The organism is Algoriphagus vanfongensis DSM 17529 (assembly GCF_000429465.1).
In the GTDB taxonomy this organism is placed as follows: domain Bacteria; phylum Bacteroidota; class Bacteroidia; order Cytophagales; family Cyclobacteriaceae; genus Algoriphagus; species Algoriphagus vanfongensis.
Genome location: NZ_AUBX01000010.1, coordinates 461,372 through 576,714, shown reverse-complemented (window position 1 = coordinate 576,714; position 115,343 = coordinate 461,372). Strand labels below are relative to the sequence as shown.

Here is a 115,343-nt window from a genome sequence, read left to right as displayed (position 1 = left end):
GAAAGCCAATATTCGGCTTTTTCGGTCACCATGCTGATTACGGATGCTCATGATCATACGGCCATCGCTAAGCTCTGCTGCAATGGACTCATTGGAGCCTGGAAAGCTTATGGACTCGGATATACCAAAGTTTTTGCCATGGTCATCGGTGAAAAAGCCATGTGCCTGATATTCGGCAAATTTCTCCTGAGGATCACCTGCCGAGTGATTGGCTGGTACAAAAATTCTTCCTTTGTGTGGGCCATGCTGAAACTGAAATGCATGTCCGGGGGTATTGGCATAGTGTCTCCAATCTTCCGGATTGACATAGTCAGGATTGAATGCCGGATTATTGGGTTTATGAACTTGCGAGGTAATATTTTGAGGCTCTTCCCAGGTGCGTCCAAAGTCAAATGACTGAAGCATCCAGACTTCTCTCACTCCCTTATTCATCCGGATATCATATTCATGATTGTTGCCGGTGTTGTAAAACAAATAAACCACTCCCTCGGGATGTGCCGGATCAAACAGATCAACGACTGGAGCAGGATTACCTGCCTGGAGTTTATCGTAATCTACGAGAGTTTGCAATGGAGACCAGGTAAAGCCACCATCCAGACTTCTTTTCATCACCAGATTGACATCTCCAAAATCATCAGAGCCATTCACCCGCCCTTCGGCAAAGGCTAAAAGATCCCCATTGGGAAGCGAGATAATGGCTGGAATTCTGTATATGGCGTGGCCTTCTTTGCCGGCTTCAAAGACGACTGTCTCTTGAGCAAAGAGGGAAAAAACAATCCACTGGAGTAAGAATAAAAAAACAGGCTTTTTCACGATTCAGGTATTTTGGGTAATGATGCTCCAAAATACACATTAGTCAGAATTGAAAAAGCCTGTTTAAACTATTTATTGTTTTTCAAAATAGCGTTCAAGAGTGTATTGAGGCTGCCATCTGTCTGCTTTTCGCTGCAATGTATCCGGATCATATGCCATGGGCTTGATCACTTTGGCAGTGAGTTCTACGGTGTCCTTGTATTCTTTTTGAGATGCTTGCAATAGCTCTAGCATTTCAGATTTTTTGTTTTGGAATGCTGGGTTTTCAGCCAAATTGTGAAGCTCGTAGGGGTCTTTTTCCAAGTCAAAAAGCTGGGTGTAATCTCTTTCAGGATATCGAATAAGCTTGTATTTCTTATTCCTGACGGCTCTTACGGTATTTCGATACGAAGTGAAAAGAGCATCTCTGACTCCGCTTTGTTCGCCCTGAATCACCGGAACCAAGCTTTTGCCATCTACATCTCCTGGCTGAGGGATGCCTGCCAAATCAGCCAAAGTAGGGTATAGGTCATGGATGTAGGCGAATGCATCGAGCTGCTGATCTGATGGTACTCCGGGGCCTTTGATGATCATGGGCACCTTGGAGCTATGCTCATACAAGCTTTGCTTTCCCAAAAGGCCATGACTTCCAACTGCCAAGCCATTGTCTGCGGCGTAGACGATAATGGTGTTGTCATATTGCCCAGTCTCTTTGAGAGTGTTGAGGATCTTAGCTATCTGACTGTCTAGATGGGTAATCAGCGCATAATAGTCCGAAAGAATCATCTGAATGACCTGTGGTTGGCGAGGCCATCCTGTTAGATTTTCGTCTCTCACGGTCAACTGGTCAAACTCAAAGGGATGATAGGGCATGTAATTGCCCGGTAGGGGAAGAGTGCCGTCCGGATAGCGATTGATATACTTGGCCTCTGGAGAATAAGGGTCATGCGGCACAGTAAAGGCTACATAGCAAAAGAAGGGCTGATCGCTTTTCTTTTGTCCGTGATCTTTGATGAAATTGATCGCTGACTCAGCAAAGCGCTCCGTGGAATATCCTTTTTTGACTGGATCACCCAGTTTGCCATCTGCACCATAATCACGCATGTCAAGTTCGTAATGATTGGCCATACCTCCCAGATATACATTGTTTGCCTCTTGGAAGCTTGCCTCAAACATTTCTTTTTCATTGTGCCATTTGCCAGTACCAAAAGTGCGGTAACCCGCTTCGGCAAACTGCATGGTCATAGTATGTTGCCCTTTGAGTTTGTCAAAAACCCGGTAGAGATTTTTGCCGCTGAAAAGCATCGCTCGGCTTGCCATACAGATCGCTCCGTGATTTCCTCCCATGACATAGGCATTGGTAAACCGACTGCCCTCACGCGCAAGCTGATCGATCGTTGGGGTATGGATATATGGATTTCCGTAGATTCCAAGGGCATCAGAGCGCTGATCATCTGCGAAAAGAAATAGAACGTTTGGTTTTTTGGTCTCTGGAGGAGATGATGGAGCCATGAAAAGATTCATGGCCAGCAGCATCACATAAAGGTATAAATTCATGGTCCTTGGTAATTTTTACTGAGGGGATAAGCGTAAGCCAAATAACTCGGTGGCTCTTTTTTGCTCTCTGAAGCCTTCTTCGGTCAGGTATGGATTGATCAATGAATAGATAGTCTTGATCATCTCTCCTTTTTCGGTGAAGTTGTATGAAACCATCACTTCCCGTTGCGAAAGCCAGAAAGTGATCACCATCCGGATGGTATGCTCGAGTCTTTCGATGGCAGGGAGATCCAGCTCCCTCATATAGCCATCTTTGATAAATTCTTTGAAAAGGTCGATAGTCGTCTGCCGTCTTTTGACGAACGTCTCCTGAATGATTTGACTGACAGTAGGGTAGGATCTGGAGACTTCTAAGACATCAAGATTAAAAAAACGAAATTTATACTGAAATTCTTCCAACTGAAGCAAGAGCAAGTGAAAATGTTCCAAAGAGCTCATGCCCACCTTTCGGCCTCCATAAGAATTGGACATCTCGACCCTCATTTTCTTATAAATGGCCAAGATGATATCTTCCTTGGTCTTATAGTGGTAGTCCAAATTTCCGTGACTGATCCCCATTTCTCCGGCGATATGTCTACTGGTTACATTTTGGATACCGAATTCATTGTACAGACGGATAGCTTCTACCAGGATCTTGTCCTTGGTCTTGAGTTTTTTGGTTTCGCTCATGTGTTACTTTGGTGGTTATTGTTTGGTTTTTGAAAGCATTTCTCGCAGTGGAGTGACGATTCGGGTTTTGGCGGACCCTTAAAATAACAACAAAAAGACCTTTTTGGATTTTTTTGCCTCTAAAAATGGGCAGAAGTCTTTTTATTCAAAAAAAAGAGGGATTACATATCCCCCTTTTTCTAATTTTCATAACCAATCACTCTACAATTAACTATGAGATAGTTTTCTAGTTAATAAAGTATCAGAAAGGTAAGCAAAATAGGGCTCATGCACTAATTATTATTGATGAATCTACGAAATCGTTTACAGAAGGATTTTTTCTCCCAATTATTGTTGGAATATGTCGGACAGACGGAGTGTAATGCATGTAGATCTAATTGGACTCAAAAGAAATGAGTTGTCCTGGGGTGGTGTGGATGAAGTAATCATAGTAGACTGGAGCTTCAGTAGTAGCCCCATCATTCTCCGAATGATCTAGAGAGTTCCCGGGATTGATCGGGAGTAAGAATCTATTGTTGCCTTTATCGATGAATTGGACTCCTTCCCCGAAGCTCAAAGGAACCAACGATCGAATGGGAAGCAATCCTCCAATCGTGGATTTGATGGATCCGGATTTCAGTTTTTGAGCTTTCCAGTTGATCCCTACTTCAAACCCTCCTCGGGCTTTGAGCCCTTGAATTTCACCATTTCTCCAGGAGGTAGGAAGAGCAGGAAGTAGTTCTACATAGCCTTGATGACTTTGCACGAGCATTTCAGCTATTCCTGCTGTGGCGCCAAAATTCCCATCGATTTGAAAAGGAGGGTGTGCATCGAAGAGATTAGTGTAGGTTCCACTTTTTTGCTTTCCATCCGATTCCACTAGTCTGAGTAGATTAGTTAGAAGTTGAAGGGCTTTGTCGCCATTTCCCAGGCGTGCCCAGACATTGACTTTCCAGCCCATGGACCAGCCTGTGGCCTCATCTCCGCGTCTGATCATGCTTTGCTCTACTGCAGATACGAGTTCAGGATTGTGCGCAGTGGTGATCTGATTGCCGGGATGAAAGCCATACAAATGGGAAATATGTCGATGCTTGGGTTCTTGCTCTTCGAAGTCAAATTGCCACTCTTGCAGTTGACCATACTTTCCGATTTGATACGGTAGCAACTGAGGGAGCTTTTCTGCGATTTGGGCGGTGAAATCTGTTTGGATTCCCAATCTCTCCGAGGCTTCTAGATATCTGGAAAAAGATTCCCGGATCAAAGCCATGTCCATGGTAGGTCCCGGGCTTTGGGTGGAAAACTCTTTCCCTCGATAATAAAATTTGTTTTCCGGGCTGTGTCCCACAGGAGTCACCCAATAACCATCTTTGTTTTGCACCAGCCAATCGTCGTAAAAGAGCACGGCTCCTTCCAATAAAGGGAAAATATCATTTCGAAGAAACTCTTCATCTCCTGAAAACAGGTAGCGCTCCCACATGTGACTCATCAGCCAGCCAGAAACCATCGGCCAAAAAGAGCAAGGGCATAAATCCACCGGTTCGGCCTGTCTCCAAACTGACATGTTGTGATTGCCAGCCCATCCCGGACTTCCAAACATGTTGCGGGCCATCTCTTCTCCATTGACTGCTAGTTCTTTGATGGCGTCAAACAAGGGTTCATGGCATTCGGAAAGGTTGGTGAGTTCGGCTGGCCAGTAGTTCATCTCCAAGTTGATGTTCATGGTATAGGCTGAGGCCCATGGAGGAATGACTTCAGCATTCCAGATTCCCTGTAGATTCAGCGGCTGACCTCCCGGTCTAGAGCCGGAGATCATCAGGTAGCGCCCAAACTGAAAGTAAAGAGTGATCAGAGAGGGATCTTGGCCATTTTCGAAAAACTTGACACGCTGATCAGTGGGAAGTTGAGATTGTTTACTTGGTTTTTCGAGACTAAACTGAACCCGATTGAATAGGTTTTGATAGTCGTCGGTGTGATTTTGATAGAGGGTTTCGTAGCTTTTGGTACGGACACTTTCCAGCGTAGTTATAGACTTGGCTTTTTCATCTGCCCCTTCGAAGGCTGGTGATTTGTCAAATCCTTTGTAGCTCGTCCCAGCAGTGATCAGGAAAACTACTTCATCTGCTCCGCTTACAGACACATGATCGGCCTGATAGTCCACCTTTCCGCCTTTATTTCGTGTACTGATTCGCGTATCGAAAGCCATTCCCAAGCCAAACACATCCTCCTCATACATGACGGTCTCTGCTCCAGGGCGAAGGGAGCCATCTTTTTCAAAGATTTCCGGGTATTTGAATTGATCTCCGGCAGACTGCACCTGTTCGATGCTTCTTCTCAAGGCTATACCGGGGGCTTTTCCCTGAAGAACGAGTTGCGAGTTTTCTACCAATACTTTTTCTGTAGGCTTGTGTGGGGTCGAAAGGCCTAAGTTCAAATTGATCTGGCCGGGACGGTCTGCTGTAATCTTGACAGCGATAAGATGATCGGGGTAGGAGGCAAAATATTCTCTTGTGTAAGTGACATCTCCGACTTGATAGCGAACTTTGACAGTCGAGGTAGCCAAGTCGAGACTTCGGCTGTAATTGCTTACTTCGCCCGGGTGGTCAAAATCAATCCAGACATCGCCCATGGGCTGAAAACACTCTTGGGCTCTTCCCAGCCAGTTTTTCTGAATCATCTGCTGAGCCTCTCCATATTCACCTGCCTCCATCAGTTCGGTGATTTCCGGGTAATATTTGTTAATCGAGAGGTTTTTGAAGGTGTAATTAGGGTCACCTGAATAGAGCGTTCCTTCATTGAGTTGGATTCTTTCTTGCTCGATGCCGCCGAAGACCATTCCTCCCATGTAGCCGTTGCCAATGGGGATGGCCTCTGTCCAGGCTTTTGCCGGACGGTCGTACCAGATATAGTGGTCTAGGTCATTTGTGGAAAATTTTGGTTGTTGAAAACCCCAGGATTCACCAAGCGGGCTCAAGCAAAAAAGCAGAAAGATGAAGCGAAAAGAGTAATTGTAGCGCATGAAGTAAAAGGGTAGGGGTGTTTCAGGTTTACAAGGTAAGCCACTGAGTGGTAATGATAGTACTTGCTTTTCTATGATTTGCTAAAAAAAGGGGACATAAAATGTCCCCAATAACTAGATTAAGTTGAATGAGCTAAGTCGCTATTCCCAATTTGGATTTTGTGCCAGGTTAGGATTCAACACAATTTCATCTGAAGGAATAGAGGTCAAGTAATCCTGATCAGGTCTGAACCCATATCCATTTGGCATTTGTGTCTGAAAATAATCCATTTGGCCCATTGGTGTCAACAAAGGGCTGTAGGCAGGAAACTCATCCTGATCGAAAGGATAGCCAATTGGTCTTTTGCCCGCTATCAAAGTATGAGCTGCCCATCTTTTGAAATCATCAGGTCTTTGTCCTTCTAAGGCCAACTCAACTCTTCTTTCGTTACGGATAGCATACAATGCATCGTCTATCGCATAGCCGTAATCCACTAGGTTATCCCGGTACTCAGAAAGTGGAATGACTTCAAAATCAGGCATTCCGACTCTATCCCGGAGTAAATTCAATACATCATAAGCTACTGTTCCGTTCAGTTCATACATGGCTTCAGCATAATTCAGCAAAACCTCGCCGTAGCGAAAATAGATTCTTCCAGTTTGACTATATCCTCCGAAATCTGCCCCGGCGGCTGAAGAATATGGGTTTGAGAATTTTTTGACTTGAAAGCCCGTCGCGCATAATTCTTCTGAACCACCTGTCAGGAAGGGTTTATCGAATGTCTGATTGGAGCTAGCTACTCTCAAGTCTCCGGGCATCCATACCGTAGCATGTAGTCTCGGATCTGTATCATCAGCGATTTGACTTAAAAAGTCATTGCCTTTGGTGTTTTGAGCTAGGGACGCATAGTCATAAGGCTTGCCGTCTTTGCCTAAGTAAGAAGTAATCAAATCCCAGGTGAGAGACATGTCACGAGTTCTGCGAGTAGTATAGAATTGAAGTTCATGCCCTAGTTGCTCTGCTGTGCTTGCTATTCTATAGAACAATACTTCATCTACAGATGACATATTATCCATGCCAAACAAGTTGTAATAATCCATCTCCGCTTGACCGGTGGAATAAATACCTACGGTATAGTCTCCGCTCATTAGTTTTTCAGCGGCAGCTATAGATGCTTGAAAATATTTGTCGGGGTCCGCACCGTTTGTTCCAAAAACAGTACCTGCGTGGTATTTTTGCCATGTACCTTCAAATAGCGCTACTTGGGAAATGAAAGCCAGAGCTGTTTCTTTATTCAAGGTGGAGTTTCCTACACTGGCCCGATCTCCCAGATATTCAAATGCCTTGTCCAAATCGGCTAAGATGAAATCAGCAACCTCCGTTCTTGGATCTCGCGCTTTGTATAGATCCTCATCCCCCGGCAGGAGTTGATGATCATAGATAGGCACGTCTCCATAGGTCTGGAGTTTTTCGTAATAAAACCAAGCTCTAAAGAAGTGTGCTTCTCCGAGGAATTGCGCGTACCGGCTGATATCTTCTTCTACATTATCTAGATTGTCAAAAAGGATATTGATACTTCTAATATCAGCCCATTCTGAGGTCCATTGTCCATTTCTCGGTGCACGAGTGCCGTGCATGACGGAGTTAGGAACTGCTACAATAAGGTTGTCGGAATTATTCTCTGATAGGGGTAAGTTTGCAGAGCCATGAGTAGGCAAAGAAGCATAATACTTCTTTACATAGTTTTCAACATCATTGCTGGTTTTGAAGTAGTCTTCTACTGCAATTTGATCTTCTGGAGCCTGATCTATGAAAGATTCACAGCCTGAGGTTGCCAGAAGCACTGTCGCCAGCCCAAGTGTATATATAGATTTTTTCATTGTATTCTTCCTTTTTGATTAATAAGAAACCTGAAGACCAACAGTGAACATGCGGTCAGCTCCGTAGGACTTTCCTGCACCCCAAGAGCTACTCACAGCGACTGGATCTATACCTACTGGCAGTTTGGTGAAAGTCAACAAATTGTCACCGGAGGCATATACCCGGAAATTGCTCAGGCGCATTCTGTCTAAAACTGGCTGAGGTAGTGTATATCCTATTTGAAGGTTTTGCAATCTGAGATAGGCTCCATTTTGTAGATACCTGTCATTCGTCAGACGGTTTTTGTTATTCTGGGCATTGTTGATGTAAGGTCGAGGAAAGTATGAATCCAAATTGATATTGGCCTCTCCTTCATAAAGCCCAGTATACATGTCTCCAGGAGTATCTCTGAAATAATCCAGGTGTTCAGGGAAAATTGAAGATTGGTTACCGGTTCTAAAGCCCCAGAAAATGTTTTCGTTGGCCCCGAAGAACAGGTCCCTTTTGCCTACGCCTCTCCAGATCATGGATAGATCCAAGCCTTTATATGCCAAGTTAAAATTGAAGCCATATTGCCATCTCGGAGTACTATTGCCGATGATAGACAAGTCGCCATGATCCTCCAGCGTATTGGAGCCATTGTCCACAAAACCGTCTCCATCAACATCTACATATTTCACATCGCCTGGATTCCATGCCAACCCGGTCAAATCTGTAAGGTCTACCTGTGCAGTATAGCTATCTACTTCCTCCTGGCTTTGATAAAGGCCGTCTGTTCTGTAGCCCCAGATTTCACCTTGCTCTCTTCCTTCATACCAATTGGAAAGTACCCCGGTAGGGTTCAAATACTCTGTAATGAAGGTTCTTCCATCATAAATATTGAATCCTACTGAATAAGTGAGGCCATTAGAAAGTGTGTTTCCATAGCTAATAGTACTTTCCCATCCACGGGATCTCAGAGTAGCATTGTTAGATTGAGGCACGGATGAGCCTAATACTCCTGGTGCGGGATCTACTGGACCAATCATATCAAAGGTAGTTCTCTCAAACCAATCGAAAACAAACTTTAATTTCTTATCCAAAAAGCTCATTTCAGCTCCAATGTCTATGGATCTGGCCGTTTCCCATGTCAAGTCGGGACTGACTAGAGAAGGAGTGCCTGCATATCCGATAGGTCTTGATTGGCCTGGGTTGAAAATCCAGTTGACAGCATTGCCCGAAAGTGGGATCAATAATAAATCCTGATAGGGATCTACATTTTGGTTTCCAAGTTCTCCCCAAGAGCCTCTGATTTTAAAAGTGTTGACAGCAGAGCTGATAGGGTCCCAAAAGTTTTCCTTGTCGAGATTCCATCCTAGGGAGAATGAAGGGAAAAATCCCCATCTATTTCCTTTTCTGAATCGAGAGCTACCATCATATCTGGCATTTAATTCCACCAAATACTTTTCGTCAAAATTATAGTTAAATCTTCCGAAATAGCCCTGGGTACTAATCGTCCGGAGGCCTTCGGTCATCTGGATCTCTCCATCTGCGGTATTCAAAGAAGGGACGTTTTGTACCAATAGGTTGGTTCTATATCCAGAAAGATTACGATTTTGAAACTTCTCAAATTGCGAACCTACCATAATTTTGAAATTATGTTTTTCACTGACATTCAGTTCGTAGGATGAGTAAATATTGGAAGTCCAATACAAGTTGCTGTAATGGGTTCTGCGAGTATTGCTCGGTACAGTGTTGCCACTTGGAGTGACAGATCTGTCCACTAAGTTATCATAGACGGTCAGCTCATCACTTACGTAGAAGATGTCAGTATTGCGCATGGCAAAGTCTCCATGGATCGTCCATCCTTCCACTGGCCGAATATCTGTGGCAAAGGTGTGCCAATTTTCTATCGTTTCAGTTTTATCAGTGCCGGCATCATTCACCCAAGGAATTTTAGACTGAATCATGATATTGCCATACCCATCATACATTGCATTGGTAGGCATGGTTCTGGCGATTTGATGAAAAATCAAATCATAACTTCCCTGCCTATCCATGTTTGGAAGTTCTCTGACAGATTTCGAAAATCTCGGCTGATAGGTGAAATCCCAATCCTTTGTGATGGAGGTGGTGATTTTACCCATGATATTGTATCTGTCAAAATAGTCAGTACCATAGTTCAAAACTCCAGTTTGGCCATAAAGGCCCGCAGAAAAGTAATAAGATGTCTTGTCTGTGCCTCCTGAGATGCTCAAATCATGTTTTTGGATCATGCCTGTTCCAAAATACTCGTCAAACCAATCCCTGTTGGCATTGCCAAATTGATTGAATCCCCACTGATTGACGTTGTTGGGATTGGGAGTGGTTTCAAAATGGGTAGCATCTGATGGGAAATTGGCAGTGGATTTTAAGAAATCATAGTCACCTCTTTGAAAAGCTAAGATGTTATCGATAGTTCGATCTGGAAAGAACCTGCCTCCTGCTCCAAAGACACCCGCTTCATTGATTACCTTCGCATGATCGTAAGAATTGATCATAGAAGGCAAGTTCTGAGGGGTAGCAACTCCTACACTTCCTGAATAGCTTGCTTTTAATTTGCCTTTACCTGATTTCGTCGTGATTACAATAACTCCATAAGGTGCCCTGGCTCCAAAGATCGCTGAGGCCGCAGCATCTTTTAGTACAGAAATTGACTCGATGTCATTAGGGTTTAGTCGATTCATATCTCCAGGAATCCCATCGATCACTACATAAGGCGAGCCTCCATTGAGTGATCCCAGTCCTCTGATTTGGATATTCATATTTGCGCCCGGCTGAAACCCAAAATTCCCGGTGCTAAAAGTCAAACCTGGTGAGGTCCCTTGAAGCAATTGTGAAACTGAAGGTGAAGGGCGGTCCGCCAAAGTCTTGCCATCTACTACGTCTACAGCTCCAGTCATATTCGTTACTTTTTGAGTACCATATCCCACTACTACGACTTCGTCTAAAGAACTGACATCAGGCCCCATGATGACATTTATTCTGGTTTGATTGCCTACTTGAATCTCTTGGGCAGCATATCCTACATAAGAGAACACCAGAGTGGATTCAGTACTTGGTACCTGGATGGAATAGTTGCCATCATTATCTGTTACAGTGCCGGTCGTCGTTCCTTTGACCAGAATAGTCAGGCCTGGAAGGGGAAGGCCAGCTTCCTCATCGGTAACAGTACCGGTGACTACGATTGGGTTGCTTTGTCTTGCCAATAAGGGATTGGCAAAGGTCAAGAAAGCAAGTGCCAAAATTAGAATTCCCAAATTAGGTGGAGATCCTTTGAAGGGGAATATTCCACTAATTCCGGAAGCTTTTTTTGTAAAATTTTGCATAAGCTTTAGGATTATTTAAATAAGAAAAGGGCAGTCTCTTAAAAGGCTTAAGAGTGTAAAGCGTAGTAATTTATATAAAAATTAGGTCAAACGTACTAATTATTGAGCCCGATTTATTTATTCTACGGAATCGGTTTCGAAAAAATTACAAAAAATCAAAGACTTAATTAAAAAAATAAATGAACTAGAATGCTTTATTGTTTTTTATTAAATGGGTCGAAATTTGATTTTTTTTAGAAAATATTTTGTTGAAAAAATGCTGAAATTAAATGCCCTCCCTACTTAAAAAATAGAAGAGTCCCAAACCGGGACTCTTCAAAATCTGTATTGGATAGCCAGAAATAAAATGAGTTGGATTTAAATTTTTGTAAAGGGCAAGTGTCGCCTTTAGTGAGAGGGATAGTGATGTGTTGGATTAAGAATAATTACCTACGCGGAATATCTCTTCGATTTTAGCGTAACCAGAAACCATCATTCCAAGCACAGGATGATATCCTTCCTTGTGGTGACTCTGCGGGCTTTGAGTGCTGATTCTATAGTCAACTCTATTTTTTGGAAAGCAGAGAGTATCCGTGTTTTTCTATGTTTCGCGCTATTTCTTCTTTCCCTTCCAATGTCAGGTATGGTTGAAGCATCGTGTAGATAGATTTGACCATATCACCTTTTTGTCTGTAGTCATAAGAGATCAAGACGTCTCTTTGTGTCAGCCAAAATGAAACAATCATCCGATTGATATGCTCAATCCTCTCCAAGGTTTCTTGTGGGATTGGATTCATAAATCCTTCCTCAATAATACTGCTTAGAATTGATAGCGATATTTTCTTTCTTTCTTTGAGCGTATTTTGTATCGATTCATTGACAGAAGGATAGCATCGGCAGATTTCCAAAACGTCAAGATTGAAAAATTGATACTTGTACTGAAAGTCCTCTAACTGAAGCAGTAATTTGTGATAGTGCTCCAAGGCACTCATCTCTTCACCTTTCTCTATATAGGTGGCATCCATCTCTTCTCTCATCCTGCGGTAAATATCCCAAATCAAATCTTCTTTGGTTTTGAAATGGTAGTTTAAGTTGCCATAGCTGATGCCGATGCCTTTTGCAATATGTCTACTAGTAATATTTTGGATGCCAAATTCACTGAATTGTCGTATAGCTTCCTGATGAATTTTCTCTTTGGTTTTGATCCCGGGTGATTTGGTCATTCTACAATTGGTTGGATTAAGGTTCAAAAAAGAGACTGCGCTCCTCAATTTTTTGAATATAATAAGCACGAGTCAATCACCAAAGAAAAAGCATTTTCTAAGGCTTTTAGTTCTGATTTCTCCAATGGAAATGACCTTTATAAAAAAGTATTTGAAAGGTTTTCTACTGCTTCTTATTACTTATCTGTTTTTCAGAGGAATCTGGATGTTAAAAGAACTTCCGTCATTTTTAACGTTCACATTTTCGATCGAGCCAGCTGTGTAGAGCACAGTCGGCAGTCCGTCTTCTGTCAGTAGAAGTTGCGGTCTTTCCATCCTTTCTAAATTGAGAATTCCACCTTCCGGAAGAGTCACTTCTCTTTTCAAAAAAAGAGGGGAGTCCGCTACTTTCCATTCAATCCCATCTTTGGAACTCAACAGGGCCAGTGCTTTTTTCTCCCCTCCGGCTACCACTCCGGTAAAATCTTTGACGATCGCAAACAAGCAATCGAACTTTGAAGCATACCATACATAGGGATCTTCCGTGCTGGCGATGGATCCGTCGGGCATCTTGACATCAAAAATGAAATTGTCCTTAGCTACAAAAGGTCCCAGTGGAGTGGGGCCTGTTGCTACTCCGTGCACCCCTTTCCAGTAGGGTTCGTAGATGTTCCCCTTAAAAAAGAGCATGTACTCTTTCGTATGGGGATTATAAGTCACCGAAGGGTTGACCACGATTAGGTTATCAGGTTTGGCCACAGTGCCTGCTGGAGATGGATTGAGGACATTTTCGGATTTGACCCTAGTTCGTGGCGAGATCAAAGGTTCTTTGGCTCTTTCAAAATCTCCGGCTACTAGATCTTCAAAAGAATCAAATGTGAGTCCACCAATTTGCTGGGACTGCTGGACCCGGGATCGCTTGTCAAGTCCCGGAGCTGCAGCCTGCCCAGAATCTTTTCCTCCGATGTAGTAGAGAAAATATTTGCCATTAAATTCTTTAATGTGAGGATTGTGAACCATCTGCGCACCCCAGGCACTGCTGTCTCCATCGTATCGAGCACCTTTGAGTATGATCTTTTGAAACTGAAAATCACGATCCGGAAAATCAGAAACTGCATAGCCCAACTTACTTTCCAAGACCCAAGAATTGGTGAATTTATCGGTGTCTGGGCCACTTTCCCACAAAGCAAAAATCATGTGATATTTCTTGTCTTTCCCTTGCACTACCGAGCCGCCCCAGACAAAATAGTCCTTTAGCTTGAGGATAGATGGACCATCCAAAATTTGGCTGAGTCCCTCTTTTTTAATTTCAGCTTGAATAGGAAGTGGTTTTACCTGAATCTGCGCCTGAGCAGCAAAGCTAATTAGCCAAGTAAGTCCAAGAGAAATAGAGCTGGCCTGAATGAGGCTCCTCAGCTTTATTTTGATAGTGAAAACAGAATTTTTACTCATAAGTTTTTCCCAAATCATTGTGTCTTACCTCTGCCAGTTTTTCTTTCAAAATAGCTTTCATTTCATCTACGACAGATTGGAAATGGGGATTTTGAGTCAAGTTGGTGTATTGCTTGGGGTCCTGGTGCATGTCAAAGAGTTCCGCACCTGCAGATCCATCCTCATTGTATTGGATATAGGCCCAGCGGTCTGTTCGGATCAGGAAGGTATTTCCTCCCTGCGTCACAGAGAAGGCATAGTCTCTGACTTCCAATTGGGGATTGTCAAAGACTGGCTCTAAGTTTTTTCCCTGCAAATGATCTTGCTCTGAGATTCCTGCCATGGCGGCCAAAGTAGGGTAGAGGTCTACCAACTCTGCAAAGGAATCAGTGCGAATCGGTGCCAGCCCAGGAGCTTTGATGATCAGCGGTACTTGGACTGATTCTTCATGCAAACTCACTTTCATCCAGAAATCATGCTCTCCCAGATGAAACCCATGATCAGAAGTGAACACTACTATGGTATTGTCTTCCAAACCTTCCTCACGAAGTGTTTGCAAAATCTTCCCAACCTGCGCATCCATATAGGAAACTGAGGCATAATAGCCGGCGATGGCTTTTTGCTTTTGAATGTAGCTCATCTCGCCGTTTTTGGTGGTCACATAGTTGATCCCACGCTCAGGGATATCGCTCCAGTCTCCCTCTACCACGGGAGGTGGGACGATGCCTTCCCAAGGGAAAGGAGTAAAATAACTCGCTGGAGCTACAAAAGGTACATGGGGTCTGACCAATCCTACTGCTAAAAAGAAAGGCTCATTTTTATGGTTCCGGATCAATTCTGAAGCTTTTTCAGCAGTTTTTCCATCCGAATGAACTAAATCATCTCCATCTGCTTGGACGATGGTCATCACATTTCCGCCTTTTCTTTCGATGCTACCATCAGGATTGTTTTGTACCAGTTCGGCTTTTCCGGCGGCAGTCCATTCGGGACCTTGGGAGTTGAACTTCTCTGTCCAAGAGGCTGGATCATCTTGTCCGTCAGAGCCTTTTTCTATATCGATAGGCACGCCCATGTGATAGATTTTGCTGACTCGGGCCGTGTAGTAGCCATTGTTTTTGAAATGCTGTGAAAGTGATACTTTCTCAGGTCCTACATTTTCCCGACCACTGACATAGCCATAGGTTTCTGTGGCATTGGGATAGTAGCCAAACATAAATGAGGCTCTGGAAGGCCCGCAAACAGGGTATTGGCTGTAGGCTCGATTGAAAACTACTCCTTCCGAAGCCAGTTGATCAATGTTGGGTGTCTGGGCGATTTCATTCCCATAAGTTCCCAAAGCTGTCGTGGTCAAATCATCAGAGATGATAAAGAGCACATTAGGTTTTTCTTGCTGAGCAAAAGCATACTGGATACAAAGAAGAAGTAGAAATGTGGCTTTGATTTTCATGTATGAGAGCGGTTCTAAAATTTCTGAAAGCAATAGTGGGCACAAGATAAAGAATCCATTCACGTAAAAACTAATTATTTTAGGGCTTTTGCTCTAAATAAAGCAAAGGAAATTTTTTACTTTGCTGATTCTTTCTGTTTGGGATTCGGAAGACCTGATGTTAGGCTTCAGTTTTCCTTTCCCGAGCTTTGATCCAACCCAAAATCTTATGAATAAACCCCTTTTGTTTGTTGCTTCCCTGCTAGTGGCGGGACTTTTTTCTTGCCAAAAGAGTGAGGAAGAAGAAATATCTTCTCGTCCCAATATTGTCTTTATCATGTCTGATGATCACGCCTATCAGGCGATATCGGCATATAGTGACAAGCTGATCGAGACTCCCAATATCGACCGAATTGCTAAAATGGGAATGCTTTTCACCAATGCATCCGTGACCAATTCTATCTGCGCTCCTTCTAGAGCGACGATTCTCACAGGAAAGCACTCGCATATCAATGGCAAAGTGGACAACCATTTTCCTTTTGATACGACGAATGTGACTTTTCCTCAGATTTTTCAAGATGCGGGCTATCAGACAGCGATGTTTGGCAAATTGCATTTTGGGAACAGTCCGAAGGGATTTGATCAATTCAAAATTCTTCCTGGTCAGGGGAAATATTACAATCCTGACTTTATCACCAAAGACGAAGGGAATATCCAAGTGGAAGGCTATGTGACCGATATCATCACGGATATGACTTTGAACTGGCTGGAAAATGAAAGAAAGAAGGAAGATCCTTTCTTGCTTTTTTACTTGCATAAAGCTCCTCATAGAGAATGGCTTCCTGCTGGCAGACACGTTGCTGAATTTACACAGAGAACATTCCCAGAGCCTCCGACTTTATTTGATGACTACTCTGGAAGAGGTCGTGCAGCTCATGAGGCGGAAATGAATTTGCTGAAGGATATGCACTGGGGAGGTGATTCCAAGATTCCACCGGCAGTGATGGATGAGTTGGGAATCGAACCGACTTCTGGCTGGGACAAAGCTGCCTTTGAAGGGGAAGTGGGCCGAATGAATCCAGAGCAACGAGCTGTATGGGATGAATCTTACAATAAGATGATTGAGGAGTTCAAGAAAGCGTATCCAAACATGACCGAGGAGGATAAGATGAAGTGGAGATACCAGCGCTACATGCAGGATTATTTGGGAACCATTAAGGCAGTTGATGAAAATGTGGGCCGAGTTTTGGACTATTTGGAAGCCAATGACCTGATGGAAAATACCATCATCGTTTATACTTCCGATCAAGGGTTTTACTTGGGCGAACACGGCTGGTTTGACAAGAGATTTATCTACGATGAGTCTTTCAAAACTCCATTGCTAGTGGCATGGCCAGGAAAAGTAGCTGCTGGTTCCAAGTCTGACGAGATGGTTCAAAACCTGGATTTTGCACAGACATTTTTGGCGGCGGCAGGAATAGATGCGCCTAGTGATATGCAGGGCGAGAGTTTGCTTCCACTCCTGACCGGAGAAGGAGAGTGGACTAGAGATGCCGTTTACTATCACTACTACGAATACCCATCCGTGCACATGGTGAAGCGTCACTATGCGATCGTGACGAAGGAATACAAGTTGGTACACTACTACTTCGATGCGGATGAATGGGAACTGATTGACCGGATCAATGATCCTATGGAGCTCAAAAATGTCTACGATGATCCAGCCTATGCGGAGATTCAGGCGGAGTTGCATCAAAAACTGGATGGTTTGAGAGAAAAGTACGGCGACAATTCCCAGATTTCCCAACAATACCTGAACGAGTATCTGGATTATTTGCAGGAAAACAACTCCTACGCAGGAGGTAAAAACACCGAATTGCTAGATAAGATCTTTGACGGAAGGACGCCTTCCAACCAATAACACGCAGTCATTTTTAAACGTCATTATGAAAAAATATTCACCCTTATTGCTTGGAGGATTAGCCCTGATTTCGGTTTTCTCCTGTGAGCAAAAAGTTGAAACAACAGCACAGGAGAGACCTAATATCATCTTTATCATGTCTGATGATCATGCCTATCAGGCGATCTCAGCTTATGACAATTCTCTGATCGAAACTCCGAATATCGATCGGATAGCAGAGATGGGGATGCTGTTTACTCAAGCTTCTGTGACCAATTCCATTTGTGCACCTAGCCGCGCGACGATCCTTACCGGAAAGCACTCGCATCTGAATGGTAAAATCGATAATCTTACCCCTTTTGATACCACCAATGTGACTTTCCCGCAGCTCTTCCAGGACGCAGGATATCAGACGGCTATGTTTGGAAAGCTTCATTTTGGCAACAATCCCAAAGGTTTTGACCAATTCAAGATTTTGCCGGGGCAAGGTTCCTATTACAATCCCGACTTCATCACCAAAAACGAAGGTAAAATCCAGAAGGAAGGCTATGTGACCGATATCATCACAGACATGACCATTGACTGGTTGGATACCGAAAGGAATAAGGAAGAACCTTTTATGTTGATGTATTTGCATAAGGCACCACATCGCGCTTGGCTGATGGCAGAGCGACATCTGGAAGAATACACCACTAAGTCTTTTCCGGAGCCCAAGACCTTGTTTGATGATTATTCCGGTCGGACTGCCCCTGCAGGGGAGACAGAGATGAATATCCTGAAGCACATGAGTTGGTCGGGAGACAACAAGCTGTCTGCAGAGACCATGGACGAACTCGGACTCCCTGAGATTGGACCTGATAAGGCTCGTTTGATCAATATGATGAAGCGATTTACGCCAGAGCAGCAGGCTAGTTTTGACAAAGCCTACGGCCCGATCAATGAAGCTTTCAAAAAGGCCTATCCAAACATGAGCGAGGAGGAAACCATGCGCTGGAAATACAATCGCTACATGCAGGATTACCTGGGCACGATCGCTTCAGTGGATGAAAATGTAGGAAGATTGCTGGACTATCTGGAGGCCAATGACCTGATGGAAAATACCATTATCGTGTACACTTCTGACCAAGGATTCTATTTGGGAGAGCATGGATGGTTTGACAAGCGATTCGTCTACGATGAATCATTCAAAACCCCGCTTTTGGTAGCCTGGCCTGGCAAAGTGAAAGCAGGAACCCAATCCGATGCTTTGGTACAAAATCTTGATTTTGCACAGACTTTCCTAGATGCTGCCGGAATAGAAGCTCCATCCGATATGCAAGGAGAAAGCATGGTTCCGCTGTTGACAGGACAGGAGGATCAGTGGACCCGTGATGCGGTGTATTATCATTACTACGAGTATCCGGCCGAGCACATGGTCAATCGACACTATGCGATCATCACTCAGGATTACAAACTGATCCACTACTACTATGTAGAGGATGAATGGGAGCTGATCGATCGCCAAAAGGATCCTTTGGAATTGAAAAATGTCTATGAGGATCCGGCTTATGCGGAGATTCGCGCTGAGCTTCATCAGAAGCTGGACGAGCTGAGAGCCAAATACAAGGACAATTCAGAATTGAGTCAGGGATTTGTGGATCAATTTATGGAAAAAGGCGGTCCCGATCGGACTTATGGAGTGGATCAGATCTCCAAAGAAGAAATGCTGGAGAGAAGAAGAAAGGTAGAGGAGAAGCAATAGTAGATAGATTAAAAACTAAAGAAAGTGCCATCTGATATCCAGGTGGCACTTTCTTTTTCTGAACGATGTGTAAAATAAAAAGCTGCTTCGAACAGTTCAAAACAGCTTTTCCATCAATCAACTAAACCCGAATTTACCTGAGTCGATAGCCCACTGTCAACTGAGCCAATTTCGATGAGACATCTTCTCCTCCGACGTCAGAATTATTGATATATGAAAAGTTTCCGCTGTATCGCAGGCCTACAGTCAGCAGATCGGAAACTTGCTTCAGATCGTAAGACAGCCCAAGTCCGTAGCCGAAGAAAACCTTGTCATAGAGATATTTCAGATCTACATATTCCCCATCATCAATAGATTGAGAGATAGAAAGCAAAAAGCTGAGCTGAGGTCCCGCCTCTACATACAGGTTGTCTGCCAATTGGTATTTCAAAAGGATCGGTAGGCGGATCAGACTCATTTTCATGATTCCTGTATTTTGGTTTCCTACCAGATACTCCCAGTCATTTCCCTCTGTAGAAAATAGAAGCTCGGAATGAAGCACTAGCTTATCTTGAATCTGATAAGCTCCAAATCCCCCAATATGTACTCCAAAAACTCCTTTGGTTTTGTACGAATCATTGGTAAAAGTGGTAGAGGAATAATTCAATCCTCCTTTGATCCCATAAGTGATCTGGGCCTGGCTAGCCTGAAAAGCCAGGGCTAGAAATAAGAAAATAGTAATGGCAAACTGTTTCATGATTATAAAAGGTTAGATATACCCTCTTATCATGAAAGCAGTAAAAGGTAAACAGCTACGCTGGAAATTTTATTTGGCAAGTGAGAAAATCAACCCCGACGCAGACCGAGGCTTTTCATACAAAAGATATTTTTCTTTGAATTTAGCTACCTGTATTTCTGGACAATGGTCACCGGTTTCAATTGTCTCCTCAAGGCAGGTGCAGTGAAGCAATATTGGCTGCAGCGCCTCGCTGACAGAGACCTGAAATTAGAATCCGGCTTCCAAACTTCAACCTTCAGTCTTACTTTCTCAATGTCTCCAAATAACTCACCAAATCCACCATTTCCTGATCGGAAAGTGGGAATTTGGGCATCAAGGATGTTTCCAATTGAGTGACACTCTCGACCTGATCGAGTTTGTAGATCTTCTGCTCGCTACTGCCGATTAATTTCACAATCAGATCATTTTCGGTTTTAGAGTTGACGATGCACTGGAACTCGGTGCCATCCTTCATTTTGACCAATTGTGTCTCGTATCCAAAGCCCATACCTTCCGAAGGATTGGCAATCGCATTGATCAAACCTTCCTTGGATAGTTTATCGCCGATTTCGGATAGCCCCGGCCCGAAATCAATCCCTTCATTCCCGATTGCGTGACAGGCCAGACAATAGGTCGAGGCTAGTGTTTTGCCGGATTCCACATTTCCTTCCATCGCCAAAAGCTTGGGTACTTCGTATGCACTGTTACTAGAATTTCCAAATTTCTTAGTTGCTTCCTCCCGGATGTTTCCATTCCAAGAACCCATCAATATCTTCTGAGCAATCGGCAATAGATCAGCGGGGATTTTATCCTCTTGTACCAAAGACCAAAGGTATGGCTCGCTATTGTAGCCTCTTGCTTCTTCCATGGCTGCTGTTCGCTTGGCCTCGGATTGCTTTTCATCTAGATAAATTTTGGAAAGCAATTGGGCCATTGCTTCATTGTCTATCGTACCGAATTTACGGATTGCCAAAACCGCTTGGTCTTCATCTATATTGGCAAAGGCTTTTTCGATTGGAAGAGGTCCATACAGATTGAAGAAAATCCAAGCTGCAGAACCTGAGATTTGTCCATTTTCAGACTCGTAAATCATTTTTTCCAGGCGTTCGGCCTGATTACTGATTCCATATTTTTGGACTATTTCCAAAAAGTCCTGCTCGTCGGTAATCTTGTTGGCAGTTTCTCTTGCCAAGGCTAAAATTTGAGTGTCTGGTATTTTCGGATCAAATGCCAATTGCCTCAAAATAATGACCTGATCTTCTTCAGAAGCATGTGCTAAAAGGGCTTTCAAAGTCTTGTCTTTTGCCTGGGGGTCTTGGAAATCTAAAGCTCGAAAATAGCGCAGGTTGTTTCTACCCGGCTGGGACAAAATCAATTTGCCCAACAGGTCAGCTGTCTGAGAAGAGCGAGATCTCCAAACGAGATCTTTGGCAGCTTCGCTTTCCATCCAGTTGGGGGAAAAGCTCTCCAAATAAGCTGGAAGATATTCATTCCAAAATCCCTCCGCGGCGATGCCTAAAGCTTCCAGATACCAGCGGTCTCCAGATTCATAGCTTTGGGCGAGTAGGTTCCAAATCTCCGGCTGCATCTCATAGCGAATAGCCAAAGCAACTTCCCTTCTAACCTGAGGCGACGGATCTTTTGCCAATCTGGAAAGGAATTCCACATTGTCCATATGATTTTCTCGGTAGGCACGCACAGCAGCAACACGGATATTTTCATCTGGATCTTCTGCGGCAGTGTGGATGTAATCGTTGCCATTTTCCAGTTTGGTCAATACCCAAAAAGCCCGTGCCTTCATGCGAGGATTTCCTTCTGCATAGAGCGTTTCTAGGGCTTCTTTAGCTTTACTTCCTTTGGCTACCAATGCCATAAAAGCCTTAAAGTGGGTCGCTCGATTTGGGTTTTGAAGCAATTGGATCAAAGAAGGAATAGAAGAATAATCTGGCTTAGAAACCTTGTATGGGGTGTTTTTTGGAGAAAGACGATAAACTCTGCCTTTTTCCAAATCACCCACAGCATGACCGCCCACTCCTGGATCATACCAATCGGAAACGAATAGCGAACCGTCAGGAGCCACTGTCACATCAGAAGGTCTAAACCAATTGTCTCGTGCGTTCCCGTCCAATAAATTGAGGATTTTAGCATTGAAGCCGGCGCCATTTTGGCTCACAGGATAGGAGCGAACGATATTCGGTCCGGCGTCGGAATGGATCATTTGTCCTTGGTATTCCTCAGGAAGCAATTTTCCCTCGTAAATCAGAATCCCTGTTGGTGAACCTGCATAAGTTTGAAGCAAGTTGGGAACGACCCCAGGATCATTCAAATGCCAATGGCGAAGAGGAATGGAATCCTCCATATTGATTCTTCTTGACCTCCAATCCGCTCCGGTCATTTCATCTTTGAAACCGTAGTTTCCATAGTCCATTACGTAATTGATTCGGGTGCCTCGGTTGCCATCGTCATCATTATCAGACTGCCACATCCGTCCATAGCTATCCACCGCTAATTCATAGTTGTTTCTAAAGTTCCAACCCAAAATTTCCACCTCAGAATGATCCGGATTCATCCGGTAAACCATTCCCTCTCGATAAGGCTGAGTTTGGCTATTGACTGTTCTTCCAATCGGATCCATGATCGGTGAGCCATCTGCATTGTGCAGGCCTTTGCCTTCATTTCCATAGTTGAAATAGATTTTTCCGTCAGGACCGAACGTAAAAGCATGCATCCCATGATCGTGCTGTACCCCCCCAACGCCCTCAAACAAAATCTCCTTTTTCTCCGGCACATCATCCCCATCCGCATCCGTGAACACATAGACATAAGGTGAAACGGAGACATAAACCTTATCACCCAAAACAGCTATCCCCAAAGGGGCATTAATGTCTGAACCTTGGTAAAAAACTTTGGATTTGTCGGCTTTGCCATCTCCATCAGTGTCCTCCAAAATCAAGATTCTATCCCCTTCGGCATGCGTTGGGTTTTTGGGATTAAGGTTGGTTCGGTAGTTGAATGCTTCAGTAATCCACACTCTGCCTCTATCGTCAATATCCATATTGGTAGGATTGATGAGCATAGGTTCGGAGGCGAAAAGCTCCAGTTCCAATCGCTCATCCTTGACCAAAATCCCATCAAGGGCATGCTCAGGGCTTCTTTTTTCCTCGTCTGTGAGTTGAGCGTAAGCTTCATCACTGAGTTGGGTGGGGGCTTTTTCGGAGCAGGCAAAAAATAGGGTGGAGAGCATCCCGAGGGCACACAATCGGTTCTTCATCAGGTTATTTTTCTAGGTTTGAGCAAAATGCAGCATAAAATAGAATCTATTCTAGCTAAAACCAATAGAAAAGTTTGAAGAAGTGCGGAAATCCATTTCGTAAAATGGGTAAAAAATAGCTTGAGTCTTAGGCCAACTGGCCTTATTTTGCAAGTTCATTCAATTAATTTCCATGAATATCAAGTCCAACCTTTTTCTTGGGCTTTCGGCCTCCTTGCTGCTGTTTTCCTGTGGCAAAGCTTCCGAAAGTGCCGATACTGATGAACAAACCAAACAGCCCAACATCGTCGTCATCTATATGGATGATCTGGGCTACGGCGACATGAGTGCCTACGGAGCCACAGAGCTCTCTACCCCTCACATGGACCGCCTTGCCAATGAAGGCGTTCGATTCACCAATGGGTACGCCTCCTCGGCTACCTGTACTCCTAGTCGCTATGCCCTGCTGACAGGTCGCTATCCTTGGAGAAATTCGGATGCTAAAATCCTTCCAGGTACTGCTCCCCTGATCATTGATACTACGTTGATGACCCTGCCAAAAATGCTAAAAGCTCAAGGCTATCATACCGGAATTGTGGGCAAATGGCATTTGGGATTGGGATCCGGTCAGGTCAACTGGAACGAGCATATCTCTCCTGGACCAAATGAAGTGGGATTTGACTATAGCTACATCCTAGCAGCTACTCAGGATCGAGTGCCGACCGTCTATATCCAAGATGGGAATGTCGTAGGCTTGGATCCTAATGATCCGATCGAAGTGAGCTATTCTGAAAACTTCGAAGGAGAGCCGACCGGCAAGGATAATCCAGATATGACTACTATGAAATGGCATCATGGTCATAATAATAGCATCGTCAACGGAGTGCCCCGCATCGGCTTTATGAAAGGTGGCGAAGCTGCTAAATGGAGTGATGTGGATATGGCAGATCACTTTTTGGAGAAAGCTTCAGCCTATGTCAAGGAACACAAAAACGAGCCATTCTTCCTCTACTATGCTTTCCAGCAGCCTCACGTACCGAGAACTCCCCATCCTCGATTTGAAGGAAAATCTGGTATGGGGCCAAGAGGTGATGTGATCCTCGAAGCAGACTGGATGATTGGAGAATTTTTGAAAACTCTCGAAAATGAAGGCGTTTTGGAGAATACTCTGATCGTGTTCAGTTCGGACAATGGTCCCGTACTCAATGATGGCTACTATGATGATGCTGTCGAGAAACTGGGAGATCATACTCCTGCCGGTCCACTAAGAGGTGGAAAATACAGTCTCTTTGAAGCAGGGACCCGTGTTCCTTTTATGGTGTATTGGAAAGGGAAAGTTCAGCCAAAAGTATCAGATGCATTGGTGTCCCAACTGGATCTCCTGAGTTCTTTGGCAGCCCTTACCGGAAGCACAGCGACAGGAGAAGATAGCCAAGACTTACTCCAGACTCTTCTCGGTGAATCCGATCAAGGGCGCGAAAACTTACTTTTTGAAGCCACTGGCCGGACAGCACTACGTCAGGGAGATTATGTGATGATTCCTCCATACAAGGGTTCCCCGGTGATCAAATCTGTCAATATAGAGATCGGCAATTCTCCGGAATATCAACTTTACCAGCTTTCAACCGACATCGGCCAAACGAACAATCTGGCAGCCTCACAGCCTGAAAAATTGGAAGCGATGAAGCAGGAATATAGCCGGATCACTGGCAAGAGCTTGGAATAAAACTAGAGCCTGACTCATAAAAAAACCGACAGGAATATCTTCTGTCGGTTTTTTTTGGTTCGTTTTCCAGAGGATTTGTCTGTGGCTGAAGACTATTCCAGGTTTTTCTTATGCCTTCTTTAAAATCGTAAAAGGCAGCATCAGGATTTTTTTGATTAGATCAAAAGATAGATCGATGGCAAGGCCAAGTAGTCGGAAGGGAAGTAAGAGAATCCAGACAATAGGATAGAGGATTAGGGCTAGGATAGCGATCGGCCAGCATAGGACCAAGAGGATCAGCCAGAGTAAGAAGTTTAGCATACCGAAGGTAACTCAATCACAATGCCATGTGAGTTTGAAGCGCATTGAGGGCATTTTTTGATTTTAGCTTGTTCTTTTTCGGACAGTTTTTTGTCCGTTGGAAGGCTTTGGAGAAGTTGAGTGAATTAGTCAAATTCAATGAAATAAGCCTTCGGAGAAATATATGGTAGAGTCGGAGTTTATAAAATCTGTAAAAGTCTGCGGCTTTTTCTGCGTAGATCTGTGGGAAATAGATAGCCACGTTTGCCTTAGGGCTTTTTCGCAATGACGGGGAGTATTAATTCTTCTTATCTAACTCCTTCACGATTTTTCCAAAAACAGGAGCAACGGCACTTCCTCTCCAAATGCTGGAATAGTTGGCGGCCATGTAGAGATCTTTTTCAGGGATGTATATCACCTGTGTACCCCAAAAACCAGTATGGGTGTATGCCTCCAAACCGTTCACTTCGACTCGGTACATTCCCATCTGATAGTCCATACTGGCCTTTTTTTCATATTTCACCGGTTCTAGCATGATCTTCAGGGTTTCTTCATTTTCAAAAACCCTTCCTTCAAATAAAGCCTTGAAAAATTGAACCAACTCTTCTGTGGTGGAAAGTAGCCCTCCTCCGCCATAGTAATCTATCGTGGGACTAAAACCGAATGTATCCATTCCTTGAAAATACTGATGAATCCGCAATGCATCGGTAGCCGGGTCTTCTCTTTCAAAATCCGTTCTCTCCAGTCCCAAGGCTTCCAACTTTAATAGTTCCTTGATACCTCCATCTAGACTTTTTCCGGTGTACTTTTCGATGATTTCTCCCAAAATCAAATAGCCTGTGTCTGAGTAGCTAAACTGCTTTCCCGGAGGTCCGATGGGATCTCCCTTGTCCACACATAGCTGAAATTGCTCAGTTCGAGTCCATTCATGGGCGGGAGTTTGCAAGATGGTGTCGAAGAACTCTGGCGCATGGGTATGGTCAAAAAAGCCCGCTGAATGTCTCAATACTTGTTTTAGAGTGATTTGGTCTAGGTCATATTCCTGAGAAAGGATGGCTGCATGTGCTGCTGAAATATGCTTTGAGACTGGATCTTCCAGGTGCAGTATACCTTCTTCCATCAAGCGTAATATACTAGCCGCTACATAAGTTTTGGTCACACTGGCAATCCGGAATGTTTGAGTAGCTTCCAGTGAGTCGGCTGGCTCCAGTACATCCAGACCTGCCGCACCTGACCAGTGGACTGTCCCGTCTCCCGATGCAATAGTTAGCAGTATGCCTGGCATTTTGCCATTGACCTCCTGATCCAAAATTTGCTGGAAATCCTGCGCCTGAACCTGTGCAAAAGCCAACCAAGCGAAACCTAGTACAAAGAGCTTTTTCATCGTGAGGGTTTATTTGTCTGTAAAATAAGAGTAGAGCCTATCCATTGCCACTTGTAGCGCAGCATGATCCATACCGCTGATCACCATTCGGAACAAGCCTCTTTTTTGATGTCCAAATCCATGAGCCGGGGTGAGCAGTACTCCAGTGTTTTCATAGATATCAATCCATAGCTTTTCTTCCCCTTTTTCAGTTTTTTCTCCCAAAAATCGGGAAATATCCATCCAGACAAAAAGGCTTCCATACGAAGGACTAAATGTGATATTCATACTGCGTAAAGCCCGAGTCACAATCAGGTAAGACTGGGTGAGTTCCTTGCGATATGCTGTAAAATAGGCTTCCAAAAAAGTATGGTCAGCCATCACTTCTTGCATGACCCATTGAGTGAAATTGGATATGGAATGGCCCATACCGGCATTTCTGTACGCATCCAGAAAGTCTTGATTATGGGAATGGACTAAACCGACACGAAAGCCCGAAATCCCCAAATCTTTGGAAAAAGAATACCAAAAATGAAGATATGGACTTTGATATTCAGCCATCAATTTCCCAAATGAAACAAAGTCGATTGGGTTGGGATAGGATGCTGTGAGTTCTGGATGAGAGATATCGATACGAGAGAGGCTATATATCTCATTGACGACCAGATGCACTTCGTTTTGGATGCACCAATCAGCGATTTTTCTCAATTGCTCCTCAGAGTAAATCGCTCCGGTAGGATTGTCCGGTGTTGTCAGAATCAGGATTTTGAAGCGGCTCCCCTTGCTCTCGATGTCGGATTTTGCTTTTTCCAATAACTCTGTAGAAATCGAAATTCCTCCATTTAGCTCAGTCACTTCGACGTGGGTTTGGAGATCATATCTTTTTACACTTGGCACCACTCCGATGTCACCAGTGTAGACGGGATAGCTGGGAGCCGGAATCACGGCGGTATCTCCAGGGTTTGCCAAGAGAAATGCGCTCATCTCGATCACAGAAGTGGCTCCACTGGAAAAGGCAAGGCTTTCTGCATCAACCGGAACCTTGAAGAGAAATTTGGAAAGAAAACCTGCAGTAGCCTCCCGAAAAGTTGGTGCTCCGGAAGGGTCAGTATAGCTGGCTACCCAGTCCGGGATGTCATTTTCTCGGGTCACTTTTTGGATTCTTTCTCTCAGCATTTCCCAACACAGGTGATTTTCGGCCACATTCATCGGCAATGCGCCAGATGGATTTTGGTCAGGATGATAGAGATTTTCCATCGCTTCGAAATAGATTTTCATATCTACTCGAGCCGGAGTCTGAGTGGCGGTAAAGCCTTTATGGGAAAGATGACTGGAGTTCATGGGGTAGAATTAATACAGTTCAAAAGCTAGGGATAGCAGGTAGGAATTCCAATTTTGACTTAGGGATTATTGTCTCGTTTCTTCTTTTTCTGACACCTCTTGGTTTCTGACAAAATCCCTTGTCTCTAACCTCAGTTCCCTTTTTCAATTAGAATTTTTCCAAAAAATCAAAGGCTCTGAATGCAACATCGATTATTTTAGCCACGCCAATTTTTAGAAAAATAAGCATGAGAACAAAAGAAGAAGTATTTGCGAAAGCGGAAAAGTTGATGGAAGATCTTGGTTTTGAGATCGTCAAGCAGGATAGAGAGAGGCCTTGGGGTGGGTTTTTGGTGCTGGATGAGTCCCAAGCAGCAGCTTTTGCCCAAGAGTTTTTTCCGGAGGAGGATTTTGAAAGTTTGAAAATTTCTGAAAAACTGAGTCCAAAGATCTTATTGGTCGCTCCTGGAAAGAGGTTAAGCTGGCAATATCACTTTCGCAGAGCTGAGATCTGGAGATGCATCGATGGAGAAGTAGCCGTGGCGACGAGCCTGACAGATGTGGAGTCTGAGATCAAGGAGCTGGGCAAAGGTGACAAGATCAAACTCCAACAAGGCGAAAGACATAGATTGATCGGAAAAGAAGATTGGGGTATGGTGGCAGAGATCTGGCAACATACCGATGCTTCTCATCCTTCTGATGAGGATGATATCGTTCGTCTTCAGGATGATTTTGGGAGATGATATCTTCCGCTCAGAGAAAATAACAGTTTCTAAATCCCGGTTTTGCCTTCTGGTGGCCGGGATTATTTTTTTTCTAGTAATTTTCTGGGATGAAATACACCAGAATCTATTTTCCAATTTTGTCTTTGCTGCTGCTAATACTGACAGCAGGCCAGAGCCAGTCCCAAGATTTCAAATGGGCTTCTGATGGAGCTTCCTTCTACCAAGTTGAAGCCGAGGGTATCGTCCAACTGAATATGCCGGACAACTCTGAGACGTTGGTGATCCCAAGTGAGTGGATGACGCCAGCCGGAGAAAAACCGCTGCAGGTCCGGGATTTTTCATTTTCTCAGGATGGCAAAAAGCTCCTGATTTACACCAATACACGAAAAGTTTGGAGACTGGATACGGAGGGAGATTACTGGGTTTTGGATCTTGAAAGCAAGAAACTGCAACAAGTAGGGAAAGAACTTCCGGCTTCCTCTTTGCGATTTGCGAAGCTTTCTCCGGATGGTAGTCAGATTGCCTATGTCTCTGAGTTCAACTTGTATCTGGAAGACTTGGCATCAGAAAAAATCACTGCTTTGACCACTGACGGCACTAGAAAACTTATCAACGGCACTTTTGATTGGGCTTATGAGGAGGAGTTTGCCTGTAGAGATGGATTCCAGTGGAGTCCTGACGGCAAGAAAATCTCCTTCTGGCAACTGGATGCGGAGAAAATCCCGGATTACGACATGGTCAATTTTACCGATTCTGTTTACTCCAAAATCATCCCTGTAGAATACCCGACCGTAGGCCAGGCTCCGTCACCCGCCCGGATTGGTGTGATCGAGCTGGCTAACCAAAACTTGACTTGGTTAGCGATCCCAGGTGATCCTCAGCAGCACTATTTGCCAAGAATGGAGTGGAATTCTGCTGATTTTCTTTTGGTGCAGCAGCTTAATAGAAAGCAGAATCATAGTAAGATTTTCGGAGTAGATGTAGCCAAAAATCAGGTCAAGCTCATCAGTGAAGAGACAGATGAAGCTTGGATTGATGTGCTTTCTACTTGGGAAAATGTGTATGCATTGACTTATAGACATGAGTTTAAATGGCTCAATGACAGAAAGGAATTCTTGTGGTCATCGGACAAAGATGGTTGGAGACATTTGTATCGGATCGGTCTGGATGGAAAAGAGACTTTGATCACCAAAGGGAAGTATGACGTGATGAATTTGGTACACTTTGACGAAAAGAAAAACGTGGTTTATTTCCACGCCAGTCCAGAAAATGCCACCCAAAAATACCTCTATAAAACACGTTTGGATGGGAAAGGTGAAGCTGAAAGAGTCAGTCCTGAAGATCAGGAAGGAACACACAACTACATTATTTCTCCAAACGGCCAATATGCCATGCACTCCTTCCAAAATCACCGGACCCGGATGATGATGGAGTGGATCGAACTGCCTAAACATCAAGCACTCAATGAGACTACTGGGATTCAGAATCTGATGGGAAATGCCCAACCGAATGCCGTAGAGGAGTTTTTCACGATCAAGCTGGCCGATGGTACTGAAATGGACGGATGGATGGTAAAGCCGACTGATTTTGATCCTAGTAAAAAATATCCGGTCGTATTCTATGTCTATACTGAGCCTTGGGGGGCCAATGTGAAAGATACCTACGGCGTGGGCCGAAATAGACTGTATGACGGAAATATGGCTGAAGATGGCTATATCTACATCAGCTTGGACAACCGAGGCACTCCCGCACCGAAAGGGAGAGCCTGGAGAAAAAGTATCTATCGTCAGATCGGTAGGTTGAATATCTCCGATCAGGCGGAAGCGGCCAAGCAGATTGTCGCTTGGGATTTTGTGGATCCTGAGCGAGTAGCGGTTTGGGGTTGGTCCGGTGGAGGATCTGCTACTTTGAATTTGATGTTCCAGTATCCAGAAATCTACAAAACAGGTATTTCCATCGCAGCTGTAGCCAATCAGATGACCTATGACAATATCTATCAGGAGCGATACATGGGCTTACCGCAGGAGAATCCAGAGGATTTTATCGCTGGTTCACCGATCACTTACGCCAAAAACTTAGAGGGAAACCTGCTTTATATCCATGGTACAGGCGATGATAATGTCCACTACAACAATGCCGAAATGCTAGTCAATGAGCTCATTAAGCATGGTAAACTGTTCCAATTCATGCCTTACCCTAATCGATCCCACTCGATCTCAGAAGGTGAAGGTACCAATACCCATCTCAAGAAGCTTTACACAGATTATTTGAAAAAGCATTGTCCTCCGGGAGGAAGATAAGAGGTGAGAAGTACGAGGTATGAAGTTCGAAATGAGAAAAAGGTGTAGGTTTCTCAGATTGTGAATTTGAAACATGGATGATCTGAGTTCAAATCAAAAATGAAAAATATTGATTTGAGTTCAGATCAATTTTCTCTGATTCCAGAATAGCTAAGGCAAACATCAATACTTAAGAAATTATTCATGAAAACAATCAAACTACTCTCACTCGTCCTATTGATGGGCTTGGGATCACAGGCTTTTGCCCAGCGACCGACCACCCTGGCCGATACCTTGAGAGGCAGTATCACTCCTGAGAGAGAATGGTGGGATTTGACTTATTACCATTTGTCAGTGGAGGTTTTTCCAGAAACCCAATCCATCAGCGGAACAAATCTAGTCAGATATCAGGTCGAGAAACCGGGGCAGACTCTTCAGATAGATTTGCAAGAACCGATGCAGATCACTTCTGTAACTCAGGATGGCGATCCTTTGACGATAGAAAAAGTGGGTGCGGCCCATTTCATTACTTTGAAAAAAGAACAAGTTACTGGCGAGGTCAAGGAGATATTGGTTTCTTTCGAAGGAAAACCGAAAGTGGCTGTTCGTCCACCTTGGGATGGAGGAATCACTTGGCAGAAAGATGCGAATGGCATCGATTTTATCGCCAATTCCAATCAGGGAATCGGCTCCAGCATCTGGTGGCCGGGCAAAGATCATCCAGCAGATGAGGTAGATAGCATGATGATCTCTGTGACCGTGCCCCGTGGCCTGATGGATATCTCCAACGGTCGTCTAGTCAATGTTCACAAAGGAAAAGGAACCGCGACCTATGACTGGGTGGTGGAAAATCCCATCAATGGCTACGGAGTCAATATCAGCATTGGGGATTATGTGCATTTTGGAGAGGAATATCCCGGCGAAAAGGGAGCCTTGAGCATGGATTACTATGTCCTTCGTGACAATTTGGAGAAGGCAAAAGTCCAGTTCCAAGATGCTACAAGAATGATGGAGGCATTTGAGCATTGGTTTGGACCCTATCCATTTTATGAAGATGGATTCAAACTGGTGGAAGTGCCATATCTAGGAATGGAGCATCAAAGCGCTGTGACCTACGGCAATAAATTTGAAAATGGGTACCTAGGCAGAGATTTGAGCGGAACAGGCTGGGGGATGAAATTTGACTTTATCATCATCCATGAATCCGGGCACGAGTGGTTTGCCAATAATATCACTTACAAGGATGTAGCGGATATGTGGATTCATGAGAGTTTTACCAACTACTCCGAAAGCTTGTTTTTAGATTATTTCTATGGCAAAGAAGCCGGGCAGGAATATGTCAGAGGCACTCGGATGAATATCCAGAATCAAAGTCCGATCATAGGAACTTACGGAGTCAATCGAAGCGGTTCGGGAGACATGTATTACAAGGGCGGAAATATGCTCAATACTCTTCGGGAAATCCTGAATGATGACGAAAAGTGGAGAATAATTCTTCGAGGACTCAATAAGGAATTTTACCATCAGACTGTGACCACCGAGCAAGTAGAGGGCTACATAGCCCAGCAAATGGGCGTGGACCTAAAGCCCTTTTTTGATCAGTATTTGAGGGAAACTAGCATTCCAACATTTGAATATTATTACTCAGACGATCAGACTTTGATGTACCGATGGAATAATTGTATTCAGTCCTTCGATATGCCTGTGGATGTCACTATTGGTGCTGAAAAAACCCGACTCAGTCCTGGTACAGACTGGAAAGAGCTGAAGGTTTCGGGGAAAAAGGAGCTTGTTGCAGATCCTGATTATTATGTTTCGACCTTGAAGATGAGATAATGAAAAAGGGCCTGTTTTTGATAAAGCAGGCCCTTTTTCTAAGATTTTTGGCTAAAGCCTGATTTTTTCTGATACTCAATTGTGAATGGGCTAAAGCCACATTTCAATTCAATCAATTCCATTTAAATCTGGATTGGAAATAATCACTGAGAACTATGGACTATCGTCTCTGAGCAATGGACTAACTCACGAAATCAGCGGATCCGAAATACTCTCTAATCCATTTTCCAATCTTCCTGCAAAAGTCCATTCAAATCCGGGACCTTTGACAGTCAGATCGTACCAGCCTTTAGAAGATTCAAAATCAAGCTTGGTAACTTGCTTTCTTGGATTGATTTTCTTCCCAGTTTCGTCTTTTCTATAGGCGTTTTCTTTGACCTGAATCTGAGCATTTCCTTGAATTTCAGTTTCTAAAAGCGCCATTCTGGCATTTCCAGTTTTCTTGAAATTTGGTTTCAAAAGCATTTGCGTCGACCCAGATTGAGCGTCACCTTTTAACTCTCTGTAGAAACCATTTGGCCCATACACTCGGAGATGATAATTCCCGTTTTCAAAATCAGCCAAGGGCCATTCATAGGAGATTTTATCTCCTGCCTTCACAGCGAAATTCCAGTTTCTAGCCTCTTCCCATTTGTCTGCCTCTGCACTTTTGTAGGAAGAAGGTGCATACACTTGGATCGGAACGCCCAAGGTGTCTTTTCCAAAAACTTCATTAGAAGCTTCAAATGTTAACATGATTCGCTGTTGACTGGAATCAAAACTACCAGTCACCCGCAGATCATAATTCAAGGCATTGGATGGTCGGGTTCCTTTTTCCTGAGCTGGCAATATCCCTTCCTTTTTCAATCGTTCTTCGTTCCAATCAGGAGCTTCAGCAGGGCTGAAAGTCTTAAAATTGTCAGGAAGATCCATGAATTGAGCTTTGTGAATTTGGGTCATCCAAGCATTTCGATTGACTGGATCCAGCTTTTCCAATGGCTCTCCATTGTAAGGTCTAAATGCAGAGGTCAAGTCTCCTGAAATCATCCTTCTCCAATCAGAGATATTGCTTTCATGGACATTTTTCCCTGACTTTTTGCTGAGGAATTTCTCCAAAAACATAATCGTGGAGGTGATATCCGAAACCTGTGAATTGACATAGCCGCCTCGGGTCCAAGGCGATGCGACGATCAGCGGTACTCTATAGCCCAAACCTACTGGGCTGGTTCTACAATCTTCCTCGTCAAACCCTGCAGCTTTTTCGTCCTCACGATACACGTATTCTCCGTCAGTGCCTACGCCTTCAGAAATAAGACCCTCTGCTGGATTTTTGGGGTCCGGAACTACAAATGGAGGCTGATGATCAAAATAGCCGTCATTTTCATCGTAGTTGAGGATGAAGATGGTCTTTTTCCAGACCTCTGGATTCTGCGTCAAAATATCCAAAACCTCCGACACATACCAAGCCCCATACCATGGCGCACTAGGGTGATCGGAGAATTTCTGAGGAGCCACTAGCCAGGTCACCGCAGGGAGATTTCCCTCATTAACATCCTTTCTGAATTGGTGCAAAATATCCCCCTTTGGAACCTCGACTTCTCGCTCTTCACCATTTTCGCTGTACTTGATTTTCTCTGTTCTGTGAAAATCCGCATCTCCTGTGTTTCTACCGAAAGCTTTTTGGTGGATGTTTTTCTCAAAATCACTCAGTTGATCAAATTTATCCGGATGGAAATTGATCAGGTATTCCTTGGCTACTTCGAGTTGCCGTCTTTTTTCCTGGATCTCTTTTGGATAGTCTTCATCGGCTCCTTCCGGCGCTCCATTCTCTTCGAAATCAGCGATTTCTTTCTCTAAGATCGGCTTTTGGTGAAGCAAATACTCATAAAATCCTGGACTGAATCGCACATTGTATTGGGCAAACCACTCCAGATTATTGTCCGAAAAGTTGGCAAGTAAGGAAGAATCATCTGAAAGGGAAGGGAGATTGATTTCGTTTTGATAGACTTTCCAAGAAATACCCAGTTCCTCCAGTCGCTCAGGGAAAGTTTTCCAACTTGCCTCGTGATCGTAGTTGACTTCTCCGTTTCGGACTTTGGCTTTTGCTCCGGGCTCTCCGTGTGTTTTTCCTGTCCAGAAATAGCTTCTGTTGGTAGTCGTACCGGTCAATGCTGCACAAAAGTGCTGATCAAAAACCGTGAAGGCATCCGCAAATGCATAGTAAAAAGGGATGTCTTCTCGGGTATAATAGCCCATGGTCAGAGGCACTTTTTGAAATTCCCTTCTTCCCGGTCTCTTGGCTTCGATCCATCCATCGTATTTCCCTTGGTTTCTGGCATCCACCTGGTTTTCCCAAGAGTGAGGGATATCGCGCATCCAAGTGGCTTTGGTGGCCTGGATATCTAATCGAAATGGAGCAAAACGATTTCCCTCTTTGTCGGGCTGCATCCAGACGGGAAATTGCTGAGGAAGAGATATAGCTCTTGGATCGTTGTATCCACGCACTCCGCGCAAAGTTCCAAAGCAATGGTCAAAGGAACGGTTTTCCTGCATGAGCATCACCACATGCTCGGCATCTTCAAAAGTTGTACCCGGATCAGGACTGATAGCAAGGGCGCGCTCGATAGAGCTTGGCAAGACTTGCCACAACCCGGCTGCTCCGGTCAATAATGCTGATTTTTTGAGAAATTCTCTTCTTGATTCTTTCATGCGGAAAATTACTAATGTCGGAAAAAGTGCCGATTGAGGGATCTTTAAGTTTCTGTAAAGAAACAGAAGCCAATTGAATGCCTGCATGGATTTGGGCTTTTATTTTCAATTTTCATGATGCTTCTTTAGGCTTTCATTAAAAAATACTCTGCCTTGAGACTGATTCTGATTCTTTCCGTTTTTCTCTTTTCCTGCCAAGCTAAATCCCAGAAAACGGATCGTAAACCCAATGTAATCCTGATCAATGTGGATGATTTGGGCTGGAGTGATTTGGGATACATGGGTTCGGACTACTACGAAACTCCAACTATTGACAGTTTGAGCAAAACAGGCGTGGTCTTTTTTCAGGCCTATGCAGGAGCATCCAACTGTGCTCCAAGTAGGGCGACGATGCTGACCGGAACCAATACGCCGACTCATGGAATCTATACGGTAAGTCCTGCTGATCGAGGAAATCCAAAGACCAGAAGGCTTATCCCTTCTCACAATGAAGATACAATCAATCCCAGTTCCTACACTCTTGGAAATCTATTCAAAGATCAAGGCTATGTCACTGCCAGCATCGGCAAATGGCATGTGTCAGAGAATCCAACAGACTTTGGCTTCGATGTAAATGTCGCAGGAAGTCATCGAGGAAATCCCGGGAAAGATGGCTACTTCAGTCCCTTTAATGTCAGTCCAGTGGATTCAGTTCAGGATGGAGAGTTTTTGACGGATGTTCTGACTTTGGAGGCTATTGATTTTGTGGAAAAGAATCAATCCGAACCCTTTTTCTTGTATTTGCCATTTTACACAGTTCATACCCCCTTGATGGCCAAAGAGAAAGATATTGCACGATTTGCAGCGAAAAAGACAGAGCCGGGAAGGGATAATGCCACTTATGCGGCCATGATCTACAATATGGATCAAAATGTAGGTCGATTGCTAGCCAAGGTAAATGCCTTGGGATTGGCAGAAAATACACTGATAATTTTCACTTCAGACAATGGGGGAATTCGTGCAGTCAGTCATCAGGATCCATTGAGAGCTGGCAAAGGGAGCTATTACGAAGGTGGAATTCGGGTGCCTTTGATCATCAATTGGGCTGGAAAATTTGAAGCAAGAGAGATTCAAACTGCGGTTTCCCAGATGGACTTTTTCCCTACCTTGAAAGAAGTGATTGGTGCTGAATCCGAATTGGAGCAATTGGAAGGAAAAAGCTTTTTGTCCTTGCTAAAAGGTGAAAATATGCAGGCCGCCGATTTGTTTTGGCACTTTCCCATCTACTTGGAAGCATATCAGCCTAAAAAAGATGGTTCCCGAGATCCACTTTTTCGCACCAGACCGGGATCCGTGATCCGGTCAGGAGACTGGAAGCTGCATCATTACTTTGAAGATGGAGAGCTGGAACTCTACAATCTCAAAGAGGATGTCTCCGAAACCAACAATTTGGCGGAATCGAATCCTGAAAAGGCTGCTGAACTAATGGAAAAGCTTAATCAATGGAGAGAGAAGTATCAAGCTCCCATCCCAACCGAAAAGAATCTTGAGTTTGATCCTTTGTTTGAGAAATCGCAGGCTGAGAAGGTGATGCAAAAGGATTGATTTAAGGTCGAGGTATTTGATTTCGGAATTTCTATTTTACCTTATAGAAACTCTAAATCTTTACCTGATGAAACTTTTTAAGTATCTCGTGACTGGATTGGCAGTTCCAGTCCTGTCAATTTCTTGTTCCCCACAAGAACCCGCGGAAGTTCCAACGATTGATCCTTTGACCAATCTCGAATGGATCGATTTGACTTATTCTTTTGATTCTACGACTCTCTATTGGCCTAACAATTCGGATGGTTTTCAGCATAGAACAGACGCCGAAGGAGTCACCGACTTGGGCTATTTTTATTCCTCTTACACGATTTTGACCCCGGAGCATGGAGGGACTCACTTGGATTCTCCGATTCATTTTTATGAAAAAGGAGAGACTGTGGATGAACTTCCGCTTTCGAAGCTGACAGGAAATGCAGTGCTCATCGATGTGAGTGAAAAGGCTCTTGCCGATCGAGATTATTTGATTGATTCGGTGGCTGTTTTGGCATGGGAAAGCGAAAATGGGAAGATTCCAGAAAACACCATGGTTTTATTTCGAACAGGATATGGCCAGTTTTACCCGGATCGAGAAAGTTATTTTGGAACCGCCAAAACGGGTGCTGAGGCGATTCCAGAGTTGCATTTTCCAGGAATCCAACCTGAAACGGCGGACTGGCTTGCCAAAAGCAGGAAGGTAAAAGCGGTAGGATTGGACACTCCTAGCCTGGATTATGGCCAGTCTCAGGATTTTGCAGCACATCAGCGCTTGACGGAAAACCAGATTCCGGGCTTTGAAAATATGGCCAATTTGGATCAATTGCCCCCGACGGGAATCTATGTCGTGGCTCTGCCCATGAAAATCAAAGGCGGAAGCGGTGGACCGCTTCGTGTGATCGCTGGGCTTCGGAAATGATTAGTTCAGTCGTGCGACCATGATGCCTGATTGGGAGCGGTTGCCTGCTAAATAATCATGCAGCGGAAGTTCTGAGATCTCCACTTTCTTATTTTTAGAACTGGCATGCATCAGATGGATTCTTCCATTTTTCTCAATGGCAAAACCGACGTGAACCATATCCAAATTATCCATGGAGGTGGTGATAGCGATCAAGTCTCCCGATTTGATTTGGCTTTCTACTTGACTGATCTGAGCTTTTGGGATGAAATAGTAATCTCTGATTCGGATAGCAGCTTCGATGTTTTGGAGTTGCTCCACGTTTTCCTTTTGGCTAAGTTGAGGATAATATTGAGGGTTCTCAGTCATGAAAGTCGGGTGATTTTCATAGCGAATTCCGCCGATGGATTGGGTGATATTGCTGAGAATCCCTTTCCTCTGGTTTTCGTAGATCCAGTCGGAGAAATAATGAAGTCGGCTCACATAGCCCTGGTTTTTGCCATTTCGATACCGGAGCTGCTCCAGTTCTTTTTCAAATGCTTCAAAATTGACCTCTCCTTTCTGACTGATTCTAGCCAAAGTCACGACCGACTCCAGAAAAGTGGTGCAATCCACTCCCTGCACATTGATGACCAACTGCTCCGGTCCGGGGATTTCCAGGGTTTTTTCCACGTAGGGAGTTTCGAGAAACCAAGAGCCAATTTCCACGATCCTTTCATTTGGCGATGTTTTCTCCCAATTGGAAGAATTGATTTTGTCCAGAAATCCTTCCAATCTTTCCCTACTTTCTGCGGTGCAGACTGTTTGGGCCGGTGAGAGGAGGGGAAGGAGCAAAAGAAATGATAGAAGAAATTTCATGAATTGGCAATGATCATTAGAATGGAATGATGGGAAAGCAATTTAAATGCGATCCCATCAGTTTTCCAAATCAATCGATCAACTCATCCGGATAGGGGATCGCTAGGCCAGTAGCAGGTAGAGTTGGCATTTGAGCTTGTGATTCTTTAAGAAAAGAAGTCAGGTCTTTTGCCAGCTTTTTGGCGATTTTGGGTTGCTCCAAAATCAAATCCTGAGTCTCGGAAATGTCTTCGGCGATATTGTAAAGTTCTAGTCTTTGGTCTTCGTGAAGATAGATCAATTTCCAGTCTCCATTTCTCACAATGCTATAGGGATACTGATCATAAGTGTGAGGGAAATGCCAGTAAATGGTTCGTTTGTCTGGACCGGTTTTTCCTTTCAGAATATCGACAAAGCTCTCCCCATCTTCAGAATCCTTCTCTGGCTTGGAAACTCCTGCCATTTCCAAGAATGTTGGATAAATGTCCTCAATCATCACCTTGTCGGCGGTTTGACTGCCTTCTTCCACTACGCCTGGCCATTTGACTATCAGCGGAACTCGGATGCCTCCTTCATAAGGAGTGAGTTTGTGACCTCTGAGAGGTAAATTTCTAGGAGTTTGTTTGGGGCTGCCATTGTCAGACATAAATACCAATATTGTATTTTCCTCAACTCCCAACTTTTCCAGTTGTGCCCAGATGTCTCCTAGTGATTTGTCCATCCCTTCGATCATGGATGCAAAAGTGGCTTTGAACTCTCCCATTCCCTGATCGATGTATTTTTGGTAGAATCGCATGTCTTTTTCCCATGGCGCATGGATGGCATAGTGGGACATGTAGAGATAAAAAGGCTTTCCTTTGTTGACCGCATTCTCTATTGCTTTATTGGCCTCTATGGTCAGAGCTTCTGTCAGGAAAACGTCTTGGCCATGGTATTTCTCCAATCCAGGGACATCCCAAGTATGATTGCCTTTGTCTCTCCAATCAGCGCTGAAATTGTATTTACCCAAGTAGCTTCCAGGGCCACCAGCCGCGTGTCCGCCTATATTGACATCAAAACCCAAGTTGAGCGGGTTTTCTCCTGATGTTCCTTGTGCTCCGAAGTGCGCTTTACCCACGTGAATTGTTTCGTAGCCAGCTTCTTTAAGCTTTTGGGGAAGCGTGACATGGTATACTGCTCGCTCTTCGCCTGGTGTCTGACTCATGCCATTCATATTCCAAATTGGAGGAGTGATAGATTCACTTTCTGGATCTGGTGATTGGTTTTTTCTCAACGTCCAATTGGTCACGCGATGCCTGGCACCGTTCATCCCTGTCATCCAGCTGACCCGGGACGGCGAACAAACAGCATAAGCATAGGCTTGGGTGAACTTTTTACCCTCACTTGCCAGTCGCTCCATATTGGGGGTATGGTAATCTTTGTTGAGCTGTGTGACTTCGGTATGAAAAGGAACAGATGTGTCCTGCCAGCCCATATCATCGACGAAGAAAAAGACGATGTTTGGTTGTTTGGCTTCGCTCTTTGTTTGTGAAAAGGAAGAAAGAGCCCAGCAAAAAAGCAGAAGGGTCAAAAGCGTGGGTTTGGTCAATTGCATAGTTTCTGATATTACTTCTGCCAAAGTAAGGGTTTTTACAGTCAAAAGAATTTTTATTGGTGCAAAAGCCCTATTTTTTGTTTGAGTGAATAGTTGTCAATCAAAAGGGAGGCTGATGTGTTTTGAGCATTCCTCTTATCTTAGCAGATTCATTCTCAAAAGGTGTTTCACCTTTTTTATTCCATTGCGCTGATTTATGAAAAAAATACTTACCAGTCTTTTATTTAAAGTTTTTATAGCCATAGTTCTGGGGATTGTCTTTGGGCTTTATATGCCGGAGTGGTTCAATAAAATCTTTGCTACTTTCAATGCCTTTTTTGGGCAATTTCTGAGCTTTGCCATTCCGCTGATCATCATGGGATTGATCATGCCTGCCATCTCTGATTTGGGAAAGGAAGCGGGAAAAATGCTCCTGTTGACTGCGGTCATAGCTTATGGATCTACCTTGTTTTCGGGGTTTATGACCTTTTTTACGGCCTCCAATATTTTCCCAGGCCTCTTGGCAGAGCATATCAATTCCACCACGGAAATCGCAGAAAACACCAAAGAACTCACGCCCTTTTTCTCAATCGAAATTCCAGCAGTGATTGATGTGATGTCTGCTTTGGTATTGGCATTTGTGATTGGATTGGGCTTGGCATATCAAGAAAAATCTACTCTGAAACTGGTTGTGAGTGACTTTCAAACCATCATCATGCAGGTGATTGAAAAGGTAATTATTCCACTTTTGCCGCTCTTTATCTTAGGGATTTTTGCCAGTATGGCCTACAGTGGGGAGGTTTTTCAGATTCTATCTGTTTTCCTCAATATCATTGGAGTCATTTTCGGCTTGCATATTCTCTTGCTGCTGTTGCAGTATGTGATCGCTGGAACTATCGTGAAGAAAAACCCTGTGAAGCTCCTGTTGAATATGCTTCCAGCCTATTTTACAGCTTTGGGAACCCAGTCTTCAGCAGCAACGATTCCGGTGACATTGGAGCAAGCTGAGAAAAATGGTGTTTCGGTAAAAGTTGCAGGGTTTGTCATTCCTCTTTGTGCGACAATCCACCTTTCCGGCAGTATCATGAAGATCACGGCATGTGCCATGGCTTTGATGATTTTGAATGAAATGCCTTTTGATTTTATGATGTTTGCAGGCTTTATCTTCATGCTGGGGATAGCGATGGTAGCGGCTCCTGGAGTTCCTGGAGGTGCAATCATGGCGGCAATTGGAGTGCTTCAGGCTATGCTGGGTTTCAATGAAGAAATGATCGGTTTGATGATCGCCTTGTATATCGCGATGGATAGCTTCGGCACAGCTTGTAACGTGACTGGAGATGGAGCGATTGCCTTGGTGGTGGATAAGATCGCTGGAGAAGAAGCCTTGGTCGAGAAATCCGTAGGGTGAAGTTAGAAAGCTTAAACTCAGTAAGCAGTCGCAGTGATCAGTGATCAGGAAATCTAAATTCTAAATTCAGAAAGCTAAAAAAGAACTGCAGAGCAGCGACTTGACTGTAGAAAATTTGATTTGTGTAGACAAGAGCTCCAGAGGAGCGATTTGAGAATTTGAGGAGCTTAGGAAATCAGAAATGTAAAGTTTGAAAGCTGAAAGACTTGGTACATTGTACAGGAATTTAAGCCAAATCAGTATTAAAAACATCCGAAAGTACCTTGTAGAGTTCAGGGTGCTTTTCTTTGAATAATGCAGGTTGCTCAAAGAAATATTCACTCGTCACAGCCAGAAACTCCTGCGGATTGGTAGCTCCATAGACGTAGATATCACTTTTTCCAGCCAGCATTTCTTCGCTGTTCGTTTTGATCAATTGCATCCAAGGCAGGACGAACTGATGCTTCATGAAAATGGATGGAATGCCATCTACTTCTCCGTCTTGCTTGTCAAAGAGATGTACAAATTCATGAATTCCCACATTGTGCTTGTCTGTTTTATTTTCAAATCCTTGCCATAGGGCAGGTTTGGAAAAAATGACCAGGTTGCTCATCATTCCTCCGCTTCCAGCCATTCCTGCAATATTCCTTTCTCCCTCCGAAAAATTAAATTCTTCCGTAAAAAGATCCGGATAGAGCAATACTTCTACGAGCGTTTTGTATTCCCATTCTGGAAATCTGAAAATTGGTATGACTGCACTGCTCGCTACCAACAGGCGATCTTCATCGGAAACGGTGGTTTTGATTCCCGTGATTTTGATACGCTTGAGAAATTTTTGAACGTCACTTTCAAAAAGTAGTCGATCTGTTTCATTGAGCTCTTGATAAAACTGGACCTTGTCCAGCAAAAACTTTCTCCAAGTCTCAGGGAAAACTTCCGGTACCTCCAAGCCGCTTTTTTTGACTTTGGATCTATAAATGACCCAAGCTAGCATGCTGACGAGAAAAAGGGCGAAAAGGAGGGTGAAGGTATTCATGATAAAAAGGTGAATTGATTTTCACTCCAAATTAAAGACGAATTTGGTTTGGCTAGCAAATAATTCAGAGTGGGATATTGCTTATTTGCTTTCCGGTTTGGCATCGCTACCTGCCAAGATCCCTCCATCTATCGTCAGTTCGATTCCTGTAAGGTACTTACTTTCATCACTGGCAAGGTAAACCGCTCCATAGGCTACATCGATTGGTTCTCCAAAATGCCCCATCGGAATTCCAGCTTCCACTTCTGCGATCATTTTCATACGCTGGGGACCCTCGCCCAACATACTTTCCCACATGGGAGTCATGATGGCCGCAGGGTGGATGCTATTGCAACGGATTTTGTATCCTTTTGAGGTGCAGTGAAGCGCTACGCTTTTGGTATGATTGCGAACGGCAGCCTTGCTTGATGCATAGGCCACAGCTGCTGGAATACCGACTATTCCGCTTCTGGACGATATATTGACGATGCTGCCTCCCTTGTCCTTCATCAAGCCGATAGCGGTTTTACAGCCAAGCATAACTCCGGTGCTATTGACCCGATGAACTTCATTCCAAGAGTCCAAGTCCACGGATTCCGCATCCCAAGGGCCTTTTGTCTCTAAAAATCCCGTGATTCCGGCATTGTTTACCAAGATGTCCAAGCGTCCAAAATTGCTTGAAATAAACTCTTGAGCCAGTTTCCAGTCATTTTCATTGCCTACATCGAGATGAAAGTAATGAGCATTTTTGCCTAAACTTTTGCTTGTGGCTAGCCCATCCGCATCATTGATGTCTGATAGAATTACCTGTGCGCCTTCTTCGATAAATAGTTGGGCTGTGGCTAAGCCAATTCCTCTTGCTGCTCCTGTTATCAAAGCTGTTTTTCCTTTTAGTCGCATCTTTTTTGGGTTAAATAGTAATGACCAATTTCCCTGAAATTCCACTTTTGCCTAACATTTCCATAGCTTCAGGCACATCGTCCAGGGTAAAAGTTTGTTGGATATTGGGGGTAAGTTTGCTCTCCTCGGCAAGCTTTGCGATAAATTGCAAATCTGCCTGATTGGTCTTGGCAAGAAAGTTTTTCACCTTTTTTCTCTCCAACAATGAGATCCAAGGACCCGTGATCATAGCCTCAGCAGAAAAAGCACAGGCAATGTATCTTCCATTTTTTCTCAAAATTTTGGTGATTTCATGAATGGATTTATTTGCTACCATATCCAAGATCAGGTCGTACTTTTCTTCCGTTTGGGTGAAATCAATCAAACTGTAATCGATTACCTTATCGGCCCCAGATTTTTTGGCTATTTCCCTGTTTTTGGTACTGCAAACTGCCGTGACATTAGCTCCGAAAGCCTTGGCGATTTGAATAGCATAATTGCCCACTCCGCCCGATGCGCCATTGATCAAGATGGATTCTCCAGCGGCAATTGACCCGGTATTTCTTAAACCCTGCAGGGCTGTGACTGCTGCCATGGGCAAGGAGGCCGCTTCTTCAAAACTTAGGTTGGATGGTTTTTTGGCAAATAAAGATTCTTCAGCTACCGCATATTCGGAGAAGCCTCCGAATCCAGAGCTGGAAAGATCTCCGAAAACTGCATCCCCAACCTGAAACTGGCTGACTTTGCTACCCACCCTTTCAATGATACCTGCTACATCAGCGCCCAAAATTTGAATGGAAGGCTTGAATAGTCCGGCCATCAGCCTGACTGGAAAAGGAGACCCACTTAGGATAAATAAATCCGCCTTGTTGAGTGAGGCCGCCAATACTCTTACCAAAACTTCATTGTCTTTGGGCTCTGGTTTGGGGACTTCCATGAGTTGCAAAGTAGATGGAGGGCCATAGGATTTGTTTACGATGGCTTTCATATCTGTAGAGATGGAGTGGTGGAGGACGATTTCTTTTTTCCTTTGATCAGGAGGTAAAGTGCAAGCTCTACTTCTCCCAATGCTGCTGCGATTCCCACTGTCCAAGCCAGCCAGTATTCATTGCCGGGGAATAGGAAGTTTCCAAAAGTTTCCATGAGATATCCGATGGCTGCTATCCCCATCAAGATACCCAGGATTTTAGGAAGAAGCCCAGATTTATAAAGTTGAATTCCCAATAAGGCACAATGTACTCCGAAAAACCCGCCTGCCAACAAATAGCCATAGGTGTGAGCATCTATGAATAGGTAGCTGAACGCTTCTATCTGACTTGCTTCAAAACTGTTAAGAATATCACTGTTTTGGAGAACGTGCAGTGCCATGTAGTGGTTGAGTAAGTTGATTGTGCCTATGGCTGGATGTGCCAAAATCCGAAGCGAAGACGAGATCAATGCCAAGGTTTTACCATAAGGTTTTAGCAATTGGTAGAGTAAGACGGAGATAACTGCGTCCAGAATAAATGCAGTTAGATCGGCGAGCAAACCCAGTCTAAAGAGGTTTTCGTTTTCTAAGATTTTGGTAGCTGTAGCCAGAGGGTCTCCGTCTATGTGAAGATTTGTCCTGACATATCCCTGGCTAAATCCGGCAAGAATAATCACTAGCAGATACAGAAATCCAATGAGTCGAAAATCGTTTATCTTTTTCATAATCCTGTTGTTGATGAATGACAGGAGTAAAAATACTGGGATGAAAAAGGCTAGGCTTGACGCTTTGGGCCAAAAAATTGACACTTGAGGCCAATTTGTTTCAGAAGGATTTTCTAAACTCTTGAGGCGATTGATCTGTCCATCTTTTGAAAGCTCGGTTGAAAGCACTTTGCTCCGAAAATCCTGTTTGAAAGGCAATCTCAGCCATGGTAAGGGAAGTGTTTTTCAGAAGTTCGGTGGAGATCTCCTGTTGAATGTTTTGGACCATCTCACGAAAAGTCAATTGGTTGTCGGCTAGTCTTCGTTTGAGTGTTCTGGGACTCAGGCGGAGATGTTCCGAAACCTGAATCATGCTTGGAATTCCACTGGGTAAAGCTTCTGTGAGCAGATTTTGAATTTGGAGGATCAGTTGATTTTTGTTACTTGTCAACCCATCCTTTTCCTCAGTCATCCGATCGACCAGGTACTGATGGATGCTTTTGTCAGCTTTGATGGTTTTGGTTTCCAGAGATTGGGTGTGAAAAGTCATAGAGTTGTGAGGAGCATCAAAAAGTACAGGAAACTCTAATTCTCCGAAAGTTGCATTGGAAGCTCTTTTGGAATGTTGAAAGGTGATTTTGACAGGTTTGATTTCTATTCCACTTACCTCTTTCAAAATGCCCAGAAGCATGATAAAGGAAACTTCGTTGGCCACTTCGATTCCCAAACGGGGACTTTTGCGATCGAGTAGGATGGTGGTTTGGCCTTTTTCCTCCTGCTGCATGACCCGACCCTGATCGGTAATAAGAATCATAAATCGCTCCAGTCGGTCAAAAACATCCTTGGCTTGCCAGCAGGTTTTCCAAGAAAGTCCCAAGGTACCATAATCATCAGAATTAAGTTGTTTGCCTTGACGAATGCTGAATCCGGAAGCGAGGTTTTGGCTGGCCCATTCGTAAATTTCATAGAGCAGTTGAATGGGAAGGTGTTTGGACTGCTGTTGGATTTCCCGCTGGGCTAGATGGTTTTCAAAAAGTTGTATAGGCATTCCTTCATTGATTGCAAGGCTTTTGGCTTTGTAATAAATACTGGAACTGACGAAGTGCATCTGGAGAAGTCTTGAAGACTAATAATACCAAAATGATTTAGGAAAAGCGAATTGGGGAAGTTTGTAAATGCAAGAGTGTTCTAAAAACGAAAAAAGCCACTCATTTCTGAGTGGCTTATGCTCCCCCTCTTGGGCTCGAACCAAGGACCCCATGATTAACAGTCATGTGCTCTAACCAGCTGAGCTAAGGAGGAGTTTATGTCTTTCGCTAACCGCGTTTGATTAACGTGATGCAAATGTAGAAGGGTCTTTGATTTTTTCCAAACATGTGCCTTAAAAATCTTTCTTTTTTTACTGTCAGGTCACTTTTCCTCTTCTATCTCAGGGACTTATTTTTTAGCATAAATGTCTGATAATTCATGATCACCCGTCCATTCTTGCTACTTGAGGGCTTTTTGCTAAATCTGCACCAAAATAGAATGGAACCTGAACTGTCGAATGGATGAATTCACTTCCATTAACTAGGCAATAGTACCGTTCTGTTACTTTCCTTGAGTGGCAAGTCATTTCATTTTGGAATTGCTAATTTCAAAGCTAGACTTCAACTCATCCTAATCTATCAGCATGAACTCAAATTTTAACCGCAGAACTTTTCTCAAATATTCCTCTCTCGCAGCATTGGGCGTTCAATTTTTACCTTTTCAAGGATTAAAGGCGGCTCCTTCCGATAGAGTACGGATCGCTCACATCGGTTTAGGTGGCATGGGACTCAACCATCTCCGTTGGTTTGCCAATCTGCCGGAAGCTGAAATAGTCGCACTATGCGATGTGGATACCCTCAGAGCTTCGGAGGCTTTGGCAAAATTGAAAGAAATACATCCTGATTCCAAAGCTCAGGTTTACCAGGATTTCAGGCGTATTTTGGAGAGGGATGACATCGATGCTGTGACCATTGCCACTCCAGATCATTGGCATGCGCAAATTGCGATTTTAGCATTTCAGGCCGGAAAGGACGTCTATGGAGAAAAACCGCTGTCTTATTCTCAAAAGGAGGGGCTATGGATGCAGAAATCCCAGCAGGAAACGGGAAGGGTTTTTCAATTGGGAACCCAAATTCATGCGGGGGACAATTATCACCGTGTGGCTGAAATAGTGAAATCCGGCGTACTGGGTAAGATCAAAACAGTGAGACTTTGGAAGACTGGCGAACCCCCTTTGATTGAAAAGCTCAACTATCAAGCTCCTCCATCCAATTTGGATTGGGATATGTGGCTAGGTCCGGCACCTTTGGCTGATTACGCTCCTGAGAAATGTCACTTCACCTATCGCTACTTTATGGAATATTCTGGTGGGGTTTTCCAGGATTTTTGGTGTCATATAGCGGACGTGGTCTGGTGGTCCCTGGAGCCAGAAGGACTCAAAAAGATTCATGCGAGAGGAGAGGAGTCAGATGGTGTGGGAGATACTCCCAAGTGGATCAATGTGGATATGAATTTTAAAAAATTGGATTTACACTGGAGTTCTGTCAGGCCTGATGTGCCGGGAGAAATCGGGCAGAGCATAGGTGCCTATTTCGAAGGAACGAAAGGAACTTTGATCTGTGACTATAGCAAGAGAGAAATTAGGATAGACGGAAAGGTGATGGAGGATATTCCTGAAATTCCTCAAACTATCACCCGGTCGCCAGGGCATCAGCAAAATTTCATAGATGCAGTCAAAGCAAGAACGCAGCCTGAGTCTCATCTGGAATATGCCAGACAAATGGTGATGCCGATGCATTTGGCGATGATCTCCTATCAGCTGCAGGAAGAGTTGAAATGGAATGCTAAAAAAGAAGAGTTTAAAAATAATGATGCAGCTAATTCAATGCTCCTCAGGCCGTATAGGGAAAAATGGAATTTGATCGGGATCTAAGTGAAACCAAACTTGCAGATTTGATGTCTTAACTGGAGACTGGCAATGGCTCACTCCATTTCCTAAACTTTTACTGGAATTATGATGAATCGAATTTTAGTGGTGTTTTTGTTTTCCATGCTTTCCCAAATAGGGATGGCTCAGGAATTTCCTGTTTCCAATGATTATTTTGAAGAGGGGCAGGCGATGGGAACAGTTGGAAATCCTGTTTTGGAGGAAATCAGCGGAATAGCTTTCTCAAAAAAACATCCCAATTTGATCTATGCGCAGACAGACAGTGGAGGAGAGGCCGCAGTATACCTGTTGGATTCTTTGGGTAAAGAACTGGGGAAAATCAAGCTGCTCGGGGTAAAAAACAGAGATTGGGAAGATATCGCTACAGCTAAAGGACCCGATGGGAAAAACTATATCTACGTGGCCGAAATTGGGGATAATGCGGCGATTCATCCGTCTATCTTTATCTATAAAATTCCAGAGCCTGACCGGATTGAAAAGCTTTCGGAAGTTGCTCCTGATGTCTTGGAGTTGGAATATCCTGGAGGAGCCCGAGATGCCGAGACACTTATCGTAGATGAGTGGGACGAGCAGATTTATATCCTTTCTAAAAGAGATAAGAAAAACAACATTTATAGCATAGCCTGGGATAGTTTTGGAAAAGGAAAGACTTTGGAGCTCAACAAAGAACTGGAGCTTCCGGTCACTTCCTCTGTCGCCGGAGATGTGTCTGTCGCAGGGGATCAAATCTTGATCAAAAATTACCTTGCCATCTATTATTGGGAAAGAAAACCGGGGCAGACGCTTGTAGAAGCTATGACAAAGGACCCGGTCAGTCTCCCGTATGTGCCGGAGCCTCAGGGCGAAGCGATTACTTTTTCACCTTCAGGAAAGGGCTTTTTTACGATTAGTGAAAAACGATTTAATATTGTGCCAGTACTATACCGATACGCATCCAAACGCTAATCTATGCAGACTACTTCCTCTATTGTGATGGTGCGCCCGGCTCATTTTGGATTCAATCCAGAGACTGCCGAAAATAATTTCTATCAGCACAGGGACGAAAGAAGTGTGGAGGAGATACAGGCTTTGGCTCAAAAAGAATTTGATGGTTTTGTCAAGCTGTTGCGGGATCAGGGAATTAAAGTTTGGGTGATCGAGGATACGGATCAACCTATCAAAACAGATGCTGTTTTCCCCAATAATTGGTTTAGTACACATCCGGACGGTAAGTTGATTTTATACCCCATGTTTTCTCCCAATAGGAGGCTTGAGCGTAGAAAAGACCTGATAGAGCAATTGATAGAGGATGGCTTTCAGGTTAATGAGATTCTGGATCTGAGTTTTTTTGAGCAGGATGGGCAGTATTTGGAGGGGACAGGAAGCATGGTCATGGATCATGAGGCCCGTGTGATCTATGCTTGCTATTCCGAGCGGACCCATGCTGTGCCTTTGGATTATGTGTCCAAACTCTTAGGATATCGCTTGATGAGTTTTGAAGCGCAGCAGGAACTCGCTGGTAAGCTTTGTCCGATCTATCATACCAATGTAATGATGCATGTAGGTTCTGACTTGGCGATCGTCTGTTTGGAAAGTATCACCAAGGCTGCTGACCGCCTGAAGGTGCAGCAAAGTCTGACGAGTTCGGGAAAAAAGGTAATTCCGATCACTTCGAGGCAAAAATTCAACTTTGCAGGAAATATGCTTGAGCTCAGCAACGATGGAGATGAGAAATTTACTGTCATGTCCCAAACGGCTTATGACTCGCTGAGCGTAGGGCAGATCCAAATCATTGAAAAATACACCACCATCATCAGTCCACAGATTCCAACCATTGAGAAATTGGGGGGAGGAAGCGCCAGATGCATGATTGCTGAGATTTTTTTGCCTTACACGCGTAAGTACTGATTAGTAATTAGCTCGAACTGTCAGAGCCTCATCCAATAATTCATTCACTGTATCCAAAGGAATATCTTCCTTAGAATCCAGCTGAAAATGCTTCATTTTGGCCCTGTCTCCAGATTCTAGGAGTGGGTTTTTCATCAAAAGGCCATCCACAAAAAGAATGTAAGGTTCCTTGGATTTTTTGTCCTTCCACAGGTATATCCATGGTCTGGTATCCAAAACAAAACAGGGCATTCCGTACTTTACAGTTTCAGATACTCGACAGTCAAATTCAAGAATCATAGATCTCAAAGCCAAAAAACAACTCTTTTGAGGCTCGGGTTGTATGTCGAAAAATTCTTCAATGGATTTCATTAAAATGACTTTGGATAAAAGTATCAAAAAAAGACCTTCAAGGAATTCTTATCCTCAAAGGTCTTCTTCGGCCTAGTTCGTGTTACAAACTCAACTTTCAAGAAACAGTGAGTGGAGACACTCACTGAGGCGAATAAATTAAATCCCGGTATAATTGAATGGGGAAATTGCTTTCAATTCACCTTTCAAGATATCTGAAATAGGAAGTCCATCGATGAAAGTGGCAATAGACTTTTGCGTAATCTTTTCATTGGTTCTGGTCAGATCTTTCAGCGCTTCATATGGCTTAGGGAAACCTTCTCTTCTCAAAATTGTCTGAATCGCTTCAGCTACTACCGCCCAGTTTTCTTCCAAATCCGCATCAATTGCCGCTTGATTCAATTCTAGCTTGCCCAATCCTTTTTGAAGAGATTCCAAAGAAATCAGCATATGAGCCAAAGGAACTCCTATCACTCGCAACACGGTACTGTCGGTCAAGTCTCGCTGAAGTCTTGAAATCGGAAGTTTCGCAGCCAAATGCTCCAACAAAGCATTGGCAATACCCAAATTCCCTTCTGCATTTTCAAAATCAATCGGGTTGACTTTGTGAGGCATGGCAGACGAGCCTACTTCACCGGCTTTGATCTTTTGCTTGAAATAATTCATGGATACATATTGCCACACATCTTTAGAGTAATCCAGTAAAATTGTGTTGATACGCTTCAATCCATCAAATACCGCTGCCAAGTTGTCATAATGCTCAATCTGGGTAGTCGGGTAGCTTCTTTCCAAGCCCAAATAATTGTCTACGAAGTTGAATGCGAAATCATTCCAGGCGATGTCAGGATAAGCCACATTATGAGCATTCATATTTCCTGTAGCTCCACCGAATTTGGCGGAGTAAGGGACCTGCTTCACTAGATTTAACTGCTTTTCCAATCGAACGATAAAAACTTCGATTTCCTTGCCCAAGCGGGAAGGAGATGCAGGTTGTCCGTGGGTTTTGGCTAGCATCGATACATTCTTCCAGTCTGCAGCGTAGATTTTTAGTTTTCCGATAACTGCTTCCAAAGCCGGATAAATCACTTCTTCCAGACCTTCCTTGAGCATCAAGGGGGTGGAAGTGTTATTGATATCTTGAGAGGTCAAGCCGAAATGGATGAATTCTTTGTACTGCTCCAAACCCAGTCCGTCAAACTTTTCTTTCAAGAAATATTCTACAGCTTTGACGTCATGGTTGGTGACTTTCTCAGTTTCCTTGATGGTCTGAGCATCCTCCAGTGAAAAATTACCGACTATGGCCCTCAAATCTTGAAAAAGGTCAGAATTGAAATCTTTCAATTGGGGGAGAGGTAGCTCACATAGGGCGATGAAATATTCTACTTCCACATGAACTCGATATTTGATCAGGGCATATTCTGAAAAGTAGGCTCTCAAAGGTGCCGTCTTACCGGCATATCTTCCATCTACGGAGCTGACAGCTGTCAGTGCATTTAATTCCATTGTTTATTTTTTTCGGGTATTGGCTTCCAAAATTTTGAGCTGCAATTTAGCTCATTGCGGTCAAAATAGGCTCCTGTGAATGAGATTATTCGACCAAAACCAAACTTACTTTGTCCAATTCTGGTTTTCTTGGTGAATTTCTCAGGAATTAGGTCGATTCTGATTCCTGAGCGATTAATTTTGCAGCCTACTCCAAGAATCACCGATTGAAATGTTTAATTTCTTTAAGAAGAAAAAAGAGGAAGTAAAGAAGAAAAACTCCTTCATCCCCCTGAAAGTCCGGGAAGTAATTCGCGAAACTCCTGATACGGTCAGTATTTATTTTGAGCAGCCAGAGCCTTTTTTGGAATACCTGCCAGGTCAGTTTTTGACTTTGGTGATGGATCTGGGTGGCAAAGAGCAAAGGAGATCTTACAGTCTTTGCACCTCTCCCTATGTGGATCCTTTTCCAGGGATTGCTGTGAAAAGGGTAGAAGGAGGACTTTTTTCCAATCATTTGAACGATCATATTTTCCCGGGTAAGACGATCAATGTCATGACTCCTCTGGGGAATTTCACGACTGAATTTCATTCCAAGAATCAGCGCCACTTCATTTTGGTAGCAGGAGGGAGTGGGATCACTCCGATCATGGGAATCATGAAATCCGTTCTGGTCAATGAACCCAACTCCATCATTACCTTGATCTATTCCAGCAGAAATGAGGAGCAGATTATTTTCAAAAAGCCTTTGGAAATGCTTCAAAAAGGCAATCCTGATCGGCTTAAAATCATCCACAACCTCAGTCAGCCGTCCGGTGAATGGACTGGGCCGAAGGGACGTCTCAATGCGGATACTTTCCGGGAGTATGTCAGCAATGCGGAATACGAGCAGCGCTATGAGGAAATCTATTTTCTCTGCGGACCGGATGGGATCATGGAGACAGCCAAATCTGTCTTGCAAGATATTGGAGTTCCTGAGGACAGAGTTCACCATGAGAGCTTTTTCTCAGCCTCTGCCCAGCTGGCCCATGACAATGCATTGGCAGGGATCAATTCGGGTGTTTTGACCCGAGATGTCAAGATTCAGGTGGAGGGAGAGGAGTTTGACGTGACTGTGACTCCAGATAAGACCGTATTGGAAGCAGGGCTGGATCAGGGAATCAATATGCCCTATAGCTGCCAAAGCGGACTCTGTACAGCCTGTAGAGGTAGACTGCTCAGTGGAGAGGTGAAAATGGATGAAGATGCCGGCCTGAGCGAAAAGGAAAAAGCTGCTGGTTATGTGCTTTGCTGTGTGTCCCGACCTATGACGGATGATGTCAAAATCACGATAGAATAAATCCGCTTGGTTTTGGAACAGTTGAAGAAGAAATATAAAAGTCTGGAAGTGGTGATATTGATCCTGATGGTGGTCAGTTTGCCGCTGTTCGGAATGGTATATCTGTACTACAATTCAGGCAATATGGATTGGGGATTGCCCGCACTGCCAGATTGGGCGGATGGTTTATTGTATGGAGCAGGAATTGGACTATTGGTGGTGCAGTACTTATTGTTTCATAAAAAGCTAAAGGACACCTCCCAAAGAGAAGAATTGAGTGAGAAGCTCCACGAGTATCTAGAGGCAACACGGGTTAGGTTTTTGATTCTTTTTACGACATCTCTGATCAGTACAGTAGGACTGCTATTTTTCAAAAGTCCTATGTATGTGGTGATTTTTGCCGTGACCTTGCTTTTTTATTCTTTGGCAAAGCCTACTCCAGACAGAATTAAGCGCTTGCTCAAATTGAGTAAGGAGGATGCTGAAATTGTCAAAGAAATCGCAAGACCTTCCTGAAAAAAATAACTCTAGTGTTTCGCCTGCATTCGTGTCCTCACGAATGCTTCGATCAGGTGAAGGGATCTTAGGCATTGGTGAGATTTTGGTAAAAAGAAAAAACGCTTTTTCAACTAAAAAATTTCCTTTAAATCCTTTCTGCTTACAGTAGGAAGGTCTCCGCTAAATTGTAAAGAATATTTCCCCATTTGGACTGAGCGTGGAGACACGCTCAGGGGCGGTTAGACCTTCCTGATCAAAAAAATAGTCTCAGAATATCCGAGACTATTTTTTTTGAATAAAGACCTAAAAACATCAATTATCAATGGTAATACCTCCAGAAGAGATACTGCCTTTGATGGTGTTGGAGGCGCCATTGTCGATCTCCAATGTCTTTCCTGTGCTGATTCCTCCCACTTTTAGATTACCGGAGGAAGCTTTCAAGGCAAAATTATAGCCTTTCAGATCCGAGTTGGTCTGCACTCTGAAATTACCGGATGTGCCGGAAAATTCCGTGTTTGGCCCCAAGCCGGCACCTTCCGCACGAATATTTCCTGAGGTGAATTTGAGCAGTCCCAACTGGCCAATATTGTTGAGTTTTGCATTGCCTGAGGTAAGGCTGACACTCAATTCTCCTTCTACATTCTCAGCCTCCAAGGATCCACTGGTTGACTTGTAGGCCAAGTCCCCGGAAATATTGAACATATCGGCATTGCCAGAGGTCATGCCAGCCCTCACGTTGCCATTGACTCCGTCTACTTCCAGGTTGCCAGAGGTGGCATTGATCATGAGGTCACCTTGTATGTGGGAGGCGGTGATTTTTCCTGAGCTTACTTTGAGGTTGGTTTCATCATTGCTGACACGGTCTACTACCAGATTGCCCGAGCTATTTTTGATATTCAGATCTATCGATTCTGGACCTGTAATTTTAATCCAACCTTTGGATCGGGAATTCCAGGAGCCATTTCTCGAGCTTCTTTCATAAGAGATTTTCAGCACATCTCCCAAAGTGACAAATACGATGTCTTGATCGTCGTCTTCTGAAGCCAAATAAGCCTCGACCTGTACTTCTGAGGAGGTTCCTCCTTGGTAGCTCACATCTAGCCATCCACCTTGAATCTCGATAGTCTTGACTCCGGGATAGGCTCTATTGACGTCTACCAGCACATTGCTTTGTGCAAAGGCCAACGTACTCACCAGTACGAAAGTGAGTGAAAGGAAAAGGTTTGTCCAAGTTTTTTTCATAGTGCTGCTGTATTTAGTTGACTCGTAGACCGAAACTCATCGCCTGAAGCTCAGGTCCAAGTCCGGGTTGGAAAAGATCGTTTAGGTCGTAATTGAAGAAAAAGGTGACGTCTGCTATGCCGATTTCTCCTCGGAGCCCGTAGCGGAAATTTTCCACATACATATTTGATTTGGTATATTCTTTTTGTTTGTCACCATCGAGGTCATCGTAGACGTACTTGCCACGCCCACCGATGCGGTAGCCGGCATAGCCTCCTGCTCCGAATCTGAAATTGCCATTGTTGGTGCGGACTGTCGGGATGATGGTCAAGGTAGCGTAAGATGCTGAGATCTTAGATTTGGTAGGAGTGCCCTCAGGTCCATCTGGTAGCTCGTCAAAATTGACAAAATCCAATCCGTCTGGATTTTTGACTGCAATGATGGTTTCATCGTCAAACTTAAAGTTGTACCAGCTCACTCCCAATGTAGACCTCAGATGAAAGTTTTTGCTGGGTTTCCAGGTGCCGACAGATTGCAAGGAAACGAACCAGCTGCCCCATGGCTTCACTTGAGGAGCTCCTTTGTCATTGGGATAGATATTGATTCCGACTTCTGACTCTAGGAAGTTGTAATCGAATTTGGTAGCCTTTTTCTTGGATGAGTAGACTTCAGTATAGTCTCGGCTTTCTTCTTCCCACTCGTACACTTTGGTGCCATCTTCATATTGGATGACTTTCCAGGATTTACCAAAAATGGTATAGGTCTTTTCTCTTTCTGCTACTTTGCTGGTGTCCGATGACTGTGCATAGACTCCTAGACTGAGAAGTGAAAAGAATGCGATCAGTAAGTTGATTTTTTTCATGTTGGTTTAGATAAAAGTAGAAGGAGGGGAGACATGCTCCCCAATTAGTTAGAATACTATTCCGAAGGTGATTGGATTCAGCTCAGGACCTTTTTGATCTTGGAAAAGAGAGTTGAGATCATAGGTAGTAAAGAAATTCACCCTTCCAAAACCTATCTCTCCCCGGATACCGTAGCGGAGGTTTTCCAGATAGAGTCCGGTATCTTGCTTGTCCTTTTTGCGTCCGGATCCACCCAGTTCTCGGTAGACAAACTTGGACTGACCGCCCAGACGATAGCCTACATATGGTCCTGCTGCGACTCTGAGACCTCTTCGGCCATTGTCATTCATTCTTCCAAAATCCAGCTCCAGCATGGTGGTGGCTGTGATGTAAGAGGCGGAAATTTTGGATTTGAACCCATCCACGTCTGTTCTTTGGATAAATTCGATCATGTCCTCTCCTCTGACAGCTTGGAAGTCCCGGTTTTCAAATTTGAAATTGTAAAACTGAAAGCCTATCCCAAAGTCCCAATAAAACCCTTTGGAGATTCGCTGAGCGGCCATCCAGTTGAGGCCGACATTCCAGCTTCCCCAGCCTTTCACCGCATAGGGCTTGTCTGAGGTAGGAAAACCGCCCTCGGAGGACAGGTAATTATTGACACCTAGATCGATATTGAAAAAGGTTCTGAAGGGAGGGTCCGAGTTTTTTTTCTTTCCTCCCGGTTCTACTTTGACTTTGGTATTGGGGCCGGATTCATCGACATAGATGCGCATGTTTCCGATTTGAACTTCCGTCTCTGGGCCGTCTTCCCGGACTTTGACGATTTCTTTGGATGAGCCATCTTTCATTTTCATTTCTACGATGGTCAGTTCACCAGTTTCTTCATTTTCTTCCAAATCCAGTGATCGGATGATCTCATTGATGTTCATGGATTTGAGTTTTTCGAAGTCCTCTTTATTTTCTACGAGGATGACTACTTTTCCGGATTTACCGAATTCGATGACCACCGAATCTTGATTGATTTTGTGATCGATGGCTGGCATTTCAGAGGCGTAGGCCATCTGTACCATCGCCATCAGGCAAAATAATAGCAGGTATCTTTTCATTTTTCTTCAAATAATGGGTTGGTGATTCTTTTATTACTCTTCTTCGGTCACTTTGTCTCGTTTGGCGGTCAGGTTGTTGAACAGGTTGCTTTTGGCATCCTGAATATTGGCCAGACCTTCGTCTACTTTTCCAAGAAAACCTTCGACTTGATTGACCTTTTTGCCGATTCCGGCTATCAGGTTTTTGTCTTCTTTGATTCCGTTGGAGTAGATCGTCACTTTGTAGGCAGGCTCTTCCTCGGTCTTGGTTTCTACTGTGGCTACAGCTTGATTGAGATCCAATGGTTTCAGTTCAGGTATTTCTTTCTCGATCAGCAATGGCTCAATGGCTTTTGACTTATCTTCTTTTTCAGAGTTAGCCGCTGGAGTTTCACTTTGTGCGATCAGGTTTTGTGTAGTTGTCAGCTCTTCTTTTTTGTTTGCTTTCTGAGCTTCCTGTGTTTTTGGTGTTTGAATAGTTGGTTTAGTCTCCGGAGTTTTTTCTTCGGTAGAGAGGTTGTTCTCTTCTTCTGGATTTTCGGGTAGAGGCTCTACCTCTGGGGTTTCGGGACTAGTATTTGGAAGTTCTGTTTGCGTATTTTCTGTCAGGAGATTTTCCTCAGGGATGGTCTCGTCACCAGACCAGAGTCCTGTACCCACAGAGAGGAGTATCAGGAGGACCGCAGCCGCAGCCCACCAGTAAATGCGGGTATGAGACTTTTCTTTTTCTGGCAGTTGGTTTTCCAGTCGCTCCCAAGCCAATTGACTGGGTTTGACTTGATGATTTTCGAGTTTTTCCCGAAACATCCGATCCATACTTTCATTATTTTTAGCCATTGATTCTCCTTTCTTTGAGTTGTATACTGGCAATTTTTTCCTTCAATACATTCCTGGCACGATTCAACTGGGATTTTGAGGTGCTTTCGGTGATTCCGAGGAGTTCTGCAATTTCCTGATGCGCATATCCCTCTATCGCATAGAGGTTGAATACCGTCCGGTAACCTACCGGTAGACTCTCTACCAGTTCCATCAGATCCGCCGTTTCCAAATCCGTAGATTCGTAGTGGTGATGCTCATATTCATGGTCATCTTCCACATTGACTTCCATCATGAGATGACGATTGCTTCTCAATGTCATCAAAGACTGAGTGACGACGATCCGTTTCATCCATCCTTCAAAGCTTCCTTTTGCTTGATATTGGGGAAGCTTATCGAAGATTTTCATAAAGCTTTCTATCATCACATCCTCAGCATGCTCCCGATCTTTGAGGTATCGGATGCAGATCGCCAGAAACTTTCCCGAATAGGAGTCATACAGGTGCCGCTGGGCTGACCGATCACCCTTGAGGCATGCTTTGATTAATCCTGATTCGTTTGAAAAGTTTGTTTTGCCGAACATTCTGCTGAGCTTTCAAATAGGTAGATGTGGGTTTGTTAAAAAACGTTGCATCCAGATCTAAAAAAACTATAAAAAAATTTAAAATTCATATAATACTCAGTAAATCAAGTGGATGTGGTTTGGGTGGTAGGTGAAAATCGGAACCGATTCTGGTTTTGTTGATTACGTTTTCTCCCTAAAAGAGAAAAAGAAACCTAAATTTCAGGTTTCTTTTTCTTAAAATCTAGTTTATCCAAGAGATAAAAGCGACGCTTTAGTAGACCGCTTTGTAATTGATCACAATGTCCAGCAGAACCCATTCACTTTCTTTGATAGTGACAGGTTGGATGTTGCCGTCTCCATCAAAGATATTTGCAAATAGCCCGTTTTCTTCCTGAGTAAAAACTGAATATCTGCCAGGGTTTAGCTTCAATTGATAGTGTCCGTTTTCGTCTGTTTCTACTGTAGTCACAGGATCACCATTGATGGTGGTAAAAACACCATTTTCCATCTTGGTGTCGGCCACATTGGTGAGCGGGTAGATCAAAAGGGTTCTCTGTACCTTGTTTTGAGTAGGAGTGTTATCTTTTTTGCTGCCTTCATCATCGGAGATACTGGGCATCTGATTTCCTTCCAGCCAGGAGACAGTGCCTGTGATTCCTTCCCCTTCAGGTTTGATAGGTTTGCAATAGGCCAATAGCGTGATTACTAGCGTGACAAGAAATAGGTTGGTGAGTGTTTTCATTTCAAAAAGGATTTATATCCCTTCGAATAGCACAAATGATTCCAAATATTGAGGAATGATGGTATTCCATCCATTTTCTTCTTTCAATTTTTGAGAGAGCACCGCCGCTCCGCGTCCTTCCCCATGGATGATAAAAGTCAATTTGGGTTTTTCGCAAAATCCATCGGCCCATTCTAGCAGTTCTTCTTGGTCAGCATGGGCACTGAGTCCTTCTATTTGGTGAATTTTTGCCTTGACTGGCACTTCCAAACCATAGATTCTCACGCTGGGTTCTCCTTCGATCAGTCTTCTCCCTCTAGTTCCTTCTGCTTGGTAGCCCACAAATATTACCCCGTTTTTTTCATGAGGTAAGTGGTGAAATAGGTGATGGAGAACTCTCCCCCCGGTGGCCATGCCTGAGGCAGATATGATGATCGCACGGCCCCGATACTCATTGAGTGACTTGGATTGTTCTTGTTTTTGGTAATAGTGGAGCTGATCATGGTTGAATGGATGCTGATTTTCTTGCTCCAGCATAGCAGCTAATTGATGATCTTTTCCATAGTCCAGGTATACTTTGGTCGCATTGATCGCCATGGGCGAATCCAGAAAAATGGGCACTTTTGGGATTTTACCTTTTTTCATCAGCTGAAATAAATAGTATAGTACCAACTGGGTGCGCCCTACTGCGAAGGAAGGAATGATGACCAGCCCGTCCCGATCAAATATATCTCGAATTGCTCTTCCCAACTCTTCCTCTGGTTTGGTCTTGGGAGATATTCGGTCTCCGTAGGTGGATTCTATCCATAAGATATCAGCTCGAGGTACCAAAGTGGGCGGGTAGAGTAGAGGGTCATGAAATCTTCCCAAGTCGCCTGAGAATACGAGGCGTTTTTCCTGTTGATCTCCCCGGATGAGGATCTTGGTGACAGCCGCACCTAAAATATGTCCAGCGTGATAGTAGGTCACCGTAATGGTGGGATGAATCTGGAAAGGCTCTTCAAAAGGCTGGGGCACTAGAAGCGGAAATACTGCTTCTGCATCCTCTATTGTATACAGTGGCTGAGGGTCGCTGTGTCGGGAATAACCTTTCTTTCTGGCGTACTCAGCTTCTTCTTCCTGCAATTTTGCAGAGTCTAAGAGTAAGATTTTGGCGAGTTCGGCCGTCGGTTCTGTGCAATAAATAGGTCCACTGAAGCCTTGTCTCACTAGTCTGGGCAAATAACCTATATGGTCCAAGTGCGCATGGGTGATGATGATGGCTTCCATGTCCTGAAGTGGCATGGGGAATTTGTCCCAGTTTCTCTCTCGGAGGTCTCTAGGTCCCTGAAAAAGTCCACAGTCTACCAGAAACTCAAATTCGCCCAGATCGATCAAGTATTTGGAGCCGGTGACAGAGCCCGCTCCACCTAAAAATTTTACAGTTACATCCATGGTTTATTGCTTTTGCCATAGAAGATACAAAAAAAGAGGCATCCAAATGGATGCCTCTTGATTATTTAGTCCAGACTGTCAGGTTCTTGTCTGAACTTGACTCTTGAAAGACTGTCCAGAGTTTCCCGGTTTTGCTTTTCCAGTTCTTCGTTGGCGGCCTCTTCTTCCTCATCCATGGTTTCATTTTCATCGGATTCAGATCTGCAAGTCAGGCAAACCAAGCCGGCCTCATTGAATGCCCAAATGGTGGAAGAATTGACATCTGAAGAGCGATAGCCATTTCTATAAATCGTATTTCGGATGATCTCCAGTAGGGACCGCTCCATGATAAACGGTTTTTCGTAAGGCACCTTCAAGATCAGGTTGAGTTTTTGGTCCCGGAACATGTCCAGATTACTGATATCAAACCCTTCTTCGAAAACTACCACTGAATCAGTCACAGCGACAGAATAATCGAATTTTTGGGCATTGGCCAGCGCTTCAGCTTTAGTTTTTCCTCTTGAGAAAAAGTCCTTGTCCAAAACAACCGAAGAGTCAGCCGTTCCTTCTAGCTTGAGACTGACATGGTTGAAGGACGCTTCATCGCTGATAGGATTCAGTCTCAAAATTAGGATCCCATCAGCAGGATTGAGGACTTCGGAGGTTTTATGCCAGTTTTCTTCCTTGAACTGAGCCACAATTCTCGGGATCTGGAATGCGCAGATTCCGAAGCAAAGAAGCCATATCGCAAAAGCTACCAGACCAAATCGGTTGCCGACAAGGTTCTTTTTGCTTAAGACACTCAGGCCCAGCATCAAAATGATGATCCCCGGAATGATGAGTAGCAAACTGGCTCCTACTGCCAACCAGATAGGGACGATGTTAGAAAACAATTCGATGGGGAAATTGTCCATCAAGGCCTGGTAGTCGTCAGTGGCAAAGAGGCCTAAATACACTGCCAACGTAAATAAGGGAGTGATCGTCAATACCATTCCAATCAAGAATATCACCAAGCCAAAGAGTACTCTCAATACAGAGATAATGAAAACTCCCAATGGGCCCAAGGCTTTGCCGATCGCTTCAATGGCCTGTCCTAACACCCGAAATGGAGCCATCAGTATTTTTCTGGTTTGAGATTCCGGTTTGGGAGGGATAGGATTTAGGTTTTCTTTCAGCGTAGAGTCAATATTGTCCAGAGTGATTTCTCCACCTTTCATCCGGATGCGCTCAGTAATAGACGTGGCAACTGGGGTGATGATCCATAAAATCAGATAGATCAATACACCTGATCCACCTGCTAAGGTCAATACCACAAACGCGAGTCTGGTCCAGATCACTTCGATACCGAAGTAGGCAGCCAAACCGCTGGCAACACCACCCACTGCTTTGTCATCAGGGTTTCGGTAGAGTTTTTTGATGTCTTTGTCCTCCTCGATGTCATAAGAGACTGGTAAGATGATCCACATCACGATGTATGCTACGATTGTGAAAAATCCCAGTCCCAAATTGAAGCGGAAATTGTCCCAAGGGAAGATGTCGAAGACATCAAAATGAAAATTCAAATTGCCAGAAAACAAGAGCAAGATGGCAATCAGACGAGTCCAAAGCGGATCTATGGCAAAATAATTTGCCAAACCTGCACAAACCCCCCCGAGGATTTTGCGAGGTTCGTTTCGCATCAGCTTTTTGTAGCCTTTCTTATCGGAATTGGGAGGGGTGACATACTTGTAGTAGTCCTCAGAGTTTTTGGGCTTGTCATCCTCAATGGTTTCATCCAAAGTCTTTTCTACCGAAACGAAATCGGCGATGGTTCCCATTTTTTCAATAAGCTTGTCCACATTTTCAGCAGTGATGACTTGCTTGTTGTTTTTGAGATTGCTCAGAAAAATCTCCGCTATTCGATTTTCGATATCAGAGATGATTTCCTGGTTGTCTTTGTAGGAAGAGAAGTGTCGATTGATGGCATCAAGATACTTTCGGAGTGTATCGTAGCCGTCTTCTTCGATGTGGAACAAAATCCCACTGATATTGATGCTTATGGTCTTTTTCATTGTCATTTCAGTTTTGGTCGGCTTTAGCAGGGCGATTTGCTACTGGTGCGATGTTCAATTCTTTGAGGTGATTTGATGGGTTGAATTGACCAGAGAAGTCCAAGTCTCGGAGAGAGTACCCAAGAAAGACTTCCCGTCTTCTGTGATGGAATAGTATTTTCTGGGAGGTCCTGATTCGGATTCCACCCAGCGGTATTCCACCAGAGCAGCAGATTTGAGCCGATTGAGTAGGGGATAGAGTGTTCCTTCTACTACGATCATCTGAGCTTGGGTCAGCTCATCGATCAGGTCTGACGTATAGACCTCACCCCGGGAGATGATGTGCAGGACACAAAACTCCAGAAGTCCCTTGCGCATTTGAATTTGTGTGTTGGCGACGTTCATGATTCGTGGTTCATTTCTGAATGGGAGATTTTCCCGATAGTCCTAGGAATGGAAAAATGATACCAATCTTTTCCAAGCTACCTTGTATTGCCTAATTCCTTGCTATAAATATGCTCTAGGTAATGCAGAATTCTGAAAAATGTGCCTCTATAGGTCATTTAGGATGATTTGTCACGTTGGTCTTCGTTTGAAAAAAATATTTCAGGTCTTTTTTATCGAAGTTTCTAGTTCGTTTGCTGTCGAAAATGCGTACATCAAAGTGTCCGATGGCGTACAGGAAGATCTTTTTAGAAGTTGGAGATTTGAGACAAACTGCAAGACCAGAATAGTCTGGAGAGCAAAGAATCGGGAGAGGTAGAAGCACTTGATCTCAGTACTTTTTTCAGGGAGGATCTCTCAGGCTTCAAATTTCGAAATCCTATTCCCGCTTCTCAAAAGAATTTGGTTATTTTGGAATCGTGAAAGCCCATTCCATTTTAAGTCTTCTTTTTTGTAGTTTGATTCTGGCCTTATTGGCTCCGATCACCAGTGGCTTTTCACAAAATATCACTCCAAAATATTCCAATGAATTTCTCAATATCGGTGTGGGAGCACGTGCGTTGGGGATGGGAGGGGCCCAGGTAGCTACTGCCAGAGATGTGACGGCGGCGTATTGGAATCCTGCCGGATTGATGGGAGTGGAGCATCGATACGAAGGGATGTTGATGCATGCGGAGTATTTTGCAGGTATTGCCCAGTATGATTATCTGGCTTTTACGACTCCTTTGAAGGATCAAAGTCAATTGGGAATTTCCCTGATACGTTTTGGGGTGGATGATATTCCGGATACCCGATTTCTCTATGATGCCAATGGCGCACTCAATTATGACAATATCCAGTTTTTCAATGCGGCTGATTATGCCTTGCTATTGACTTATGCTCGAGATATCTCAGATCATTTCAAAGTAGGAGCCAATGCCAAAGTAATCCACAGGAATGTGGGGAAATTTGCTTCAGCATGGGGATTTGGACTGGATCTCGGTGGGATGTATGTCAAAGATAGACTGACAGTGGGCCTCATGCTGCGGGATATTACTACTACGTTTAACGCCTGGGCGCACAATGCAGAGCTGGTTCGTGATATCTATGCTGATACTGACAATGAGATTCCGGTCAATTCCGTCGAGCTGACACTGCCTCGGGCCATTCCTAGCTTGTCGTACCAGTGGGGGCTAGGCAAAAATATGCAGCTGCTTACAGCATTGGATCTGGAGATGACATTCGATGGAGAGAGAAATACGCTGATCTCTACTCCTGTCATGAGTTTGGATCCTAAATTGGGATTGGAGTTGGGCTTCAAAGGAATAGCTTTCCTTCGAGCAGGATTGAGCAATTTCCAAAACATTAAGGACTTCCAGGGAGAGGAATCATTGACCATGATGCCTAGTGCAGGTTTGGGAGTACTGCTTAATGAGCGCTTTCAGATAGATTATGCATTGTCTGATATTGGCAATGTCTCCGATACTCCTTATTCACATATTTTTTCGGTGAAAGTTTCTTTGGAAAAGCTAGAGGAGGATTTTCGAAAATTTAAAGGCTGGACTAGATGAGGAGAATTTTATTCATGTGGGCACTGTGGTGCTTTTCCTTTCATTCGATGGCGCAGCAAAGCCCTTGGTATAGCTACGGGCAGGATTATTTCAAAATCCCGACTGCTCAAGATGGTATCTACCGGCTGAGTCCAGAGGCATTGCAGCAGGCAGGGATGAATGTGGGGACCGTGGATCCTCGGAATTTCAAACTATTCCATCGAGGCAAAGAGGTGGCGATCCATGTGCAAGGAGAGCAGGATGGGAAATTTGATAGCGGCGATTTCATTGATTTTTATGGCATGAGAAATGACGCAAGTCTTGACTCGATTTTGTATAGTGAAACTCTTCCGATTCCCAACCCTTACTTCAATACGCATACTGACACGACGGCATTTTTTCTCACGGTAGCAGAAAGCCCCGGCAAACGAATGACTGTGCGCCCAGCTCCGGTCAATGAGCCTCAAACACAAAGCTATCAGTCGGAAAGATTGCAGGTGTTTAGCGAGCAATATTCATTGGGAGTCAGTTATGCTTTAGGATTCCGAACTTCCAATTACGATCAGGGGCAAGGCTGGATGAGTTCGGTGATCAGCAAGGGAGCTACACGACAGTTTGTGTTTGACAATTTGGGGACTAAAGCATCCAGTGGAGAGGCCTTTCTTGAGATTGGGCTTACGGGTCGCTCTGCCAATACTCATTCAGTCAGGATTTTGGCAGGAACGAGCGCAAGTAACATGAGGCAGGTCTATGTGTCTACTTTTCAGGGGTATGAGTCAGATCAGGTGACTATACCTCTTGCGATGTCAGATTTCAACTCCAACGGAAGTATTACCTTGGGTATCAGTCCTAATGGATCTGAAAGTACGGATAATGTCTCTGTCACCTATGCCAAAATCCGATATCAGAAATCCAAAACAAATGGAGATTTTGAGCATGAGATATTTAGTTTTCCGACAGGAAATACACAGCTCAGAATCACATCTACTGCGGCCGACTATGTGGGATATGATATAGCTGACCCAGCTAATCCCCAGCAAATCGTATTGGACAGGTCCAATGGTGCTTTGGCTTTTGTTGGATCAGTACAGGCGGGGCCCAGTAAGATTTTGGTTCAGAATGCTTCCCAGATCCAACAAATCGACGCCATACAGAAAGTTCGTTTCCGGGATTACCTTTCCCAAAAAGCCGATTTTCTCTTGGTAGGAAGCAAAGCTCTGGAGTTAGCTTCAGAGCAATTTGACAATCCTCTCCAAACCTACGCAGAGCATCGGGCATCACCAATCGGTGGAGGTTTTGATACCTTGACCTTGATCATGGAAGAGATCTATGATCAATATGGCTACGGAGAGCGATCTCCTGTGGCTTTGTATGAGTTTTTGCATACTTACTTTCCTGTGCATCGCCCTACTCACATGTTGCTGGCAGGGAGGGGCTTGGCTATTTATTCTACAGCACGGAGTAGCGGTGTCACATATTTTTACAGAAATAATCCGGCTGTGTTCCCTTTTCAGGATTTGGTGCCGGTAGGAGGATATCCATTTTCCGACAATCAGTATGTGATTGGTCTGGATCCTACTAATCCTATGGTGCCGGCAATGGCTGTGGGAAGGATCCCCGCCAAGACATCACAGCAGTTGGAGGACTATTTCCTGAAGGCGAAAGAAAAAGATGAACTCGGCCTATCGGAGCCCTGGCAGAAGGAATTGATCCACTTGGGCGGTGGTGTGTCCGAGTTTGAGTTGGATCGATATTACAACTTTTTGAATGGCTTCAAGGATATTGCTGAAGGGCCTTTTCTAGGGGGAAATGTGACTACCTACCGCAAGAGGTCCAATTCGGAGGTAGAGGTGATCGACATCACTGGTGATCTGAATGAAGGCCGATCTTTGGTGACATTCTTTGGTCATGGGGCGCCCACCATTTTGGATATTGACATTGGGTTTGCGTCGGATCCTACACTTAACTATCAGAATAAGGGTAAATATCCTGTGATGCTTTTCAATGGCTGCGATTATGGCAGTGCCTTTGGCAATTCGTATACGCAGGGAGAAGACTGGGTGATCACTCCTGAAAAGGGAGCTTCCAATATCATGGCAAATTCTGCAATCGGAGTGGATGTGTATTTACGTCGCTATTCTGATTCTTTTTACAAAAATGCTTTTGCCGATAGTACACAGATCTACAAAACGGTAGGTGAAGTGAAAATGGAAGCGGAGCGGGATTTTATCCAAAACTACGGCACCAATCCGCTGAATTATTCTCATATGGAGCAGATGATCCTCATGGGAGATCCTGCACTGAGGATGTTTCCTGCTTCCAAGGTGGATTACTACATTCAGGAAAGTGAGGCGGAGATTTCCAGTTTTGATGAGTTGCCGATCTCAGCACTTTCAGATTCCCTTCGTTTGAGTTTTCAATTGAGAAATATAGGACTGGTAAACGCTGATTCTGTCAATTTCCGGGTCAAGAGACGCTTGCCATCAGGAGAGGAAATCACCTATCCAGCAGTGCGAGTGGCAGGAGTGGCTCGAGTAGCGAGTCTGGAGTTCACCATTCCAAATATGGGAGTGAATGCTGCTGGGGAAAATAGTTTTTACCTAGAGATCAATCCAGATAGAGATCCTGAGGAAATGAGCTATACCAATAATCAGGTCACTATCAATCAATTCATTCCGCTGAGTGGGACGCTGCATCTTTCGCCTTGGGACTATGGAATCGTATCAGATCAACAGGTCGAATTGATCGCACAAATCCCCGGTGGAAGCCTAGAAGATAGGATCTTGATTGTGCAGCTGGATACTACGGCTTCTTTTAATTCTGCTTTTCGTAAGGAAGTCCGACCATCCACGAGAGGGTTGATGCGTTGGGAGGTGGATCTCTTGTCAGAAGCAGATTCGATGACTTATTACTGGAGATCCAAGTATCAGGAACCCAAAGCAGGGGAAACGGATGCGTGGACCCAGACGAGTTTTTCCTTCATCCCCAATGGACCTGAGGGATGGACCCAGCGCAGGTTTCAGCAACTTCAGGAAAATCAGCTGGAGAATTTATTGGCAGATGAATCCAAAAGGGAGTTTGAGTATGAGAAAACCCATTTGGAAATAGAAGTATTTACCCCGGGAGCTTCTGTAGATACCCTGAGCTATCGAAATACGCAGTTTTATATCAATCAGCTTCCATATATCATCGACAATGTCAACAATGCAAATAGTAGACTTTGTCCCAATGGCTCGCTTGGTTTGGTGACTTTTCAGCAGAAAACGCTGCAGCCTTACTTGCCTGTGCCTGTACCGGGATTTGATATTTTGGATTCCAGATCTTGCGGTAAGTCTCCTCAGCTGATTCAGAGCATTCAAAACTCATGGATTACCACTCCAGGCAATACCATGCTGAGCCAGTTTACCGAAGGGGTGGAAGAGGGGGATTATGTGGTCATCTTCTCCGTGGGCAATGTGACTTTTGATAGCTGGCCGGATGAAGCTTATCAGTTGATTAAGCAATTTGGGGCGAGTGAAGTGACACTCCGTGCATTGCAAACTGGCGACCCATATATTCTCTATGGGCGGAAAGGTATGCAGCCAGGTGAGGCGATCGAGATAGTAGGCAATCCGGATTTTGAAGTGCCGGCGAGTCAGCAGACTTTGTCTTTCGATACCGAATTGGATGGCTATCTGACCAATGGCAAAATCTTGACCCCGAGAATCGGCCCTGCTAGTAGTTGGGAGCGGTTTTTTCAACACATCAATGACAAACCTTGGTTTGTAGAAGAAGGAAATACCTCTTTTGATATCTTGGGTGTTCGAGATAGTGGTCAGGAAGACTTGCTGATGGCAAATGAGTCTGCGGAGCAGATAGATCTTTCCTTTGTCAGTCCGGAAACTTATCCATATTTACGTCTCCGCTATGCGATGAGTGATAGTAGCTCTACAGCTCCGTCGGATTTGGATCGCTGGCAAGTGAACTATACCGGAGTGCCTGAGGGAGCTTTGGTAGTGAAAAATCAACAAAGCACACTTCAGCTTCAGGAGGGAGAATTGGGGTATTTGGATTTTGAATTTGTCAATATCTCTGATTATGACTTTTTAGACTCGATTCAGGTGGATTGGAAGCTGACCAATACTACATCCAAACAAGTAGAGACATTCTCCAAAAAATTTGCTGCGCTAAAAGCAGGAGAAAGCTTAAGTCATAGTATCGAGTTTAATTCCAAAGGACATGTTGGGGAGTATGAGGTGGAGATTTTTGCCAACCCCCGGATTCTCCGCGAGCAGACTTACAGAAATAATCAGATGGATCTGGGAGCCTATTTCTCAGTTGCCGCGGATGACTCCCAGTCATTATTAGATGTGAATTTTGAAGGGATCTATATCATGGATGGAGATATCGTGTCGCCCAATGTCCTGATCAATGCCATCCTGAAGAATGATCAGACATTGCTTTATAAAACCGATACGCTAGGCTTGGATATATTCCTCAAGTCAAGCTGTGAGTCCTGCGACTTTACCCGATTGAATTTCTCGGATCCCAATTTGACTTGGACTCCTGCCTCAGAGGATTCTGACTTTAGAGTTTCCTTAATGCCGGGTCCTTTGGAAGATGGGATTTATACATTGAGAGTACAAAATGATGATTCTCCGACGCCATATGAAGTGACATTTGAGGTGATCAATGAATCGACCATCACCAATTTCTACCCATACCCTAATCCTTTTAGCACCAGCGTTCGCTTTGTTTTTACAGTGACGGGAAGTCAGGTGCCAGACGAGATCAAGATTCAGATCATGACTGTGACTGGCAAGGTGGTCCGGGAGATCCTGCAGCAGGAGCTTGGCCCACTGCGAATAGGAAACAATCTGACTGAGTATGCATGGGATGGCAAAGATGAATTCGGAGACCAACTAGCCAATGGAGTTTATATCTATCGGGTACTGGTCCGCATCGATGGGCAATTTGTCGAGCATAGACCGACGGCCGGTGACAGAGGATTTAAGAAAGGATATGGGAAAATGTATTTGCTGCGCTAGGCTGCAGATTTTTTCCAATTGACCCAGATTCCCCAGATACTGAAAGCCAAGAAAGCGATCAAAAAAGTAAGCTGCCAAGGGTCTTTTAGGTTTTCTCTGGCATGAAGAAAATCATTGGCCAACTTGCCTGCAAGCAAGGCTAAAACTGTCCGCGGAAACATCCCCAGAATGCCATAGATCAGGACTTTTCTCAACGAGACTTTCAACGATGCAAAGAGGAAGTTGGAAACTGCAAAAGGCACTATCGGGCTGATCCGGATAAAAAAGACAAGTTTTCCAAGGTTGCCTTCGCGTTTTTGTAGCTCAGACTGGAAGTCGGGGTTTCTGTCAAAGAGAACTTCCAGAAATCCGGAATTGAACCATCTGCCTAGTCCATAGCCAATGCAAGTGGCGAGTGAATAGGCAAAGACCATATCCAGTAGTCCCCACCAACCCATCAAATACCCCGTGACTAGAGCCGTGAATGTGGTGGGTAGTATTGCCAGCCCCATAATCAATCCTGCTGCCGCTATAAACATCAAATGTTCACCGTAGCTATCAGGAGAGATTTTCTCCAAAAGCGGATAATTGCCAATCACCCAAATACTCCCGAAACTGGGAGCTAAAAGAACCCATAGCCATCCCAAAGCAGCCCAAGGCTGAGTCTTGAGGTAAGTAGGAAAGATTTGGAGAATATTGCCCTTTTTTGTCATATTTGGCTATGCTTCGGGATAGTCCGGGCTGCAAGTATAAAGGAAGCTGTCAAATCATCCTGCATCCTTTGCCTTTTACTGAAAAATTCAATTCAAATTTCCATGAAATTCGGAACCAAAGCGATTCATGCCGGTGTGGAACCAGATCCATCTACCGGAGCTATCATGACTCCCATCTATCAGACTTCTACTTATGTGCAGCGATCTCCGGGAGATCACTTGGGCTATGAGTATTCCCGTACTCACAATCCCACCAGAACAGCCTTGCAAAATAGTCTTGCAGCTTTGGAAAATGGCAAGCATGGCATTTGCTTTTCCTCTGGATTAGCTTCTGTCGATGCTATTTTGAAACTCTTTTCTCCGGGAGATGAGATCATTTCTACCAATGACCTTTATGGTGGTACCTATCGGCTTTTCACCAAAGTATTTGAGAAATACGGACTCAAATTTCACTTCGTGCCGATGGCTGATACACAATCGGTGGAGGAAAAAATCAATGAGAATACAAAGTTGATCTGGACGGAGACTCCTACCAATCCGATGATGAATATCGTGGACCTCAAAGCGCTGGGAGAGGTAGCCAAAAAGCATCAGATTCTCTTTGGTGTAGATAATACTTTTGCGTCACCCTATATTCAGACCCCTTTGGATCTGGGAGCGGATATCGTGATGCATTCGGTGACCAAGTATCTGGGCGGACACTCCGATGTGGTCATGGGAGCTTTGGTGGTCAATGACGACGAACTGGCGCAAAGACTGGCTTTTATCCAGAATGCCTGTGGAGCTACTCCTGGTCCTCAGGATTGTTTTTTGGTGCTGAGAGGTATCAAGACACTTCATATTCGGATGGAGAGGCACTGTCAAAATGGGAAAACTATCGCCGCCTATCTCAAAAACCATCCTAAAGTAGCCAAGGTCTACTGGCCGGGTTTTGAGGATCATCCCAATCATGCGATTGCCAAAAAACAAATGAAGGACTACGGAGGGATGATATCTTTCACCTTGGTAAATAACCAGCTGGAAGATGCCAAGAAAGTGATGGAAGGATTTAAATTATTTTCCTTGGCAGAGTCTCTTGGAGGCGTCGAGTCTCTTTGCGGACATCCAGCGTCCATGACCCATGCGAGCATTCCTAAAGAGGAGCGGGAAAAGGTAGGATTGGTGGATTCCCTGATTCGATTGAGTGTGGGGATAGAAGATGCCGAAGATCTCAAAAATGACCTTGCAGAAGCATTGGCCCAGTTGGGGTCAGATTAAAATTTTCTGAAATAAAGTAAGAGCCTGTTTTTCGACTTTGGAAGACAGGCTTTTCTTTTCTTGGGTCAGTTCCTTGACCCATTCGACGTATTTTTTGCTGACATTTTCCTTGTCGCTTAAGAAAAATGTCAAAGATTGGAGTTCCAAATGATTGGAGTACCAGGTTTTTAGGAGGTTTTTGAGAGACTCCATCTCACTGTGCACTGTGTCGATAAAAATCGCATTGAACCCCAGATGAAGAAGCAGGTTTTCGAGAAGAATGATTTTTCGTAGTCCCACATAGAGATCTTTGAGCGCTTTGCTGTCCATGCCTTTTCGTTTTTCCATCTGGAAAAACTCAAGTTCTTCCTGGATCAGCTGGTTGATGGCCGTATTGATCATCAGGGGCTTGATTCCTTTACTGGCTTGCTTGGACTTGCTCAAAAAGTCATCCCATTGGCGCAGGGAACTTCCCACGACCATATCAAATGTCTCAGTGTAAAGTCCTTTTTTATGCTCGTCCAAAAAAGCCCCATAGCTATTGTAGGTCAACTTCCCCGATTCTTGTCGAGCTTTGAACCCCCTCTCCACCGTTTTGAGATGGTTGATTTTTTTGAGGTTTTTCTCCAGCTTGTTGAAAGGAGCAAAGAGGTCAAATTGAAGGCCTTCTTGCTCGAAGTGAACCTTGGCAAGCAGGTCACTGTAAGTTTCTAGAAAATTGAGTTTTCGGTAGAGTTCCTCAGCCTTTTTGGACTTGATCTGGCGTCCCAACACAAGAAAAAGTTCTTTGGCTTCAGAATGCTGCTGCTCGAAAACCTGAAATACGGGAGAAATTTTGACAGCCATCGCTTAGGAAATTCTTACCAGAGTCGCACCATAGCCCCATTGATCTTTTTGGGTGTCTTGAAAGTACTTAATATTTTCCATTTGACTCAGGCGCTTGTGAATTTCTTTGCGGAGTACGCCATTGCCCAGTCCATGGATGAAAGTCATCTCGTCCATCCCGGCGCGAACGCCCTGATCGAGTTTTTTCTCGAAAGTTTCCAGCTGGATTCTGAGCTTTTCTGAATTGCTGAGTTGTTGATGTTCATCCACCAGTTCTTCGATATGAAGGTCGATGGTTTTGGAGGGTTTGGAGACCGGACTTTCGACTGGTTTGGGATTGAGTTTTCCCAATTCCTGATTGAGCGCCCTGATATCCAGTTCTTGGGTGGTTTGCTCCAGATGAAAGAGGTAGGCGGATTTATTTAAAAAAGGAGCTGTCCCCAAATGCTTAAAAAACTGGGTTGGCTTGATTTTGATCTGCCGTTCAAATGGAGGAATCGCTTTTTCCAGTCTGTTTTGGATAGGCAGAAATCTCAATAGAAAAGCAGGCCATTGGTCCATTTCTTTGAGTAGGCGATCATCAAATTTTTTGGCAATGCCGGGCTTGACGCTTTCTGCCAATAGCGTCCGTTGATTGCTACCAAATACCTCAGATATATGGATGAGATAGTTTTGCTTGCTATCGTTGATGAGGTACAAGCTTAAATTCTGATCATTGATCGGGACAAATGCCAAATAAATCCCTTGATCCTTTGGTGCAGAAATAGCAACTGGAGTTTCTGAAATGATATCTGGCTCATCCGAAGTGCCAAAGTAAGACTTTTCGGCTTCTGAGATCACCACAGCTTCGGACTTCATGGCCGGAATGATGAAACCATCTTCAATTTCTACTTCTATCCTTCCACTTTTCGAAATCTTTCGGATGATGCCTTCTTCTTTTCTATGAAGGAGTCTCACTCGGTCGCCTATATTCATTGATCCAGTGCTTTTTTGTAGGTGTCTATTGCTCTCTGTCTTGCAAATTTATGATCTACGATGGGTTTTGGGTAATCTTTTGTGCCAAATTCCGGCAACCACTTTTTAATATAGCACTGGTCTTTGTCAAACTTCTCCATTTGAGACTCTGGATTGAAAACCCGGAAATAAGGCTGTGCATCTGTGCCTGTTCCGGCTGCCCATTGCCACCCTCCATTATTGGAAGCGAGTTCATAGTCCAGTAGCTTTTCTGCAAAATAGGCCTCGCCCCAGCGCCAGTCGATGAGGAGGTGTTTGGTCAAGAATGAGGCGACTACCATTCGCACACGATTATGCATGTAGCCGGTTTGATTGAGCTCACGCATACCGGCATCTACTAGCGGATATCCTGTCTTACCTTCACACCAAGCCTGAAACTCACCCTCGTCATTTCTCCAAGGAATCTGATCATAGGCAGGCTTAAAGGCACTGTCTACCACCTCAGGATTATTTGCTAAAATGCACATGTAAAATTCCCTCCAGATGAGTTCGTTGAGAAACGTATCGTTGAGTTTGGATGCTTCAAGTGCTAGTTTTCGGATGGAAATGGTGCCAAACCTCAGGTGAATGCCAAGTCTGCTAGTTCCATTTTTGGCCGGAAAATCTCGTTTTTTGTCATAGTTTCTGAGCTGCTCATCCTCCCAGGTTTTGGCGGGAATCTGGACGTCGCTAGGCTCAAAACCCAGCTCTTCTAAGCTCGGGATTTTGAAATCTTTCTTGGGGAATAGGATTTTCCACTGGAAATAGGAGAGAGGCTCAATTTTTTTCTTCTCAAACTTCTCCTTCCATACTTTGCTGTAGGGCGTGAATACTTTGTAAAATTCTCCTGACCCATTTAGGATTTCCCCAGGTTCGAAGATCACCTGATCTTTGAAGGTATAGAAGGAAGCACCTTTTTCCTCCAGCAGCTTTTCTACTTCTTGATCCCGACTACGGGCATAGGGCTCATAATCGCGATTGGTATAGACGGCGGAGATGTCATATTGCTCAGCTAGTTTTCGATAAATCTCGATAGGCTTCCCATAATGAACCATCAAAGAACCGCCTTTTGATTCGAGCTCATTGCTCAATCGGAGAATCTGGTCATGGATAAAGTGAACTCTTGCATCCCTTTTGGGAAGCTCATCCAGAATGTTTTGATCAAAAATAAAAAGCGGTAAGACGTTTTTCTCCTGCTGCAAGGCATAGTAAAGGCCGGTATTGTCTTCCAGCCTGAGATCTCTCCGAAACCAGAATATTGTGATTTTTTGCATGCTAAGTCTTTTAAGAAAAAAGCATTTAAGCCATCAGATTGTTTAGTCTTCCTCCTCTCTTATATAAAGAAACTGACTCTTGGTTTGCTTCAGCGAATCTATTCTGTCTTCAATATTATCCAGATTGATGGGTTTCCAGTTTTCACCTCCTTCTTGATTGTAGCGGAGGTAGTTGTCTGAGTCTTCGTAGAGTAGATCCGGCTTTTGTTTTTTACGGATGATTTTTTGGAACAATTCGGAAAAGGAATTGAAAGAAACGTTTTGGGATACCGCTACTCCGTAGGTAGCTACATTTTTGGAGAGTGAAAGGGAGGTGAAGGTATTGAAGTTGTTGCGGTTGAAAATCCGGATTCGGTAGACTCCATCATCAGTCAGCAAGTATTCCGCCTGCCAATCTCCTATGATGGAAGCGGCATCCGCATTTCCTGTATTATCCGTGAAACCTCCATCTCGTGATACGCGAAGCCTTCCATCAAGGAAAGTGTAGGCCACACTAAGCTGGAACGTTTCCAGAGCACTTTGATCCAAAGAAGCCAAGTCGACGTTGATTTCCAGGTTTTTGTCTACCTGTCCTAGAAATGAATTGAGCTGAGAAGAAATCAATTGCCCCAAGCTATTGGAGAACGTATTGACTCCGGCAAACTGCCCCTCCGGAGACAGAGAGCGGGTCATGATCACAGAAAACACCTGACGGTTCATTTCCTGTTCGTCATTGGCTATCCTCGATTGGAAAGAGGAGATGGCAGTTTGGATATCTCCGGTATTGGGGAACTGCGAAAAGTCAAACCCAAAGGTAATCTCAGGAGAAAGTAGTTCTCCATTCAAGTTCATGATGACACCCACAGGATAGCGCCGATTGCTGACACTGCTCTCCTGATCTTGAGGCGTGCTGCTTGTGAGCAGTGGAGCGATGGACACGTATTCGGAATACTTGGCTGTCAGGTTCATGACGCCTTCATAGGGATCTCCATACCAAGTGATCCTTCCACCGGGCTCCACGGCAAATTCCTTCTTAATCACATTGTAGAGGGAGAAATTGTAGGTGGCTTGGGTGATTTCGTAGGATCCTGCCAGAGAAAAATTACCCTGTGTGTCGATATTTAAAGTCAAAACTCCCCGGCCTCTTCCGGAGATTTTTTCATCAGTTCGTGGGTCGATGATGATCTCAGCGTAAGCATCCGGAGTGAGATCCAGTTCAAAATTCATGCGGACATTCTCGATATTGAGGCGGTTGACTTCTTCGGCAAGCTCTTGGATTCTCACCGTATCCTGAATATTGATGAAGTGGATGTATTCCTCACTCGTCTGCTCGTCACTGCTACTTAGTGGAATGTAGATCCGGGTGTTTGGCTGGCTGGTAGCTCGGGCATTGATATCCAGATTCGTCGTAGACCCTTTGATTTCGATATTGCCTGAGACGAATGCCAGTCCATAGAAAACCTCATTGTCCTTGTCTGAGGTATTGAGCACGTGGAAGTTGTTTAGCCGGGCATTGATGTCCAAGAAAATATCATCAAGTCCCTGATAGGTCAATCCTCCGCTGATATTTGCAGTATTACCATTAAGGTCTTTTGCTACCAACCTGTCAAATGTTATTCTCCCGGGTTGGAATACAAATCCTCCATCCAGCTGGTAGGGAGTGTTGAGATAATTTACCCGCAGTTTTCCCTGATTGAATGTGCCGCGTCCCAGAAGTTTTGGGTTTTCCGTTGTGCCTTGTAGTTGGATATTGCCGGAGAGATTTCCGCCCAAACCTGAAATGTAATTGGAAAGAAAAGGCTCAAAAATCGCCAGCTCAGCATTGGTCAATTCTCCGTTCAGGTCAAACTCTTGATTTTCCAGCAAAAGATTTCCCCCGAGATAAATGGTTTTTTTGCCATTTAGCTCATTTTCCAGTTGCAGTTCCAGCTTGTCTTGGCTCAGATGGGCGCGAGTACTCAGATTGCCGATTGGGATGTTATTGATCACCAAAGAGTCAATTCCCAACTCGGATTCGAAGCCTCGCATCTGAACAGAATCCACCGATACCGTCAGCTGACCATTGATTTTTCCCTGATACTCCTGCGGAGTCAATGTGTTGAGAATATTGGCATTGACCTGATCTATGGTAGCTATGAGTTTGTTTTCTGGGTTTTTTCCCAAGATGCCCTCTAGATCGATCGATTGATTTTGGGACTGGATTTTCACATTTTCAAACTCAATTCCTTCAGATTGGATTCGGATTTGGTTTTCCGGGTCAAACTGCCATTCATCTCCCAATAAAATCAATTGTGATGGAGCAAAGGATAAATTGGTCTGTGTCGGTGAAAAAGTAGCTTCAGCTGTGATCCTGGCACTACTGGCAGTACTGTCTTGGTCTAGTGCAAAGTCCAGATCCAGGTTATCATTGTCCCAAATGGCCTCAAATCCAAAGTTGGAAAACTCGAGGGATGTGCCCAAGTTTTGGGATTTTGAGAAAATGTAGAAAGAGGCCAATACATCCTCGCTATTGATCAGTTTGGAAGTATTGAAGTCAATGTTGACATTATGCGCTGTGTTGTCATTGTATTGCAGCGTGTCGATCGCTGTGAAAAAATTGAAGATAGTGTTCTCAGCAGTCTGATAAAAAGCCCCTTCCATCAGGGTGTTTTTGGAAATGTAAAAATCAGGCTGAATGAGTTGAATGAGTGGGTTGACATCCAAGAGTCGGATGTTTAAGTCAATTTTATATTCCTGATTGAAGTACTCTTCTACATCTGCGACGGGCTGCTCTTGCTTGAACAAGATCGCGAGATATTGACTGTACAAGACAGGGAAATCTTTGGCCATTTGCTCCACAGCAAACTGTCCAGATGCGCCTGCTACCAGGTAATCAGAGTTGAGAGACATCGTCCGAGTACCTCCTGCAAAGAGTGATTGGAAAAAGAAATCACCGACTTCCAGAAAGCGGCCATCATATCCTACTTGAAGGTCTTTGACCCTCATGATTCCCGTAAGATCATCGATATTGATTCCCTTCGTGTCCATTTCCAGTTCTCCGGAGACAAAAGTCTGCTTGCTGGCCAGATTGAGGATGTCCAGGTTGGCTGTGTCCAGCTGTACCCGTAGATTGATTGCTTCGGAGGTGTCCCGCAAGTTGATGGATCCCGTACCAACGAGTTTCAGGTTGGGGTCTTTGATCGAAAGGTGTCCTTCGAAGAGGTCCAGTCCATAGTTGGCGTCTGTTTGAATATTGGTATAGGTATATCCCTTGACTCCTATCTTGGAAATCGCAGCATCCAGTCCTACCAGCAAATCCTCTCGAGTATTGCCTTTGAGGCTCACATTTCCTTCCAGACTTACCTTTTGCAAAAGATCTGGAGATTCGGCGATTTTGCCCAAATCCAGATTTCGAATCGTCACTTTGGATACCAGATTATTGGTCCCGTTTTGTTTTTCATAGGTGACCCTTCCGTCTACTTGACCAATGCTGGTGTTGAATTCTCCATTCGTATTAAAGCGATTGAGTAGTCCTGCAAAATCCGCATTGAGGCGGATGGTTCCGAATTTAAGCAGTTCTCGCTCTATGTCTTCGCTGACATAAGGAGCCAGATCTGAGGATACGATGGTAGAGTTTTGAAGGGAGAGGTTAATGTAGGTATCATCGATATCCGGAAGACCATCCAGGCGGAAGGATCCAAAAATCTCAGTTTTTTTGCCTACTCTCAAGAGAAATTCCTCGGATCTCAAATCCGATACAGGTCCTTGAAATTCACCCGTCAGTACGATGGCATCCTCTATGTCCGGCAAAGTAGGAGCAAAATACCTCAGGTCCTCTAGGTCCAGCGTGGATTCATCCATTCGCGTGATGATCACGACCTTATTGAGAAAATCCGTAAAGGAACTGGGAGTTGCATATTCAAACCGTAAATAATCCCGGATATGACTGTGGTCCGTGACCAGATTCAGCTGGTCAAATTCCATGAATTCGGAGGCGTAAGTAAACTGGGTTTTGATTTCTTTAATATTCAGACCAGAGCCACTTTCTGTTCCTGACAAATGGCTGATATGGATGGACACTTCTCCATTGATGATATCAAAGTCCGATGCGCTGGCATTGAGATTGACAAAATGCATGCGGTTGTAGTCCAAACCGTCTGTAATTGGTTCGGTGTTTAGATTGAGAAGGGAAAATTGTGAATTTCTCAAATCTATCTGGCCGATTCCAAATGCCGAGCCTCCGGAACTTCCTCCTGAGCCAAACAGTTGGGAGAGTTCGTCGACCCAAAGGTTGATGTTCATCCTAGCATCTCCTTCATGGGTGATGAGTTGGACGGTGGCTTTTTCCAGTCTCACTTGATCTAGAGATGGTGATCCAACAGAGAGAAGGGAACTGAGCTCAAAATCAACCAATGCCTCATCAGCCGCGATCATGACACTATCACGATGATCGAGGATCTCCAGCTGCTTGAGTTGCAGGGCATCCCACCAGTTGAGATCGATCCGACCGATGTTAGTAGTGAATTGGGAGTCCTTGTTCAGGTAGGATGTGACCCGGTCAATTGCCCAGTTTTGGACTGACGCGGTTTGCAGAAGCAGTGCAATCGCCAAGAATGAGATCAACAAAGAGAAGACAACCCAAAGGAGTATTCGAAAGGCTTTGTGTAAAAAATCCGTAACTTTCGTGTTCTTTTCCAATGGATACTAAAGATATTTCTATACTAGCAATCGAGTCCTCGTGTGACGAAACCTCTGCCTCTCTTATCTTAAATGGCAAAGTACTTAATAATATTGTGGCCACACAATCAGTCCACGAAAAATATGGGGGGGTAGTTCCCGAATTGGCATCCCGAGCCCACCAGGAAAATATCATTCCTGTCGTGCATGAGGCATTGGCCAGTTCCGGCCTGGCTCTTTCAGATTTGAGTGCAATTGCATTTACCAGAGGTCCCGGATTGATGGGCGCACTCTTGGTAGGGGTGAGTTTTGCCAAGTCTCTGGCATATTCACTTTCTGTTCCTCTGATCGAGGTGAATCACATGCAGGCACATGTTTTGGCGCATTTTATCGAAGATCCAAAACCTCAATTTCCATTCATCTGCCTGACTGTCAGTGGAGGGCATACGCAGTTGGTTTTGGTGAAAAGTCCTTTGGAAATGGAAGTGATAGGAGAGACTCGGGATGATGCCGTGGGGGAAGCATTTGATAAGACAGCCAAACTACTTGGCTTACCTTATCCTGGTGGGCCCCTGATTGACAAGTATGCAAAGGAAGGAAATCCGAAAGCGTTTCAATTTCCCATTACAAGAATGCCTGAATTGGATTATTCATTCAGTGGAATCAAAACAGCCGTTTTATATTTTCTGCGAGATCAGATTCAGAATCAGCCGGATTTTATTAAGGAAAACATGGCAGATTTGTGTGCTTCGATACAGTATAGCCTGATCGAGATGCTTCTGATCAAATTGAAATTGGCGGTGAAGCAGTATGGAGTGAAGGAGGTCGCGATTGCCGGTGGAGTTTCTGCCAATTCTGGCTTGAGGGACACGCTAAGTGATTTGGCTAAAAAGAGAGGTTGGAACCTGTACATTCCCAAATTCGAATACTGTACAGACAATGCAGCGATGATCGCAATGGCTGCGCATTTTAAATATCAAGAGGGAGAATTTGCATCTATGGATGTGACACCTTTGGCAAAAATGAAGATTTAGTATGGCTAGCAAAGTCAATAAGTTTGATAAAATCATCAATATCAAGAATAAGAAGGCAAGCTTTCAGTTTGAATTTATAGACACCTACACTGCCGGAATGGTGCTGAAAGGCACGGAGATCAAATCTATCCGTGAAGGAAAAGTGTCTCTGACTGAATCTTTTTGTGTTTTTTTAGATGGGGAGCTCTTTGTGAGACAAATGCACATCGCGCCTTATACCATGGCAGCGAGCTATAATCATGAGCCTGTGAGAGATAGAAAATTACTTTTGAGCAAGAGAGAACTCGAAAAACTGCAAACTAAGTCGCAGGAAAAAGGTCTAACTATCATTCCGGTTCGTATATTTATCAATGACCGAGGGATGGCCAAAATGGAAATAGCCCTAGGTCGAGGAAAGAAATTCCATGATAAGAGACAGGATCTGAAGGAAAAAGATGCCAAAAGAGAACTCCAGCGAATGGCCCTTAAATGATGTATTCGGCATCTGCCGACAAACCATTCTTCCAGTCTACAGGAAGCCATCTGTAGACTCTGCTTTGTTGACTCAGTTGCTTTTCGGCGAATGCTATCAAGTGAGGGCTGTAACCAGCGATAGAACTTGGTATCGAATTTTTCATGAGGACTCCAAAATGGGTGGTTGGATATCCTCCAAGTCACTCAAAGAAATCCCACAACAGGATTATGAGACGTTTTTGAGTCAGGATTTTCAGGTCGTCACCAGTCCCATAGCGGCCATCGAATATATGGGGACTAATCTTTACCTTTTGCCGGGCAGCAGACTTCATTTTTCAGATTTGGAGCTTTTCAACTGGCAAGATCATGTCGGATTTACGGGGAGCACACGAAGTCATGCAGTAAGAGCAGGGAGAGATCAGCTTATAGAAATCGCCGTCAAATACATCAATGCTCCTTGGCAAGCAGGAGGCAGAAGTATTTTTGGGTTAGACGAACATTTGGGCTTTTCATTGATTTATTCCATTGGAGGCTATGTCTGGGATTCCATGCATCTTCCCGGTAAAGTCATATCCAGTGGAGAGGCACTTCCGGGAGATTTGTTTATTTTAAAGGACGAAGTGGCTGGAAGTGATCACTTTGCTATCTATCTTGGGATGGAAGAAGTGCTCTGGATGGATCACAAGATGAGAGTTTCTGATACTGAAGAGTGGATGTCTTCATTTCAAAGCAAACAAACTGCGGATATGGGCTTACAGGCTAGGTCCGTTTTTATATAAGTCTATGGAAAAGCGAGTGTTGGTATTGAATATGGATCACTCGCCGATAGCAGTGGTGTCGGCCCAAAAGGCTATTGTCCTTACTTTATTAGAAAAGGCAAATGTCTTGACTACCTATGACTTATTAGAAATCAGGACTGTCAGCCGGTCTTTTTCTTACCCGGCAGTTATTCGTCTCAATGAATACAAAAGCATCCCATACCGTGGAGTATTGCTGAATAGGCTGAATGTGTTCAGAAGAGATAATGGAGAGTGTCAATATTGCGGGAGCAAGAAGCAGCTGACCATCGACCATGTCACTCCCAAATCTAAAGGCGGTAAATCCAGCTGGACCAATTTGGTGACTGCCTGCAATCGCTGCAATGTGAGCAAGGGGGACAAAACTCCAGAGCAGGCAGGAATGCTATTGCGAATCAGGCCATTCAAACCTTCCTTATCTTATTTTTTGGCAGAATACGCCGAGAGACAGGCCTCAGAATGGCTTCCTTTCCTCCATGTAAAAGTGGTAGAATCCTGATTTTCAGTTTTTGGCAAAATAATTGCGAGTTAGGCTGGCATGAATCTATTCAGCGCTCCAGTACTCTTGCTTGCATTCTTATTGAATGGCAACCCTATCCAACTTCAAGAGCTTTTCGGTAAATGGCAATTGGTCTATTTTGATGGAATAGACCGCATCAGAAAGTCTCCTCAATTTAAAGATGCGGATTCGGCGACTCTGGCCAATATGGAATACAGGATCAAATATCGGCTAGAAAGCACCGTGTATCAGTTTGTGGAGGGAGACTCCTTGAAGTTTACAGATTTTGAGAATCAGCAGCTGGTACAGAAAAAAGCAAAAATCGAATTGAGCGAAGATAATGTGTTGACGATTTTTGATGGGAAAGAGGTTAGACAGGCCAAGATTGTGGAGTTTGATAGTGAGAAACTTGTATTGCAGCCTATAAGCGAGCGTCAGGGAGCTGGAAAATTGGTTTTCGAGCGTAAAAAAGACTAAGTAGTAGTAATCAATCACCCATTGAGCTACCGAGCTATCCCCAAGGGATGGCTTTTTATTTGAAGTCCAGCATGATTTGCTTGGGAAGAAGCTGAAAACTACTCCTATGCCAGCTTGTCTTTCCAAAAGACTCCAGACCAGCCCGATGGATTTTGGTCGGGTAGCCGGCATTGGTCTCCCAGCCGTAGTGCGGGAAGTCTAAGGCCAAATCTTCCATCAATTTGTCCCGATAGACTTTGGCCAAAATGGATGCTGCAGCGATACTCGCAAATTTTCCATCGCCTTTGATCACACAGGTATGGGGGAGAGTCAGATCTGATTTCCAGCGATTGCCATCGATCAGAAGATGCTCAGGTTGGATTTTAAGCAAGAGAACTGCCCTTTTCATTGCTAGAAAAGATGCATTGAGAATATTGATCTGATCGATCTCCGCTACGCTGGCTTCACCGATAGCCCAAGCGAGGGAAGCTTCTTTGATTTCTTCTACCAGTTCTTCCCGCTGAGATTTTTTGAGTTTTTTGGAGTCATTGATCCAAGGGTTTGCGTAGTCATTGGGTAGAATGACTGAAGCAGCCACTACAGGTCCTGCCAGGCAGCCTCTTCCGACTTCATCGCAGCCCGCTTCCAGACGATCAGCTTCTAAATAAGGTAGCAGAGTTGGCATGAGTATGTGGTTTTTTCTCTTTGTAAAATTTGTGGATCATCTCGGCAACCAGTCCCGTCCATCCTGTCTGATGGGAGGCTCCTAGTCCCTTACCGGAGTCACCATGGAAATATTCATAAAATAGAATGTAGTCCTTGAAATGAGGGTCTTTTTGGAGCTTTTCGTGCTTACCCTGAAACGGTCTATTCCCCTCTTCATCCCTCATAAAAATCTTCATGCATCGAAGAGAGAGCTCTCTAGCTATGACGTCCATGGTCATGTATTTGCCAGAGCCTGTGGGGTATTCTATGCTGAAATCACCACCATAATAGAAATCAAACTTTTTCAGTGATTCTATGATCAAATAATTGATTGGAAACCAGATCGGGCCCCGCCAGTTGGAGTTGCCACCAAACATCTGCGTATCGGCTTCTCCCGGAGTATATTTGATCGAAAATTGATCTCCGTTGATTTTGGTGGAGTAGGGGTTGGATTCATGGAATTTGGACAGTGAACGAATCCCAAAATCACTCAAAAACTCATCCGAATCGAGCATTTTGTAGAGGACACTTTTCATTCGATGCCCTCTCAAAAGGGAGAAAAGCCTTCTTTTTTCATAGCCGGGCTGATTCCAACTGGAAACTAGCGCTGCAAGTTTTGGTTTTTCGCGAAGGAAAAAATCCAGTCTTTTCTTGAATTCTGGGAGTTGATTGAAGAGCTCTTCGCGAACTGGCTCCACCGCAAAAAGTGGAATCAAGCCTACGATGGACCTTACTTTCATTTTCTTAGACTCTTTTCCAGGTACATGGAATACATCGTAGAAGAAATTGTCCGTGTCATCCCATAGGGAAATCTGTTCCTTGGAAATATTGCTCATCGCACCGGCGATGTAGAGGAAATGCTCCAGGAATTTGGTCGCAGTAAACTGATAAACTTTGTTGAATTCGCAGAGATCGAGTGAAACCCGTAGCATGTTGAGGCAAAACATGGCCATCCAGGAGGTGGCGTCTGCTTGCTCTAATTTACCCTGGTAGTATTGGGCATGGCTCCTGTCAAAAATGGAAATATTGTCCAAACCAAGGAAGCCACCTTCGAAGATGTTTTTACCGTCGGAGTCTTTTTGATTGACCCACCAAGTAAAGTTGAGCATCAGCTTGTGCATCGCTCTCTCCAAAAATTCCTGATCTCCTTTGCCTCCATTGGCTTTTTTGTCGATCTGATAGACCCGCTGCACCGCATAGGCATGGACAGGAGGGTTCACATCAGAGAAATTCCACTCGTAGGCAGGGATCTGCCCGTTGGGATGCATGTACCATTCATTGAGGAGAAGTACCAGTTGATTTTTGGCAAACTCCGGATCTATCCTCGCAATAGGAATGCAGTGGAATGCCAGATCCCAAGCTGCATACCAAGGATATTCCCATTTGTCTGGCATGGAGATGATGTCATAGTTTTGAAGATGTCTCCATTGATGATTTCTTCCTTTTTTGCGCTCTACTGGTGGGACATAGCGCCCCGGATCCCCTTCTAGCCATCGCTCCACATCGTAATAGTAAAACTGCTTGGACCACATCATGCCGGCATAGGCCTGTCTCTGGATTGATTTCAGATCAATATCTGTCACTCGGTCTTGGAGCTCATCATAGAATTCGTCCGCTTCCTGCTTGCGTTGGGTAAGGCAACTTTCGCAGATCTCCAGTGGATTGTCATCGAGCTGATGTTGCATCCGTAGGGTGATTTCGGCTTTTTCCCCAGCGCCGATTTCCAATTTGTAAATGGCCGCAGCCTTGGTACCTGTGAAAGCAGGGTTAAGTTTGGAGTCGTCCCCGTAGATCAGAAAATCATTGATTCCATCTTTGAGGTAGTTTTTTTCATTGGGAATCCCATAGAGTCTTTCCCGGTTGGTTTCATTGTCACAAAATCGGATATCAGGCAGACCATCGAAGGTAATGGAGTAGTTGCCTGATTTGGGATTGAAAGCCTTGATTTGGTTGGATCTCACCAGGCTGATTTTAGGTAGAAAAGGTTCGTGTCCTGTAAACCATGTTTTTCTAAACCAAAATGTCGGCATCACCCAAATTGGTGCTTTTTCAGGGCCTCGATTGTGAATGGTCACTTTGGCCACGATGTCTTCGGCATCCTGCTTTGCATACTCGATGAATATGTCAAAGTATTTGTCTTGATCAAAGATGCCTGTATCGATGAGTTCAAACTCAGTCTCCAGCTTGCCTCTTTTCTGACTTTCGTCGATCAGCCGCTGATAGGGAAACTCTTCCTGAGGATACTTATAGAGCATCTTCATGTAGGAGTGAGTGGGAGTGGAGTCGAGGTAATAATAAATCTCCTTGACATCTTCCCCGTGATTTCCTTGGTTTCCGGTCAAGCCAAAAAGCCTTTCTTTGATCAAAGGATCTTTACCATTCCAGAAAGCCCAGGCAAGACAGAGTTTTTGCTTGTAGTCTGAGATGCCTCCTATACCCTCTTCTCCCCATCGATAGGCTTTGCTACGGGCATCATCGTGAGTCACATTTTCCCAAGCGGCTCCATCCGGACTGTAATCCTCCCGCACGGTACCCCATTGTCTTTCTGTCAGATAGGGTCCCCACTTTTTCCAGTGTTTTTTGAAGTCCCGGTCTTCTTGTAATCGTATATGTTCGGCTAACATAGGTTCAGTTTTGAGCAGTAGTGAAAATAAACTATTTCCAAGACTAAATCCCAAATTACGTATTTCTCCGGATCGGGATCAATTCAAAATCATGGGAAGGTATTTTTTGAACTAAATCAAAAAAGGAAATGAAAATTCACTGTTCTACACTTGTAGAATTAAAACATTGTTCTACATTTGTAGAAAACCTGTTGATTTATGAAACTGTCTAAAACTGAGGAAGAACTGATGAATCATCTCTGGAGACTTCAAAAGGCCTTTCAAAAGGAACTTTTGGAGCTGTACCCAGATCCAAAGCCTGCAGCTACTACGATTTCTACTTTACTGAAAAGGATGCAGGAGAAAAATTTTGTGTCTTACGAGACGGTTGGAAATATGAGACAATATTTTCCTTTGATCAGTAAAGAGAATTATTTCTCCAAGCATATCAATGGGTTGATCAAGAATTTTTTCAATGATTCTCCCGGTCAGTTTGCCTCCTTTTTTACCAAAAAAACAGACCTGACCAAAGAAGAATTGGAAGAATTGAAGTCACTCATTGAAGAAAAACTAGATCAAAAAAGCTGATGGAATATGTATTGAAATCCATGATTTGTCTATTGGTCTTGCTGACCATCCATAGACTGTGGCTACAGAGTGAGGTGTTCTATCGCTTCAATAGATTTTTCCTTCTGGGAGCTGTTGTCTTTTCCTTTTGGATCCCGAGCTATACCATTCAAAAGGTGGAGATGGTAGAAGAGAAAGTGGTAGCAGATGCATCGGCAGACAGAATGGAGTCGGAGCCTATCATTGCTTTGGGCAATGTGTCGGTTCAGCCGGTTTCTCCCATTATGACATCGTCTGAATTTCCTTGGGAAACAGTGATGTGGAGTCTATACGGCTTGATTTCGTTGATTTTTTTGATTCGCTTCTTGAGAAATATCAGTATCCTCTACAATCAAATCCAGCAAAATCTACGCGTGACTTATCGAGGCCAAACTTTGGTTTTGCTGTCTGAGCGAGTGGTTCCTTTTACATTCTTCCGTTACATTTTTGTCAATCGTCAGGAATTTGAAAAAGACGAGCTTTCGGACGCTGTATTGGAGCATGAACTTGCACATGTACAAGGAAAACATAGCTGGGATATCTTATTTATTGAGTTGCTGTTGGTGCCGTTTTGGTTTCATCCGGGGCTGTACTGGGCCAAGCAGAGTATTCAGCTCAATCACGAATTTATAGCAGATCAATCGGCTCTCAAAAAGTGGCCTCTTCACAGGTATCAGCAGGAGTTGCTTCAATTTGCCGCTGGCAAATCAGCCAATGGATTGGTCAGCAATTTGAATTTTTCTTTAACCAAAAAACGTCTTGAAATGATGAAAAAGCAATCCAAACCGGCTATTCGAGCCATCAAGCTTCTGGTGCTTTTACCTATGATCGGCTTGGTGATTTATGGCTTTAGTGAGAAGGAGGTACAAACCGACACTTCAATAGTAAAAGGTACGGACAATTCTAGGCCTCTTTTTAAAATCCATGGGGATTCGACATTCGATTTTGAAGGTAAAATTTTTTCTTTTGGACAGTTGGAGAATGTTTTGACTGAGAATAGAGAAGAGGTTAGACTTGTGGTTGGTCCTGGAACTTCCATGGAGGTCGTGTATCAGTTGGAGAAAATGCTGGAGGGCTTAGATGTCAAGAAAATAGAGTACGTTGAGGTAGATGATAGTAATGAAAAGAAAACAGTGCAAAAAATGAGTTCTCCTCAAGTGCAAACAAGGCTCATTTCAGATCAGGAATATTATGAAAATGCTTATTTTCTAATTGAGGATAGTCAAATGCATTATACTCATAAGACATATTCACAATTGACAGAAAAGCAAAAGGGAGAACTGATCAGGCCTCAATTTAAGGGCGCTGAAAAGATGTCTCCGTCGATAGACTTATTTGAAAAATTTAAAGACCACACTCAATATGCAGTTTGGGTTGATGATATAGTGGTGCAAAATGCAGAATTGGACAAATATCGAGCGGAGGATTTTTATGGCTTTTTTGATTCATATGTTTATCCTAATGCACGATCCAAAAGATTTCCTCAAGAACATCAAGTGAAACTGTATCGGAAAGACCTCTATTTGAAGTTATTCGGCCCGGATGCTGAGATGTTTCAACCGTTGAGTAGAGCTGATACTATTACATTGACAGAGCGAAGAGTAACTTGGCATAAGGATATTCAAAACTATCCAGATCGCACTACTCGATATTTACAGATCTATGCTAACTATGAAAAGTTGCTTGAGATTGATTTAAAATCTGATAAGGATAAAATGAAGTTGGGTGAGGTTTATCAGCAATTGAAAGAAATGTATTTTTCTTCTAATCCAAATTGGCAAAAGAGAGTGAAAAAGCCAGTACCTCCTCAGGGGAACTCGGAAGCTTAGAGTGAATTTTAATCTAGATCAAAAAAGCTGATGGAATATTTATTGAAATCCATGATTTGTCTACTGGTCTTGCTGACCATCCATAGACTGTGGCTACAAAGTGAGGTGTTTTACCAATTCAATAGATTTTTCCTTCTGGGAGCTGTTGTCTTTTCCTTTTGGATCCCGAGCTATGCCATTCAAAGGGTGGAGATGGTAGAAGAGAAAGTGGTAGCAGATGCATCGGCAGACAGAATGGAGTCGGAGCCTATCTTTGCTTTGGGCAGTGTGTCGGATCAGCCGAGTACTCCCATTGTGACATCGTCGCAATTTCCTTGGGAAACAGTGATGTGGAGTCTATACGGCTTGATTTCGTTGATTTTTTTGATTCGCTTCTTTGTTTTAAGGGGTGACTTATCGAGGCCAAACTTTGGTTTTGCTGTCTGAGCAAGTGGTTCCTTTTACATTCTTCCGTTACATTTTTGTCAATCGTCAGGAATTTGAAAAAGAGGAGCTTTCGGACGCTGTATTGGAGCATGAACTTGCACATGTACAAGGAAAACACAGCTGGGATATCCTATTTATTGAGTTGCTGTTGGTGCCGTTCTGGTTTCATCCGGGGCTGTACTGGGCCAAGCAGAGTATTCAGCTCAATCACGAATTTATAGCAGATCAATCGGCTCTCAAAAAGTGGCCTCTTCACAGGTATCAGCAGGAGTTGCTTCAGTTTGCCGCTGGTAAATCAGCCAATGGATTGGTCAGCAATTTGAATTTTTCTTTAACCAAAAAACGTCTTGAAATGATGAAAAAGCAATCCAAACCGGCTATTCGAGCCATCAAGCTTCTGGTGCTTTTACCTATGATCGGCTTGGTGATTTATGGCTTTAGTGAGAAGGAATATGTTCTCGTCGAGAAAAATTCAGGAACAGAGCCTAAGTCCATTGATCACTCAAATGAGCTTAATTTCTATTTGAATAAAGATGGAGGGTTTACGTATGAAGGGAAAGTGTATGAATTGACAGACTTAAAAGATCTTCTCAGAGATTTTGATAACACTATGCTGATCAATCTTTCGGTCGATTCGGGGTTATCGATGGGGAAATTGGCGGATTGTCAGACAGAATTAAGAAAGCTGGATGTGCGAAAAATCAAATATGTAGGCAATTCAGGGATTTGGCCTCCTCGCAATGAACGGATCAATAACCTGACTGAATACTTGAATGACCTTGAGGCTTATAATGAGAAATTGGAAACAGGTGTTCATTTTGTCAAAAAATCTGAATCAGAGCAAGAGGAAATCATGAAGCTGTTCCTAGATCTTGGTGGGAGATATTTTAGGCTTCCTATTGACGATAAAAGAAAAGCAGAAAGGCCAGTTCATCCGTATGCTCCGTATGTGCACCTGGATAAAGATGGGGAGGTGTATTATAAATTACCAAAGGATTTGACTGAAGAAGAAAAAGCTCAATTACCTCCACCACCGCCACCTGCTCAAAAGGGAAATGGAGTCACTTTACTCAAAGTTTATAGAGAACTTTATTATACCTATGAACTGACAAGGAACAATCGAGAGCATTTTATCTATAAATCAAAAGAGGAGAGGGAAGCTATTTTTAATCAATTCAAGAGGGTGGAGTCAGCCTACTTTGGACTGGATCATAACGATAAAATGTTGGTGAAAAGACCTACAAGTCCCCAGACTCCCTATGTCGTCTTAGTGAAAGATGGAAAGGAATTTTTTAAGCTTGCTTCAGAATTGACAGAGGAGGACCGTAAAATGATGGGATGCTAATTTTATCCTACTTCCAACGAAGGGCTTGAAGCACTCCAGTCGATTTCTTCTTTAGCTAGTAGATTTTGAAGAATAAGTCCCCAGGAATTTTGCCAATGACGGAATTCTTGGGGATTTCTTTTTGACTCCATTTTCGAATTTTCCAATAAGCCAAAGTCAAACTCAGTCGCTGTAATGCCGATTTGGGATTTCTCAACCTCCAGCGCATTGCAGGCTTGTTCGTATTGACCTGCGACGGGAATCACAAGAATGGCTTTGCCCAGATACATGGCTTCGCACACCGATTCAAAACCAGCTGTGCAGACCAGTCCTTTGCAGGCAGCCATGTCTTGCAGAAATTTCCGATCATTCACTTGATGAAAAGTCAGGTTGGGACGAATCATTTCCACTTCCTGGGCATCTTTCTTATCCCAATAGGCTTTGATTTCGATGGTGGGATTGTTTTGCGCAAATCGGATGATTTCATCCGCATAGCCGGAATTGACCATGTAGGCCAGGTAAAAATTCTCCTGCTTGATATCCAATTGCTTCAATTCGGGGCGTAGAAGCGGAGGAACTATCCGTGTATTTCCTTCTTGCTCATAAGGTGTAAATGAAAGCGCAAGCCTCTCATCAGCTCCCCAGGCTGTGATTTCAGTGTTTAGCTGAAAGAGACTTTTCTCCAGTTTTCTTCCCTTGGGAAAGCAAAAATCAGAATGAGTGACCAAGTACTGATGGCCGATCACCCAATAATTGGCTTTGGGTCTAAAAACACCATTGTAGAGTCCACCTAGCATATCATAAAAATTCAGAATAACGTCGGGTTGGTGTTTTCTGACTAGCTGATGAATTTCCCAGAGACTTTCCAGAAAAAGCGGTGTTTTGATTAGATTTTTCCGAAAGGTTTTGCTGAGGCTGATTTTTTTTTCATTTGCATCACACTCAAAATTCGGACTCGGTATCCAATGGATCGGAGCTTGAATTTCGCGTTTGAAAAAATCAGGGATCGCTCTACGTTTGCTTTTTCCTAGTACCACAGAGCACAGCTGATGTCCCTGAGTTCTGAGCAATTTGGAGAAAGCGATTGCCTGAGTCATATGACCCCGTCCTTCTCCCTGTACGATGAATAGAAATTTCATTGTCGATATGCTGGTGGGTCGATCAGATCATCTTTGGTCTGATCAAAAGAAACCTGTCTCAATGGGAATATTCCAGGATTTTTGATTCCAATTTCCTCTGTGGAGTGAAACTGCGTATCTCTGATCTCTTTGAAATCTATCTCATTGTAGTAAATCAACTGCCAGTTGCCTTCGTGATCTTCGGCAAGCGCAGACATGGTTTCCACCCAGTCTCCGGAGTTGAGGTAGTGGACGCCATCGATTTCTCGGTTTTCGGCTTTGTGAATATGGCCACAGATGATGCCGTCACAGCCTTTTGATTTGGCCATTTTCGCGAGTTCTTCTTCGTATTGGTCGATGTAGGATACCGCTGATTTGACTTTTCCTTTGACATACTGCGAAAGGGAAAAGTAGGGTAGGCCACGCTTGACCCGGTAGTGATTGACCACACGGTTGAGCCAAAGCAAGAAGGTGTATCCCATATCTCCCAGATAGGCAATCCATCTCAGATTAGTGGTGATGCTATCAAAAACATCCCCATGGGTGATGAAGTACTTTTTGCCCTGACTTTCGTAGATCATATCATTCTGAATGGACAGATTGCCGATCTGAAGAGGAAGAATTTGATCGAGGAAATCGTCATGATTGCCACGGAGGTAGTATACCTGGGTTTTGTGGTTCTCGATCATTTTTAGGATTCGATTGAAAAAGCGGGTGTGCTTTCTTTTCCAACTTCCTGATTTTTTCAGTTGCCAGCCGTCAATGATGTCTCCGTTGAGGATCAGATTTTCGCATCGGTATTGTTTGAGAAATCGGACCACTTCTTTGGCTTTGGAGCCTTTGGTTCCCAAGTGGACATCTGAGATGATGATTGTTTTGAATTGTGTCTTCACTCCATTGGTTTTGATCGAAAGGTATTTTAGGTATATAAATCCATGATGTTTAGTTTGTTAAGGATTTGCTATGATTTCAGAATTTCCTTTGGAGTACATGAAGTTTAAGTTAAGGAAAACGAAAAAGTCTTGCGGTGAGAGGTGGATTAGGGCCAATTTTTAATATTCATAGGGAATATCAAACTAGATCGTAATCAGATACTTAGAATTTACCCACAATATTTTATACCTTAATATGGATTTCAGATTTGACTAGGAGCAAATTCAGGTCTTAAAAGCAGAAAGCTAGTTTTTCATCTTTCCTGAAATCTTCTGAGTATTAGTTTTTTATGATTAACCCTTTTGATTATGAATACTCTTTTGAAAACCAAATCAATTAAAAGTGCCAGATACGCAGTCATGCTGGCTTTGCTTCTGTTGCCATCCCTGATCAGAGCAGAATCATTTGAGGATACTATGGCGGGAGCTATCAGTTGGGTAGCGATTATTGTAGGGCCGGTTGTGGTCATTACACTGTTTTTGATGGTACATATCCTACCGGAAAAGATCGCTGAAAAAAAGAATCATCCTCAGGCAGAAGCCATCAAAGCTTTGTGTATTCTTTCTCTCTTCTTTGGTGGACTGCTATGGCCATTGGCATGGCTCTGGACTTACACCAAGCCTGTTTTTTACAAAATGGCCTATGGGACAGACAAAGGAGACTATCATGAGCAGACGATGAAGGACCTACAAGAAGAAAAGACCAATCAAAAAGGTTAAGGTTCTTCATACCAGTTGATGTCTGATTTTGCCTATTTGGTAAAGTAGTGAGTATGTGAAAACACAAATTCTTTTAACTATCGAACTATGGAAATATTACTACTGACAGTTTACTCCATCATAGTATGGTTGATTTTTTTCAAGTTCAAGCTCTTGCCTTGGAATACGATATCTCAGGTGATAGTTTTTACGATTCCGGTGGTGGGGATCGCGATTTTGATATTGCTACTTAATATCATGGCGCCCTCTTCCCATGATGTGAGGGTCATGAACTACAATGTGGAGGTAGTACCTCGGGTGACAGGCCTGGTAGTGGAGGTACCCATCGAGCCCAATCAACATGTCAAAAAAGGTGATGTTTTGTTTCGGATTGATCCGACACCATTTGAACTCAAAGTCAATGCCTTGGAGGCAAGAATCCCGGGCCTGAAGGCAAAGCTAGTCAGTGCCAAAGCATACAATAGAGAGTTGGAGACACAGATAGCGACGGCAAATAGCCAGATCAGAGTGATACAAACCGAAATAGATCTGGCGCAAAAAAGACTGGATCAGAACAAACTATTGGCAGAAAGTGGTGCCGGGTCGCGGTTTGACTATGAGCAGGCCCAGACGAATTTCAATAATCTGACAGCGCAACTCGCAGTCGCTGAATCTCAAAAGTCACAAGTGATTCAAAAACTATCGGCACAGACTGATGCCGGAGAATTGGCAGAAATATCCCAGGCTCGAGCTGATTTGGAGCAGGCCAAAAGTGATCTGGCAATAGCGGAATGGGACCTGGAAAATACTATTTATCGGGCTCCTGCAGATGGGCGTGTCGTCAATCTCCAACTTCGTCCCGGCGCAATGGCTGTGCAGTTTCCGCTGAAGCCTGTGATGACTTTTATAGAAGACGAGCAATGGGTCGTAGCCTTATATCATCAAAATGAGCTGCGCTATGTACAGGAAGGTGATGAGGCTGAAATAGCGCTAAAGACCCATCCCAATAGGATCATTTACTGTGAGGTAGAGCACATAGTCTGGGCCAATGCTCAGGGGCAATTGACAGCGAGTGGAGTGTTGCCGGATACTCAGGTGACAGACTTTCACGAAGGAAGGTTTGCAGTTAGGCTCAAGGTCTCTCCTGAGGAAGAGATTTTTTTGGCACCAGGGGCTGTAGGCCAGGGAGCGATTTATACTGACAAAGGAAAAATCATCCATATCGTCAGAAAGGTGATTTTGAGGGTAGGTACCAAGATGGACTGGCTGGTACTCAAACTACATTGATGCCATGATGAAGCGACAAAATCAGTTTTACAATCTTATGTTGTTGGTGGCAGTCATGTGGCTACTGGATGGATGTAAGGTCAAGGATCCGCCTGACTCGGAAGAGCTACAGGCAGCAGCTTTCGCAAATTTCATTCTTCCTTCTACTTGGAAGATGGCACAGGAAGGACAATCTGATTCCACTGTTTTTAGAGAAAATTGGCTAGAGGAATTTGATGATCCGGTATTGGATACTTTGGTGTTGGAAGCCTTGCAATACAATATCAATCTCCGAGTGGGAGAAACTCGTGTAGCCCAAGCACAGGGCTATGTAGAGATGGCAAGGAGTGCTTTGAGACCAAGTCTGAATATCCTCGGAAGGGAGACTACAAAACTAGGAGGAGATTTCAGTGGCTCAGGCCTCAATGGGGCTATTTTTTCGGCTGCTTGGGAAATTGACATCTGGGGAAAACTCCGAAATGCCCGAAGTGCTCAGGAGGAGGTGTATGAGGCGACTCAATCAGAATATTCCTTTGCAAGACTATCTATTGCGGCAGCGGTGGCTAGAAATTACTATTTGGCTACGGCCCTTCATCTGGAGCGGGAATTGGCTCTGCAAATGTTGGTTTTTTCGGAAACCTTGGTAGATGTGGCACAAAAACGATTTGATGTGGGAGTGGGGACCGAGCGGGATTTGGTGTTGGCACAGGCAAGTATGACTACTCTGGAAGATGGTGTCAAACAGCTTGATTTGGCATATCATAATCAACTGAGAGCGCTTGAGATTCTGTTGGGGAGGTATCCTGGAGCAGAAGTGCAGACAAGAGATAGCCTCATCACACTAGAGAGTGTGATACCAGCGGGCATCCCTCTTCAGATTTTGGAAAGGAGGCCGGATGTTTTGGCTGCCCAGCACCAGTTCAATGCTAGTTTTCACCGCGTGCGCTCGGCAGAAGCGGCCAGACTGCCTCAATTGAGCTTGACAGGAAGTTTAGGTGCGGTTCACAGTCAGGTTTTGGCATTTGTACCCGAATTCTCCAACCCGATTCGGAGTTTGGGCGCCAGTCTCGTAGCTCCGATTTATCAGGGAGGAATGCTCAAGCAAAATGTCATAGTCAAGACAAAGGAGCAGGAAGAAGCCGTCCAAAATTATGCTAAGACGGTTTTGTTGGCAATCGGAGATGTGGAAACAGCGCTGGAGACAGTCAGCAATGTGGATCAGCGAGAGAGTATTCTCAAAGAGTCGGTTGCTCAAAACTATCGGGCATTCGAATTGGAGCAGATTTCTTATGAGGTCGGCAAGTCTGATTTAAGAGATTTGACCATGCAGCAGATGGATTATTTCAACTCTCAGATGGCACTTATTCGAATCCAAACGGAAAAAATCACCCAGAGAATCAACCTGTTTTTGGCATTGGGAGGCTCGATGTAGGGACCTTTAGTGTATCTCGACAGTAAAGCCTTTTACTTAAGCGGTATTTATCCTTGTATCCTCACTTTCTATTTTCGAAAATAAAAAAAGAGGATATGAGGAAAACTTTACTGCTTTCTGGTTTCATGCTTGCAGCTGTTTCAGCTTTTGCACAGGAGCCAGTTTATCAAGGAAATTATGAGCTTGCAGCTCGTTTTTCACCTGAAAAAATGAGAAAGATGGTTTTTTCTACCAGTGTCAATCCGCATTGGATGAAGAAATCCGATCGGTTTTGGTATGAGTATGAAACCAGTGACGGCAAGAGATGGTATGTCGTAGATGCTAGTCGCAAAACCAAAACTGAACTTTTTGACCGAGATAAACTAGCTGCTGAAATCACCAAAGCAGTCAAAGATCCTTATGATGGTCAGCATCTGGATTTGGACGACCTGAAACTTATGGAGGATGAGAATACCATCCGGTTCAAAGTCAAATCCACTGCAGATGTCCTCAAGTCTGACTGGGATGAAATCAAAGAGAAGAACAAGAATGCAAAGGACTCGCTAGAAAAGAAAGTTCACACTTTCCTCTTTGACATCACTACACAAACTCTGACAGAAATCGAAACTGTCAAAGATCCCAAAAGACTCTCTTGGGCTAATATTGCCCCGGATAGCTCTAAAGTAGTCTATACCAAAAATTACAATCTGTATTGGATGGACAAGGAGAATTTTCTCAAGGCTGTCAAGGATGAAAAAGACTCTACAATCGTTGAGAATCAGTTGACGACCGATGGAGAAAAGGACTACGAATATGGCTGGGGAGGCCGTGGAGATGACAATGTGGAGGAAGAGAAAAAGAAAGACGATCGCAAAAGAGTGGGAGTGCTTTGGAGTACTGATTCGGAGCAGTTTGTATTGACCCGATCGGATTCTCGCTCGGTCAAAGACCTCTGGGTGATCCATAATACAAAAGATCCAAGACCGACATTGGAGACCTACAAGTATGCGATGCCAGGCGAAAAAGAGCAGCCAAAATCCGAATTGTTGCATTATTCTTTTGAGTCAGAAAAAATGAATGAGTTACCAGTGGCGACATTTAAAGATCAAACGATCTCTCTTTGGTCCACGACTCCTGCTGCGAATACCCGAGATGATGATTTCAGACCAGCTACTTGGTTAGGTGATGAGGACGAATTCTATTTTGCGTTGACTTCCAGAGATTTGAAAAAAGTAGATGTGGTTCGATGGAATCTATCGACGAATGAAAAGGAAGTTTTGATCGAAGAGCGAAGCAATACCTACATCGATTTGGACAAAATCGAGCTAGTAGGAAATGAAATCATCTGGTGGTCTGAGAGAGATGGCTGGGCACATCTTTACTTGTATGGCAAAGATGGTTCGTTCAAAAGACAATTGACCTCTGGCCCATACCATGTAGGGGGAGTGGCGCGTGTGGATGAGCGAAATAGAAAAGTGTATTTCGTAGCCAATGGCAAAGAAAAAGGTGAAGATCCATACTACGAGCATTTGTATTCTGTCAGTTTGGATGGAGGAGCTGTTAGCTTGCTCAATCAGGGGGACTTTACTCATGACATCGATATCAATGATAATGCGAGCTATTTTGTCAATACCTCTTCGAGAGTAAATACTACGCCTGTATCTACTTTGATGGACAGAAACGGCAATAAAGTGATGGACTTGGAGACTGCTGATCTCAGTCAACTATTTGCCGCAGGGTATCAGTTTCCGGAGCCTTTCCAATTCAAAGCGGATGACGGCATCACGGACCTTTATGGAGTCATGTATTTGCCTTATGATTTTGATTCTACTCGTCAATACCCCATCATCGAATATGTCTATCCTGGACCTCAGACTGAGGCTGTCAACAAGGCATTTGGCAGAAGTTTGGACCGTACAGATCGCTTGGCTCAATTCGGCTTTGTAGTGATTACTTTGGGCAATAGAGGAGGACATCCTGCACGATCAAAGTGGTATCACAACTACGGCTATGGAAATCTCCGTGATTATGGATTGGCTGATAAGAAGGCTGCTATTGAGCAGCTGGCTGATAGATATGATTTTGTGGACAAAAATAAAGTCGGTATACACGGACACTCTGGAGGTGGTTTTATGTCCACCGCAGCTATGTTGGTCTATCCAGATGTGTTCAAAGTAGCCGTGTCTTCTGCAGGAAATCATGAAAACAATATTTACAATCGCTGGTGGTCTGAGAAGCATCATGGAGTCAAAGAGCAGGTTTCGCCAAAAGGTGATACGACCTTTGTCTACCAAATAGAAAAGAACCCTGACCTAGCCAAAAACTTAAAAGGTCATTTGATGCTTTCGACTGGCGATGTGGACAACAATGTCCATCCTGCAAATACCATCCGAATGGCTGAAGCTTTGATCAAGGCGGGCAAGCGTTTTGAATTTGTAATCCTGCCAGGTCAGCGTCATGGCTACGGGGATATGACTGAGTATTTCTTCTGGAAAATGGGAGACTATTTCGTTAGACATCTGTTGGGAGATAATACTCCGCCTCCGGTAGATATGATAGAAATGCAGCGGGACAAGCCGAAGAATAAGTAGGCAGTGAACCGTTTCAGCTTGGAGATCGGAGGAAATTGAAATAAGGCCCAAAAGCTGAAATGAAGTAAGGATCGTTTTAACAATACATGTGGTAGTTGGTACTGGAAGTATAGTATCAACTATCATATTTTTTCTTTGATGGGGATGTAAATATCCTCTTCTGAGTCTGGATCCCCATTTTTATATCTTTCTCCCAAAACCTCGAAATGAGGTCTTTGGTCTAGTTGGTAATCCGAATGAGGGAGCCATTGGGAATAGATCCATTGAAAAATCCGATTGTCTGAAGGCAAACCTTTGTAATGAAAGACAGCATATTGGCCAGCAGGAATAAGCAGCTGATCGAGTCCATCAGGGATCATTTCAAAGCTTTCTACTTCAGTTGCAGCCCATTTTTCAAATTCACGACTTGGGTCAAATTGTATAAAATGCTCGGGTTGATAAATGGCAATAGAAAGTAGGTCGGAGGAAATTCTATGAGGTATATTCTGAACTTTAGGGATAAATTTTACCCATAAATCACTGACCGTAAATCTGGAAAAGCTCATGGTGCAACTGATCCCTACGACTTTCTTGGCTTCAATGGTTTTTATTTCTGGAGGGGAAAATAAAGACATGTATTGGCTTGTGTGTTTCTTCAAAAATTAGCTCCCTTTTATTTAAAGTGAGATTTTCTGTAAAAAAAGGAGATTCACTCAGTGAAGGGGTTTGGTCAAAATGGTAGGGTTTCCAGATTGATCTAGTTCCTTGACCGGGATTCTACTGGATATCATCGGCAAAGGGGTCACTTTCATTTTGAAATCCATCGGTGGAATAGGGTTTCTTTTGAACTTCAAGCCCATTTCGCTGGGCTTTTTTGAGTAGAAAATGGGCGCTTGGAGGAGGTCTCCTTGGCTAAATGGCTTGTCCAAAGTGAATTTTGATTCTCTATCCGTAATAGCTGTACTTGGATTAGGGTGAATAGGAATCCCTAAATTAATATTGTCCTGAAAATTATAGGATCTAAGACTTTGAGAAAAAGCCTGATTGGCAACCCACAAAAAGGCGAAGGCAAGAAAAACTAGGAACTTCATAGTATGTCTCATGGTGTGAAGTTTAAGTTAGTGTCTTATCTGATTGAATACTATGATTTTAACATTCCTTTGGTGTTTTTAAGGACAGACTTAGAATTTCTTGTGCGTAAAAAAGATGGTTTCAAACTAAGAATGACCAAAATCTCAAAGGCTCTGGTCATTCTTACTTTAAGGATTATTGAAGTATTATCATTCCTGAGGCGCATCATATCCCACCATCCAAGCGATGCCAAATTGGTCTACGAGCATGCCGAAATAAGATCCCCAGAAGGTGTCCGCCATAGACATGGACACTTGCCCGCCTTCAGAGAGTGAATTAAAGAATCGGTCTGCATCTGCTTTGCTGTCTGCTGAAACAGAGATGGAGAAATTGTTTCCTACTTGAAAGTTGCTCGCCCATTCTCCTCCGGTATCCGAACCCATGATGCAGGTCTCGGCACTGATTGGGAGCGTGATGTGCATGATTTTGTTGCCGTCTTCTTCAGACATGGGAGGCTGTCCCTCTTGAGGAGGCATTTCATTGAAGCGACCTACATAGGTGAAATCGCCACCGAAAACAGATTTGTAAAAGTTAAAGGCTTCCTCGCAGTTGCCATTGAAAGTCAGATAGATGTTTACAGTTGCCATAGCTAAATTGTGTTTAATGTTATCATTTGAAGTTCCTTTATTTGACTTTCATTTCCTATCGGCGAAAATTATTTCTTCATTAAATGAAGTGAATTGTCACAAAAAGATGGAAAATCTGCATTCTCTAGAATTCAGAAACAGAGTGCACTTGGAATGAGCGCATAGCTTCTCCATCCACGAGCTTGTAGCTGACCTGTCGCATTCCTCCGGAAGGTTTGCCTAGTACATCACCCTCTTTGTAGATCGGAAAGCGCTGCACCAAGTAAGTCTCGACCACAGAAAACTCATCAAAACCCCAATAGCCTTCATTGATTTCTGAATTTTCAGAAGTGGGAGGGAAATAGACTTGACTCATAGACTTCTTGTTGTTGACAGAAAAGGCTAACACTTGTCCGACGCTTTTCTCCGAACTGGTCTTAGAATAAATCAGCAATTCTGGAGAGCCGTCAGAATTCAAATCTTCGACTTCAGCGTTTGTTATTTCATATTTTCCCAAGTCAAAATCCTCTCTGAATTCTTGGGATTCTAGTCCGAAGGTGAATATGGAAAGAGTGTTTTTACCGTCTTTTTTCACTGCCGAAACATTGAATCCCACTCCTTGAAGATTCAAAACGCTCGAGAAAGTAGTAGGGTCCACCTGATCAGGATCTAGTTCACCTTCGATTATTTGGTAAGTTCCGGCTACGGTGGCTCCACCTCCGCAGTAGAAATTGAGCAAGCCGGCATCAGCCTCATCTTGTGGTTTGATGGTTAGACTAGTTTCTGTGAATTCAAAAATGATTTCTTTTCCGTTCAAATTGGCCACATAGAGTCCTTCCTTTCTTTTTGTGGCTTGGGTATCAAAGGTACAAGTCGGTCTTTTCTTGTCCGCTCTGGATCTGACGCTGATGGAAATTTGATTTTCTCCTGTTTGCTTGACTCTGACTCCCACCCAATCATATCCTTCACTTCTTTGCGAATAGCTATCGTCCGCATAGCTGCCGACAAGCGATACTTCAATGTTGGGACTTTGTTCTATTTCGACTTCTTCTACCACGTTTTCAGCAGAAGTATTGGATTTGTTTTCGCAGGAATATAGGATGCCAAGGAAAAAAAGAAGAATCAGAGATCTTTTCATAACTACCGGATTTAGTGAAAAATGGATGTGAAGCTTACCAAGCTTTTTCTAATATAGGATTTCTTCCCTTCTAATTTCAAAATTTAGGGCTCGTCTGAGGTCCTTTCCCAGGTTTTCTTTTCTTCCTTTACCTCTTCTCGGAGAATGGCATTGATATCAGTTTTGGCTCCGCGGAGGTAGTGAACGGTGGTTCCTTTTTCTCGGGCTAAAGGATGGGTAATTTTGCCGATTTCCCGGTATTCTTCGAAGAAATTAAGTTCTCGTTCGCTGATCTTTTCATCTTTTTCCCAAACCAAAATCAAATGCTGCACCGGTTCCTCCAGATCAAACCAATAGAGGTAATCGGCATTCATCGTCAGCGCTTCGAGTCCTTTTGTTTTGGAATAAAAATTAATCGCGCCAGCCTGCCCGTAATTGTCGCAAATAATCATGATGCGTCCTTCTTTGGGCATTTGTGCATAGGCCTCATCGACCAGTGTCGCCAACTCACTCCAGCCCAGCATATCTGCAAAATCCTGCGGAATAGGATGCAATTGCCCATCTTCCCATCGATTGAGATCCAAAGCCGCATAGTTCGGAGGATCCGACATCAGCTTATCGGATGAAAAAACTGGGTGAATCAAAGAAAATGAAGGATAAAAAAGTGCTGGAGGGATCAAGAGAATCAAGACATGATACCAAGCGAATTGGGTTGAGGATTCGCTTCTTTTCTTGAGCAAGAATTTTTCTAAAAGTTCTGAAAGCCAAACCCCTCCAAAGGCCAAAAGCACAGGATAAAGCCCGATAGCATAGTAGCCTTTTGCCTGAAAATAGGTAAAAATGGCCATGGTAAAAAGATAAGACCAGGCCACAAAACGGAGTTTGTGGGTGCTTTTTCCAAACCAGAGAAATAATAGTCCAGCGATCCAAAGCGGAATAGTCGGATAGAAAAAGAGCAATTGCTGACTGAGAAAACCGATTCGGCTGGAGTTGACAAGCTGGGTTCTGCGAAGGAGTTCCATATGGGTTAGCACTGGAAAGCCATTTTGCCATTGCCAAAGGAGGTTGGGACTAATGAGCAAAACCAAGAGCAAAATGGAGAAGTAGAGGTGTTTGTTTTGGAAAATACGGCGCTGAGGTCCTATCAAAAGCGCTGGAAGTAGTCCTAGTCCCAAAAATGCAATATTGTACTTGTTGAGTATTCCGATGGCAAAGGAGATCGCCATCAGGTAAAGCCATTTGCTATCAGACTCAAGGAAGTATCTGATCAAGGTGTAAAAAACGAGCGTGTAGCAGAGGATGTCCACTGAGTTGGGTTGGAAAAGAATATTCAACCGGATCAAAGCCGAGCAAAGCAAAGCCATTGCTGCAAGACATTGAGCAAATAGGTTTCCGCCGATTCTCTTTACCAAATCCCAGACTAGCACCAAAGTCAGTACTCCAATCAATGCTGGGAAAAAGCGAACCCAAAACTCTCCTCCGCCTAAAAATTCTATTAAAAGAGAAATCCAAGATGTCAGGGGAGGAACAGACAGGTAGCCCCAAGCCAAATGCTTCGCCTGATCCAAGTGAAGGTATTCATCCCGATGCAAATCAAAATCCGGATGAACCGCCAACCACTGCAGAATGAATTTGGCAAGGATGAAAAGAAGGAGTACGATTGTCGATTTTTTCATCCTGATGTTTTACACTTGATTGATTGGGTTTATCTAACTCAATTAAATTTTACCCATTGAAAATCAATTTGAACGTCGTTCCCTCGCCGATTTTGGAGCGAACCTGGATGTTTCCTTTGTGACGTCGCATGATTTGCTTTGATAGGGAAAGTCCGATACCCGAGCCTTTCTTTTTGGTGGTGAAGAAAGGAATAAAGATTTTACCCATGGCTTCTTCTTCGATTCCCTTGCCCGAGTCACAGACTTCGATGATGATTTTGCCGGCTTCATCGATAAAGGCTTTGAGCCGGATGAGTTTTTCATCTGAATCTTCGAGTGCTTGTATGGCATTTTGAGTCAAATTGATCATCACCTGCTCGATCTGAGTCTGATCTCCGAATAGAATCAATTCTTCGGGATTGATCTCCTGAATCAAATGCACCTGTCCAGCTTCCAACTGATGATGTAATAATACTTCCAACTGCTCAAAAAGGCTGGAAATCCGGATGGAGGTGAATTTGGGTGCGGGTATATGTGCTAAGCTGCGGAAATCTGACACAAAGTCGATCAGGCCTTCACTTCTTTTTTCGATTGTAGCCATTCCCATCAGAAAGTCCTCCAATTCCTCTTCAGTGGCCTCTTCATTGTGCTCTATTTTGTGCTCGATCTCGGACTTGAGTGTGCCGGCAAGGGAAGAGATAGGAGCAATGGAATTCATGATTTCATGTGTTAAAATCTTGACTAGATTTTGCCAAGCCTCCATTTCCTTTTCTTCAAGTTCAGATTGGATGTTTTGTAGGGATACCAATTTGAATTTTTCACCCCTCATCAGCAATTCTATGACATAGACCGATAGCTGCATGATGCCATCGGGATGAGCGATCTTGATAAGTTCTGAACCGCCAGTTCGGAGATTTTGGATGGCCAGATGCAATTCTTTATTGACCTGCTCGATTTCAGCGATGTTTTTGAGTTCATCTACGTTGAGAATGCGTTTTGCAGCGACATTGAGAATCTGGATTTCTCCATTTTCTCCAAAAGTAATCAGGCCTATGCTGAGGTGCTTGAATACCGATCGGAAGTAATGGTAATTGGCTTCTTTTTCGGCTTGATCTTCTTTCAGTTTGGCTAGAATCGCATTGAATTCGATGTGAAGATCATCCGTTTCGGTCCCGTCAAATTTGACCGGATAGACCTGGGAATATTTATCCTGCTTGATGTTGTCTAAGAAAGTGCGGACTTTTTTGAAGGAATTTTCACTGTATCGGAGCAAAAAGATAATCTGGATAATAACCAAAATGACGAATAGGGATGTGATAAACACTCCCCATTCGTCAAAGAAAGTATAAGCCAGCAGGAAAAGAGATGCGGCCAGCAGGGCGATACGTCCAAGTAAGCCTACTTTATAGTCCATATTTTTCCAGTCTTCTATACAGGGAAGCTCTAGTCAATCCCAGTTCCTTGGCAGCTTTGGAGATATTTCCTCCATTCTTATCGATGGCCCGCTGGATCGTGCTTCGCTCCATGTCATCAAGATTTAGCGTATTGTTTACAGGTGCTTTTTCGGAAGCTGGTTTGGCTGAAAGAAAGAAGAAATCCCTAGAGTCCAATTGATCTCCTTCTGCCATGATGATGGCTCGCTCGATGGCATGCTGCAGTTCCCGGATATTGCCTGGCCATGGGTATCTCTGGAGTAGCTCCATGGCGGAAGGGGTGAAGCTGCTGAAGTTTTTTCTATACTTCTGCGCGTATTGTTTCAAGAAAAAGCTGGCCAGCTGAGGGATGTCGTCATGGCGCTCCCGAAGAGGCGGAAGAAAGATTTCTACCGTATTGATCCGATAGAGCAAATCTTGTCGGAAGGTATTTTCCATGACCATCTCATGCACCGGCATATTGGTGGCGCAGATCAGTCGGATATCCACCGGAATGGACTTATTGGTACCGATGCGAGTGACTTCCCGTTTTTGCAATACTGTCAATAATTTGGACTGAAGTGGCATGGAGAGGTTGCCGATCTCGTCTAGGAATAGCGTTCCCTTGTCAGCGACTTCAAATCTTCCTGCACGGTCATCCTTGGCATCGGTAAAAGCACCTCTTTTGTGTCCGAAGAGTTCGGATTCGAAAAGCGTCTCTGTGATCGCTCCCATATCTACTCCGACAAATATTTCGTCCTTTCTCAAAGAACGCTCGTGGATCGCTCTGGCGATTAGTTCTTTACCAGTACCGTTTTCTCCCAAAATCAGCACATTGGCATCGGTTTGAGCGACTTTGTCAATGATTGAAAATATATTTTTCATCGAAGCACTACTTCCGATGATATCTGTATAGGGCTTTTTGAGATCTGATTGAAGCTGCTTTTGCTTTTTCTGAAGTTTATCTACTTCATTGTAGCTTTCTTTGAGGCGAATCGCAGCGGATAGCGTGGCTAGCAGTTTTTCGTTCTGCCATGGTTTTAGGATGAAATCTGTCGCACCTTCTTTCAGTGCCTGTACGGCCATTTCTACATCTCCAAATGCCGTGATCAAGATGACGACTGCTTTGGGGTCGATTTCTTTGATTTGACTCAGCCAATAAAATCCTTCCTTGCCTGAAGTGGTATCCTCTCGGAAGTTCATGTCCAGTAGGATGACGTCGTAGCTGTTGTTGTTGATCAAAAATGGAATCCTTCGGGGGTCTTTTTCGATGGTGACTTCTTTGGCGTGCTTCTTAAGCAGCATTTTGGCCGCAAAAAGTAAATCTTCATTGTCATCGATGATCAGAATTTTTCCAAGGTCTTGATTTTCCATAATCCGTTGTTTTGCCCATTACTAGGGGAAAATGATGCCAACGCAATTTAAAGGCTTATTTCGACACTTTTAGAATGAAGCTGTACGATATTGTACGCTTTTATGCTGATTTCGGACAATGTGTCTCGATTCTGTTCGGTTTTATAGGCGACTTATTATTCCTACCTTTGTCCTTTCACAAAAAAGAAAATTACAATGCAAGCAAAAAAAGGTGACAACGTGCAGGTGCACTATACTGGAAAATTAGAGGATGGAAGTGTGTTCGATTCATCAGTACAGAGAGAACCGCTTGGTTTCACCGTAGGTGGAGGTCAGATGATTCAAGGATTTGATGCTGCCGTAGACGGAATGGCTGTAGGGGACAAGAAAACTGTCACTATTCCAGCTGCTCAGGCCTATGGAGAGCGCAGAGATGATATGATGATCGATGTGCCTAAGACTCAGGTGCCGGCCGATATCAAGCCTGAAATCGGAATGCAACTGACCCTACAAGGCGGTAACGGACAGCCAATGCCTGTCACTGTGACTCATGTGGATGATGAAAAAATCACTCTTGATGCCAACCACCACTTGGCTGGTAAAGATCTTATTTTCGATATTGAATTGGTGAAAATCGGATAATCCGAATCTCCAGCAGAATTCTAAAAAAGGCCTTAACAGGGCCTTTTTTGTTTTTCAAGGAATTGAAACGATTCCGTAAATCTTCTGAGGATTGTTGGGTAAGTCAAGTATATTAAGTGTTTGGTAATCACCATTCAATTAACATGACCCTGACTATACTTTCTTTTTTAGCCTTCACGGCATTTGTAGCTATTTTTTCCTGGTATCAGTTGCGCAAAGACAAGCTCAATACGCAGGATGGCTATTTTCTAGGTGGCAAAAGTCTGACGGGAGTAGTGATCGCTGGGTCCATGCTGCTCACCAATATTTCTACTGAGCATCTGATCGGAATGAACGGTTCGGCTTACAAGAATGGATTCATCATCATCGCTTGGGAGGTGACCTCAGCGATCGCTTTGGTCATCGGAGCGCTTTATTTTATTCCCAATTACCTCAAAATGGGTCTGACCACCATACCACAGTATTTGGAATTGCGGTTTGATCGAATGACGAGGACTCTGGTCGCTCTTTTTCTCATCGTTTCCTTTGTACTGACACTGTTGCCAATCGTACTGTATACCGGAGCGATCAACTTGGAGAGTATATTCAATGTATCGGAAACCTTTCAAGTCAGTCATCAAGAAGGGCTGTGGCTGACAGTGATAGTCATCGGAGTGATAGGGTCCATTTATGCCATTTTTGGAGGCTTAAAAGCCGTGGCCTATTCGGACACGATCAATGGGATAGGCTTATTTCTTGGCGGTCTTTTGGTCCTAGGGTTTGCACTTTGGGACATAGGAGAGGGGAATTTGATCGGAGGATTTCAAAAAGTATATGCTGCTGCGCCTGATAAATTCAACGTGATCGGGGCCAAAGATTCTGTTCTGCCTTTTGAGGTTTTGTTTACGGGTCTGATGATTAATCAGCTTTATTTCTGGTGTATGAATCAGCCGATTATTCAGAGAGCATTGGGTGCTAGAAATCTAGCCGAGGCCCAAAAGGGATTATTGTATACAGGTATTTTGAAGCTTTTTGTTCCTCTCATCATCATACTTCCCGGTGTGATCGGCTTCTATTACTTTGGTGATAGTCTGTATGATACTCAAGATTTGATCTATCCCGAGTTAATTAAAAAAGTCCTTCCAGTAGGGTTGACGGGTTTCTTTGCTGCGGTGGTGATGGGAGCGGTATTAAGTACATTCAACAGTGTGCTGAACAGCACGGCCACGATCTTTAGTTTGGGGATTTATAAAAGGCATTTGAATACCAATGCCAATGACAGACAACTCGTCTGGGTGGGGAAGTTGACCTCGATCATTTTGGCGATTTGTGCCATCGTAGCCGCTCCCATGGTGGCTGGCGCGCCAGATGGCTTGTATCAGCTTTTGCAGCAGTTAAATGGGATCTTCTTCATTCCGATTGCGAGTATTATTCTGGCAGGACTATTTATCCCCAAGATCTCAGCTTCCGGTGCCAAAGCAGGACTTTTTATCGGGTTGCTGTTTTATATTTTGACAGTATTTGTATTTCCGGTGGATATCCATTTCGTTCATATTTGGGGGATAGAGTTTGTGCTAAATATGCTAGTGATGGTGGGAGTATCTCATTTTTATCCCAATACCAATCACTTCAAGCTTACCAGTAAAGATGCAGTAGAACTGAAGCCTTGGAAATATGCCAATCATTTGGGAATGCTCTTGGTAGTGCTCACTATCGTGATCTATATCTGGCTTGGCAATTGAAATAGTTGAAAATTAATATATTAAGGTAAATTTATTGCTATGAAAGAAGTGACTCCACACCAAATGGAAGAGCTCTGGGAAGAAGATCTTTTGCAGCGCTATCCCGAGCCAGGTACATCCGAAAAAGCCAAAGAAGAATTCCGGAATTATGACAATCCGGGTAGAGATACCGTGCGAGAGTTTTATAGGCAAAATCACCTGAATCAGACCTATGATTTTGTGCTTCAGAAAGAGCAGGATTTTTTGAAATTTGACCGAAAGGAGATGACGCTGTGGGAAGCGGTGGAATTTCTGAACACGCTGATAGATGACTCGGACCCTGATACAGATCTAGATCAAACGCAACATTTGCTTCAAACATCAGAGGCCATCCGTGCTGATGGTCACCCAGACTGGTTTGTTTTGACAGGGTTTTTGCATGATTTGGGAAAGGTTCTTTGTCTCTTTGGTGAGCCTCAGTGGTGTGTGGTAGGGGATACTTTTCCTGTGGGATGCCAGCATTCTGACAAGATAGTCTATCCAGAGTTTTTCAAAGATAATCCCGATAGTCAGGATCCCAGATTCAATACCAAGTATGGTGTTTATAAAGCAAATTGTGGTCTGGATCAGGTGCACATGTCTTGGGGGCATGACGAGTACATTTATCAGATCATGAAGGACTACTTGCCAGAAGAAGGCTTGGCGATGCTCCGCTACCATAGCTTCTATGCCCAGCATAGGGAGAAAGCTTACAATCATCTGATGAATAAAGATGATCATCGCCTATTTGAATGGGTGGACAAGTTCAATCCTTATGACCTGTATTCTAAAGCGGCTGTTCCACCTAATGTCAAGGAATTAAGGCCTTATTACGAAGACCTGGCTGCGAAATTTTTGCCAGATACCTTGAAGTTTTAAAACTGCAATCTAGTGCTAGTTGAAGGCTTTGATTGCACTCGGAATGGAGTACAATTTGATTTGATCTGAGCCTGTCAGCGCCACTACTTCTTGACCTATTTGGATACCCAGAGATTCTGCATCAGGGGTGACTAGAAGCGGTGACTTTTCACCGGTTGCGATAGACATGGAGAAAATAATTCCTTTCTCGATCCAGAGCAGATGCTCTTTCCAATAGCAAAGTCTCTCGATACCGAAGAGATCTAGTTGCTTGATCAGATTGCCTTGGTTGTCAAAAATAAAGACTCCCAGAGCAGGGATATTCATGAAAAGTAAGTTTTTAAACTCCCTGATTTCTTTGACGTCCAACTGTTTGTTTCCCAAAATCAAATTGAGAGGCTGGGAGTCTAAGACAATATTTCTTAGGTAGTCCAATCGTTTAAGAGAAAGATCTGATTCATCCCAAATCCAAAGAATATTGTTATTTCCTAAGGTGACAGCTTTTGCCAGATTGACTTCTGGGAGAAGTAGGTTTCCGTCCGAAATCGGGTTGAGAAACCGATCCAATATCCGATAGGATTGGAGGTCATAAGAAAAAGAGAAAATATTGACAGTCCAATTGGCTTCCAACTGGCTTAGTTTTCCTTGTCTGGGGGGCGAGAAAAAATTCTTTCGTTCTCCTTTGGCATTGAATAAAAAGATGTCTCCGTTTTCATTGCTGGCAAACAACTGATCATTGGTGTCAAATGAAATCAGATCCAGTTGGTTGATAGAAATATTGGCTATGGGCTCGGCTGTCCAGGGTTCTTGCGCTTTGGCTAGTCCGGATACTAGCAAAAAAAGTAGCCAGAGCTTTTTCATTCTTCAAACTTTTTCAGACTCACCGAGTCAGCAGAAAACTCCAGATAGGTATACTGGCTGACCCACTCTCCAAGATTGAAATAAGTAGAGTCAGAGCCTACTTTCAGTTCCAGGGGCAAATGCCTATGTCCGAAGATATAATAATCATGGTGGGACACAGCTTCTGTCTCTTTGCAATATTGCCAGAGCCATTCATCCTCGCCTAGGAAGTGACTTTCATTCTTTTCCAAATTGGAAATCCGACTGCTACCAGACCAGGCTTTTGCAAGTTTGATCCCCAGATCCGGATGAAACCAGCGAAACAGCCATTTTGCGAGTGGATTTGTGAAAAGTTTTTTGAGTCGCTTATAGGAATAGTCTCCCGGTCCGAGCCCGTCTCCATGTCCGACCTGCAGGAGTTTGTCATTGACTCTCACTTCAATCGGCTCATGATAAACCGGAATGGATAGCTCTTGGGTGAAATAATCTTTCATCCAGAGATCGTGATTGCCCGTGAAGAAATAGAAAGGAATGCCTTTTTCTCGCAGCTGGTGCACTTTAGAAATAAAAGGAATGAAGCCCTTGGGGATCACTTCACCGTATTCAAACCAAAAATCAAATATATCCCCAACCAGAAAAACAGCAGCGGCATCGTCCTGTATCTGATCCATCCATCGGATGATTTTTTGTTCGCGGATTTTGCTCTCTTGTGAATTGGGTGCCCCAAGATGAAAATCTGAAGCGAAATATAGCTTTTTGTCCTGAAGAGTAAGGTGCAAGGAGGCTGATGGCATTTGGAAAGATAAATTTCAAGCACAAAAATAAAAAGCCCCGCTGATAAACGGGGCTTTCAAATCTATCAATTTTCAGCTTTGGGCTCCGGATCAGGAGCTGCTTCTACCTCCTCGGGGGCCTTTGGACGGCTTTCGATTTGGTCAGGAGCTGGCTGCTCTTCTATGCCTCCTTCTTTCTTATTGGTGAAAGCTTGGTAGGTAGTTTCTTTGGCAAAAGGTCTTTTACCGATCAATTTTTCCAGATCAGATTGGAATAGGATTTCCTTTTGCAGAAGTTCTTGTGCCAAAGTTTCCAATTCTTCACTTCGCTCTCTTAGTAGATCCAAGGTTCTTTGGTACGCAAAATCAATCAATTTATGTACCTCTTGATCGATCAGTTCGGCAGTTGCTTCTGAATAAGGCTTGGTCATTTTGTAGCCGTCACTTTTACTGTCGTAGAAGGATACATTGCCTAATTTCTCATTCATACCATACACAGAGACGATTGAGTAGGCCATTTTGGTGATCCTCTCCAAGTCGCTCAAAGCACCAGTGGAGATTTTACCAAAGATGATTTCCTCAGCAGCTCTACCACCCAGAGTCATGCACATCTCATCGATGAGTTGCTCTGTTTGATACAGGAACTGCTCCTTAGGTAAGTATTGTGCATAGCCCAACGCAGCAACACCTCGAGGGACAATACTGACTTTCACCAATGGATCAGCATGCTCCAAGAACCAACCGGCCACGGCATGACCGGCTTCGTGATAGGCTACGATTTTCTTTTCCTCAGGAGAAATGATCTTGTTTTTCTTCTCTAAACCTCCGATGACTCTATCTACTGCATCTTGGAAGTCTTGCATATCCACAGCGGATTTATTTCTTCTAGCAGCGATCAACGCAGCTTCATTACACACATTGGCGATCTCGGCTCCTGCAAATCCCGGAGTCTGTGCTGCCAATTTTTTAGCATCTACATCATCGGAGATTTTAATTGGCTTCAAGTGTACTTTGAAGATCGCTTCTCTGCCGACAATGTCTGGCTTGTCGATGGAGATCTGTCTGTCAAATCTACCAGGTCTAAGCAAGGCGCTATCCAGTACATCCGGTCTGTTTGTAGCCGCCAATACGATGACGCCTGTATCGGTGCCAAAACCGTCCATTTCTACCAATAAGGAGTTCAGTGTATTTTCTCTCTCATCATTGGAGCCTGGCATCTGGCCTTTCCCTCTGGATCTACCGATCGCATCGATCTCATCGATGAAGATGATACAAGGGGCTTTTTCTTTGGCTTGCTTGAAAAGATCACGTACACGAGCTGCACCTACCCCTACAAACATTTCCACGAAATCAGAACCTGAAAGGGTAAAGAAAGGGACACCTGCTTCACCTGCTACTGCTTTTGCAAGCAAGGTTTTACCAGTACCCGGAGGGCCTACCAGCAAGGCGCCTTTCGGGATTTTACCCCCAAGTTTGGTGAATTTGGAAGGGTTTTTTAGGAATTCTACGATCTCCTGAATTTCTTCTTTCGCTTCATCTAGGCCTGCCACATTGTCAAAAGTGATTTTGACCTTGTTTTCGGCATCGAAAAGCTGGGCCTTGGATTTGCCCACATTGAAGATCTGACCACCTGGGCCAGACGGGCCTGCCATGCGTCGCATCATAAACCAGAAGAAGACGAACAGAAGGATCAAGAAACCGACACTGCTAAACCAAGAACCCCAGTTTTCCTCAGTGGTCACGGAGTAGCCGATACGTTCAGAAGCGTCTACTTGCTCTTCCAGTGCATCAAAATCAGTTGCAAACTTATCAGAAGAAGCTACCTGAAGGGAATAATGCGGACCATTAGGATTGAAAAAGGTCGCGTTGGACTCCAATTCATTCTTATATTTTTCTTTGGAAAGGGCAGATGGCTTCAGCGTGATGTCTACCCGATCCATATTTTTGACGATCATGACTTTGGCGACATCGCCAGCCTGATACATGTCTTCAAATTTCTTTTGAGTGATGTCTACCATCGCTCCCCTTTGATTGATCCAAGTAAGGCCAATCAATACCAAAACAGCCGTAATAATCAGCCAAAGCTGAAAATTGGGCTTCTGGGGAGGTTTTGGGACAAATTTTTTGCTTTTATTTTTTTCGCTCATTGATCAGTATGTAAATCTCCAAACTTAATGTAAAACGGTTTGATAGGGTTAAAGTTTGTTTCTATTTAATCCACTCTGGTGATCTGGGCATCTCCCCATAGATCTTCCAAACCGAAGAATTCTCTTTTGTCTTTTAGGAATATGTGGGCGACTACATCTACATAATCCATCAGGATCCATTGTTTTCCGCTTCTTCCTTCACTACGATAGGGGGGCTTTTCTCCGGCTTTGATCACCTGCTCTTCGATGGAGTCGGATATGGCTTCTAGTTGTGTGTCTGAATTGCCGGAGCATAATACAAAAAAGTCACTTACGGTATTTTTGATTTTTCTAAGGTCCATCACCACGATGTCAGAAGCTTTCTTTTCTTCCATTCCTTTCACGATGATTTTGCTCAGCTCTTCTGCTGTCATATTTATTAGTTAATTTTGTAATGCCTGCGAAAATCACTAGGGTGTCAGGCAAACCGAAAATTTATGTATAAAATTCTTGCCAACACCATTTTTTTAGGGAAAGATGTACATTTTCTGCCAGAGTGTCACTCGACCAATGACACAGCCCTCCAATTAGTCAGACAAGGAGAGGCAAAGGAAGGGACTATTGTGATCACTGCCAACCAGACACGCGGAAAAGGTCAAAGAGGTAATGTCTGGAATGTGCAGCCAGGTGCTAATTTGACTTTTTCGATTGTTCTTCGGCCTGATTTTATGGATATATCAGAGCAGTTTTATCTCAATATGGCCATCTCCAATGCCATCAAATCGGTCTTGTCTGACTATGTGCCAGCCTTGAAAGTCAAATGGCCCAATGATCTCGTCGTGCCAGGCGCTGGCAAACTAGGTGGTATCTTGATAGAAAACTCCATAGGTCCCAAAGGTTGGGAATATGCAGTAGCAGGAATGGGTTTGAATATCAATCAGGTGGATTTTTCTGTCCCTGGACCTGTTTCGTTAAAGGCGTTGACCGGTTCTCAATTTGATCTGGAAGAGCTTTTTCGCTTATTGGTCACAGAAATCGAACAGATGTATATCCTATTAAAGAAGGGAAAATGGGATATAATTCGAAACACTTATCTGGCTGATTTGTTTCTGAATGGAGTAATGGCTGAATATGAGACAGATCATGGGGCTTTTCGAGGAAAAATCACAGGAGTGGATCCGTTTGGTAGGTTGCAGGTCGAAATGGAAAATGGTGAAATTCAGCAGTATGAATTCAAAACCATTCGCTTCCCAAGCTATCAGAATTGATTTCTTAATCCCATAATTTAGCGGTACATTTGCGGAAGTTTTTGAATTAGTCTATTTCAATAAATCAATGATATTATGTCAGAAATTCAATCTGAAAAATACGTTCAGTATAAAGTAAAAGATATCTCCCTAGCAGAATGGGGAAGAAAAGAGATCAAATTGGCTGAAGCAGAGATGCCAGGTCTGATGGCTTTGAGAGAGGAATACGGAGCTTCTCAGCCTTTGAAAGGTGCCAGAATTGCAGGATGTCTACATATGACTATTCAGACAGCTGTTTTGATCGAAACACTTGTTGCTTTGGGAGCTGAGGTGACTTGGTCTTCCTGCAATATTTTTTCTACACAGGACCATGCTGCAGCGGCTATCGCAGCTGCAGGGATCTCAGTTTATGCTTGGAAAGGCTTGAATGAGCAGGAATTTGACTGGTGCATAGAGCAAACCTTGTTCTTTGGTGAAGAAAGAGCACCTCTTAATATGATTTTGGACGATGGGGGAGATTTGACCAATATGGTTTTGGATCAATACCCTGAGTTGGTTGCCGGAATCAGAGGTCTTTCTGAAGAAACCACTACCGGTGTTCATAGATTGTATGAGCGTATGAAAAACGGGACACTTCCAATGCCTGCTATCAATGTCAATGACTCTGTGACAAAATCTAAGTTTGACAATAAGTATGGCTGTAAAGAGTCTTTGGTAGATGCGATCCGTCGGGCTACCGATGTGATGATGGCCGGTAAAGTAGCTGTCGTAGCAGGGTATGGTGATGTAGGGAAAGGTTCTGCAGCATCTCTGAGAGGAGCTGGTGCTAGAGTAATCGTCTCTGAAATCGATCCTATCTGTGCATTGCAAGCTGCTATGGATGGTTATGCTGTGAAGAAAATGGCGGATGCTGTCAAAGAAGCGGATATCGTAGTGACTGCTACCGGTAACAAGGATATTATCTCTGGCGAGCATTTCAAAGCCATGAAGGACAAAGCAATTGTTTGTAACATTGGTCACTTTGACAATGAAATCGATATGGCTTGGTTGAATAAGAACTACGGTCATACCAAAAATGTCATCAAACCTCAGGTCGATCTGTATGATCTGGATGGAAAAGAATTGATCATCTTGGCCGAAGGACGTCTCGTGAATCTAGGATGTGCCACAGGACACCCTTCTTTTGTTATGTCCAACTCCTTTACCAACCAGACTTTGGCTCAAATCGAACTTTGGGAGAAGCATGAGGAATATCAGCCTGGAGTCTATGTGCTTCCAAAGCACTTGGACGAGAAAGTGGCCGCACTTCATCTTGCCAAACTAGGTGTAGAGCTAGATACGCTTTCTGAAGAGCAAGCTGCGTACATCGGTGTGTCGGTTGAAGGTCCTTTCAAACCGGAATACTACAGATATTAATCGCTAATACGATTCAAATAAAAAGCCCTGAATTTGAAAGAATTCAGGGCTTTTCTATTTCCAGCTCATTTTTTCATGGATTGAGAAGTAGTTTTCTTCCATCGGGTAGCACTCCGTAAATATCCACTTGGCAAGAGTCTTTGGGGAGATATTCAAGTGAATGAGAAACTGTTTTGTTGGGTTCCCGGCTGACTAACCATGCTTCTTTTCCACCTTGAGGATAGTAGTTGCCGCTATCCAGACAAGATAAATTGGTCAGTCTAGGCAGTGTCACATCCCAAGTGACTTCTCTTCCCGCAGGGTTGGTTCCCGTGGCAGTCCCAGTTGACTGAATTGACAGCAGCCTAAATAATACACGGTCTATTTCATGATAAAACTCACCTGTAAGCTTAGTAGTCAATTCCGACTCAGTTTCGAAGGTTAAGGCTTCGAAATTTTCCTGAATGTGAAGTGCGTCTATTTGCTGATAGGTTTTGCTTCCGGATACTTTGGTGTTGCCGTATTGATAATCATCAAACTGCACTAGCCAACTGGCATCGTTGCCGGATTCAAGGCTGTAGGTGATTGTGATTTTTCCTGTGCGAGCGACGGGGTTTATGAGTTCACATTCCACTGGATTACTGAAGTCCAAGATTACTTGTCTGCTTGAACCATCTACTGTGATACTAGGGCATCCAGGAATTGCTTTGTCTCCCAAAATCTGATAATCAACAGCTCTCATCAGTGTGAAATATAGACTTTCTCCCCAGACAGTGGAGGTCTCTAAAAGTTGAGATGCTTCGACGGGGAGATTTGTCTGAATAGTCCTGTCGGCATCTTCTGTACAAGCACTGAAAAGTAGCACTGAAAGAAGCAAAAAAGCTGAAATCTGACGCATATTCAATTTGGTTTGACTGGATTTTCTACTTTCAATTACCAGGCCGAGTATTTATATTGGATGGATATAAATCCAAATTTACTATGAAATTCAACGAAGGAATG

The 115,343-nt window shown here is 43.9% G+C and carries 90 protein-coding genes and 1 tRNA gene (2 of these 91 running past the window's edge); 37 read left to right on the top strand and 54 right to left on the bottom strand.

All coding sequences use genetic code 11. The features are described from left to right. From G460_RS0107695 to G460_RS0107655, 9 genes are all read right to left on the bottom strand, one after another. Positions 1 to 813 carry the 5' portion of a sialidase family protein gene (locus G460_RS0107695; RefSeq protein ID WP_157366888.1) on the bottom strand. It extends 348 nt beyond the left edge of the window, so only the first 813 of its 1,161 coding nucleotides appear in the window; the start codon lies at positions 811 to 813; the stop codon falls past the left edge of the window. Between the two features lie 72 nt (positions 814 to 885). Further along, on the bottom strand, positions 886 to 2,349 hold the full coding sequence (locus tag G460_RS0107690) for a sulfatase family protein (RefSeq protein WP_026954804.1): 1,464 nt from the start codon (positions 2,347 to 2,349) through the stop codon (positions 886 to 888). A 15-nt stretch (positions 2,350 to 2,364) separates the two neighbouring features. After that, positions 2,365 to 3,018, bottom strand: a complete 654-nt coding sequence (locus tag G460_RS0107685; RefSeq protein WP_026954803.1) for a TetR/AcrR family transcriptional regulator — start codon at positions 3,016 to 3,018, stop codon at positions 2,365 to 2,367. 373 nt (positions 3,019 to 3,391) lie between these two features. Continuing rightward, positions 3,392 to 6,013: a glycoside hydrolase family 95 protein gene (locus G460_RS21630; protein ID WP_051315968.1), complete on the bottom strand. Its 2,622-nt coding sequence runs from the start codon at positions 6,011 to 6,013 to the stop codon at positions 3,392 to 3,394. A 141-nt stretch (positions 6,014 to 6,154) separates the two neighbouring features. Beyond that, on the bottom strand, positions 6,155 to 7,873 hold the full coding sequence (locus tag G460_RS0107675) for a RagB/SusD family nutrient uptake outer membrane protein (protein WP_026954802.1): 1,719 nt from the start codon (positions 7,871 to 7,873) through the stop codon (positions 6,155 to 6,157). An 18-nt stretch (positions 7,874 to 7,891) separates the two neighbouring features. Then, positions 7,892 to 11,200, bottom strand: a complete 3,309-nt coding sequence (locus tag G460_RS0107670) for a SusC/RagA family TonB-linked outer membrane protein (protein WP_051315967.1) — start codon at positions 11,198 to 11,200, stop codon at positions 7,892 to 7,894. A gap of 545 nt (positions 11,201 to 11,745) precedes the next feature. Beyond that, positions 11,746 to 12,402 (bottom strand): TetR/AcrR family transcriptional regulator, encoded by a 657-nt coding sequence (locus tag G460_RS0107665; protein WP_026954800.1) that lies wholly within the window; start codon positions 12,400 to 12,402, stop codon positions 11,746 to 11,748. Positions 12,403 to 12,582: 180 nt separating this feature from the next. Beyond that, entirely contained in the window at positions 12,583 to 13,833 is a 1,251-nt protein-coding gene (locus G460_RS0107660) for a glycoside hydrolase family protein (RefSeq protein ID WP_035464214.1), read from the bottom strand. After that, positions 13,826 to 15,259, bottom strand: a complete 1,434-nt coding sequence (locus G460_RS0107655; protein ID WP_035464101.1) for a sulfatase — start codon at positions 15,257 to 15,259, stop codon at positions 13,826 to 13,828. Before G460_RS0107655 ends, G460_RS0107660 begins: the two co-directional genes overlap by 8 nt. A 208-nt stretch (positions 15,260 to 15,467) precedes the next feature. Between G460_RS0107655 and G460_RS0107650 the strand changes: the two genes are divergently transcribed. Together G460_RS0107650 and G460_RS0107645 are read left to right on the top strand one after the other, a co-directional pair. After that, complete coding sequence (locus tag G460_RS0107650; protein WP_026954797.1) at positions 15,468 to 17,159, top strand: sulfatase family protein; 1,692 nt, start codon at positions 15,468 to 15,470, stop codon at positions 17,157 to 17,159. A gap of 25 nt (positions 17,160 to 17,184) precedes the next feature. After that, positions 17,185 to 18,879 (top strand): sulfatase family protein, encoded by a 1,695-nt coding sequence (locus G460_RS0107645; protein ID WP_026954796.1) that lies wholly within the window; start codon positions 17,185 to 17,187, stop codon positions 18,877 to 18,879. Between the two features lie 133 nt (positions 18,880 to 19,012). On the opposite strand, the gene G460_RS0107640 is transcribed toward G460_RS0107645, so the two are convergent. After that, positions 19,013 to 19,615 carry a porin family protein gene (locus G460_RS0107640; protein ID WP_026954795.1) on the bottom strand — a complete coding sequence of 201 codons (603 nt, stop codon included), beginning with the start codon at positions 19,613 to 19,615 and terminating at the stop codon, positions 19,013 to 19,015. A 31-nt stretch (positions 19,616 to 19,646) separates the two neighbouring features. Here G460_RS0107640 and G460_RS23165 point away from each other — a divergent pair, with 31 nt between their 5' ends. Next, positions 19,647 to 19,823, top strand: a complete 177-nt coding sequence (locus G460_RS23165) for a hypothetical protein (protein WP_157366887.1) — start codon at positions 19,647 to 19,649, stop codon at positions 19,821 to 19,823. A 75-nt stretch (positions 19,824 to 19,898) separates the two neighbouring features. Here the strand turns inward: G460_RS23165 and G460_RS0107635 are convergent, their stop codons facing one another. Then, the gene (locus G460_RS0107635; RefSeq protein ID WP_051315966.1) at positions 19,899 to 22,907 is read right to left on the bottom strand and encodes a PVC-type heme-binding CxxCH protein; all 3,009 of its coding nucleotides are present in this window, start codon (positions 22,905 to 22,907) and stop codon (positions 19,899 to 19,901) included. Between the two features lie 172 nt (positions 22,908 to 23,079). Here G460_RS0107635 and G460_RS0107630 point away from each other — a divergent pair, with 172 nt between their 5' ends. Further along, positions 23,080 to 24,612 (top strand): sulfatase family protein, encoded by a 1,533-nt coding sequence (locus G460_RS0107630; RefSeq protein WP_026954793.1) that lies wholly within the window; start codon positions 23,080 to 23,082, stop codon positions 24,610 to 24,612. Between the two features lie 577 nt (positions 24,613 to 25,189). On the opposite strand, the gene G460_RS21625 is transcribed toward G460_RS0107630, so the two are convergent. Together G460_RS21625 and G460_RS0107610 are read right to left on the bottom strand one after the other, a co-directional pair. Beyond that, on the bottom strand, positions 25,190 to 26,275 hold the full coding sequence (locus G460_RS21625) for a serine hydrolase domain-containing protein (RefSeq protein ID WP_051315965.1): 1,086 nt from the start codon (positions 26,273 to 26,275) through the stop codon (positions 25,190 to 25,192). Positions 26,276 to 26,284: 9 nt separating this feature from the next. Then, complete coding sequence (locus G460_RS0107610) at positions 26,285 to 27,595, bottom strand: aminotransferase class I/II-fold pyridoxal phosphate-dependent enzyme (protein ID WP_026954790.1); 1,311 nt, start codon at positions 27,593 to 27,595, stop codon at positions 26,285 to 26,287. Between the two features lie 227 nt (positions 27,596 to 27,822). Here G460_RS0107610 and G460_RS0107600 point away from each other — a divergent pair, with 227 nt between their 5' ends. From G460_RS0107600 to G460_RS0107590, 3 genes are all read left to right on the top strand, one after another. After that, the gene (locus G460_RS0107600) at positions 27,823 to 28,317 is read left to right on the top strand and encodes a cupin domain-containing protein (RefSeq protein WP_026954789.1); all 495 of its coding nucleotides are present in this window, start codon (positions 27,823 to 27,825) and stop codon (positions 28,315 to 28,317) included. 89 nt (positions 28,318 to 28,406) lie between these two features. Further along, positions 28,407 to 30,599: a S9 family peptidase gene (locus tag G460_RS0107595; protein WP_026954788.1), complete on the top strand. Its 2,193-nt coding sequence runs from the start codon at positions 28,407 to 28,409 to the stop codon at positions 30,597 to 30,599. 183 nt (positions 30,600 to 30,782) lie between these two features. Next, positions 30,783 to 32,414 carry a M1 family metallopeptidase gene (locus tag G460_RS0107590; protein WP_035464098.1) on the top strand — a complete coding sequence of 544 codons (1,632 nt, stop codon included), beginning with the start codon at positions 30,783 to 30,785 and terminating at the stop codon, positions 32,412 to 32,414. 186 nt (positions 32,415 to 32,600) lie between these two features. Here the strand turns inward: G460_RS0107590 and G460_RS0107585 are convergent, their stop codons facing one another. After that, entirely contained in the window at positions 32,601 to 35,102 is a 2,502-nt protein-coding gene (locus G460_RS0107585; protein WP_026954786.1) for a phosphocholine-specific phospholipase C, read from the bottom strand. A 153-nt stretch (positions 35,103 to 35,255) separates the two neighbouring features. On the opposite strand from G460_RS0107585, the gene G460_RS0107580 reads away from it, so the two are divergent. Both G460_RS0107580 and G460_RS0107575 read left to right on the top strand, forming a co-directional pair. Continuing rightward, positions 35,256 to 36,686: a sulfatase gene (locus tag G460_RS0107580; protein WP_051315964.1), complete on the top strand. Its 1,431-nt coding sequence runs from the start codon at positions 35,256 to 35,258 to the stop codon at positions 36,684 to 36,686. A gap of 67 nt (positions 36,687 to 36,753) precedes the next feature. Then, the gene (locus G460_RS0107575) at positions 36,754 to 37,578 is read left to right on the top strand and encodes a cyclase family protein (RefSeq protein ID WP_035464095.1); all 825 of its coding nucleotides are present in this window, start codon (positions 36,754 to 36,756) and stop codon (positions 37,576 to 37,578) included. Here G460_RS0107575 and G460_RS0107570 read toward each other — a convergent pair whose 3' ends face one another. Both G460_RS0107570 and G460_RS21620 read right to left on the bottom strand, forming a co-directional pair. Further along, on the bottom strand, positions 37,579 to 38,415 hold the full coding sequence (locus G460_RS0107570; protein ID WP_026954783.1) for an N-acetylmuramoyl-L-alanine amidase-like domain-containing protein: 837 nt from the start codon (positions 38,413 to 38,415) through the stop codon (positions 37,579 to 37,581). Between the two features lie 70 nt (positions 38,416 to 38,485). Beyond that, positions 38,486 to 40,012, bottom strand: a complete 1,527-nt coding sequence (locus G460_RS21620; RefSeq protein WP_245578711.1) for a sulfatase — start codon at positions 40,010 to 40,012, stop codon at positions 38,486 to 38,488. Positions 40,013 to 40,184: 172 nt separating this feature from the next. Between G460_RS21620 and G460_RS0107560 the strand changes: the two genes are divergently transcribed. Then, entirely contained in the window at positions 40,185 to 41,375 is a 1,191-nt protein-coding gene (locus tag G460_RS0107560) for a dicarboxylate/amino acid:cation symporter (RefSeq protein WP_026954782.1), read from the top strand. A 226-nt stretch (positions 41,376 to 41,601) separates the two neighbouring features. Here the strand turns inward: G460_RS0107560 and G460_RS0107550 are convergent, their stop codons facing one another. The 6 genes from G460_RS0107550 to G460_RS0107520 all read right to left on the bottom strand — a co-directional run bounded on the left by G460_RS0107550 (position 41,602) and on the right by G460_RS0107520 (position 46,221). Continuing rightward, positions 41,602 to 42,390 carry a M90 family metallopeptidase gene (locus G460_RS0107550; RefSeq protein WP_026954780.1) on the bottom strand — a complete coding sequence of 263 codons (789 nt, stop codon included), beginning with the start codon at positions 42,388 to 42,390 and terminating at the stop codon, positions 41,602 to 41,604. 81 nt (positions 42,391 to 42,471) lie between these two features. Continuing rightward, positions 42,472 to 43,269 carry an SDR family oxidoreductase gene (locus tag G460_RS0107545; RefSeq protein ID WP_026954779.1) on the bottom strand — a complete coding sequence of 266 codons (798 nt, stop codon included), beginning with the start codon at positions 43,267 to 43,269 and terminating at the stop codon, positions 42,472 to 42,474. 10 nt (positions 43,270 to 43,279) lie between these two features. Further along, on the bottom strand, positions 43,280 to 44,236 hold the full coding sequence (locus G460_RS0107540; protein WP_026954778.1) for an NAD(P)-dependent alcohol dehydrogenase: 957 nt from the start codon (positions 44,234 to 44,236) through the stop codon (positions 43,280 to 43,282). Next, on the bottom strand, positions 44,233 to 44,940 hold the full coding sequence (locus G460_RS21615) for a DUF4386 domain-containing protein (protein WP_035464090.1): 708 nt from the start codon (positions 44,938 to 44,940) through the stop codon (positions 44,233 to 44,235). The genes G460_RS0107540 and G460_RS21615 overlap by 4 nt, the downstream gene beginning before the upstream one ends. A 100-nt stretch (positions 44,941 to 45,040) precedes the next feature. After that, entirely contained in the window at positions 45,041 to 45,967 is a 927-nt protein-coding gene (locus tag G460_RS0107530; RefSeq protein WP_169817503.1) for an AraC family transcriptional regulator, read from the bottom strand. A 180-nt stretch (positions 45,968 to 46,147) separates the two neighbouring features. Beyond that, positions 46,148 to 46,221 (bottom strand) — tRNA-Asn (locus G460_RS0107520). Between the two features lie 370 nt (positions 46,222 to 46,591). Between G460_RS0107520 and G460_RS0107515 the strand changes: the two genes are divergently transcribed. The 3 genes from G460_RS0107515 (at position 46,592) to ctlX (ending at position 49,783) form a co-directional block, all read left to right on the top strand. Beyond that, on the top strand, positions 46,592 to 47,881 hold the full coding sequence (locus tag G460_RS0107515) for a Gfo/Idh/MocA family protein (RefSeq protein ID WP_026954776.1): 1,290 nt from the start codon (positions 46,592 to 46,594) through the stop codon (positions 47,879 to 47,881). 81 nt (positions 47,882 to 47,962) lie between these two features. Next, positions 47,963 to 48,841, top strand: coding sequence for a hypothetical protein (locus G460_RS0107510; RefSeq protein ID WP_051315963.1), 879 nt, complete (start codon positions 47,963 to 47,965; stop codon positions 48,839 to 48,841). Between the two features lie 3 nt (positions 48,842 to 48,844). After that, positions 48,845 to 49,783, top strand: a complete 939-nt coding sequence (ctlX, locus tag G460_RS0107505; RefSeq protein WP_026954774.1) for a citrulline utilization hydrolase CtlX — start codon at positions 48,845 to 48,847, stop codon at positions 49,781 to 49,783. On the opposite strand, the gene G460_RS0107500 is transcribed toward ctlX, so the two are convergent. Both G460_RS0107500 and purB read right to left on the bottom strand, forming a co-directional pair. After that, positions 49,784 to 50,134, bottom strand: a complete 351-nt coding sequence (locus G460_RS0107500) for a DUF1801 domain-containing protein (RefSeq protein ID WP_026954773.1) — start codon at positions 50,132 to 50,134, stop codon at positions 49,784 to 49,786. Positions 50,135 to 50,272: 138 nt separating this feature from the next. Further along, the gene (purB, locus tag G460_RS0107490; protein WP_026954772.1) at positions 50,273 to 51,616 is read right to left on the bottom strand and encodes an adenylosuccinate lyase; all 1,344 of its coding nucleotides are present in this window, start codon (positions 51,614 to 51,616) and stop codon (positions 50,273 to 50,275) included. Positions 51,617 to 51,827: 211 nt separating this feature from the next. Between purB and G460_RS0107480 the strand changes: the two genes are divergently transcribed. Together G460_RS0107480 and G460_RS0107475 are read left to right on the top strand one after the other, a co-directional pair. After that, a complete protein-coding gene (locus G460_RS0107480) occupies positions 51,828 to 52,934 on the top strand; it encodes a ferredoxin--NADP reductase (protein ID WP_026954770.1) in 1,107 nt (368 codons plus the stop codon). Between the two features lie 12 nt (positions 52,935 to 52,946). Continuing rightward, positions 52,947 to 53,429: a hypothetical protein gene (locus G460_RS0107475; RefSeq protein WP_157366886.1), complete on the top strand. Its 483-nt coding sequence runs from the start codon at positions 52,947 to 52,949 to the stop codon at positions 53,427 to 53,429. A gap of 294 nt (positions 53,430 to 53,723) precedes the next feature. Here G460_RS0107475 and G460_RS0107470 read toward each other — a convergent pair whose 3' ends face one another. From G460_RS0107470 to G460_RS0107430, 9 genes are all read right to left on the bottom strand, one after another. Further along, entirely contained in the window at positions 53,724 to 54,653 is a 930-nt protein-coding gene (locus G460_RS0107470) for a DUF4097 family beta strand repeat-containing protein (RefSeq protein WP_026954768.1), read from the bottom strand. A gap of 13 nt (positions 54,654 to 54,666) precedes the next feature. Next, positions 54,667 to 55,494, bottom strand: coding sequence for an outer membrane beta-barrel protein (locus G460_RS22635; RefSeq protein WP_051315962.1), 828 nt, complete (start codon positions 55,492 to 55,494; stop codon positions 54,667 to 54,669). Positions 55,495 to 55,542: 48 nt separating this feature from the next. Continuing rightward, complete coding sequence (locus tag G460_RS0107460) at positions 55,543 to 56,580, bottom strand: hypothetical protein (RefSeq protein WP_026954767.1); 1,038 nt, start codon at positions 56,578 to 56,580, stop codon at positions 55,543 to 55,545. 33 nt (positions 56,581 to 56,613) lie between these two features. Further along, complete coding sequence (locus G460_RS0107455) at positions 56,614 to 57,396, bottom strand: hypothetical protein (RefSeq protein ID WP_026954766.1); 783 nt, start codon at positions 57,394 to 57,396, stop codon at positions 56,614 to 56,616. Then, positions 57,389 to 57,958 (bottom strand): RNA polymerase sigma factor, encoded by a 570-nt coding sequence (locus G460_RS0107450; RefSeq protein ID WP_026954765.1) that lies wholly within the window; start codon positions 57,956 to 57,958, stop codon positions 57,389 to 57,391. The genes G460_RS0107455 and G460_RS0107450 overlap by 8 nt, the downstream gene beginning before the upstream one ends. Positions 57,959 to 58,211: 253 nt before the next feature. After that, the gene (locus G460_RS0107445; RefSeq protein WP_026954764.1) at positions 58,212 to 58,682 is read right to left on the bottom strand and encodes a hypothetical protein; all 471 of its coding nucleotides are present in this window, start codon (positions 58,680 to 58,682) and stop codon (positions 58,212 to 58,214) included. Positions 58,683 to 58,694: 12 nt separating this feature from the next. Beyond that, on the bottom strand, positions 58,695 to 60,095 hold the full coding sequence (locus G460_RS0107440; protein ID WP_026954763.1) for an MBL fold metallo-hydrolase RNA specificity domain-containing protein: 1,401 nt from the start codon (positions 60,093 to 60,095) through the stop codon (positions 58,695 to 58,697). Between the two features lie 65 nt (positions 60,096 to 60,160). Then, a complete protein-coding gene (locus G460_RS0107435; RefSeq protein WP_026954762.1) occupies positions 60,161 to 62,125 on the bottom strand; it encodes a PspC domain-containing protein in 1,965 nt (654 codons plus the stop codon). Positions 62,126 to 62,179: 54 nt separating this feature from the next. After that, entirely contained in the window at positions 62,180 to 62,509 is a 330-nt protein-coding gene (locus tag G460_RS0107430; RefSeq protein ID WP_026954761.1) for a PadR family transcriptional regulator, read from the bottom strand. Positions 62,510 to 63,006: 497 nt separating this feature from the next. Here G460_RS0107430 and G460_RS0107425 point away from each other — a divergent pair, with 497 nt between their 5' ends. Together G460_RS0107425 and porU2 are read left to right on the top strand one after the other, a co-directional pair. After that, positions 63,007 to 64,098, top strand: a complete 1,092-nt coding sequence (locus G460_RS0107425) for a putative type IX sorting system protein PorV2 (protein ID WP_425393929.1) — start codon at positions 63,007 to 63,009, stop codon at positions 64,096 to 64,098. Next, positions 64,095 to 69,104, top strand: coding sequence for a putative type IX secretion system sortase PorU2 (gene porU2, locus G460_RS0107420; RefSeq protein ID WP_026954759.1), 5,010 nt, complete (start codon positions 64,095 to 64,097; stop codon positions 69,102 to 69,104). Before G460_RS0107425 ends, porU2 begins: the two co-directional genes overlap by 4 nt. On the opposite strand, the gene G460_RS0107415 is transcribed toward porU2, so the two are convergent. Continuing rightward, on the bottom strand, positions 69,101 to 69,796 hold the full coding sequence (locus G460_RS0107415; RefSeq protein ID WP_051315961.1) for a TVP38/TMEM64 family protein: 696 nt from the start codon (positions 69,794 to 69,796) through the stop codon (positions 69,101 to 69,103). The genes porU2 and G460_RS0107415 overlap by 4 nt on opposite strands. A gap of 102 nt (positions 69,797 to 69,898) precedes the next feature. Here G460_RS0107415 and G460_RS0107410 point away from each other — a divergent pair, with 102 nt between their 5' ends. Continuing rightward, positions 69,899 to 71,053, top strand: a complete 1,155-nt coding sequence (locus G460_RS0107410; protein WP_026954757.1) for a cystathionine gamma-synthase — start codon at positions 69,899 to 69,901, stop codon at positions 71,051 to 71,053. Here the strand turns inward: G460_RS0107410 and G460_RS0107405 are convergent. Genes G460_RS0107405 through G460_RS0107390 form a run of 4 tightly spaced genes read right to left on the bottom strand, consistent with a single transcriptional unit; the run spans position 71,045 to position 78,693 of the window. Beyond that, positions 71,045 to 71,878, bottom strand: a complete 834-nt coding sequence (locus G460_RS0107405) for a hypothetical protein (RefSeq protein ID WP_026954756.1) — start codon at positions 71,876 to 71,878, stop codon at positions 71,045 to 71,047. The two genes, G460_RS0107410 and G460_RS0107405, sit on opposite strands and share 9 nt — an antisense overlap. Before the next feature lie 3 nt (positions 71,879 to 71,881). Beyond that, on the bottom strand, positions 71,882 to 72,832 hold the full coding sequence (locus G460_RS0107400; RefSeq protein ID WP_026954755.1) for a Smr/MutS family protein: 951 nt from the start codon (positions 72,830 to 72,832) through the stop codon (positions 71,882 to 71,884). Further along, positions 72,829 to 74,124, bottom strand: a complete 1,296-nt coding sequence (locus G460_RS0107395) for a cryptochrome/photolyase family protein (RefSeq protein ID WP_026954754.1) — start codon at positions 74,122 to 74,124, stop codon at positions 72,829 to 72,831. The genes G460_RS0107400 and G460_RS0107395 overlap by 4 nt, the downstream gene beginning before the upstream one ends. Positions 74,125 to 74,166: 42 nt before the next feature. Continuing rightward, complete coding sequence (locus tag G460_RS0107390) at positions 74,167 to 78,693, bottom strand: translocation/assembly module TamB domain-containing protein (protein ID WP_157366885.1); 4,527 nt, start codon at positions 78,691 to 78,693, stop codon at positions 74,167 to 74,169. Positions 78,694 to 78,779: 86 nt separating this feature from the next. Here G460_RS0107390 and tsaD point away from each other — a divergent pair, with 86 nt between their 5' ends. The 5 genes from tsaD to G460_RS0107365 are packed head-to-tail and all read left to right on the top strand — an operon-like array spanning position 78,780 to position 82,019. After that, a complete protein-coding gene (gene tsaD, locus G460_RS0107385) occupies positions 78,780 to 79,793 on the top strand; it encodes a tRNA (adenosine(37)-N6)-threonylcarbamoyltransferase complex transferase subunit TsaD (RefSeq protein WP_026954752.1) in 1,014 nt (337 codons plus the stop codon). 1 nt (position 79,794) lies between these two features. Further along, positions 79,795 to 80,265, top strand: a complete 471-nt coding sequence (gene smpB / locus G460_RS0107380) for an SsrA-binding protein SmpB (RefSeq protein WP_026954751.1) — start codon at positions 79,795 to 79,797, stop codon at positions 80,263 to 80,265. Continuing rightward, complete coding sequence (locus tag G460_RS22630) at positions 80,228 to 81,025, top strand: hypothetical protein (RefSeq protein ID WP_157366884.1); 798 nt, start codon at positions 80,228 to 80,230, stop codon at positions 81,023 to 81,025. The genes smpB and G460_RS22630 overlap by 38 nt, the downstream gene beginning before the upstream one ends. A gap of 4 nt (positions 81,026 to 81,029) precedes the next feature. Next, complete coding sequence (locus tag G460_RS0107370; RefSeq protein WP_026954750.1) at positions 81,030 to 81,542, top strand: HNH endonuclease; 513 nt, start codon at positions 81,030 to 81,032, stop codon at positions 81,540 to 81,542. Between the two features lie 39 nt (positions 81,543 to 81,581). Further along, positions 81,582 to 82,019 (top strand): lipocalin-like domain-containing protein, encoded by a 438-nt coding sequence (locus tag G460_RS0107365; protein ID WP_026954749.1) that lies wholly within the window; start codon positions 81,582 to 81,584, stop codon positions 82,017 to 82,019. A gap of 55 nt (positions 82,020 to 82,074) precedes the next feature. On the opposite strand, the gene G460_RS0107360 is transcribed toward G460_RS0107365, so the two are convergent. Both G460_RS0107360 and G460_RS0107355 read right to left on the bottom strand, forming a co-directional pair. Further along, on the bottom strand, positions 82,075 to 82,683 hold the full coding sequence (locus G460_RS0107360) for a ribonuclease HII (protein ID WP_035464201.1): 609 nt from the start codon (positions 82,681 to 82,683) through the stop codon (positions 82,075 to 82,077). Continuing rightward, positions 82,652 to 85,327 (bottom strand): MGH1-like glycoside hydrolase domain-containing protein, encoded by a 2,676-nt coding sequence (locus G460_RS0107355; protein WP_026954748.1) that lies wholly within the window; start codon positions 85,325 to 85,327, stop codon positions 82,652 to 82,654. Before G460_RS0107355 ends, G460_RS0107360 begins: the two co-directional genes overlap by 32 nt. A gap of 198 nt (positions 85,328 to 85,525) precedes the next feature. Here G460_RS0107355 and G460_RS0107350 point away from each other — a divergent pair, with 198 nt between their 5' ends. From G460_RS0107350 to G460_RS22625, 4 genes are read left to right on the top strand one after another with little or no spacing between them, the layout of a single operon-like run. Then, the gene (locus tag G460_RS0107350; protein WP_026954747.1) at positions 85,526 to 85,894 is read left to right on the top strand and encodes a BlaI/MecI/CopY family transcriptional regulator; all 369 of its coding nucleotides are present in this window, start codon (positions 85,526 to 85,528) and stop codon (positions 85,892 to 85,894) included. Beyond that, complete coding sequence (locus G460_RS0107345; protein ID WP_026954746.1) at positions 85,894 to 87,741, top strand: M56 family metallopeptidase; 1,848 nt, start codon at positions 85,894 to 85,896, stop codon at positions 87,739 to 87,741. The genes G460_RS0107350 and G460_RS0107345 overlap by 1 nt, the downstream gene beginning before the upstream one ends. 30 nt (positions 87,742 to 87,771) lie before the next feature. Beyond that, entirely contained in the window at positions 87,772 to 88,167 is a 396-nt protein-coding gene (locus tag G460_RS0107340) for a hypothetical protein (protein ID WP_026954745.1), read from the top strand. Further along, on the top strand, positions 88,151 to 89,512 hold the full coding sequence (locus G460_RS22625) for a M56 family metallopeptidase (RefSeq protein WP_026954744.1): 1,362 nt from the start codon (positions 88,151 to 88,153) through the stop codon (positions 89,510 to 89,512). Before G460_RS0107340 ends, G460_RS22625 begins: the two co-directional genes overlap by 17 nt. A gap of 2 nt (positions 89,513 to 89,514) precedes the next feature. Here the strand turns inward: G460_RS22625 and G460_RS21595 are convergent, their stop codons facing one another. Both G460_RS21595 and G460_RS0107325 read right to left on the bottom strand, forming a co-directional pair. Continuing rightward, complete coding sequence (locus G460_RS21595) at positions 89,515 to 90,630, bottom strand: glycosyltransferase family protein (protein ID WP_051315959.1); 1,116 nt, start codon at positions 90,628 to 90,630, stop codon at positions 89,515 to 89,517. Beyond that, on the bottom strand, positions 90,627 to 91,502 hold the full coding sequence (locus G460_RS0107325) for a UDP-2,3-diacylglucosamine diphosphatase (protein WP_026954743.1): 876 nt from the start codon (positions 91,500 to 91,502) through the stop codon (positions 90,627 to 90,629). The genes G460_RS21595 and G460_RS0107325 overlap by 4 nt, the downstream gene beginning before the upstream one ends. Positions 91,503 to 91,850: 348 nt before the next feature. On the opposite strand from G460_RS0107325, the gene G460_RS0107320 reads away from it, so the two are divergent. From G460_RS0107320 to G460_RS0107305, 4 genes are all read left to right on the top strand, one after another. Beyond that, a complete protein-coding gene (locus tag G460_RS0107320) occupies positions 91,851 to 92,261 on the top strand; it encodes a DUF3302 domain-containing protein (RefSeq protein WP_051315958.1) in 411 nt (136 codons plus the stop codon). A gap of 87 nt (positions 92,262 to 92,348) precedes the next feature. Further along, the gene (locus tag G460_RS0107315) at positions 92,349 to 93,527 is read left to right on the top strand and encodes an HlyD family secretion protein (protein ID WP_026954741.1); all 1,179 of its coding nucleotides are present in this window, start codon (positions 92,349 to 92,351) and stop codon (positions 93,525 to 93,527) included. Positions 93,528 to 93,531: 4 nt separating this feature from the next. Next, positions 93,532 to 94,938, top strand: a complete 1,407-nt coding sequence (locus G460_RS0107310; RefSeq protein WP_084421200.1) for an efflux transporter outer membrane subunit — start codon at positions 93,532 to 93,534, stop codon at positions 94,936 to 94,938. Positions 94,939 to 95,033: 95 nt separating this feature from the next. After that, the gene (locus tag G460_RS0107305) at positions 95,034 to 97,508 is read left to right on the top strand and encodes a S9 family peptidase (RefSeq protein WP_026954739.1); all 2,475 of its coding nucleotides are present in this window, start codon (positions 95,034 to 95,036) and stop codon (positions 97,506 to 97,508) included. Positions 97,509 to 97,630: 122 nt separating this feature from the next. Here G460_RS0107305 and G460_RS0107300 read toward each other — a convergent pair whose 3' ends face one another. The 7 genes from G460_RS0107300 to G460_RS0107270 all read right to left on the bottom strand — a co-directional run bounded on the left by G460_RS0107300 (position 97,631) and on the right by G460_RS0107270 (position 104,742). Next, entirely contained in the window at positions 97,631 to 98,122 is a 492-nt protein-coding gene (locus G460_RS0107300) for a GyrI-like domain-containing protein (protein ID WP_026954738.1), read from the bottom strand. Between the two features lie 78 nt (positions 98,123 to 98,200). Continuing rightward, the gene (locus G460_RS0107295; protein WP_026954737.1) at positions 98,201 to 98,578 is read right to left on the bottom strand and encodes a hypothetical protein; all 378 of its coding nucleotides are present in this window, start codon (positions 98,576 to 98,578) and stop codon (positions 98,201 to 98,203) included. A gap of 189 nt (positions 98,579 to 98,767) precedes the next feature. After that, positions 98,768 to 99,205 carry a VOC family protein gene (locus G460_RS0107290; protein ID WP_026954736.1) on the bottom strand — a complete coding sequence of 146 codons (438 nt, stop codon included), beginning with the start codon at positions 99,203 to 99,205 and terminating at the stop codon, positions 98,768 to 98,770. Positions 99,206 to 99,329: 124 nt separating this feature from the next. After that, positions 99,330 to 100,322: a hypothetical protein gene (locus G460_RS0107285; protein WP_035464086.1), complete on the bottom strand. Its 993-nt coding sequence runs from the start codon at positions 100,320 to 100,322 to the stop codon at positions 99,330 to 99,332. 83 nt (positions 100,323 to 100,405) lie between these two features. After that, positions 100,406 to 101,977 carry an ArnT family glycosyltransferase gene (locus G460_RS0107280; protein ID WP_026954734.1) on the bottom strand — a complete coding sequence of 524 codons (1,572 nt, stop codon included), beginning with the start codon at positions 101,975 to 101,977 and terminating at the stop codon, positions 100,406 to 100,408. 49 nt (positions 101,978 to 102,026) lie between these two features. Then, a complete protein-coding gene (locus G460_RS0107275; protein ID WP_026954733.1) occupies positions 102,027 to 103,370 on the bottom strand; it encodes a sensor histidine kinase in 1,344 nt (447 codons plus the stop codon). Further along, complete coding sequence (locus tag G460_RS0107270) at positions 103,360 to 104,742, bottom strand: sigma-54-dependent transcriptional regulator (protein ID WP_026954732.1); 1,383 nt, start codon at positions 104,740 to 104,742, stop codon at positions 103,360 to 103,362. Before G460_RS0107270 ends, G460_RS0107275 begins: the two co-directional genes overlap by 11 nt. A 195-nt stretch (positions 104,743 to 104,937) precedes the next feature. On the opposite strand from G460_RS0107270, the gene G460_RS0107265 reads away from it, so the two are divergent. From G460_RS0107265 to G460_RS0107255, 3 genes are all read left to right on the top strand, one after another. Further along, entirely contained in the window at positions 104,938 to 105,363 is a 426-nt protein-coding gene (locus tag G460_RS0107265) for an FKBP-type peptidyl-prolyl cis-trans isomerase (protein WP_026954731.1), read from the top strand. Between the two features lie 143 nt (positions 105,364 to 105,506). Beyond that, positions 105,507 to 107,084, top strand: coding sequence for a solute:sodium symporter family transporter (locus G460_RS0107260; protein ID WP_026954730.1), 1,578 nt, complete (start codon positions 105,507 to 105,509; stop codon positions 107,082 to 107,084). A 39-nt stretch (positions 107,085 to 107,123) separates the two neighbouring features. Then, complete coding sequence (locus tag G460_RS0107255) at positions 107,124 to 107,981, top strand: inositol oxygenase family protein (protein WP_026954729.1); 858 nt, start codon at positions 107,124 to 107,126, stop codon at positions 107,979 to 107,981. 15 nt (positions 107,982 to 107,996) lie between these two features. Here the strand turns inward: G460_RS0107255 and G460_RS0107250 are convergent, their stop codons facing one another. The 4 genes from G460_RS0107250 to rsfS form a co-directional block, all read right to left on the bottom strand. Beyond that, on the bottom strand, positions 107,997 to 108,821 hold the full coding sequence (locus G460_RS0107250; protein ID WP_026954728.1) for a hypothetical protein: 825 nt from the start codon (positions 108,819 to 108,821) through the stop codon (positions 107,997 to 107,999). Beyond that, on the bottom strand, positions 108,818 to 109,594 hold the full coding sequence (locus G460_RS0107245) for a UDP-2,3-diacylglucosamine diphosphatase (RefSeq protein WP_026954727.1): 777 nt from the start codon (positions 109,592 to 109,594) through the stop codon (positions 108,818 to 108,820). The genes G460_RS0107250 and G460_RS0107245 overlap by 4 nt, the downstream gene beginning before the upstream one ends. 65 nt (positions 109,595 to 109,659) lie before the next feature. Then, entirely contained in the window at positions 109,660 to 111,720 is a 2,061-nt protein-coding gene (ftsH, locus tag G460_RS0107240) for an ATP-dependent zinc metalloprotease FtsH (protein WP_026954726.1), read from the bottom strand. A gap of 65 nt (positions 111,721 to 111,785) precedes the next feature. Beyond that, the gene (gene rsfS, locus G460_RS0107235) at positions 111,786 to 112,133 is read right to left on the bottom strand and encodes a ribosome silencing factor (protein ID WP_026954725.1); all 348 of its coding nucleotides are present in this window, start codon (positions 112,131 to 112,133) and stop codon (positions 111,786 to 111,788) included. A gap of 63 nt (positions 112,134 to 112,196) precedes the next feature. On the opposite strand from rsfS, the gene G460_RS0107230 reads away from it, so the two are divergent. Beyond that, positions 112,197 to 112,967: a biotin--[acetyl-CoA-carboxylase] ligase gene (locus tag G460_RS0107230; RefSeq protein WP_026954724.1), complete on the top strand. Its 771-nt coding sequence runs from the start codon at positions 112,197 to 112,199 to the stop codon at positions 112,965 to 112,967. A 75-nt stretch (positions 112,968 to 113,042) separates the two neighbouring features. Continuing rightward, positions 113,043 to 114,362: an adenosylhomocysteinase gene (gene ahcY, locus G460_RS0107225; protein WP_026954723.1), complete on the top strand. Its 1,320-nt coding sequence runs from the start codon at positions 113,043 to 113,045 to the stop codon at positions 114,360 to 114,362. A gap of 73 nt (positions 114,363 to 114,435) precedes the next feature. Here ahcY and G460_RS0107220 read toward each other — a convergent pair whose 3' ends face one another. Continuing rightward, entirely contained in the window at positions 114,436 to 115,239 is an 804-nt protein-coding gene (locus tag G460_RS0107220; RefSeq protein ID WP_026954722.1) for a hypothetical protein, read from the bottom strand. Between the two features lie 83 nt (positions 115,240 to 115,322). Here G460_RS0107220 and G460_RS0107215 point away from each other — a divergent pair, with 83 nt between their 5' ends. Then, positions 115,323 to 115,343: the 5' end (the start) of an SDR family oxidoreductase gene (locus tag G460_RS0107215; protein ID WP_026954721.1), read on the top strand. The gene runs 852 nt beyond the window's last position; 21 of the gene's 873 nt are visible here — the first part of the coding sequence; it begins with the start codon at positions 115,323 to 115,325; its stop codon lies off the right edge, out of view.

What these genes read in the sequence shown, in the direction of transcription:
- G460_RS0107690 (WP_026954804.1), bottom strand. Translation starts at nt 2,349, where the DNA reads ATGAATTTATACCTTTATGTGATGCTGCTGGCCATGAATCTTTTCATG.
- G460_RS0107685 (WP_026954803.1), bottom strand. Translation starts at nt 3,018, where the DNA reads ATGAGCGAAACCAAAAAACTCAAGACCAAGGACAAGATCCTGGTAGAA.
- G460_RS21630 (WP_051315968.1), bottom strand. Translation starts at nt 6,013, where the DNA reads ATGCGCTACAATTACTCTTTTCGCTTCATCTTTCTGCTTTTTTGCTTG.
- G460_RS0107675 (WP_026954802.1), bottom strand. Translation starts at nt 7,873, where the DNA reads ATGAAAAAATCTATATATACACTTGGGCTGGCGACAGTGCTTCTGGCA.
- G460_RS0107670 (WP_051315967.1), bottom strand. Translation starts at nt 11,200, where the DNA reads ATGCAAAATTTTACAAAAAAAGCTTCCGGAATTAGTGGAATATTCCCC.
- G460_RS0107665 (WP_026954800.1), bottom strand. Translation starts at nt 12,402, where the DNA reads ATGACCAAATCACCCGGGATCAAAACCAAAGAGAAAATTCATCAGGAA.
- G460_RS0107660 (WP_035464214.1), bottom strand. Translation starts at nt 13,833, where the DNA reads ATGAGTAAAAATTCTGTTTTCACTATCAAAATAAAGCTGAGGAGCCTC.
- G460_RS0107655 (WP_035464101.1), bottom strand. Translation starts at nt 15,259, where the DNA reads ATGAAAATCAAAGCCACATTTCTACTTCTTCTTTGTATCCAGTATGCT.
- G460_RS0107650 (WP_026954797.1), top strand. Translation starts at nt 15,468, where the DNA reads ATGAATAAACCCCTTTTGTTTGTTGCTTCCCTGCTAGTGGCGGGACTT.
- G460_RS0107645 (WP_026954796.1), top strand. Translation starts at nt 17,185, where the DNA reads ATGAAAAAATATTCACCCTTATTGCTTGGAGGATTAGCCCTGATTTCG.
- G460_RS0107640 (WP_026954795.1), bottom strand. Translation starts at nt 19,615, where the DNA reads ATGAAACAGTTTGCCATTACTATTTTCTTATTTCTAGCCCTGGCTTTT.
- G460_RS23165 (WP_157366887.1), top strand. Translation starts at nt 19,647, where the DNA reads ATGAAAGCAGTAAAAGGTAAACAGCTACGCTGGAAATTTTATTTGGCA.
- G460_RS0107635 (WP_051315966.1), bottom strand. Translation starts at nt 22,907, where the DNA reads ATGAAGAACCGATTGTGTGCCCTCGGGATGCTCTCCACCCTATTTTTT.
- G460_RS0107630 (WP_026954793.1), top strand. Translation starts at nt 23,080, where the DNA reads ATGAATATCAAGTCCAACCTTTTTCTTGGGCTTTCGGCCTCCTTGCTG.
- G460_RS21625 (WP_051315965.1), bottom strand. Translation starts at nt 26,275, where the DNA reads ATGAAAAAGCTCTTTGTACTAGGTTTCGCTTGGTTGGCTTTTGCACAG.
- G460_RS0107610 (WP_026954790.1), bottom strand. Translation starts at nt 27,595, where the DNA reads ATGAACTCCAGTCATCTTTCCCATAAAGGCTTTACCGCCACTCAGACT.
- G460_RS0107600 (WP_026954789.1), top strand. Translation starts at nt 27,823, where the DNA reads ATGAGAACAAAAGAAGAAGTATTTGCGAAAGCGGAAAAGTTGATGGAA.
- G460_RS0107595 (WP_026954788.1), top strand. Translation starts at nt 28,407, where the DNA reads ATGAAATACACCAGAATCTATTTTCCAATTTTGTCTTTGCTGCTGCTA.
- G460_RS0107590 (WP_035464098.1), top strand. Translation starts at nt 30,783, where the DNA reads ATGAAAACAATCAAACTACTCTCACTCGTCCTATTGATGGGCTTGGGA.
- G460_RS0107585 (WP_026954786.1), bottom strand. Translation starts at nt 35,102, where the DNA reads ATGAAAGAATCAAGAAGAGAATTTCTCAAAAAATCAGCATTATTGACC.
- G460_RS0107575 (WP_035464095.1), top strand. Translation starts at nt 36,754, where the DNA reads ATGAAACTTTTTAAGTATCTCGTGACTGGATTGGCAGTTCCAGTCCTG.
- G460_RS0107570 (WP_026954783.1), bottom strand. Translation starts at nt 38,415, where the DNA reads ATGAAATTTCTTCTATCATTTCTTTTGCTCCTTCCCCTCCTCTCACCG.
- G460_RS0107560 (WP_026954782.1), top strand. Translation starts at nt 40,185, where the DNA reads ATGAAAAAAATACTTACCAGTCTTTTATTTAAAGTTTTTATAGCCATA.
- G460_RS0107550 (WP_026954780.1), bottom strand. Translation starts at nt 42,390, where the DNA reads ATGAATACCTTCACCCTCCTTTTCGCCCTTTTTCTCGTCAGCATGCTA.
- G460_RS0107545 (WP_026954779.1), bottom strand. Translation starts at nt 43,269, where the DNA reads ATGCGACTAAAAGGAAAAACAGCTTTGATAACAGGAGCAGCAAGAGGA.
- G460_RS0107540 (WP_026954778.1), bottom strand. Translation starts at nt 44,236, where the DNA reads ATGAAAGCCATCGTAAACAAATCCTATGGCCCTCCATCTACTTTGCAA.
- G460_RS21615 (WP_035464090.1), bottom strand. Translation starts at nt 44,940, where the DNA reads ATGAAAAAGATAAACGATTTTCGACTCATTGGATTTCTGTATCTGCTA.
- G460_RS0107530 (WP_169817503.1), bottom strand. Translation starts at nt 45,967, where the DNA reads ATGCCTATACAACTTTTTGAAAACCATCTAGCCCAGCGGGAAATCCAA.
- G460_RS0107515 (WP_026954776.1), top strand. Translation starts at nt 46,592, where the DNA reads ATGAACTCAAATTTTAACCGCAGAACTTTTCTCAAATATTCCTCTCTC.
- G460_RS0107510 (WP_051315963.1), top strand. Translation starts at nt 47,963, where the DNA reads ATGATGAATCGAATTTTAGTGGTGTTTTTGTTTTCCATGCTTTCCCAA.
- ctlX (WP_026954774.1), top strand. Translation starts at nt 48,845, where the DNA reads ATGCAGACTACTTCCTCTATTGTGATGGTGCGCCCGGCTCATTTTGGA.
- G460_RS0107500 (WP_026954773.1), bottom strand. Translation starts at nt 50,134, where the DNA reads ATGAAATCCATTGAAGAATTTTTCGACATACAACCCGAGCCTCAAAAG.
- purB (WP_026954772.1), bottom strand. Translation starts at nt 51,616, where the DNA reads ATGGAATTAAATGCACTGACAGCTGTCAGCTCCGTAGATGGAAGATAT.
- G460_RS0107480 (WP_026954770.1), top strand. Translation starts at nt 51,828, where the DNA reads ATGTTTAATTTCTTTAAGAAGAAAAAAGAGGAAGTAAAGAAGAAAAAC.
- G460_RS0107470 (WP_026954768.1), bottom strand. Translation starts at nt 54,653, where the DNA reads ATGAAAAAAACTTGGACAAACCTTTTCCTTTCACTCACTTTCGTACTG.
- G460_RS22635 (WP_051315962.1), bottom strand. Translation starts at nt 55,494, where the DNA reads ATGAAAAAAATCAACTTACTGATCGCATTCTTTTCACTTCTCAGTCTA.
- G460_RS0107460 (WP_026954767.1), bottom strand. Translation starts at nt 56,580, where the DNA reads ATGAAAAGATACCTGCTATTATTTTGCCTGATGGCGATGGTACAGATG.
- G460_RS0107455 (WP_026954766.1), bottom strand. Translation starts at nt 57,396, where the DNA reads ATGGCTAAAAATAATGAAAGTATGGATCGGATGTTTCGGGAAAAACTC.
- G460_RS0107450 (WP_026954765.1), bottom strand. Translation starts at nt 57,958, where the DNA reads ATGTTCGGCAAAACAAACTTTTCAAACGAATCAGGATTAATCAAAGCA.
- G460_RS0107445 (WP_026954764.1), bottom strand. Translation starts at nt 58,682, where the DNA reads ATGAAAACACTCACCAACCTATTTCTTGTCACGCTAGTAATCACGCTA.
- G460_RS0107440 (WP_026954763.1), bottom strand. Translation starts at nt 60,095, where the DNA reads ATGGATGTAACTGTAAAATTTTTAGGTGGAGCGGGCTCTGTCACCGGC.
- G460_RS0107435 (WP_026954762.1), bottom strand. Translation starts at nt 62,125, where the DNA reads ATGAAAAAGACCATAAGCATCAATATCAGTGGGATTTTGTTCCACATC.
- G460_RS0107430 (WP_026954761.1), bottom strand. Translation starts at nt 62,509, where the DNA reads ATGAACGTCGCCAACACACAAATTCAAATGCGCAAGGGACTTCTGGAG.
- porU2 (WP_026954759.1), top strand. Translation starts at nt 64,095, where the DNA reads ATGAGGAGAATTTTATTCATGTGGGCACTGTGGTGCTTTTCCTTTCAT.
- G460_RS0107415 (WP_051315961.1), bottom strand. Translation starts at nt 69,796, where the DNA reads ATGACAAAAAAGGGCAATATTCTCCAAATCTTTCCTACTTACCTCAAG.
- G460_RS0107410 (WP_026954757.1), top strand. Translation starts at nt 69,899, where the DNA reads ATGAAATTCGGAACCAAAGCGATTCATGCCGGTGTGGAACCAGATCCA.
- G460_RS0107405 (WP_026954756.1), bottom strand. Translation starts at nt 71,878, where the DNA reads ATGGCTGTCAAAATTTCTCCCGTATTTCAGGTTTTCGAGCAGCAGCAT.
- G460_RS0107400 (WP_026954755.1), bottom strand. Translation starts at nt 72,832, where the DNA reads ATGAATATAGGCGACCGAGTGAGACTCCTTCATAGAAAAGAAGAAGGC.
- G460_RS0107395 (WP_026954754.1), bottom strand. Translation starts at nt 74,124, where the DNA reads ATGCAAAAAATCACAATATTCTGGTTTCGGAGAGATCTCAGGCTGGAA.
- tsaD (WP_026954752.1), top strand. Translation starts at nt 78,780, where the DNA reads ATGGATACTAAAGATATTTCTATACTAGCAATCGAGTCCTCGTGTGAC.
- smpB (WP_026954751.1), top strand. Translation starts at nt 79,795, where the DNA reads ATGGCTAGCAAAGTCAATAAGTTTGATAAAATCATCAATATCAAGAAT.
- G460_RS22630 (WP_157366884.1), top strand. Translation starts at nt 80,228, where the DNA reads ATGCCAAAAGAGAACTCCAGCGAATGGCCCTTAAATGATGTATTCGGC.
- G460_RS0107370 (WP_026954750.1), top strand. Translation starts at nt 81,030, where the DNA reads ATGGAAAAGCGAGTGTTGGTATTGAATATGGATCACTCGCCGATAGCA.
- G460_RS0107365 (WP_026954749.1), top strand. Translation starts at nt 81,582, where the DNA reads ATGAATCTATTCAGCGCTCCAGTACTCTTGCTTGCATTCTTATTGAAT.
- G460_RS0107360 (WP_035464201.1), bottom strand. Translation starts at nt 82,683, where the DNA reads ATGCCAACTCTGCTACCTTATTTAGAAGCTGATCGTCTGGAAGCGGGC.
- G460_RS0107355 (WP_026954748.1), bottom strand. Translation starts at nt 85,327, where the DNA reads ATGTTAGCCGAACATATACGATTACAAGAAGACCGGGACTTCAAAAAA.
- G460_RS0107350 (WP_026954747.1), top strand. Translation starts at nt 85,526, where the DNA reads ATGAAACTGTCTAAAACTGAGGAAGAACTGATGAATCATCTCTGGAGA.
- G460_RS0107345 (WP_026954746.1), top strand. Translation starts at nt 85,894, where the DNA reads ATGGAATATGTATTGAAATCCATGATTTGTCTATTGGTCTTGCTGACC.
- G460_RS0107340 (WP_026954745.1), top strand. Translation starts at nt 87,772, where the DNA reads ATGGAATATTTATTGAAATCCATGATTTGTCTACTGGTCTTGCTGACC.
- G460_RS21595 (WP_051315959.1), bottom strand. Translation starts at nt 90,630, where the DNA reads ATGAAATTTCTATTCATCGTACAGGGAGAAGGACGGGGTCATATGACT.
- G460_RS0107320 (WP_051315958.1), top strand. Translation starts at nt 91,851, where the DNA reads ATGAATACTCTTTTGAAAACCAAATCAATTAAAAGTGCCAGATACGCA.
- G460_RS0107315 (WP_026954741.1), top strand. Translation starts at nt 92,349, where the DNA reads ATGGAAATATTACTACTGACAGTTTACTCCATCATAGTATGGTTGATT.
- G460_RS0107310 (WP_084421200.1), top strand. Translation starts at nt 93,532, where the DNA reads ATGATGAAGCGACAAAATCAGTTTTACAATCTTATGTTGTTGGTGGCA.
- G460_RS0107305 (WP_026954739.1), top strand. Translation starts at nt 95,034, where the DNA reads ATGAGGAAAACTTTACTGCTTTCTGGTTTCATGCTTGCAGCTGTTTCA.
- G460_RS0107300 (WP_026954738.1), bottom strand. Translation starts at nt 98,122, where the DNA reads ATGTCTTTATTTTCCCCTCCAGAAATAAAAACCATTGAAGCCAAGAAA.
- G460_RS0107295 (WP_026954737.1), bottom strand. Translation starts at nt 98,578, where the DNA reads ATGAAGTTCCTAGTTTTTCTTGCCTTCGCCTTTTTGTGGGTTGCCAAT.
- G460_RS0107290 (WP_026954736.1), bottom strand. Translation starts at nt 99,205, where the DNA reads ATGGCAACTGTAAACATCTATCTGACTTTCAATGGCAACTGCGAGGAA.
- G460_RS0107285 (WP_035464086.1), bottom strand. Translation starts at nt 100,322, where the DNA reads ATGAAAAGATCTCTGATTCTTCTTTTTTTCCTTGGCATCCTATATTCC.
- G460_RS0107280 (WP_026954734.1), bottom strand. Translation starts at nt 101,977, where the DNA reads ATGAAAAAATCGACAATCGTACTCCTTCTTTTCATCCTTGCCAAATTC.
- G460_RS0107275 (WP_026954733.1), bottom strand. Translation starts at nt 103,370, where the DNA reads ATGGACTATAAAGTAGGCTTACTTGGACGTATCGCCCTGCTGGCCGCA.
- G460_RS0107270 (WP_026954732.1), bottom strand. Translation starts at nt 104,742, where the DNA reads ATGGAAAATCAAGACCTTGGAAAAATTCTGATCATCGATGACAATGAA.
- G460_RS0107265 (WP_026954731.1), top strand. Translation starts at nt 104,938, where the DNA reads ATGCAAGCAAAAAAAGGTGACAACGTGCAGGTGCACTATACTGGAAAA.
- G460_RS0107260 (WP_026954730.1), top strand. Translation starts at nt 105,507, where the DNA reads ATGACCCTGACTATACTTTCTTTTTTAGCCTTCACGGCATTTGTAGCT.
- G460_RS0107255 (WP_026954729.1), top strand. Translation starts at nt 107,124, where the DNA reads ATGAAAGAAGTGACTCCACACCAAATGGAAGAGCTCTGGGAAGAAGAT.
- G460_RS0107250 (WP_026954728.1), bottom strand. Translation starts at nt 108,821, where the DNA reads ATGAAAAAGCTCTGGCTACTTTTTTTGCTAGTATCCGGACTAGCCAAA.
- G460_RS0107245 (WP_026954727.1), bottom strand. Translation starts at nt 109,594, where the DNA reads ATGCCATCAGCCTCCTTGCACCTTACTCTTCAGGACAAAAAGCTATAT.
- ftsH (WP_026954726.1), bottom strand. Translation starts at nt 111,720, where the DNA reads ATGAGCGAAAAAAATAAAAGCAAAAAATTTGTCCCAAAACCTCCCCAG.
- rsfS (WP_026954725.1), bottom strand. Translation starts at nt 112,133, where the DNA reads ATGACAGCAGAAGAGCTGAGCAAAATCATCGTGAAAGGAATGGAAGAA.
- G460_RS0107230 (WP_026954724.1), top strand. Translation starts at nt 112,197, where the DNA reads ATGTATAAAATTCTTGCCAACACCATTTTTTTAGGGAAAGATGTACAT.
- ahcY (WP_026954723.1), top strand. Translation starts at nt 113,043, where the DNA reads ATGTCAGAAATTCAATCTGAAAAATACGTTCAGTATAAAGTAAAAGAT.
- G460_RS0107220 (WP_026954722.1), bottom strand. Translation starts at nt 115,239, where the DNA reads ATGCGTCAGATTTCAGCTTTTTTGCTTCTTTCAGTGCTACTTTTCAGT.